84 protein-coding genes, 1 tRNA gene and 4 pseudogenes (2 of these 89 only partly in view) are annotated in these 115343 nt (G+C 60.0%); 31 read left to right on the forward strand and 58 right to left on the reverse strand.

The window, feature by feature from the left end; translation table 11 throughout:
* From J3P77_RS04520 to J3P77_RS04535, 4 genes are all read left to right on the forward strand, one after another.
* Positions 1-228: the 3' portion of a PspA/IM30 family protein gene (locus tag J3P77_RS04520; RefSeq protein ID WP_434679907.1), read on the forward strand. It extends 468 nt beyond the left edge of the window; the window shows 228 of its 696 coding nt (coding positions 469-696); its start codon lies beyond the left edge, outside the window; the stop codon is at positions 226-228.
* A 20-nt stretch (positions 229-248) separates the two neighbouring features.
* Complete coding sequence (locus tag J3P77_RS04525) at positions 249-899, forward strand: hypothetical protein (RefSeq protein ID WP_434679909.1); 651 nt, start codon at positions 249-251, stop codon at positions 897-899.
* 17 nt (positions 900-916) lie between these two features.
* Positions 917-2980, forward strand: coding sequence for a flotillin family protein (locus tag J3P77_RS04530; RefSeq protein WP_434681884.1), 2064 nt, complete (start codon positions 917-919; stop codon positions 2978-2980).
* Between the two features lie 73 nt (positions 2981-3053).
* Positions 3054-7979 carry a DNA repair ATPase gene (locus J3P77_RS04535; protein ID WP_434679911.1) on the forward strand — a complete coding sequence of 1642 codons (4926 nt, stop codon included), beginning with the start codon at positions 3054-3056 and terminating at the stop codon, positions 7977-7979.
* 9 nt (positions 7980-7988) lie between these two features.
* On the opposite strand, the gene J3P77_RS04540 is transcribed toward J3P77_RS04535, so the two are convergent.
* The 7 genes from J3P77_RS04540 to J3P77_RS04570 all read right to left on the reverse strand — a co-directional run bounded on the left by J3P77_RS04540 (position 7989) and on the right by J3P77_RS04570 (position 17147).
* Complete coding sequence (locus J3P77_RS04540) at positions 7989-9086, reverse strand: DUF1513 domain-containing protein (protein WP_434681885.1); 1098 nt, start codon at positions 9084-9086, stop codon at positions 7989-7991.
* A gap of 16 nt (positions 9087-9102) precedes the next feature.
* Positions 9103-10167 carry an imelysin family protein gene (locus J3P77_RS04545; RefSeq protein WP_434679912.1) on the reverse strand — a complete coding sequence of 355 codons (1065 nt, stop codon included), beginning with the start codon at positions 10165-10167 and terminating at the stop codon, positions 9103-9105.
* 30 nt (positions 10168-10197) lie between these two features.
* Positions 10198-11625, reverse strand: a complete 1428-nt coding sequence (locus tag J3P77_RS04550) for a di-heme oxidoredictase family protein (protein WP_434679913.1) — start codon at positions 11623-11625, stop codon at positions 10198-10200.
* 233 nt (positions 11626-11858) lie between these two features.
* The gene (locus J3P77_RS04555; protein ID WP_434679914.1) at positions 11859-13217 is read right to left on the reverse strand and encodes an imelysin family protein; all 1359 of its coding nucleotides are present in this window, start codon (positions 13215-13217) and stop codon (positions 11859-11861) included.
* A gap of 176 nt (positions 13218-13393) precedes the next feature.
* On the reverse strand, positions 13394-15415 hold the full coding sequence (locus J3P77_RS04560) for a putative bifunctional diguanylate cyclase/phosphodiesterase (RefSeq protein WP_434681886.1): 2022 nt from the start codon (positions 15413-15415) through the stop codon (positions 13394-13396).
* Between the two features lie 355 nt (positions 15416-15770).
* Positions 15771-16352, reverse strand: coding sequence for a superoxide dismutase [Fe] (gene sodB / locus J3P77_RS04565; protein ID WP_434679915.1), 582 nt, complete (start codon positions 16350-16352; stop codon positions 15771-15773).
* 192 nt (positions 16353-16544) lie between these two features.
* A complete protein-coding gene (locus tag J3P77_RS04570) occupies positions 16545-17147 on the reverse strand; it encodes a LysE/ArgO family amino acid transporter (protein ID WP_434679916.1) in 603 nt (200 codons plus the stop codon).
* A 97-nt stretch (positions 17148-17244) separates the two neighbouring features.
* Between J3P77_RS04570 and J3P77_RS04575 the strand changes: the two genes are divergently transcribed.
* The 3 genes from J3P77_RS04575 (at position 17245) to J3P77_RS04585 (ending at position 20134) form a co-directional block, all read left to right on the forward strand.
* Positions 17245-18144 carry a LysR family transcriptional regulator ArgP gene (locus J3P77_RS04575; RefSeq protein WP_434679917.1) on the forward strand — a complete coding sequence of 300 codons (900 nt, stop codon included), beginning with the start codon at positions 17245-17247 and terminating at the stop codon, positions 18142-18144.
* 73 nt (positions 18145-18217) lie between these two features.
* Entirely contained in the window at positions 18218-19210 is a 993-nt protein-coding gene (locus J3P77_RS04580) for an NAD-dependent epimerase/dehydratase family protein (RefSeq protein WP_434679918.1), read from the forward strand.
* A gap of 72 nt (positions 19211-19282) precedes the next feature.
* A complete protein-coding gene (locus J3P77_RS04585; protein ID WP_434679919.1) occupies positions 19283-20134 on the forward strand; it encodes an ATPase in 852 nt (283 codons plus the stop codon).
* Positions 20135-20246: 112 nt separating this feature from the next.
* On the opposite strand, the gene J3P77_RS04590 is transcribed toward J3P77_RS04585, so the two are convergent.
* From J3P77_RS04590 to J3P77_RS04600, 3 genes are read right to left on the reverse strand one after another with little or no spacing between them, the layout of a single operon-like run.
* Positions 20247-21296 carry an alkene reductase gene (locus J3P77_RS04590; protein WP_434679920.1) on the reverse strand — a complete coding sequence of 350 codons (1050 nt, stop codon included), beginning with the start codon at positions 21294-21296 and terminating at the stop codon, positions 20247-20249.
* Between the two features lie 20 nt (positions 21297-21316).
* Positions 21317-22483 (reverse strand): MFS transporter, encoded by a 1167-nt coding sequence (locus J3P77_RS04595; protein WP_434679921.1) that lies wholly within the window; start codon positions 22481-22483, stop codon positions 21317-21319.
* 24 nt (positions 22484-22507) lie between these two features.
* Positions 22508-22822 carry an ArsR/SmtB family transcription factor gene (locus J3P77_RS04600; RefSeq protein WP_434679922.1) on the reverse strand — a complete coding sequence of 105 codons (315 nt, stop codon included), beginning with the start codon at positions 22820-22822 and terminating at the stop codon, positions 22508-22510.
* A 172-nt stretch (positions 22823-22994) separates the two neighbouring features.
* Here J3P77_RS04600 and J3P77_RS04605 point away from each other — a divergent pair, with 172 nt between their 5' ends.
* Positions 22995-23594, forward strand: coding sequence for an ACP phosphodiesterase (locus J3P77_RS04605; RefSeq protein ID WP_434679923.1), 600 nt, complete (start codon positions 22995-22997; stop codon positions 23592-23594).
* Here J3P77_RS04605 and J3P77_RS04610 read toward each other — a convergent pair.
* The gene (locus J3P77_RS04610; protein ID WP_434679925.1) at positions 23552-24343 is read right to left on the reverse strand and encodes a lysophospholipid acyltransferase family protein; all 792 of its coding nucleotides are present in this window, start codon (positions 24341-24343) and stop codon (positions 23552-23554) included. The two genes, J3P77_RS04605 and J3P77_RS04610, sit on opposite strands and share 43 nt — an antisense overlap.
* Positions 24343-25098 carry an L-ornithine N(alpha)-acyltransferase gene (gene olsB / locus J3P77_RS04615; RefSeq protein WP_434679926.1) on the reverse strand — a complete coding sequence of 252 codons (756 nt, stop codon included), beginning with the start codon at positions 25096-25098 and terminating at the stop codon, positions 24343-24345. Before olsB ends, J3P77_RS04610 begins: the two co-directional genes overlap by 1 nt.
* Before the next feature lie 556 nt (positions 25099-25654).
* On the opposite strand from olsB, the gene J3P77_RS04620 reads away from it, so the two are divergent.
* The 5 genes from J3P77_RS04620 to J3P77_RS04640 all read left to right on the forward strand — a co-directional run bounded on the left by J3P77_RS04620 (position 25655) and on the right by J3P77_RS04640 (position 29683).
* Entirely contained in the window at positions 25655-26761 is a 1107-nt protein-coding gene (locus J3P77_RS04620) for a serine hydrolase domain-containing protein (protein ID WP_434679928.1), read from the forward strand.
* Positions 26758-27087 (forward strand): amidase, encoded by a 330-nt coding sequence (locus J3P77_RS04625; RefSeq protein ID WP_434679929.1) that lies wholly within the window; start codon positions 26758-26760, stop codon positions 27085-27087. The genes J3P77_RS04620 and J3P77_RS04625 overlap by 4 nt, the downstream gene beginning before the upstream one ends.
* 94 nt (positions 27088-27181) lie before the next feature.
* The gene (locus J3P77_RS04630) at positions 27182-27763 is read left to right on the forward strand and encodes a YceI family protein (protein ID WP_434679930.1); all 582 of its coding nucleotides are present in this window, start codon (positions 27182-27184) and stop codon (positions 27761-27763) included.
* A gap of 1 nt (position 27764) precedes the next feature.
* Positions 27765-28922 carry a phospholipase D-like domain-containing protein gene (locus J3P77_RS04635; protein ID WP_434679931.1) on the forward strand — a complete coding sequence of 386 codons (1158 nt, stop codon included), beginning with the start codon at positions 27765-27767 and terminating at the stop codon, positions 28920-28922.
* Between the two features lie 179 nt (positions 28923-29101).
* Positions 29102-29683, forward strand: a complete 582-nt coding sequence (locus J3P77_RS04640; RefSeq protein WP_434679932.1) for a DJ-1/PfpI family protein — start codon at positions 29102-29104, stop codon at positions 29681-29683.
* A gap of 887 nt (positions 29684-30570) precedes the next feature.
* On the opposite strand, the pseudogene J3P77_RS04645 reads toward J3P77_RS04640, so the two are convergent.
* From J3P77_RS04645 to J3P77_RS04675, 7 genes and pseudogenes are all read right to left on the reverse strand, one after another.
* Positions 30571-32502 (reverse strand): annotated as a pseudogene (locus tag J3P77_RS04645) (RHS repeat-associated core domain-containing protein); the annotation flags it as partial.
* A gap of 48 nt (positions 32503-32550) precedes the next feature.
* Positions 32551-35340, reverse strand: coding sequence for an RHS repeat domain-containing protein (locus tag J3P77_RS04650; RefSeq protein WP_434679934.1), 2790 nt, complete (start codon positions 35338-35340; stop codon positions 32551-32553).
* Between the two features lie 37 nt (positions 35341-35377).
* Positions 35378-38227, reverse strand: a complete 2850-nt coding sequence (locus tag J3P77_RS04655) for an RHS repeat-associated core domain-containing protein (protein WP_434679936.1) — start codon at positions 38225-38227, stop codon at positions 35378-35380.
* Positions 38224-42546 (reverse strand): SpvB/TcaC N-terminal domain-containing protein, encoded by a 4323-nt coding sequence (locus J3P77_RS04660; protein WP_434679937.1) that lies wholly within the window; start codon positions 42544-42546, stop codon positions 38224-38226. The genes J3P77_RS04655 and J3P77_RS04660 overlap by 4 nt, the downstream gene beginning before the upstream one ends.
* Before the next feature lie 15 nt (positions 42547-42561).
* A complete protein-coding gene (locus J3P77_RS04665) occupies positions 42562-47394 on the reverse strand; it encodes a neuraminidase-like domain-containing protein (RefSeq protein ID WP_434679939.1) in 4833 nt (1610 codons plus the stop codon).
* A gap of 39 nt (positions 47395-47433) precedes the next feature.
* Positions 47434-50487 carry a Tc toxin subunit A gene (locus J3P77_RS04670; RefSeq protein WP_434679941.1) on the reverse strand — a complete coding sequence of 1018 codons (3054 nt, stop codon included), beginning with the start codon at positions 50485-50487 and terminating at the stop codon, positions 47434-47436.
* 154 nt (positions 50488-50641) lie between these two features.
* The gene (locus J3P77_RS04675; protein ID WP_434679942.1) at positions 50642-52165 is read right to left on the reverse strand and encodes a fumarate hydratase; all 1524 of its coding nucleotides are present in this window, start codon (positions 52163-52165) and stop codon (positions 50642-50644) included.
* Positions 52166-52352: 187 nt separating this feature from the next.
* On the opposite strand from J3P77_RS04675, the gene J3P77_RS04680 reads away from it, so the two are divergent.
* Positions 52353-53303, forward strand: a complete 951-nt coding sequence (locus J3P77_RS04680) for an iron-sulfur-binding ferredoxin reductase (protein ID WP_434679944.1) — start codon at positions 52353-52355, stop codon at positions 53301-53303.
* Positions 53304-53455: 152 nt separating this feature from the next.
* On the opposite strand, the gene pyk is transcribed toward J3P77_RS04680, so the two are convergent.
* Positions 53456-54907 (reverse strand): pyruvate kinase, encoded by a 1452-nt coding sequence (gene pyk / locus J3P77_RS04685; RefSeq protein ID WP_434679947.1) that lies wholly within the window; start codon positions 54905-54907, stop codon positions 53456-53458.
* 177 nt (positions 54908-55084) lie between these two features.
* Between pyk and J3P77_RS04690 the strand changes: the two genes are divergently transcribed.
* Both J3P77_RS04690 and J3P77_RS04695 read left to right on the forward strand, forming a co-directional pair.
* A complete protein-coding gene (locus tag J3P77_RS04690) occupies positions 55085-55459 on the forward strand; it encodes a tetratricopeptide repeat protein (protein ID WP_434679949.1) in 375 nt (124 codons plus the stop codon).
* Positions 55460-55653: 194 nt separating this feature from the next.
* Positions 55654-56013: a PilZ domain-containing protein gene (locus tag J3P77_RS04695; protein WP_434679951.1), complete on the forward strand. Its 360-nt coding sequence runs from the start codon at positions 55654-55656 to the stop codon at positions 56011-56013.
* Positions 56014-56034: 21 nt separating this feature from the next.
* Here J3P77_RS04695 and J3P77_RS04700 read toward each other — a convergent pair whose 3' ends face one another.
* Genes J3P77_RS04700 through J3P77_RS04725 form a run of 6 tightly spaced genes read right to left on the reverse strand, consistent with a single transcriptional unit; the run spans position 56035 to position 62898 of the window.
* On the reverse strand, positions 56035-57378 hold the full coding sequence (locus J3P77_RS04700; protein ID WP_434679953.1) for a DUF58 domain-containing protein: 1344 nt from the start codon (positions 57376-57378) through the stop codon (positions 56035-56037).
* On the reverse strand, positions 57375-58403 hold the full coding sequence (locus J3P77_RS04705; protein WP_434679955.1) for an AAA family ATPase: 1029 nt from the start codon (positions 58401-58403) through the stop codon (positions 57375-57377). The genes J3P77_RS04700 and J3P77_RS04705 overlap by 4 nt, the downstream gene beginning before the upstream one ends.
* Positions 58400-59617 carry a DUF4350 domain-containing protein gene (locus J3P77_RS04710; RefSeq protein ID WP_434679957.1) on the reverse strand — a complete coding sequence of 406 codons (1218 nt, stop codon included), beginning with the start codon at positions 59615-59617 and terminating at the stop codon, positions 58400-58402. The genes J3P77_RS04705 and J3P77_RS04710 overlap by 4 nt, the downstream gene beginning before the upstream one ends.
* Complete coding sequence (locus J3P77_RS04715) at positions 59614-61209, reverse strand: DUF4129 domain-containing protein (protein WP_434679959.1); 1596 nt, start codon at positions 61207-61209, stop codon at positions 59614-59616. The genes J3P77_RS04710 and J3P77_RS04715 overlap by 4 nt, the downstream gene beginning before the upstream one ends.
* Complete coding sequence (locus tag J3P77_RS04720) at positions 61196-62176, reverse strand: stage II sporulation protein M (protein WP_434679960.1); 981 nt, start codon at positions 62174-62176, stop codon at positions 61196-61198. Before J3P77_RS04720 ends, J3P77_RS04715 begins: the two co-directional genes overlap by 14 nt.
* Positions 62173-62898: an RDD family protein gene (locus J3P77_RS04725; RefSeq protein ID WP_434679961.1), complete on the reverse strand. Its 726-nt coding sequence runs from the start codon at positions 62896-62898 to the stop codon at positions 62173-62175. Before J3P77_RS04725 ends, J3P77_RS04720 begins: the two co-directional genes overlap by 4 nt.
* Before the next feature lie 184 nt (positions 62899-63082).
* Here J3P77_RS04725 and sbcB point away from each other — a divergent pair, with 184 nt between their 5' ends.
* Positions 63083-64513 carry an exodeoxyribonuclease I gene (gene sbcB, locus J3P77_RS04730; protein WP_434679962.1) on the forward strand — a complete coding sequence of 477 codons (1431 nt, stop codon included), beginning with the start codon at positions 63083-63085 and terminating at the stop codon, positions 64511-64513.
* A gap of 85 nt (positions 64514-64598) precedes the next feature.
* On the opposite strand, the gene mvaT is transcribed toward sbcB, so the two are convergent.
* Positions 64599-64976, reverse strand: a complete 378-nt coding sequence (gene mvaT, locus J3P77_RS04735) for a histone-like nucleoid-structuring protein MvaT (protein ID WP_125831155.1) — start codon at positions 64974-64976, stop codon at positions 64599-64601.
* A gap of 356 nt (positions 64977-65332) precedes the next feature.
* On the opposite strand from mvaT, the gene purU reads away from it, so the two are divergent.
* Both purU and J3P77_RS04745 read left to right on the forward strand, forming a co-directional pair.
* Positions 65333-66184 (forward strand): formyltetrahydrofolate deformylase, encoded by an 852-nt coding sequence (gene purU, locus J3P77_RS04740; RefSeq protein ID WP_434679964.1) that lies wholly within the window; start codon positions 65333-65335, stop codon positions 66182-66184.
* Between the two features lie 57 nt (positions 66185-66241).
* A complete protein-coding gene (locus J3P77_RS04745) occupies positions 66242-66433 on the forward strand; it encodes a hypothetical protein (protein WP_434679966.1) in 192 nt (63 codons plus the stop codon).
* On the opposite strand, the pseudogene J3P77_RS04750 reads toward J3P77_RS04745, so the two are convergent.
* Positions 66430-67176: pseudogene (locus J3P77_RS04750) on the reverse strand (DUF2334 domain-containing protein); the annotation flags it as partial. The gene J3P77_RS04745 and the pseudogene J3P77_RS04750 sit on opposite strands and share 4 nt — an antisense overlap.
* Positions 67169-68260, reverse strand: coding sequence for a glycosyltransferase family 4 protein (locus J3P77_RS04755; protein ID WP_434679968.1), 1092 nt, complete (start codon positions 68258-68260; stop codon positions 67169-67171). The gene J3P77_RS04755 and the pseudogene J3P77_RS04750, both read right to left, overlap by 8 nt.
* A 242-nt stretch (positions 68261-68502) precedes the next feature.
* Between J3P77_RS04755 and J3P77_RS04760 the strand changes: the two genes are divergently transcribed.
* On the forward strand, positions 68503-69987 hold the full coding sequence (locus J3P77_RS04760; protein WP_434679969.1) for a helicase HerA-like domain-containing protein: 1485 nt from the start codon (positions 68503-68505) through the stop codon (positions 69985-69987).
* Between the two features lie 47 nt (positions 69988-70034).
* Here J3P77_RS04760 and J3P77_RS04765 read toward each other — a convergent pair whose 3' ends face one another.
* The gene (locus J3P77_RS04765) at positions 70035-71507 is read right to left on the reverse strand and encodes an inorganic phosphate transporter (RefSeq protein ID WP_434679970.1); all 1473 of its coding nucleotides are present in this window, start codon (positions 71505-71507) and stop codon (positions 70035-70037) included.
* 183 nt (positions 71508-71690) lie between these two features.
* The gene (locus J3P77_RS04770) at positions 71691-71888 is read right to left on the reverse strand and encodes a hypothetical protein (RefSeq protein WP_434679971.1); all 198 of its coding nucleotides are present in this window, start codon (positions 71886-71888) and stop codon (positions 71691-71693) included.
* Positions 71889-72732: 844 nt separating this feature from the next.
* Here J3P77_RS04770 and pcaR point away from each other — a divergent pair.
* The 5 genes from pcaR (at position 72733) to J3P77_RS04795 (ending at position 78000) form a co-directional block, all read left to right on the forward strand.
* Positions 72733-73575, forward strand: a complete 843-nt coding sequence (gene pcaR, locus J3P77_RS04775) for a pca regulon transcriptional regulator PcaR (RefSeq protein WP_434679973.1) — start codon at positions 72733-72735, stop codon at positions 73573-73575.
* Between the two features lie 143 nt (positions 73576-73718).
* The gene (locus J3P77_RS04780; RefSeq protein WP_434679974.1) at positions 73719-74579 is read left to right on the forward strand and encodes a CoA transferase subunit A; all 861 of its coding nucleotides are present in this window, start codon (positions 73719-73721) and stop codon (positions 74577-74579) included.
* Positions 74576-75355 carry a CoA-transferase subunit beta gene (locus J3P77_RS04785; RefSeq protein ID WP_434679975.1) on the forward strand — a complete coding sequence of 260 codons (780 nt, stop codon included), beginning with the start codon at positions 74576-74578 and terminating at the stop codon, positions 75353-75355. The genes J3P77_RS04780 and J3P77_RS04785 overlap by 4 nt, the downstream gene beginning before the upstream one ends.
* Positions 75352-76557, forward strand: a complete 1206-nt coding sequence (pcaF, locus tag J3P77_RS04790) for a 3-oxoadipyl-CoA thiolase (protein ID WP_434681888.1) — start codon at positions 75352-75354, stop codon at positions 76555-76557. The genes J3P77_RS04785 and pcaF overlap by 4 nt, the downstream gene beginning before the upstream one ends.
* A 141-nt stretch (positions 76558-76698) precedes the next feature.
* Complete coding sequence (locus tag J3P77_RS04795) at positions 76699-78000, forward strand: MFS family transporter (RefSeq protein ID WP_434679976.1); 1302 nt, start codon at positions 76699-76701, stop codon at positions 77998-78000.
* Positions 78001-78058: 58 nt separating this feature from the next.
* Here J3P77_RS04795 and J3P77_RS04800 read toward each other — a convergent pair whose 3' ends face one another.
* The 3 genes from J3P77_RS04800 to J3P77_RS04810 are packed head-to-tail and all read right to left on the reverse strand — an operon-like array spanning position 78059 to position 83823.
* Positions 78059-79519 (reverse strand): AdeC/AdeK/OprM family multidrug efflux complex outer membrane factor, encoded by a 1461-nt coding sequence (locus J3P77_RS04800; protein ID WP_434679977.1) that lies wholly within the window; start codon positions 79517-79519, stop codon positions 78059-78061.
* Positions 79516-82677: an efflux RND transporter permease subunit gene (locus tag J3P77_RS04805; protein ID WP_434679978.1), complete on the reverse strand. Its 3162-nt coding sequence runs from the start codon at positions 82675-82677 to the stop codon at positions 79516-79518. Before J3P77_RS04805 ends, J3P77_RS04800 begins: the two co-directional genes overlap by 4 nt.
* 3 nt (positions 82678-82680) lie before the next feature.
* Positions 82681-83823 (reverse strand): efflux RND transporter periplasmic adaptor subunit, encoded by a 1143-nt coding sequence (locus J3P77_RS04810; protein WP_434679979.1) that lies wholly within the window; start codon positions 83821-83823, stop codon positions 82681-82683.
* Positions 83824-84072: 249 nt separating this feature from the next.
* Between J3P77_RS04810 and J3P77_RS04815 the strand changes: the two genes are divergently transcribed.
* Together J3P77_RS04815 and J3P77_RS04820 are read left to right on the forward strand one after the other, a co-directional pair.
* On the forward strand, positions 84073-84723 hold the full coding sequence (locus J3P77_RS04815) for a TetR family transcriptional regulator (protein ID WP_434679980.1): 651 nt from the start codon (positions 84073-84075) through the stop codon (positions 84721-84723).
* A 393-nt stretch (positions 84724-85116) separates the two neighbouring features.
* Positions 85117-86250 (forward strand): DUF3396 domain-containing protein, encoded by a 1134-nt coding sequence (locus J3P77_RS04820; protein WP_434679982.1) that lies wholly within the window; start codon positions 85117-85119, stop codon positions 86248-86250.
* A gap of 10 nt (positions 86251-86260) precedes the next feature.
* On the opposite strand, the gene J3P77_RS04825 is transcribed toward J3P77_RS04820, so the two are convergent.
* Positions 86261-87757: an MDR family MFS transporter gene (locus J3P77_RS04825; protein WP_434679983.1), complete on the reverse strand. Its 1497-nt coding sequence runs from the start codon at positions 87755-87757 to the stop codon at positions 86261-86263.
* Between the two features lie 440 nt (positions 87758-88197).
* Here J3P77_RS04825 and J3P77_RS04830 point away from each other — a divergent pair, with 440 nt between their 5' ends.
* The gene (locus J3P77_RS04830) at positions 88198-88437 is read left to right on the forward strand and encodes a hypothetical protein (protein WP_434679984.1); all 240 of its coding nucleotides are present in this window, start codon (positions 88198-88200) and stop codon (positions 88435-88437) included.
* On the opposite strand, the gene J3P77_RS04835 is transcribed toward J3P77_RS04830, so the two are convergent.
* The 7 genes and pseudogenes from J3P77_RS04835 to bglX all read right to left on the reverse strand — a co-directional run bounded on the left by J3P77_RS04835 (position 88438) and on the right by bglX (position 98536).
* Complete coding sequence (locus tag J3P77_RS04835) at positions 88438-89061, reverse strand: flavin reductase family protein (protein WP_434679985.1); 624 nt, start codon at positions 89059-89061, stop codon at positions 88438-88440.
* A 17-nt stretch (positions 89062-89078) separates the two neighbouring features.
* Positions 89079-89496 (reverse strand): annotated as a pseudogene (locus J3P77_RS04840) (hypothetical protein).
* A gap of 207 nt (positions 89497-89703) precedes the next feature.
* Complete coding sequence (locus J3P77_RS04845; RefSeq protein WP_434679986.1) at positions 89704-91029, reverse strand: MFS transporter; 1326 nt, start codon at positions 91027-91029, stop codon at positions 89704-89706.
* A 267-nt stretch (positions 91030-91296) separates the two neighbouring features.
* A pseudogene (locus J3P77_RS04850) lies at positions 91297-92790 on the reverse strand (PAS domain-containing sensor histidine kinase); the annotation flags it as partial.
* A gap of 276 nt (positions 92791-93066) precedes the next feature.
* Positions 93067-94395: a sigma-54-dependent transcriptional regulator gene (locus J3P77_RS04855; RefSeq protein WP_434679988.1), complete on the reverse strand. Its 1329-nt coding sequence runs from the start codon at positions 94393-94395 to the stop codon at positions 93067-93069.
* A complete protein-coding gene (locus tag J3P77_RS04860) occupies positions 94389-96158 on the reverse strand; it encodes a sensor histidine kinase (protein ID WP_434681889.1) in 1770 nt (589 codons plus the stop codon). The genes J3P77_RS04855 and J3P77_RS04860 overlap by 7 nt, the downstream gene beginning before the upstream one ends.
* Positions 96159-96229: 71 nt before the next feature.
* Entirely contained in the window at positions 96230-98536 is a 2307-nt protein-coding gene (gene bglX, locus J3P77_RS04865) for a beta-glucosidase BglX (protein ID WP_434679989.1), read from the reverse strand.
* 253 nt (positions 98537-98789) lie between these two features.
* On the opposite strand from bglX, the gene J3P77_RS04870 reads away from it, so the two are divergent.
* The 3 genes from J3P77_RS04870 (at position 98790) to J3P77_RS04880 (ending at position 101575) form a co-directional block, all read left to right on the forward strand.
* On the forward strand, positions 98790-99503 hold the full coding sequence (locus J3P77_RS04870) for a TPM domain-containing protein (RefSeq protein ID WP_434679990.1): 714 nt from the start codon (positions 98790-98792) through the stop codon (positions 99501-99503).
* Between the two features lie 27 nt (positions 99504-99530).
* Complete coding sequence (locus J3P77_RS04875; protein WP_434679993.1) at positions 99531-100148, forward strand: TPM domain-containing protein; 618 nt, start codon at positions 99531-99533, stop codon at positions 100146-100148.
* A 206-nt stretch (positions 100149-100354) separates the two neighbouring features.
* A complete protein-coding gene (locus J3P77_RS04880; protein ID WP_434679994.1) occupies positions 100355-101575 on the forward strand; it encodes a class I SAM-dependent methyltransferase in 1221 nt (406 codons plus the stop codon).
* Between the two features lie 13 nt (positions 101576-101588).
* Here J3P77_RS04880 and J3P77_RS04885 read toward each other — a convergent pair whose 3' ends face one another.
* From J3P77_RS04885 to J3P77_RS04960, 16 genes are all read right to left on the reverse strand, one after another.
* Entirely contained in the window at positions 101589-103544 is a 1956-nt protein-coding gene (locus J3P77_RS04885) for a response regulator (RefSeq protein WP_434679996.1), read from the reverse strand.
* On the reverse strand, positions 103534-104409 hold the full coding sequence (locus J3P77_RS04890; protein ID WP_434679997.1) for a sensor histidine kinase: 876 nt from the start codon (positions 104407-104409) through the stop codon (positions 103534-103536). Before J3P77_RS04890 ends, J3P77_RS04885 begins: the two co-directional genes overlap by 11 nt.
* On the reverse strand, positions 104402-105412 hold the full coding sequence (locus tag J3P77_RS04895) for an anti-sigma regulatory factor (protein WP_434681890.1): 1011 nt from the start codon (positions 105410-105412) through the stop codon (positions 104402-104404). Before J3P77_RS04895 ends, J3P77_RS04890 begins: the two co-directional genes overlap by 8 nt.
* Complete coding sequence (locus J3P77_RS04900; protein ID WP_434679998.1) at positions 105409-105813, reverse strand: anti-sigma regulatory factor; 405 nt, start codon at positions 105811-105813, stop codon at positions 105409-105411. The genes J3P77_RS04895 and J3P77_RS04900 overlap by 4 nt, the downstream gene beginning before the upstream one ends.
* Positions 105810-106172, reverse strand: a complete 363-nt coding sequence (locus tag J3P77_RS04905; RefSeq protein ID WP_434679999.1) for an STAS domain-containing protein — start codon at positions 106170-106172, stop codon at positions 105810-105812. Before J3P77_RS04905 ends, J3P77_RS04900 begins: the two co-directional genes overlap by 4 nt.
* Before the next feature lie 4 nt (positions 106173-106176).
* Positions 106177-107028, reverse strand: coding sequence for an STAS domain-containing protein (locus J3P77_RS04910; RefSeq protein ID WP_434680000.1), 852 nt, complete (start codon positions 107026-107028; stop codon positions 106177-106179).
* Positions 107029-107301: 273 nt separating this feature from the next.
* Entirely contained in the window at positions 107302-107625 is a 324-nt protein-coding gene (locus J3P77_RS04915; protein WP_434680002.1) for a helix-turn-helix domain-containing protein, read from the reverse strand.
* Between the two features lie 265 nt (positions 107626-107890).
* Entirely contained in the window at positions 107891-108277 is a 387-nt protein-coding gene (locus J3P77_RS04920; RefSeq protein WP_434680003.1) for a histone-like nucleoid-structuring protein, MvaT/MvaU family, read from the reverse strand.
* A 127-nt stretch (positions 108278-108404) separates the two neighbouring features.
* Entirely contained in the window at positions 108405-108587 is a 183-nt protein-coding gene (locus J3P77_RS04925; RefSeq protein WP_434680005.1) for a hypothetical protein, read from the reverse strand.
* 169 nt (positions 108588-108756) lie between these two features.
* Positions 108757-109647 carry an EthD domain-containing protein gene (locus J3P77_RS04930; protein ID WP_434680006.1) on the reverse strand — a complete coding sequence of 297 codons (891 nt, stop codon included), beginning with the start codon at positions 109645-109647 and terminating at the stop codon, positions 108757-108759.
* 81 nt (positions 109648-109728) lie between these two features.
* Positions 109729-110049, reverse strand: a complete 321-nt coding sequence (locus J3P77_RS04935) for a hypothetical protein (RefSeq protein WP_434680008.1) — start codon at positions 110047-110049, stop codon at positions 109729-109731.
* A 196-nt stretch (positions 110050-110245) separates the two neighbouring features.
* A tRNA-Gly gene (locus J3P77_RS04940) sits at positions 110246-110319 on the reverse strand.
* A 206-nt stretch (positions 110320-110525) separates the two neighbouring features.
* Complete coding sequence (locus J3P77_RS04945; RefSeq protein WP_434680009.1) at positions 110526-111419, reverse strand: alpha/beta fold hydrolase; 894 nt, start codon at positions 111417-111419, stop codon at positions 110526-110528.
* Positions 111420-111719: 300 nt separating this feature from the next.
* Positions 111720-112412: a pseudouridine synthase gene (locus J3P77_RS04950; RefSeq protein ID WP_434680010.1), complete on the reverse strand. Its 693-nt coding sequence runs from the start codon at positions 112410-112412 to the stop codon at positions 111720-111722.
* A gap of 35 nt (positions 112413-112447) precedes the next feature.
* A complete protein-coding gene (locus J3P77_RS04955) occupies positions 112448-112687 on the reverse strand; it encodes a cysteine-rich CWC family protein (protein ID WP_434680011.1) in 240 nt (79 codons plus the stop codon).
* A protein-coding gene (locus J3P77_RS04960; RefSeq protein WP_434680012.1) for a dermonecrotic toxin domain-containing protein crosses the window boundary here: on the reverse strand, positions 112687-115343 show its 3' portion. It continues 718 nt past the right edge of the window; only the last 2657 of its 3375 coding nucleotides appear in the window; its start codon lies off the right edge, out of view; its stop codon occupies positions 112687-112689. Before J3P77_RS04960 ends, J3P77_RS04955 begins: the two co-directional genes overlap by 1 nt.

Below are 115343 nucleotides of genomic sequence, written 5' to 3' on the forward strand. Positions count from 1 at the left end.
GCGCCTGAGTGTGATTCCACCACACGCCTGCGATCAGCAGCCGACTCGCTGGACAAAATCCGCCAGCGTCAGCTGGAAGCCACAGCCCGATTGCATGCCCAGCAAGAATTGATGGCCGGCGACGCGGGCTTGAAGCAGAGGCTGCGGGCTGCCGGAATCACTGTTGACCCCTTTGATGCGCAGTCCGTACTGGAACGCATCAAAGCTGCCGTTTCTCGCTCTGCATGATCGTGGACGAGGAGACCGGCATGTATCGCTTCCTGGAGTTGGCGCTATCTTTTCCCGTTGTGATCTTCAGTCTGCTGTTGTCGCTGGCAGCCATTTACTGGCTTCTGGTGTGCTGCGGCGTTTTCGACACCGGTCCCGTCGAACTCGATATCGAAGCGGTTACCGCATATGAGAAGGCCCTGGCCGAATCCGACGAAGGGCTGTTTTCCCAGCTTGGCCTCGATGGAATTCCCGCTTCGCTAGTGCTGACGCTTGTCAGTCTCACTGGATGGCTGGTGAGCTATTTCATTCAGCTGTTAGTGATCGAGCCGCTGTCGTTGGGTTTTTTCTACTACCCGCTTGGCTTCGCCAGCGGACTGTTCGCCGCCTGCTCGGCACTGATAGCCACGGCATTACTCGTCCGCCTGTTCAGACCACTGATAAAAAGAATCCAGGGCCCGCCGTCGATGCCGATCTGCGGACGGGTGGCGATTGTGCGCAGCGCGACAGTCACTCGCGAAAGAGGGACGGCGTTTCTGGAAGACGGGGGCGCAGGGCTGCTGTTCCAGGTCCGCACCTGTGATACCGCCCACCTGAAGCGCAACGACCGCGTCGTGCTTCTGCAATACATCGCTGACGAACATTTCTATCAGGTCATCAGCGAAACGGAATTCTTGGGCCAGGCCCTGTAATGGAGTTAATCAGCATGCTGGATATGGCCATGCCATTCATCATCGTCCTTTGTTTCGCGCTTCTGGCCTTGATCGCTCTGGCCGTTCTGATCAAGACGTTTTACGTGAAAGTCCCGCAAGGCACGGCATTGATCGTCAATGACCTGTCCAGCCGGCCCAAGGTGTATTTCACCGGCGCAATGGTGCTGCCTTATCTCTACCTGATGGAAAAGATGCAGATCAGCGTCATCACCCTGGAAATCGAGCGCAAGGGCAAGGGCGGCCTGATCTGTCGCGACAACATGCGTGCGGACATTACCGTGGCGTTTTTTCTGCGGGTCAACGAAACCCAGGACGATGTGCTCAAGGTCGCCAAGGCCATCGGTGTGCTGCGCGCCTCGGACAAGGCTGCGGTGAACGAGCTGTTCAACGCGAAGTTCTCGGAAGCGCTGAAGACAGTCGGCAAGCAGTTCGACTTCGTCGAGCTTTTCGAAGACCGGGTGCGTTTCCGGGACGAGATCGTCAACGTCATCGGTCAGGATCTTTCCGGCTACGTGCTGGAGGACGTCGCTATCGATTTCCTGGAACAGACGCCCAAGGCAGAGCTGGACCGGGACAATATTCTGGATGCCGAAGGCATTCGCAAGATCACCGAGCTCACCTCGACCCACAACGTCATCACCAATGAGCTGGAACGCGATCAGGACCTCAAGATCCAGAAGAAAAACGTCGAAACGATAGAGGCAAGCCTGGCGCTGGAGCGCCAGAAGGCGGATGCCCAGGCCCGGCAGAAGCGCGAGATCGCTTCCGTAATCGCCCGGGAGGAAGCGGAAACGCTCAAGGTCCAGTCCGAGGAGCGACTGCGTGCCGAGGAGGCGCGCATCGCCACTGCTCAGCGAATCGATATCGCCGAGGTCAATCACCAGCGCGAAGTCGACGTCGCCAATCAGAACAGCGAGCGGGTTGTCATGCTGGAGAAGGAGACGGTCATCCGTGCCCAGGCTCTGGCTCAGGTCGACCGCGAGCGCGAGGTGTCGCTAAGCCGGATCGAGCGTGACCGTCAGCTCGAAGAAAAACGCGGCGAGATCGCCAACGTTACCCGCGAACGGGTGAGCGTTGAAAAAACCGTGGCTCAGGAAGAAGAAGCCATCACCACGCTGCGGGTCGTAGCCGATGCCGACCGCAAGAAGATCGTTGTTCTGACGGAGGCTCAGGCCCAGGCAGAGCGTGACCTTGTGTGTCTGGTGAAGCAGGCAGAGGCGGACAGCGCCGTGTCGGAGCATCGCGCGAAAGAGCTGGTGACATTGGCCGACGCGGACCTTCGCAAGGCCGAGAGCGAAGCACTGGCTGCGATGAAACGTGCCGAAGGCTTGCGGGCGGAGAAGGCGGCGCCCGGTCTGGCCGAGGCCGAAGTGCGTATGCAGGCGGCCGAAGCGAGCGAGCGCGAAGGGCTGGCCCAGGCTCTGGTGCTCAAGCAGCACCTGCTGTCCCAGGCGGAAGGCGACAGGGCCGTGGGCGAATCCGCAGCCGATGTCCGCATGCAGAAAGCCGAGGCCAGCGAGCGTGAAGGTCTGGCGGAAGCCGCGGTGCTCAAGCAGCGGCTGATGTCCCAGGCCGAAGGTGACAGAGCCATTGGGGAATCCAGGGCCGCCACCATTCATGAAGTCGGCGCCGCCGAGGCGCAAGTGCTGCAGAAGCGTTTCGAGGCCGAGGCTGCCGGGCTTACGGAGAAGTTCGAGGCGATGCAGAAGCTCACCGGAGACGCCCGCGAACATGAGGAATTCCGGCTGGCCTTGCAAAACCATTTCGATATCACGCTCGCGGGTATCGCCGCCAACGAGAAGATTGCCGAACAGCAGGCTCAGGTTCTGTCCGCCGCCATGAGCAAAGCCAGCATCCAGTTTGTTGGCGGCGGCGATAACACCGTTTTCGACGCGTTCGTGAAGTCTCTTTCGGTCGGCAAAGCCATTGAGGGCCTGAATCAGAGCAGTCCGCTCGCCGCTCAGGTTATCCAGACCAGTCTCGGCATGCTGGCCAGGGTCGCGACCAATAAGGGCGACGCTCGCCACGCGCAGGCAACGGCTCGCTCCGAGGCCAGTTAAATCCGCCGGGAAGCCCGACAGCTGCCGGGCGTTCTTTTTCCTGACTTCAGCCATCAACCTGCCCGGACCCGACATGTCGAACGACCCGCTCGAAACTCAGCCGATGGATACCGACGTCACTGGAGGCGGGGCGTATGAAGTGTTGCTCAAGCGTCTTCGCAATCAAGGACAGCGTCTGTCACGGCAGGTCGATGCTCTGAATGACCAGCGGCTGCAGGAGTTCGGTTGCAGTCGCATGGAGGTTCTCGGGAGAGTGCGGGTTCGTACCGAGAACAATTGCGTGCCCCGAGATATCGTCCGGGTCGGCGACTTTCTTCTGTTCGGCTACAACGTGTTTCTCGGGCTGAGGACCGAAACCCGGGTCGAAGACGTACTTGCCCTGTTCCGTCTGATTGAGCGAGAGGACGGCTTCGAAGCCCAGGCCGTTCCCGTGGAAGGAACCTGGCTGGACGACCCAGGCTTTCGCAAGGATTTTGCAGAGCTCTACACCTATTACCGTGACGCGCGGCTGCTTGAACTGGTGGTAGATGACAGCCGCCTGCTGGTCAGTTTTCAGGTGGGCGAACGCATTGACGATATACGGGTATTCCGCTGGTCCCTGGGCAGCGGCGGTACAGACGTCCGCTACGTCGATAATCGCGGCGAGCGCGATATGGCTCCAGCAGCTGGATACGACTTCGAATGGGCTCCAGCCACGCGAGAAATGATTGTCGGTGGTCGGCAACCGTGCATCAGCATCCTGGACAGCGTTTACGTTCAACTGGACAGCGGCGAGCTGGTGCTGAAGATCGAGAACGGAACGGCATGCGCAGAGGCCTTGTATCGTCATTCGCTGGCGGAAACGAATCAGTCGCTGCCTGATCTGCAAGTCGCATATGCCAGGCTCGGGGATCTGATTCTGCTCAAAGTCCGACCTTACAAGGAGGAGCACTTCCACTATCTGGTGTGCAACCTGCCGACACGCGCCATCACCCGCGTCGACTCAATTGGCCAGGCCTGCCTGCAGCTACCTGAGGACCACGGGATCGTTTTCCCTGGTGGACTTTATCTGCGTAACGGTGAGCACAAGACCTTCGAATCCGGCATGCAGCGGATGCAGTTCAAGCGGCTGTTCCGCTCGCCGAACGGTGAAGACATCCTGTACATCTTTTACGAAGCGCAGGAAGGCCGCTCGGCGCTGTTCACCTACAACATGGTCCGGCGGCAACTGCAGACACCGATACTCGGCCATGGCCACGCGTGCCTTGAAGACGGACGCATGGTGATCTTCTCGGCTGAACAGGAGCCTGCCCGTAACCACCCGATGCAGATCTGGCAAACGCCCTTTCATACCGAGGAATACGCGGCACGGCGGTCCCTGAGCAATACCTTTCTTGGGCGGATTGGCAATGCCGATCTCGTACGCGGGATATCTGATCTGTATGACCTGGCGCGCGACGTCGAGACACCAAACCCGACCGCAGCGCATTTCGCCAGATTGGGACAGCAGGTCGGTCGACTGCTCGACAAGTACCACTGGATGGCTCATGAATCGCTGAATTCAGTGACCGGGTTGTTGCGTGAGCTTGGCCAGACCGGGGGCTTGATCGTCGACGAGTTCGAGAAGGTCGAGCATCTGCGCGCCCATGCCGCGCGACAGACGATTGATGCCCAACAGCGGCATTCGGCATTGATGAAAGAACTGCACGCCGGTGCTCCACGGGGCATCGAGGACATCGTCGCCTTGCTGGAGGCCATCACTCAGCTGCGAGGCCATCTGCTGACTATCAAGGATGGGCGCTATGTCGACGCAGCCACCGTCGAAGGGCTGGAGCGGCAGCTCAAGGTCGAGTCCGAGCGCATCAGCAGTGAGGCGGCTGAATTCATGTGCCAGCCCGATGCACTGCTGCCATACAGCCAGCGGATCGCGGAGCTGGATCGGCACGTTCAGGAGGCGACTGCCCTGTTCGAACTGGACCGGGCGTTGGCCGGCCTTGGCGAAATGACCGCGGCTGTCGAGCTCCTCTCCGGGCTCGCCAGTTCGCTGAGTGTTCAGGACACCGCGCACCGCACCCGCATCACCGAGGCAATGTCCCATCTCTATGCGCTGATGAACCAGACCACGGCCCACGAAAGGACACGTCGCAAGGCGCTTGCCATGTCCGAGTCGGTGGCGCAGTTTGCGGCGCAATTTCAGTTGTTCGTGCAGAGCGCGGCTCATGCGCTGGGGCAGGCCGATACTCCCGAGGCCTGTGACGAACAGCTTTCAAAACTACTGATTCAGCTGGAAGACCTTGAAAGCCGCTTCGGCGGACATGAACCGTTTCTCGACGATTTGATGCGCAAGCGGGAAGAGCTGCTGGAAGCGGTTGAGCATCACCGACAAAATCTGATGGATGCCCGCCAGCGCCAGATTCGGACCGTGCAGGACGCTGCTCACCGTATCCTCACCAGCCTGCCTGGGCGGACTGCGGCCTGTCCCGACATCGAGAGGCTGAACGCTTTTTTCGCCACCGATCATCAGGTTCTCAGACTCCGCGAGCTTTCCGCCCGGTTGCGTGGACTGGATGACGGCGTCAAGGCCGACGATCTTGATGCAAGACTCAAGGCGGCGCGCGATGAGGCGGTGAGAGCCAAGCGTGATAGAAACGACCTGTTCGACGGCGGCGGCACCTTGTTGAGACTGGGGCCGCGCCACCGCTTCAGCGTCAACACTCAGCCACTTGAACTGACGCTGCTGCCGAAAGGTGAGCACCTGTGGCTACATATCACGGGGACGGATTTCCACGAACGTATTGATGATGACGCCGTTGTCAGCATGCGCCCGTACTTTCACGCCAGTCACGAATCGGAGTCCGAAGCGCTCTACCGTGGTGAGTACCTGGCCTGGCAGGTTCTGGAGGCTGCAAATGCGCAAGGCATCGACCTTCAGGCGCTCGATGCAGGTGCGCTGGAACAACATGTTCGCGACTTCGCGGCGCCACGGTACAAGGAGGGCTATGAAAAAGGCATCCATGACCATGACGCAGCGCTTGTACTTCGGAATCTGATGCCATGCATGGCGGCGGCCGGTCTGCTGCGCTTCAGCCCTGCCGCTCGGGCGCTCGCATTGATCGCCTGGCATCTGCCGGGTTCGTTCGAAACACAAGTCAGCCGATGGCCCCGACAGGCCCGCGCTGCGTTTTCGGTTCAGAGGCTCTTCAAACATCAGGAAGCTGTAGACGACCTGCGCGAGGAGATCGCGCTGGCACTGGAAAACTATGCTGCGGCGACGGGGTTTTCCGAATCGCCCACAGTTTTAGCTGAAAGCGCTCATTACCTTACTGAGGCTCTGGCAGGCGACCGGCCGAGTCTGGAGGCCAGCGGACACGCCCGGGATATTGTCAGTGCGCTTGACCGGCGTCTGGAAACGGAAGGCTGTGCGGATGAGCTGCGCGATGTGGTGCAAGGACTGGATGGCGACCTGTACGGGCAGTGGTCGGTGATCCGGCAATGGGTGACCGGTGCCTGTCGGGATCTGCAAGAGGCCGCTCTGACCCATTACGTCCCGGAGGCGACCGCGCTTGTGCTGCTGCGGATGGCTGGAAAGCCCGAATTGCCCGTTAACGCCGCGGCGCTGAAGGTCCAGGTCCATGGCCTGTTAGGCGAACATCCGAGGTTACGCGATGGCGTGCTTGCGCTGACTCTGGACGATTTCTTCGCCCGTGTGATGGAGCACGGGCAGGTGTTCGTGCCAGGGTTGCGCGGCTACCAGACTTTTCGCCAGTCGATCATTCAGCGCGAACGGCAGGCTTTGCGCGTTGCCGATTTCCGGTCGCGCCCGCTGACCTCGTTCGTTCGCAACAAACTGATCAATGAAGTTTATCTGCCGTTGATTGCCGATAATCTGGCCAGACAGTTGGGCAGTGCCGGGGAAGGCAGGCGCAGCGACCTGATGGGCTTGCTGATGCTGATCTCGCCACCTGGCTACGGCAAGACCACGCTGATCGAGTACATCGCATTTCAGCTGGGAATGGCGTTCGTCAAGGTCAACGGGCCAGAGTTGAATCGTGGCGTGACTTCACTTGACCCGGCGCAGGCTCCGGACAGCCCCGCACGGGTGGAGCTCGAAAAGCTCAATCTGGCTTTGCAGTTGGGCAGTAACGTTTGTCTGTTGATAGACGATATCCAGCATCTCTCGCCTGAGTTTCTGCAGAAGTTCATCAGCTTGTGTGACGCCACTCGACGGATCGAAAGCGTCTGGAAGGGGCAGGCTAAAGTCTGCGATCTGCGTGGCCGGAAGTTCTGCATCGTGATGGCCGGCAACCCGTACACGGAATCAGGCGAGGCCTTCAGAATTCCCGACATGCTGGTGAACCGCGCCGACGTGCACAACCTCGGCGAGGTGACCGGCGCAAACGCGAGCGCGTTTGCCCTGAGCTACATCGAAAACAGCCTGACATCAAACCCCGTGCTGGCGCCGTTGGCCAACCGGGAGATCAGCGACCTCTATCATCTGGTCGAGCACGCTCGTGGCAGGACCTTGGGCAGCAATGACCTTGTTCATCCTTATAGTCCGTCCGAGGTAAACGAACTGAGCGAAACCTTGCGTCGCTTGATGACGGTGCGAGAGGTTCTGCTCAAGGTCAATGCCGCCTACATCGACAGCGCTTCGCAAGCCGCCCAATACCGAACCGAGCCACCGTTCCGGCTGCAGGGCAGCTACCGCAACATGAACAGGCTGGCGGAGCGGATATCGCCAGTTATGAACGAAGCGGAGATCGACCAGCTCATCACGGATCATTACCGGGCTGAATCGCAGCTGTTGACCAGCGGTGCCGAGGAGAACCTGCTCAAGCTCGCCGAACTTCGCGGGCAACTGAACCCTGAACAGGCGGCTCGCTGGACGCGGATCAAACAGGAGTTTCAGCGTAACAAGGCGCTGGGCGGCGACGAAACAGCCGTGGGCAATCGTATCGTTGCCCAGCTTGGCGATGTGGTCGACGGCATTCGGGCGATCGCCGAGCGGTCGGGGCGGTAGCGCGATTGCTCAGACCAGGTGCAGATGGTTGTCCCACAGCCCGGTCGGCAGTTCCAGTGGCGTTGCCAGAAGCTCTGGTTTGCGGCAATCGTAAAATCGGCAACGTCCCTGGCCGGAAGTCACGACGAAGCCGTCGGCCACGGCGCCCACGCCCGCGCAGTCCGGCAGCGGCGCATCCAGCCTGACTTCGCCGCTGTCCAGGTCCCAGATAAAAAAGCGGTTGCCACGCGGCGCGGTCAATGCGACCAGCCGCAGTTCGTTGTGAATGGCGACGCTGGCGGTGTAATGGTTCATAGCGTCAAGCTGACGCGCCGCGACGGGAAACGCGGCAAAGGGTTCACCCGGCCGCTTGATCGCAAGCAGCTCGGCGGATTCGTGAGCATCGCCCATGAACTGCTGCCCGGCGACTATAGTGCCGTCGGCGGCAATGGCCAGATGGCGCACGCTGTTCATCTGTTGAGCGAGGGTTTCCTTGCTGATGAGTGAGCCGTCGCGGCGCATCAAGACCAGGCTTGGCTCCATCGCATCGAGATTCATCTCCACGCGGCTCTCGGCTTCGGTGCGGATGCCGCCGTTGGCGACCACCAGTGTTTCCCCGTCTGGCATCCAGGACACCTGGTGCGGCCCGATACCGTGGGTTGGAATCTCATCAGCGTGGTCAAGACGCTGGTCAACGAACCGATAGACACCAAGCAGGCCGCGTCCGGGTTCGGTGGTGTCGTTTTCAGTGGCGTACAGCCATTCTCCGTCGCGATGGATCACGGCATGCCCGTAGAAGTGACGGCCAGGCCTTGAAGCGATGGTCTGCAGCAACCGGCCATCCTGCAAATTGATCAGATAACTTTCGGTCCCTGGACGTCGGGCAATGAACACGGCCAACGGCAGGGTCGGATGATTGATGATGTCATGGCAACGCTGGCCTACACGCGTGGCGAACACCTCGGTGCCGTCCAGTCGATAGCCGACCGCGTAATGCCGACCTTCGCCGTCGTCGCGGGCCGAAAGCAGCAGCGGACTTCTGTCCCTCTGACGGAACAGCGTCCAGCCGCCCAATGTGCATGCACTAAGCAACAGGCTGCCGATAGCCAGCACCTGACGTCGCAACATCATCTCTCTCTCCCGATCAATCGCCGTCGTTGGCGTTGAAGCCCAGCTGAATCCCCAGCGCCCTGGCAAGTTCGCCTTCGTGCAAGCGATGAACCACGTTCAGGCTGTCATAGAACGCATTGAGCTGCTGACGACCGGCTTCGGACGCCAACAGATCGGCAAGCGGCGGTTGCAGGCCGGCGAGCAGCTTGCGGCTGGCAGCGTAGGCCGCGTCGATCTTGTCGGCCAGTGGTTTCTGCTCGGCGGGCAGCAGGCCACGCAGACCTTTGTTGTCGACGCCGGCCCAGACCGTTTCTGCGCTCATCAGGCTGGCTTCCAGGCTGCTGAGCGAAGCTTTGCTGCGCCACGCATCAGCCTGGAACGGCTGCGGCTGGCCCTTGGTCTGGCGACCCAGAGGCGTCCCCAGTTTTTTCTTCAGCGTGTCCAGCGCCGTGACCTGAACGCGCAGAAGTTCGGAGATGGCTTCACGGGAGTCGGCATAGCGCTGATTCGGGAATTTGCTCAACTGCGCGAGCATGCCGTCGCTGCTGTTCCAGCCATTGAGGATCTCTTCGGCAAGGCGTTTCTGGCGCTCGCCGATGGCCGTGAGCAGCGGGCAATACCTGGCTTTCTGTTCCGGGTTGGCCATGTCAATGCCAGCGTCGAACAGGATGTATTCATAGGCGGACAGCCCCTGCACCACGACGCTGGCCTTGGTCAGACCGTCAGCGTCAATCTGCGGCTGGGCGGCGACCAATTGCTCGACCTGACGGCCGACGAGGTTTTTCTTGTCCGGCCAGAACTGTACCTGCCACGCTCGATTGCCCTCGGCCAGCGGCCCGATCAACAGGGGTTGCAACTCGGCCCAGGTCTTCTGCGCCTTGAGGAAGTCGGCGCGCGCGCTCTCCAGATCGGTCTTGCCCTGGCAGAACGCGAGTGCACTGGTCGCCAGCTGGCGGTCTGCATCCACCCAGCGGCTGTAGGTCGGCAGGATGACCCGCTCGGCAATGGCTGCGGAGGTCACCGCCTGCGGGTCCGATGGGGCGCAAGCCCCCAAGGCCAGCGCCGCGAGACTGGTGAATAACAGCTTGGGTCGGAACATGTCCGGCTCCTTATATCTGAAGAGGAGAAATCATAACGAATTCAGAAAGGCCAACAACGCGGCGCGCTGATCGGCGTCGTAAGCCAGCACCTTGCGCTGCGCCGCCTGGGCTTCGCCGCCGTGCCAGAGAATGGCCTCCAGCAGGTTGCGTGCGCGCCCGTCATGCAGAAACTGCGTATGCCCGCTGACAGTGCCGGTCAGGCCGATACCCCACAGCGGGGCGGTGCGCCATTCCCGGCCATTGGCCTGAAACTCCGTGCGGTTGTCGGCCAGGCCTTCGCCCATGTCATGCAATAACAAGTCGCTGTAGGGACGAATAACCTGATTGGCCAGCTCGGGTTCGGCCGCATCGGTACGGGTGGTGAATTTTGGTGTATGGCATTGGTGGCAACCGGCCTGGAAGAACAGATTTTTGCCGGCCAGCACTTGCGGGTCGTCCACATTGCGTCGTGCGGGGACTCCAAGGTTGCGCGTATAGAACTCCACCAGACGCAGAATGTTGTCGCTGACCTCCGGTTCGCCAGCCGGACCATTACCGTTTGGCGCGGCAAGGCAATCGGTCTGGGTGGCGGTGCAGTCATCGAATGCTCGCAAGCGCGTTGTCAGGCCCATGTCGCCGGTGAAGGCGTGAACGTTCTGCTGATTGACGTTGGGTTGGCCTGCCTTCCAGCCAAACCGGCCCAGGGTGATTTTCTGCTGCACGTCATCCCATACCCAGTTGGCACGCCCGGATATGCCCGTGCCACGTTTGTCGTCCGGATCCGCATTGGCGAGGATCGCAGCATCGGGAATCGCTTCGAGCAAACCGAGCCCGATCATCGGCGGAGCGACCCGTGCGGATACCCGGGCTTCGGGATGCATCCGACCGTAGCCGAGCTGCGTGATCCGCAAGGTCGGGCGGCGCAGCTCAACGGTGGTGCCGTCGCGGAAACGCACGGTAAGCGGATCGTATTCGACGCGTACCTTGCCCTCCGGCGCGACGCCTGGAACAGCCATGTCTTGAAGCTGGACACCGTAGGTCGGTTCGGGCAATACGCCGGCGCGTAGAATCAGCTCAGCCTGCGAAGCGTGGTCGGGAATCGACAGTCTCACCAGCATCGACACCGCGTTGCTCGCGCCTGGCTCGGGCGGATGGCCACGGCCATCCTTGATGTGGCAGTTCTGACAAGCGTTGGTGTTGAACAGGGGGCCGAGTCCGTCGCGCGCGGTGGTGGTCGACGGCGCGATCACCCAAGGGCTGCGAAAGAAACTATTGCCGACGCTGAAATCCAGCCGCCGTAGCGGAGACAGATTTGCCGAAGGCATGGAGAACGCATTCACATCGCTTTTGCGAACCGTCGCCTCGCCGCCGGACATCGCCTCGCCAGGTTCAGCCTCAGTGAAACGCGGGGCATCGTCACACCCACTCAAGACCAGAGTCAGGAGCAAGGCAATGATCGGGCGAAACCGCGTACTCATACTCATCCTGCAGCGAAGCAAAAATCGGGGCGAGCAAGCTTATCAGCCTCATGGGCAATGAATAAGAGAGATTATCGTTTAGCGGGGCTGACGCAACGTACTGTTACGATTTCGCGCTGGCGGGTCGTTTCTCTTGGACCCAGGCAGTTGAACCCCAGGCACAAAAAAGCCGGTCAGCTCGTCACTGACCGGCATTCGTTTGTCTCGATACCTCTGCCTTGATACTTCGCCGATCAGAACTCGTGGTCGGCGTTGTCCGGATTCAAGTCGGTGATGCCCAGTTTACCGGCGGCCTGTTCGATAGCGCCGGTCTGTTTGACCAGCGCCGCGATGGCGTTGCGGACTACTTCGTTGCCGGCTGTGTTGCCGGCTGCGATCAATTGATCGAAGTGTTCGCCTTTCGCCGCGCGGTCGACCAGTGCTTGCAGTTTGGCCTGGGTGTCGTCCAGGTCGGCGCGCAGGGTGGCGTCAGCGGCAGGGTCTACTTTGGCGACCAGCGAAGAAATGCCTGGGCCGGTGATCTTCGTCCCGTCGGTCCGGGTGTATTCGCCCAGATAGACGTTGCGGATACCTTTGCCATTGTAGAAGTGCGAGTTGTGCGTGTTGTCGCTGAAGCAGTCGTGCTCGTCTTCGCTGGAGTTGGCTTCCAGCGCGACCTTCATGCGCTCGCCTGCCAGTTCGCCGAGCGACAGGCTGCCCATGCCGAAGAGCATCTTGCGCAGACCGTTCTCGCCGGATTCAGCTTCAAGCGTTGCGCGGTAGTTGTCGGCGACGCCAGCTTTCCAGTTGCCGGACATTTCCTCAAGGTCGCTGACTAGCAGATCGGTCACGGCTTTCAGGTAGGCGCGACGGCGATCGTTATGGCCGCCGGTGGCACCGGCGCCTTCCAAGTAATCGCTGGCCGGACGGGCACCGGCGCCTGCGTTGTTGCCGTTGAGGTCCTGGCCCCAAAGCAAGAATTCGATGGCGTGGTAGCCAGTGGCGACGTTCGCTTCCGAGCCGCCCAGTTCGTTGAGCGCGGCGAGGGATTCGGGGGTGATTTCCTTGATATCGACCTTGTCTTCGCCGACCTGAATTTGGGTGTTGGCGATGATGTTGGCGGTGGCGCCCGGGTTGCCCAGCGCGTGCTGGTAGTCCTTGGCAACGTAGTCGATCAGGCCTTCGTCGAGGGGCCAGGCGTTAACCTGTCCTTCCCAGTCATCGACAATGGTATTGCCGAAACGGAAGACTTCGCTCTGCATGTAAGGCACGCGTGCCGCGAGCCAGGCTTCGCGGGCGGCCTTGAGGGTTTCGTCATTTGGCTTGGCGAGGAACGCATCGATCGCGGTGCTCAGCTTTTTCGCGCCATTTTCGGCATCTTCAAACACCGCCGCCACGATGGTGGCGTAATTGGCAACCACGGCCTTGGTGTCAGCATCGTTGGTCTGGACGGCTGCCGCTGGCGCCTGAGTGCTCGGCGTCGCTGCTGGTGCGGCCGGCGCACTGGCGGGAGCCGGGGCAGGGGCGGCGGCTTTGTCCTTTTCCTCGCCACAGCCGGCGAGAGAGATAGCGATGGCCAGCAGACTTGCGGTTGCCAGAGGCATACGAATCATGACGAAATCCTGCGTCTAAAAAGGTGATGGCGGCACGCGCCCAAAAAAGCTGCGACATAATGCGAAAGATTTGCATTCTGTGTAAAGGCATAAGGCCGGTGAAGTCGCGTATAGAGAACGCGGTTTGTAACAGTCGGTTACAGAACGCTGTCGACCGGGTAGTTCGCGGCCTGATCTCAGGAAATCGCGGCGTCGCTGCGTTGGTTCTGCCTCAGGTAGGCAAGCAGCTCACGGGCCGGAAGGGGCTTGCTATACAGATAGCCCTGACCTTCATGGCAGCCTTCGGAGATGATATACGCCTCTTGCGCCAGCGTTTCCACGCCTTCGGCAATGACCTGCATGCCCAGGCTTTTACCCAGCTGAATGATGGCGCGCACGATGGTGGCGTCATCGTGGTCGTCGATGAGGTCCTGCACGAAGCTTTTGTCGATCTTGATCTTGTCCAGCGGCAGACTTTTCAGATAGCTCAGCGATGAATAGCCAGTGCCGAAATCGTCGATGGCGATCAGTGCGCCGGAGCGACGCAGGCTTAACAGGTGCTGGGCCGCGGTGGTGATGTCTTCCATCAGACCGGTTTCGGTGACTTCCAGCTCCAGACTGCGCGGTGGCAGCCGGTATATCTGCATCAGGTTGTTGACCACTCGCGGCAGCTCGGCATGGTGAAGTTGCACAGTCGACAGATTGACCGCCATGCGCAGGTCGGTGAAACCCTGGTCGTGCCACTCGCGCAACTGACGACAAGCCTGATCGAGCACCCACTCGCCGATGGCGATGATGCTGCCGTTCTGTTCGGCCAGCGGGATGAAGGTGTCCGGCGGAACCAGACCATGCTCGGGGTGCATCCAGCGGATCAGCGCTTCCACGCCCATCACCCGATTGTCGCGATAGTTGATCTGCGGCTGGTAGACCAGATACAGCTGGTCGCGGGGCAGAGCATCGCGCAGGTCTTTCTCCAGTTCGCGGCGCCGGCGCATTTCACTGTCAACGCTGGCGATGTAGAACTGATAGCGACTGCGGGAGCGGGTCTTGGCCAGCGTCATGGTCTGTTCGGCTTTTTGCAGAAGCTTCTCGGTGCTGTCGCCGTCTTCCGGGAACAGGGTGATGCCGATGGTGGCGCGCAGGCGGATTTCGTGGTCGCCTACGGCGAACGGCGCTTCCAGCGCATCAAGGATATTCTGCGCCAGCTCCGCCGCTTCGTAAGGCTGTTCGATCCCAGGCTGAACCAGCGCGAACTGATCGCCGCCCAGCCGCGCGAGCGCGCCGAGCCGCCCGCTGTGAGCGCGCAAACGGTCGGCGAGCCCCAGCAATAATTGATCGCCGGACTGGTAGCTGAACTGCTCATTGATGCCTTTGAAGTCATCCAGTCCGACGCATAGAACCGCGACACGGCGTTGCGCACGCCCTGCATCTTCCAGAATGTTGTCCAGCTGCGTCTGCAGACGTACCCGGCTGGGCAAACCCGTCAGGAAGTCCGAGTGGGCCAGGCGTTGCAGGCTGTTCTCGGCTTCGTACCGCAGATGCGCGTTGCGCTCGATGGAAGCCAGTAGTTGATTGGCGGTGTTGACCCAGATACCCAGTTCGTTCTTCTCATGACCTTTGAGCAAGGGCAGCAAATGTTCACTGGGGCGGTCGGGGTTGATGTTGGTCAGATGGTCGATGATTTTCGACAGGGGTTTGGTCAGCAACCAGTGATAAACCAGGTACAGCACCAGACCCATCGCCAGCGCCCGCAGCACGCCAGCGATGAAGATGATCCCGGCATTGATCAGGAAACCCTCGCCGTAGGTCGCGGTATCCAGGGTGATGCGCAGATCACCGTAGTATTCGTTGTAGGGCGCGCGCCCGACGAGTTGGGTCGTGAAGCTGCGCTCCTGGCCGAGGATCACGTCAGTGAGCCAACGGGTGGAAGTCTCTTTTAGGGGGCGCTCTTTCTCTGCCAGCAGGGTTTCATTCGGATGGCCGATGGATGCCATGCGCACGGCTTTGTCCTGAAACAGACCTTCGATGACTTGCATGCCCATCTCGCGATCCAGGCTGTAGACGGCCTGGGTCGAGGGGTCGCGAAACATATCAAGGATGCGCTCGGCGTCACCGGCGACAGTCTGGCGCGTCTTGTAGGCGTCAAAGATGATTTGCGCGCAGCTCAGTGCAACGCCCACCAGCAATGCCGACAGCAGCACGACGCGCAGCAACTTCATTGACAGGCTGTTCTTGAACTCCAGCTTCAAATGGTCATTCCTTAATCCGTATCGGGAACGTAGTACCAATTACCATCGAACGAACCAGCTGCCTCAGTCCGAGGCTGTTTCGCGGTTGCTGCTTGTCATCTTCGACCTGCCAGGCCCGGCCTCATTGCGGCCGGGTCGCCCCCACAGCTGACGGGCGAGCAGGGGAGCGATCAGGGTGTGATATTAGTCCGCTATCCCTGTTCTGCACTAGCTTGAAACATCAGTCATTGATGAAAAAGTGCGCAAATGTGGCAACTTTGGGCGCTTGGACAAGCTGCTCGCAAAAAACCCGGCGCTTGGCCGGGTTTTTTTGAACGAACGTGGATCAGGCCGCGTATTGCTTGGCCACGAAGTCCCAGTTCACCAGGTTCCAGAAAGCTTCAACATACTTCGGACGCAGGTTGCGATAGTCGATGTAGTAAGCATGTTCCCAGACATCGCAGGTCAGCAGAGGAGTATCGCCGCTGGTCATCGGGTTGCCGGCACCGATGGTGCTGGCCAGAGCCAGGGAACCGTCAGCTTTCTTCACCAGCCAGCCCCAGCCGGAGCCGAAGGTACCGATGGTGATCTTGCTGAACTCTTCCTTGAACTTGTCGAAGGAACCGAACGCAGCATTGATGGCGTCGGCCAGTTCGCCGGTAGGTTCGCCGCCAGCGTTTGGCGCCAGGCAATTCCAGTAGAACGTGTGGTTCCAGACCTGAGCTGCGTTGTTGAAGATGCCGCCCGAAGAAGTCTTGATGATTTCTTCCAGAGTCTTGCCTTCGAACTCGGTGCCTGGGATCAGGTTGTTCAGGTTCACGACGTAGGTGTTGTGGTGCTTGTCGTGGTGATATTCCAGTGTCTCCGCGGAAATGTGCGGTGCCAGAGCGTCTTTGGCGTAGGGCAGCGGCGGCAATTCAAAAGCCATGGTCTATCTCCTTTCAGGTCAATTGCAGTAATCGCAAGGCCGATCACGGGCGGCCAGATTCAGCATGCACCGGGAGTTTTACTCTTTTGGCGGCGCAGACCCCGGATCATAGCACCCGACCTGCGGCTTAACCACGCAACAACTGTGTGGGATAGAGGTTCCAGAGCCATCGACCCATCGGTCATCATTCGTTCAGACGCCACGAATCAGCTGTGCCGCGACCCCGAACATCATCACCGCGACTAGAATATCCAGCAGGCGCCAGGTGGCCGGCCGCGCCAGCCACGGCGCAAGCCATGCGGCGCCGATGGCCAGGGTCGAAAACCATAGCAGCGACGCGCTTGCGGCACCGACCACGTAAGCGCCGGGCTCGGTCTGTTGCGCGCCGAGCGAGCCGATCAACAGCACGGTATCCAGGTAGACATGCGGATTGAGCAGCGTGACCGCCAGGGCACTGAGCAGCACCGCGCGGCGTGAGCGCAAACCGGTGGTGTCGCTCTGCGCCAGGCTCTGGGTCGAGCATGCGCGACGTAGCGCCTGAATCCCGTACCAGATCAGAAACACCACGCCGCCCCAGCGCGCTACCGCTAGCAGGGTCGGGTTCTGCGCGAGCACGTTGGCCAGTCCGAATACGCCTGCCGCCACCAGAATCGCGTCGCATACGACACACAACATCGCCACCGGCAGATGATGCTCACGCCGAAGGCTCTGGGCGAGAACAAATGCGTTCTGCGTACCGATTGCCATGATCAGGCCGGCGGCGACCAACAGCCCGTTGAGATAGCTTTGCCACATGAAAGTGATGTCCGGAAAGTGCCAGGGAGGTGGCGATTGTCCGGCGGATGGAGGTATAAGGAAAACCAATAATCCTGATTGGCCATTAGAGAAACTGATGTTCGACTACAAGTTGCTTTCCGCGCTCGCCGCTGTGGTCGAACAGGCCGGCTTCGAGCGTGCCGCTCAGGTGTTGGGCCTGTCGCAGTCGGCGGTGTCGCAGCGCATCAAGTTACTGGAGGCACGCATCGGCCAGCCAGTGCTGATACGCGCCACGCCGCCGAGCCCCACCGAGATCGGTCGGCGCCTGCTCAACCATGTGCAACAGGTGCGGCTGCTGGAACGTGACCTGCAGAGCCAGGTTCCGGCGCTCGATGAAGAGGGGATGCCCGAGCGGCTACGCATCGCGCTCAATGCCGACAGCCTCGCGACTTGGTGGGCACAGGCTGTCGGTGACTTCTGCGCCGAGCACCACCTGTTGCTGGATCTGGTGGTAGAGGATCAGGACGTGGGCCTCAAGCGCATGCGCGCCGGGGAAGTGGCGGCGTGCCTGTGCGGCAGCGAGCGCCCGGTTGCCGGCGCGCGCAGTCGCCCGCTCGGCGCCATGCGCTATCGTGCTCTGGCCAGCCCGGCGTTCATTGCCCGCAACTTTCCGGATGGCGTCACCCCGGAGCGTCTGGTGCGCTCGGCGGCGCTGGTATTCGGCCCTGATGATTATCTTCAGCATCGCTTCCTTGCCTTGCTTGGGGTCGAAGGCGGTTTCGAGCATCATCTGTGCCCGTCGTCAGAAGGTTTCATCCGGATGATCGAAGCGGGTCTGGGTTGGGGGCTGGTGCCCGAGCTGCAAGTCCGCGATCAGCGGCAGGTCGGGCTATTGCAGGAGCTGGTGCCGGAGCGCTACATCGACGTGCCTTTGTACTGGCATCACTGGCGCACTGGCGGTCAGTTGTTGAACCGGCTTACCGAGCATCTTGCGCGGGCGTCCAGTCAATGGTTGGTGCCGCTGGACGGCGAGTGAGCGTCAACAGGTTCAGGTAAAAGCAGACAGGTTTCGAGCCGGTCTGCATCAGCGTTAACGGAGCGGTAAGTAAATGAAGATTCTGGTCACCGGCGCAAGCGGCTTCATCGGCGGGCGCTTTGCGCGCTTTGCCCTGGAGCAGGGCATGAGCGTGCGGATCAACGGCCGGCGTGCCGAAGGTGTCGAGCATCTGGTGCGGCGTGGCGCCGAATTCATTCAAGGCGACCTGACTGACGCCGATCTGGTCAGCGATCTGTGTGACGACGTGGAAGCCGTGGTGCATTGTGCCGGGGCTGTCGGCGCGTGGGGGCGTCGCCAGGATTTCATGATCGGCAACGTGCAGCTTACGGAAAACGTCGTCGAGGCGTGTCTCAAGCAGAGGGTGAGGCGGCTCGTTCACCTGTCGTCGCCTTCGATCTATTTCGATGGTCACTCGCATCTGGGCATCAAGGAAGAACAAGTGCCCAGGCGCCTGCACAACCATTACGCGGCGACCAAGCACCTGGCCGAGCAAAAGGTTTTCGGCGCCGAAGAGTTCGGGCTGGAAGTCATCGCCTTGCGACCCCGGTTCGTGACGGGAGCGGGTGACACAAGCATCTTTCCGCGTCTGCTGCACATGCAGCGCAAAAAGCGTCTGGCGATTGTCGGCAACGGCTTGAACCGGGTGGACTTCACCAGCATGCAAAACCTTAATCAGGCTATGTTAAGCAGTCTGCTGGCATCGGGTTCGGCGCTGGGCAAGGCGTATAACATCAGCAACGGTACGCCGGTGCCGTTGTGGGATGCCATCAACTATGTCATGCGCCAGATGCAATTGCCGCAGGTCACGCGTTACCGGTCCTACGGGCTGGCGTACATGGCGGCCGCAATCAATGAAGGGGCCTGCATGCTTTGGCCTGGTCGGCCCGAACCGACGTTGTCGCGTCTTGGCATGCAGATCATGAACATGGATTTCACCCTGGATATCAGCCGCGCCCGGCATTATCTGGATTACGATCCGCGTGTCAGCCTGTGGACCGCACTGGATGAATTCTGCGGCTGGTGGCAAGCGCAACAAACGACCTGAGCACTGTAGGGACTCAACGCCGTAGTTATACTGCTCAACTTTTGTTTCAACAGCTTTTTGAAAGGGTTGCCCATGCGTAACGATCCCTACGACGACATCGACGACGTCCCCAGCCTCAGCGCCAAGGATGATGACGACGATTTCATCCCGACCAAGGGTGCTCGCGAGCGCACCACGGTTTATTCGCGTACTACGCCTGTGGCCAAGGTAAAAGCACCAAGCACTGGCCCGCTCTGGGCTCTGGTTGGCGCGCTGTTCATTGCCTTTTGTGGCTTGGGCTGGTGGAGTTTTCAGCAGGTTTCGCTGATGGAGCAGCAACTGGTCGCGACCCAGGAAAGCTTCGCGCGCATCAGCGAAGAAGCGGCGGGACGGCTGCAGGATATTTCCGGCAAGGTGGTGGCGACCGAGTCGCTGTCCAGCGAGGGCGAAGCGCTCAAGCAGCGAATCAGGCTGCTCGAATCGCAACTCGACGATCAGGACAAGCAGCGCGAAGGCGTGGAAGGTCAGCAGTCGAGCCTGGACAAGCGTCTGGCGCAGATCGCGGCTCAGGCTGCTCAGCAGCAGACCGACAACGCTCAATTGCAGGAACAACTCAAGAATGTGGTCACCGAACTGACCAGTCTGAAAGCCGCGCTGCCTGACCTCAAGGCTGCACAAGCCGAGCAGGGCAAGCTCGACAGCCAGCTCAAGAGCCTGAGCGCCGATGTGGCGGCCTTGAAAAAGCAGGGCAATCCGGAAGCGGCGATTGAAAGGCTGGAGCAGGACATGATCGTGCTCAAGAGCGAGCAGGAGAATCGTCCGGCACCTGCCGCGGCGAGCAACACCGCTGAGTTCGATGCATTCCGCGCGCAGGTGACCCGCAACATCAATACCCTGACCAGCCAGATTCAGACGCTGTCCAAGCAAGTCAACGCACAGCGCTGAGGCCACCGGCACCGTAACTGTAGGAGCGCGCTTGCCCGCGACAGGCCGGTACGTGTATCGCCTGTACCGGCCTCTTCGCGGACAAGTCCGCTCCTACAGGTCTGCAGCGTAGTTACAGACGCGGGTAGTCGAGGTAGCCGACCGGGCCCGGTGCGTAGAACGTTTCAGGGTGCGGCTCGTTCAACGGTGCGTCTTGCGCCAGACGCTCCGGCAGGTCCGGGTTGGCGATGTATGGCACGCCGAATGCCACCGCGTCAGCCTTGCCTTCAGCCAGCCACGCGTTGGCGCTGTCCTTGGTGAACTTCTCGTTGGCGATGTACACGCCGCCGAATTCCTTTTTCAGCTGCGGGCCGACGCTGTCGTCTGCATCGCGTTCGCGGGCGCAGATGAAGGCGATCCCGCGCTTGCCCAGCTCCCGCGCCACATAACCAAAGGTTTCGGCCAGGTTTTCGTCGCCCATGTCGTGCAGATCGGCGCGTGGTGACAGGTGTACACCTACGCGACCCGGCCCCCAGATATCGATCGCGGCGTCAGTCACTTCGAGCAACAGTCGGGCGCGGTTTTCCACCGAGCCGCCGTACTGGTCGGTGCGCTGATTGGTGCTGCTCTGCAGGAACTGATCCAGCAGATAACCATTGGCGCCGTGGATTTCCACGCCGTCGAAACCCGCAGCCTTGGCGTTTTCCGCGCCAACCCGGTAGGCCTCGACGATATCGCCGATTTCCGCCAGCTCCAGCGCACGCGGGGTTTCAAAGCCAGTGATCGGGCGAACCAGGCTCACATGACCATCCGGCTTGATGGCGCTCGGAGCGACCGGCGTTTCGCCGTTCAGGTAGGACGAGTGAGAGATACGCCCCACGTGCCAGAGCTGCAGAGCGATACGGCCGCCAGCGCCGTGAACGGCCTTGGTGATGTTGCTCCAGCCGCGGACCTGATCATTGGACCAGATCCCCGGAGTGTTCGGGTAACCGACACCCATTGGCGTTACCGAAGTGGCTTCGCTGATGATCAGGCCTGCGGAAGCGCGCTGGACGTAATACTCGGCCATCATCGCGTTGGGCACGCGGCCTTCGTCGGCGCGGCAACGGGTCAGCGGCGCCATGATGATGCGGTTGGGCAGTTGCAGGTCGCCCATGGTGATCGGGTCAAAGATTGTAGCCATGCGTCAGAATCCTCTTCAGATCAGTTGGTAGCTGGGGCCAGATCGGGGTTACCGGTCTGACGGAAAGTAATCAGGGTCACCACCAGTGCCAGCACGGCGAGCGCCGCCGCTGCCAACGGCACGCTGGTCAGACCAAGGCCGTGAGCGATGACACTGCCGCCGACCCAGGCGCCGAGCGCATTGCCGACGTTGAAAGCGCCGATGTTGAGCGTGGAGACCAGATTCGGAGCGGCTTTGCCAAAGGTCACGACGTTGATTTGCAGGGCAGGGACGGCGGCGAAAGCGGCCATAGCCCAGAGAAACAGGGTGACTTCGGTCGGGATCAGTGCCGCGCTGGTCCAGCTCAACGCCGTGGAAACCACCGCCATCGAGACGAAGACGCCGATCAGCGTCGAGGACACGCGGCGGTCGGCCATCTTGCCGCCGATCACGTTGCCAACCGTCAGGCCCAGGCCGATCAGCAGCAAGGTCCAAGTCACGCCCTGCGGAGAAACACCGGTGACTTCGCCCAGCAGCGGCGCGACGTAAGTGAACAGGGTGAACATCGAGGCCGCAAACAATGCAGTCATGCTCAGCGACAACCAGATGCCGGCACCCTTGAGCGCGGCCAGTTCGGCGCGCATGTCGAGCTTTTCTTCCTGACGGTTGGTTGGCAGGAAGCGGATCAGGCCGATCAAGGCAATCACCCCGATAACCGTCACCGCCCAGAAGGTCGAGCGCCAGCCGGCGTACTGGCCCAGAGCGGTGCCCAATGGCACGCCCAGCACGTTGGCCAGAGTCAGGCCGGTGAACATCAGCGCCACGGCCGACGCACGACGATTGGCCGGAACCAGACCGGCGGCCACCACCGAGCCAATGCCGAAGAAAGCCCCGTGACATAGCGCCGTGACCACCCGGGCGAACATCAGCACGTTGTAGTCACTGGCCAGCGCGCAGAGCAGGTTGCCGACGATGAAGATGCCCATCAGCGTGACCAGTGCGGCCTTGCGTGGTAGCCGGGCGGTGGCCATCGCCATGAAGGGTGCGCCGATGGCCACGCCCAGGGCGTAACCGGTGACCAGCCAGCCGGCGCCGGGAATCGACACGCCCAGGTCAGCGGCGACATCGGGCAGCAGGCCCATGATGACGAATTCAGTGGTGCCGATGGCGAAGGCGCTCAGGGCCAGGATGAGTAGCGAAAGGGGCACGAAGCATCTCCTTGGATATGAAAATCAGGACGGGTTGTTCAGCTCTTGAACCAGCGCCGCTACGAAGGCCTGGATGACTTCTTCATTGCGTCTGAAGAAGTGCCACTGGCCGACCTTCTTGCTGGAAATCAGGCCGGCACGTTGCAGGGTGGCCAGATGCGCGGACACGGTGGATTGGGAAAGTCCGGCGCGTTGATCGATCTGGCCAGCGCAGACGCCGTGTTCGATGGAGTGCTCCTGCGCCGGAAAGCACGCGCGCGGGTCCTTGAGCCAGGTCAGGATTTCGCGGCGAACGGGGTGCGCCAGGGCTTTCATGATTTCGTCGAGGTCGATAGGCATGTCGTTCTCTACAGTGTGCGAAAGCGGTGTAACGCTATATCGCGATACGACGAACCTTATATCTATATTTCGCGATATACAAATATGAAAGGGTGCTGAAGGGCATGGAAATCGATATATCGGGTTATAACGATATTGGCCCGCCGCGCCAAATCGGCGTAGGCTCTGGTCCATGAACTATCTCGCGCACCTTCATCTTGGCGGCCAGCGGCCCGCACAATTGCTGGGCAGCCTGTATGGCGACTTCGTCAAAGGCCTGCTGCCCGGCCGGTTTCCGGCCGAGCTGGAAGCCTCCATCCGTCTGCATCGCAGCATTGATTCCTTTACCGACAGCCACCCACTGATCTTGCGCGCTCTGGCTCGTTTCCCGAGCGAGCAGCGGCGCTATGCCGGGATCATGCTGGACGTTTTCTTTGACCATTGCCTGGCGCGGGATTGGCATCTGCACGCGGACGTGCCGCTGGACGCGTTCACTCGCAGGGTCTACGACGTGCTGCTCGCCGAGCCGGAGTTGCCCGAACGGCTGGCATACGTGGCGCCGCGGATGGCGGCGCAGGACTGGCTGGGTTCTTACCGGGATTTCGAGGTGCTGGAGCAAGTGCTGGCCGGTATCTCACGGCGCCTGTCTCGGCCGGAAAGGCTGGCGGGTGGCATGCAGCAACTGCGCGCTCTCTACCAACCGCTGAGTGCCGATTTCGACGAGTTCTATCCGGTGCTGCGGGCGTACGCTCAGGCCGCCTTGGCCGGGCGGGACACACCTTCATTCGGCTGAGCTTCGACGCCGAACAGCGCGGTGCGAATCGCCTGCTGAGCCTGGAACGCCAGGGCGGCGCGCTCCTGATCAGCCGTCTGGATCGGTTCGAGCAGGTGAATATGCACGTCACTCTGTTCATTGGCGAACAGGCGACGCAGGTGCGAAAGCAGGTCGTCATCGCCAATGAACGGCGCGATTGGGTCAGGCTTTCCGTTACGGGAATAGGCGATGGCCACGGGCTGAATCTCGACCTGGGCGTCGATGGCGCTTGATAACAGGCGACCGTGGAAGGTGCGCAGGCTTCGTCCGTCGGTGGTGGTGCCCTCCGGAAAAATCATCAACGCGTTGCCTTGCTGCAGATGGCTACTCATTTGCTTCTGCAGCAATCGGCTGTCGCCCGAGCCACGGCGAATGAACAGCGTGCCGGCCTTGAGCGCCAGCCAGCCGGCCACCGGCCAGGTGCGGACCTCGGCCTTGGACAGAAACGAGAGCGGCGCAAGCATGCCGAGCAGAGCGATGTCGGTCCAGGATACATGGTTGGCGACCCAAAGCATCGGTCGGGTCGGCAGCTTACCGCTGACTGTGACGCGGAAGGGCAGGGCGTTGCTCAGACGAGCCATGAACCAGCGGCTCCAGCGCTGGCGACGTTGCATGGAACCGCCAATCCGGGTCCGTTCCAGCACAGCGAACGCACCGGCGATGATCAGTCCCAACGCCACCACCAACAGCACGCGTACCACGCGGACATAGCCGCGCAGCCGGCTCATCACACCGCAGCCTTGAAGTGACGGGCATAGCGCGGACACAGGTCGTCACGCTTGAGCAGGATGAACACGTCGGCCACCTGGAAATCTTCGTCCCAGCAGGGCTCGCCGCAGATCTTTGCCCCCAGGCGCATGTAGGCCTTGAGCAGCGGCGGCATTTCGCAGATCACGTTGCCCGGGATGTCCAGCTGCGGCAGCGGGTTTTTGGGCTCGGCGCGCAGGTGTTCAGTGCACAGATAACGGTCGCGCAAACGCTGCATGATCGCATGCGCCTGAACGCCGCCGTCCTGCATCGGGATGCTCGCGCAGCCCATCAGGTAGCTGTAAGCGCCTTCGTTGAGCACTTCGGCCAGCTCACTCCACAATACGGCGATGGTCCCGCCGTTGCGGTAGGCCGGGTCGACGCAGGTGCGACCCAGTTCCAGAATCGGGCCTTGCAGATGGGCCAGGCCGTGCAGGCTGAACTCTTCTTCGCTGTAGAATCGGCCCAGCGTGCTGGCCGCCTTGTGGTCCAGCAGGCGAGTCGTCGCCACCAGCCGCCCGGTGCTCAGGTCACGCACGCCGATGTGCGAGCAGTGAACATCGTAATCGTCCATGTCCAGGCCCAGCTCGGCGCCGTTCAAACGAGCGTTGAACTCTGCGCTGAACACACTGAAGCGCAAGGCCTGCGCTTCCTGTAAAGCACTCGGCCCGACCAGCCGTTCGGCCTGAAGACGACGTTCCGAAGTGTTGTCACGAATGCGGGCGATCTGGGTCATGCAAACTCTCCTGTGCCAGCGTTGCGGGCCGGCCGGTCGACTGAGTGGTCCAAGCGCTTTGCTGCAATTGCAGGCTATGGACACGCCGTGTCATGACCATGAAAGTTTGGTGATGGTTGTGTGACGCCGTTCGGGCCACCGCAACAAGAGCGCCTTGAACGTTGGGGGCAGCTTGCTGGCGAAGAGGCCGGTACTGACACAGGATACGTGTCGGCCAGAACATCCTCGCGACCAAGGTCGCTCCTACAATGGATCAGCACGCCTCGAAAAAATATGGAGGCAGCTTGCTGGCGAGGAGGCCGGTACTGACACAGGATACGTGTCGGCCAGAACATCCTCGCGACCAAGGTCGCTCCTACAATAGATCAGCACGCCTCGAAAAATGTGGGAGGCAGCTTGCTGGCGAGGAGGCCGGTACATACGCAGCAGGTCCATTGCCTGGAACGCTGCCGTCGCGAGCAAGCTCCCATCCAGCAGATTACCGCTGCGCCGTACCATCCACGTTCTGTCACGAACCCTTGCTACCGTGCCCGGATTGCCTTGCCGAGGACCGGCCATGCTGCTTCGATTCGCGCGTCTGTGCGTGTTTTCCTGTGTGGGTATCAGCGCCCAGTCCGCTCTGGCGGAGACATGGCCCGGCGAGCAGTGGTCATCGCGTCCCGTTACTCGGACAGCCGCGCTGGAGGCGCTGGAAAACTATGCCTTCCCGTCCCGAGACGAGGCGACCCGTGCCGGTGTGCGAACCGATGCGCTGCTGGTGATCCACGACGGTGAAATCATCTACGAGCGCTATGCCGGAGGGACTACCGCAGAGACACCGCATCTGACCTGGTCGATCAGCAAAAGCATCCTGGCGAGCCTACTCGGCGTGGCGTTCGGGGAAAGCCGTTTCCAGCTCGACGATCCGGTTGCGAAGTTCTACCCACCGTTCGAGGCGCATCCGACGATTACCCTCAAAGACCTGCTGCACTGGGCGTCCGGCCTGGACTGGCAGGAAGACTACGAATACGCGCCGCTCAACTCCTCGGTCGTTGCGATGCTCTATACCCGCGGTCGCAACGACATGGCCAGCTTCGCCGCCGGGCACCAGAGCTTTGCCCCGGCGGGCACTGCGTACCGCTATTCCAGCGGTGACAGCAACGTGCTGGCCGCACCGCTGAAAAGCATGGTCGGGCCGCAGACCTATCCTGACTACCCATGGACCGCGCTCTTCGATCCGCTGGGCATTCGCAGCGCTGTCTGGGAGGTTGATGGCAGCGGCACGTTCGTCGGCTCGTCCTACGTCTACATGACCGCGCGGGATCTGGCGCGCATTGGTCTGCTGATGCAGCGTGGCGGGCGCTGGCAGTCGCGTCAGATGCTGCCCCGACCGTGGCTGGATTTTGTGCTCACACCATTTCATGGGGCTAACCTGCAGTCCGGCGGCGAAGTGCCCGGCGGCCACTGGTGGCTCAATCGCACAGCGGCGGGAACCGTCGGGCCCTGGCCGGACGCACCGCCTGACACCTTCGCCGCGCTGGGACATTGGGGGCAGGCTTTGTATGTACTGCCCGGCGAACGCCTGGTGGTGGTGCGTTACGCCGACGATCGCGACGGCAGCTACGATCACAACCGGTTGCTCAGGCAGGTGCTCGCGGCTTTCGGTCAGGAGCGCACTCCGTGAGCGGCCGCCCGTTCTTCATCCGGCGTCGGCCCGTCATCAGCCTGTTGCTGCTGGCATCCGCCACGCTTGCGGTGCTGGCCTGGCAGCATCGTGTCGCGTTGCGTGCGTTTCCCGGCATCATCAGCGCCTATACGGCCAAGGAGTATTGTTCCTGCCGTTACGTGATGAACCTTTCCGAGATGTATTGCCGAGGGTACGTCAGACAGTACCTGCCCAGCGCCGTGACCGATGACGCGTTGAAAAAGGTCGTTACCGCCAGCGGTCTGGGGCGGAGCAGCACCGCTACCTGGCTGGGACCCAGACAGGGCTGTCGATTGAAGCCTTGAGTCACATCGTTAGTAACATCGAGACGAACGTAGCGGATTGCCAGCGGTCAGACAGGCGGATAAGGTTGCGCCGACCTTGACCGATGGAGTTTGCATGCCCACCACGCCTCGCCTGCTGCTGGCACTACTGGCCGCACTGGCGCTACCCGCCCACGCCAACTGGTACCTGGACAACGAATCGTCACGCTTGTCCTTCACCTCCACCAAGAATGCCGATATCGCCGAGGTGCATCGCTTCCTGGTGTTGCATGGCAAGGTGGATGGCAAGGGCGTGGCTGAAGTCGAGGTCGAACTGGAGTCGGTGAGCACCGGTATCCCGCTGCGCGATGAACGTATTCGCGATCAAGTCTTCCAGATTCGTAAATTCCCCGCCGCGCGCATCAACGCGCAGCTCGACCTGCGTCCTATCAATGCACTCGCGCCGGGTGCGCAGCTGGAGCTGCGCCTGCCGCTGAGCGTGCAGTTGGCTGGAAAAACCCACAGCTACAACGCTCAGCTGCTGGCCACGCGTCTGGATGATCGGCGCTTTCAGGTCGTGACGCTTGAGCCGTTGGTGGTTCACGCTCAGGACTTCGGTCTGGTGCCTGCCTTCAGCGCCTTGCGCAGTGCGGCGCAGCTTTCGGCGATCAGCCTGTCGGTGCCGGTTGGCGCTGTGCTGATCTTCACGGCGCGCTGACATGGCCGGGATGATCTTTCCGTGGCGCAAGGACAACAGTTTTCAGCTGCTGATTGACGGGCCGGCATTCTTTCCGCGCATGATCGCCGCTATCGACCGCGCCGAGCAGCAAGTCGACCTGGAGCTGTATCTGGTCGAAGCCGGTGCTTGCGCCGACGCCATCGTCCGGGCGCTGGTCGATGCGGCAAGGCGCGGCGTGATCGTAAGGTGCCTGTTCGACGGCTTCGGTTCCCAGGCATTCGACGCCGGGCTGCGTCGACAGCTGACTGAAGCGGGCGTGATCTTGCGTTTCTATAACCCGATCTTCTGGCGGCGCGGCATTCGCAACCTCTATCGCGACCACCGCAAGCTGCTGCTGATCGACAAAGCGCTGGCGGTGGTGGGCGGCACTGGCGTTACCGATGAGTTCTGGGAGCCAAGTCGGGAGGTGAGTCAATGGCATGAGGTCATGGTCGAAATCACCGGGCCGCTGGTGACCGACTGGCAGGCGCTGTTCAACCGGCAATTCCATGCCAATCCGCAGCGCACCGCCTGGCGACCCATGGAAAATTTCGGGCTCGCGCATTTGCCCAAGGTGCCGGTGTCCGGTCACGGGCTGGGGCGGGTTGCCTACGCTGACTCCCGCCAGCACCGCGATATTCTGCAGTCACTGGTTGTGGCGCTGAACGCCGGGCGCAAGCGCATCTGGCTGGCGACGCCTTATTTTCTGCCGACCCTCAAAGTCCGCCGCGCGCTGCGTCGGGCCGCGGCACAGGGCGTCGACGTGCGCCTGCTGCTCACAGGTCCGCGCACTGACCATTCCTCGGTGCGCTACGCCGGACATCGTTACTACCCGCGGCTGCTACGCGCCGGGGTGCAGATATTCGAATACCAGCCGTGCTTTCTGCACCTGAAGATGGTGCTGATCGACGATTGGGTGAGCATTGGTTCGTGCAACTTCGATCACTGGAACCTGCGTTTCAACCTTGAGGCCAACCTTGAAGCGCTGGACCCTGCGCTGACACGGGATGTGGTTGCCAGCTTTGAGAAGGACTTTGCCCAAAGTACCGAAATCACCCTGGCGGACTGGAAGGCCCGACCGTTGTGGCGGCGGGTGAAACAGCAAGTATGGGGTTGGGTCGATCGATTGGTGGTCAATCTGTTGATTCGGCGGGATTGAGAATCCGCCCGGAATTCTTGCTGCTGTTACCTTGCTCGTGGGAGGCAGCTTGCTGGCGACGGCGGAGTGGCAGGCGACAAAAATTTATCTTCCTCCACTTGATAGCGCGCCGGCAATGAGACAATTCCCGGCACCAGGCCTAATCTGTTCTCTGATGGATAACCACCAGGAGAATGATGATGGCTGCCAAGAAAATCCTCATGCTGGTCGGCGATTACGTCGAAGACTACGAAGTGATGGTGCCGTATCAGGCGCTGAAAATGATCGGGCATGTGCTGCACGTGGTATGTCCCGGCAAGACGTCCGGCCAGACGGTCCGCACGGCGATCCATGATTTTGAGGGCGACCAGACCTACAGCGAAAAACCCGGGCATCACTTCGCGGTGAATTACGACTTCGATAAAGTGAACGTCGAAGCCTACGACGCGCTGCTGATTCCCGGCGGGCGGGCACCCGAGTATCTGCGTCTCAACGACACCATCCTTGAATGGATTCGTATGTTCGACAAGTCCGACAAACCCATCGCCGCAGTTTGTCACGGCGCACAACTGCTGGCCGCCGCGGGCATTCTCAAAGGTCGCGAATGCAGCGCGTACCCGGCCTGCGCACCGGAGGTCCGGCTGGCGGGCGGGACCTTCATGGACATCGAAATCACTGCGGCTCACACCGAGGGCAATCTGGTCACCGCTCCCGCATGGCCTGCGCATCCGGCCTGGCTGGCGGCGTTTCTGGAGCTTTTGGGGACTGAAATACAACCCTGATCGCAATGTGAGTCTCGCTGACTCCCCACCTGTAAACTTCCGGTCCGCGATTTGAAGAGCTCGGTTCAAGGTCGCGGGCCGAATCGATCCGTGATCCCACGGGTTGATTTCTGGCGATGCTCGAGAATCTACCGGTTTGCTCCTGAACCTTTGCTCGATCGACGTGCATCAGGTTTATTCAGCACGTCATCATCGACTGGCAAAACTCTGAACCTTGACGCTGAAGGTGTCGCAACGGGGGTTACGGAAAACCTTGAGTTTCTGGCGGGCTGTTCCGCCTCTGGAGCCGCCAGCCTGGCTAGTTGATCGACCAAGGTATCCTGTTCGGCCACCCTTAATTCCTGTGGTTTGACGTGAATATAGACGTCAAGGTCCGAAGACCCCGAGAACCTGGTTTCAACCCGGATCGGCCGCAATCTGAAAGTGTTCAGCAGCCTTTGGGTGCTTTTACCGTTCTGGGTGCTCGTCAGAAAGGCTTCCATCAGCTGTGGTGAGCCGCTCGCATATTTTCGAGCGACCTCCATGACGCCTTCATTTATTACCAGACTGCGTTTTATCACTGACGGCAATGCGTTGGAAAAACCTACCGCGCGTGACACTCTTAGATACTGCTCAACGGCTACCTCATCCGCATGGACTACAGGTTCTGCCCGGACATGCTTGAAATTTTTTTTGAATGTCCACTTATGGCGCATGAACTTGTTCTCAAAATAATCTACACATTCGTAATCTTCGTGATAATACAGCGACCCTATCGTGTAAGTGTTTTCGTGTTGATGGATATACCTGGTTTTAAGCAGGTGGTCGCGCTCTGGCGATTGTCGCTGTAATTTCTCCAAGCGAGCTTGAAGTCCTTCGTCCGCAAACCAGATCTGGCCATTTTCGGTCTGTTCAGTGATGAAGCCATTCAGGTCGAATGATGTAACGGGGCTGTTCCCTACAAAACAAAAAAGATTCAACCCATCCACGTCTCCTGCCGGATCCGGGTTGATCCATCGCTGCAACCACGGCGCGTAATACCTGAAGCCGTAGTAATACAGCCCGCTGGCATCGCGCTCCTTGCCCGAATACCGGATTGTCTTGTATTTCGCTTCCACCGTGCTGCGCGCCGCCCACCAGGAAGTGCCTCCAAACGGGTAATAGCTTTCCTGGCTGATCAGCCCGCCATGCTGGTCCAGCTCCAGCGTGCTCGATCCCAAATGATCGTTCAGACTGTAGCGGATTTGATCGTTCTCGATGCCGCTCGGCGAGCCTGCCTGCCAATGCAGTACTCGCGCGTTGTGGGCGGTGATGACGTGCAGGGTTTCTCCGTCGGCGGTGGTGCGGATTTCCAGCCCCGGTAGATAGCGGACTTCGTTGCTCAAGGTACGGCTGGAGGTCTGCGCGCTGGTGATTTTGCGGCAGCGCTGACCTTGACCGTCGTAGACATAGCGTTCGTTGTCGCTGGCGGTGTCGTCGCGCGTTACGGTCGTAATCTGCCGCAGCTGGTTGCGCAGGTCCCAGTCCAGCGTCTGGCCGCGTACCAGATGCAGCAGGTTGCCGTTGGCATCGAAGGCTTCGTCGAAGTCTACTTCCACCTCGCCCTCGGGCAGGCTGCGATTGCTGTCGGCGGCAACGTGCAGGGTTCGGGTGAAGGATTGCGCGCCGACATGGCGCATCTGCAATAGATTGCCTCCGGTGTCATAGTCGTAAGTCTGGGTGTAACGGCTGACTCGATTTGGATCAGGTGGCAGGGTCTGCAGAGCGGGCAGGGCAGGGCCATGGCTGGCGCCGGTATTGACCTCACGACCGGTAGCCTCGATCAGCTGATACAGGGTGTCGTAGGTATAGCGGCTGACCGGCTCGACGCGCTGGTTGGCGAAAAAACGCACCGGCTGGGCGGTGTCTTCGATGTGCAGGATATTGCCGACCGGATCATAGCCGTAGTGCAGCGATTGCAGAATTTCATGACCGGCACGGCCAGCGGTCATGCTCTGCAGCAGGCCACTGGCGGGGTCATAGACAGCCCGGCTGATCACGCCGTTGCCTGACGTTTGCTCTTCGACCTGATCAAGGGCGTTGTAGTGAATGTCGCTGACCAGCGTTTGCGGCTGCGCGGCTGCGGTCAAGGTGAGTTCCACAGCTTTCAGTTGCCCGGCAACGGTGTGCCGGAGGTACTGCGAATGGCCCAGTGCATCGGTTTGCTTGATGGTTTCGCCCAGCGCATTGAAGGTCCACTGCGTTTCCAGCCGGTTGCTTTCTGACAGTGCGTCGCGTTCGGCTTCGGCCAGCGGCCAGTCCGGTGTCTCTGCGGTCAGCAAAAAGCTTCGGGCCTCGGTCAGGGGCGAGCCGCGCAAGCCATACTCCGGTAGATACCGGGTGCCGGCGGTGTCGTCATGACGGATCAGCTGGTTGCACCGATTATGCTCGGAATCGTCAGGCCCGCCGTAGGCCAGGCGCTCACTGACCAGACCCTGTTCGACGATGCTCACCGGTCTCATCTGATTGTCGTACCTGGTCTGGCGCTGAATGCCGCGGCCGTCCCATGCTGCCGCAACCTGGTCAGCCTCGCCCATCAAGATCAATCGCCAACCGGCATCGACGCTGTCGGTAAACAGAGAACGGCCGTTAAGGTTGTAGATCGTCCTGAGATTGGGATGCGCCAGACGCGGATCGCACTGACTGACGAGGCGGCCTGCCACGTCGTAGACCTTACGTGTAATGCGCTTTTCAGTCGCCTGATTCGGCTCAGCACGACACTGGGCAATGCGGCGCACGGCCAGACCGCGCGGCTCTACGGCCACCACTATGGGGGTGTGGGCATGCAGTGTCATGTTCATCCGCAATGTCCTTGTGTGCGGTTTAAATAAATTTATTCAAGTATCGGATCATAACGATAAACGTCGACTTTCATGTCTGCGCAAACATGCTGAGGGAATAGTCAAGGCAGGAACGATAGAAGGTTGTTCGTTAAGTACCGTAATGTTCGCCATCGGCCCGGCGAATTTTTCATTGATTGACGAGACCAACAAGGCTATAGAGTCAGCGTTCTTCAGTATTACCTGACTGCGCTGAAAAGGGTCGTTCTTGAAAGCTGCGCTGTCAAAATCTTCTTTGTCCGGCCCATCCCATATCATGGTTGCGTGTCGGAATTGTTGGCGCTGCAAGTCGGACAGAAATTGGATGCGCCCACTATATGAGGCAAGCCCTTCAGCTTTCGCTGGAGTTGCTCCTGGAATGCGTATATACCAAAAATCGCTAGTGCCAAGAGCTATATGTGACGATTCGTGAATGATATTCCAGGCAGTATGGTGGGCGCTTTCATGTACAACGCCATTTCGTAAAAAGAGATGTTTATCAGGGTCGTGAGTATATTGCCAGGCCACTTGACTGCTTTCTCTGTCACCGCCAACACCAACCATCCGGGCGCTGTCCCAGTTCTGAAGGAATGAGGATAATTTTCCAATCTGTTGGCCAAGGAATCCGAGAATACGTATGTCATTGTCATGGCTAGCTTCAGACTCGGTGCGAAAGTGGCGCAGCAGCGTCTCGCGATGTATGGGGTTGGTGGAAGAAAACATTTCTCGGTTGATTGTTGCGCGCGCAAACGCCAGCCCTTTTCTGCTGGCTGACAAGGCTACAGCCAAGGTTCCACCAAATGCCGGGTTCCATCGGGCAACGTTTTCAAGTCCGATGGCCTCGACCGGATCGCCACTCTTATCAAGTTCATCAAGCACATCGTTGAAGTTGAAAGGACTTGCGCCGGATGGGTCCATCAATGATATCGGACAATTCCTGGAAAACCGGTAAAGATTTAACCCATCCACGTCTCCTGCCGGATCCGGGTTGATCCACCGCTGCAACCACGGCGCGTAATACCTGAAGCCGTAGTAATACAACCCGCTGGCATCGCGCTCCTTGCCTGAATACCTGATTGTTTTGTATTTCGCGTCCGCCGTGCTGCGCGCCGCCCACCAGGCGGTGCCGCCGAACGGGTAGTAGCTTTCCTGGCTGATCAGCCCGCCAAGCTGGTCCAGCTCCAGCGTGCTCGATCCCAATTGATCGTTCAGGCTGTAGCGGATTTGATCGTTCTCGATGCCGCTCGGCAAGCCTGCCTGCCAATGCAGGACTCGCGCATTGTGGGCGGTGATGACGTGCAGGATTTCCCCGTCGGCGGTGGTGCGGATTTCCAGCCCCGGTAGGTAGCGGACCTCGTTGTTCAAGGTACGGCTGGAAGTCTGCGCGCTGTTGATCTTGCGGCAGCGCTGGCCCTGGCCGTCATACACATACCGCTCGCAGTCGCTGGCGCTGTCGTCGCGCGTTACGGTCGTGATCTGCCGGAGCTGGTTGCGCGGGTCCCAGTCCAGCGTCTGGCCGCGTACCAGGTGCAGCAGGTTGCCGTTGGCATCGAAGGCTTCGTCGAAGTCCACCTCCACCTCGCCTTCGGGCAGGCTGCGATTGCTGTCGGGGGCAACGCGCAGGGTTCGGGTGAAGGAGTGCGCGCCGACATGGCGCATCTGCAACAGGTTGCCGCCAGTGTCGTAGTCGTAATGTTGGGTGTAGTTGCCGACCCGGTTCGCATCGGGTGGCAGGTTCTGCAGAGCGGGCAGGGCAGGGCCATGGCTGGCGCCGGTATTGACCTCACGACCGGTGGCCTCGATCAGCTGATACAGCGTGTCGTAGCTATAACGGCTGACCGGTTCGACGCGCTGGTTGGAGAAAAAGCGTACCGGCTGGGCGGTGTCTTCGATGTGCAGGATATTGCCAACCGGGTCGTAGCCATAGGTGAGATGCAGCAGCGCTGCTTTGCCATCCAGACCGGCGTTGCGTTCCATCAGCCGGCCGTCCTGCGGGTCGTATCGCGAGCGAATGACGACGCCATTGCCGGCCGTCTCCTGCTCCACCTGATCGAATGCGTTATAGCGGATCTCGCTGACCAGGGGCTGGGCGTAGCCGGCGCCGGGCATTGTCAGTTGGATGGTTTTCTGTTGGCCGGTCGGGGTGTGCGTAAAGTGCTGCACACTGCCGAGGGCGTCGGTTTGTCGGATGGTTTCGCCCAAGGCGTTGAAAGTCCGGTGTGTCTCCAGCTGGAAGTTTTCGAGCAGCACATCGCGCTTGGCTTCCGCCGGCGGCCAGTCCGGTGTCTCTGCGGCCAATAAAAAGCGCCGGGCCTGGATCAGGACCGAGCCAAGCACACCGTACTCCGATAGATATTGGCTACCGGCAGGGTCATCGTGACGGATCGGCCGATTGCACCGGTTACGTTCGAAATCGCCAAGGCCGCCGTAGGTCAGGCGCTCGCAGACCAGCCCTTGCTCGTGGATGCCTATAGGCCGCAGATGAGTGTCGTACTCGACCTGGCGGTGGATGCCTCGGGTGTCCCATCCCTCGACGACCTGCCCAGCTTCGCCCAATAACCCCAGCCGCCAGCCGGAATCGACACTGTCAATAAGCAAGGGCTGGCCGCTGAGGCTGTAAGTTGTGGTGAGGTTTGGGTGCGAAAGACGTGGATCGCACTGGCTGACAAGGCGACCTGCCCCATCGTAGGTTTGATCGACAACACGCTCATCGGCCGGTTGATAGTGCCCTGCACGGTAAAACGCGATGCTGCGTACTTTCAGCCCTCGAGAATCTACTGCGATCAGCAGGGGTGTATGGGCATGCAGCTCGACGTTCATTTGTACTGTCCTGTTGCGACCTTTAATAATTTTTCTGTCAAGTAGTTGAAGCTCTTCTTCCAGGTCTTACCTTTGCCCACTTGCCTTCACCATTCAGCCCTGCGGCATATCCCCTCATAAAGATTTGCGTAGCGGTTCGGGGGCTAGTAACCGAGAATTCTGAGGTTGTTTCTGTCCGATGGTAAAACGGGATGAAGGATAAAGAATAAGGATCTTTGTTTTTCACGGAACGAAGGTGGCTTTGCAGCATGGAGGGGCCCGTCATATTCATTGTAAGCTTAAAGCGGCTATATAGCCCGAGCTCGGCATGCCTCTTGCGACTCCAGCCTACATTTTCATTATCAAAACGCATGTAAGTACTGGTTGTGTAGTGTTCTACGATGTTGTCTAAAAGCTCCCGGGTAAGTTTAGCTTTTGGTATGCCGGCAATTACTGCGTTTGAAAAAGCCCCTCGCTCGATATGCGCGAGGAAGCCGTGCGGCGCTTCCAGAGTACCAAGCGGTCTACCAATTGCTACGTCCGTGTCCATGTATAAACCGCCTTCGGTATAAATGGCAGCTAGTCTAAGAATATCACTGGCAGCTGCGATGTTTTTGAAAGGGCCGGAGCTTTCTCGATTGAAAATTGCTTCCAAAGCAAAGGCATTGGAATAGTCAGATGAAAGATTTTCAAATAGTTCACTCGGGGTGCGGATTGTCAGGGACTTTCCGTGACTCATGGCCATTGCTCTTTTGCCAGGATCATTGCTGTCCTCTAATCTGCCAAGGGTCCTAAGTATTTGGCCAGGTTTTCGTGTCCAGATATTAATCGCATACTCTGGATTCAACTCTTTAAATATTAGTATGTTCTGAAGATGTGGCTCTGGGATATCGCTGCCGTCCCAGAAGAAATGTGCTGTCGCTGGGACGGGTTTATTTCCTTTTAAGTCGATCCTGCCTACAGGATTGTTGTCCAGCGCTTTGAACAGATTCAATCCGTCCACGTCCCCTGCCGGATCCGGGTTGATCCACCGCTGCAACCACGGCGCGTAATACCTGAAGCCGTAGTAATACAACCCGCTGGCATCGCGCTCCTTGCCTGAATAGCGGATTGTTTTGTATTTCGCGTCCGCCGTGCTGCGCGCCGCCCACCAGGCGGTGCCGCCGAACGGGTAGTAGCTTTCCTGGCTGATCAGCCCGCCAAGCTGGTTCAGCTCCAGCGTGCTCGATCCCAATTGATCGTTCAGGCTGTAGCGGATTTGATCGTTCTCGATGCCGCTCGGCAAGCCTGCCTGCCAATGCAGTACTCGCGCGTTGTGGGCGGTGATGACGTGCAGGATTTCCCCGTTGGCGGTGGTGCGGATTTCCAGCCCCGGTAGGTAGCGGACCTCGTTGTTCAAGGTACGGCTGGAAGTCTGCGCGCTGTTGATCTTGCGGCAGCGCTGCCCCTGGCCGTCATACACATAGCGCTCACAGTCGCTGGCGCTGTCGTCGCGCGTTACGGTCGTAATCTGCCGTAGCTGGTTGCGCGGGTCCCAGTCCAGCGTCTGGCCGCGTACCAGGTGCAGCAGGTTGCCGTTGGCATCGAAGGCTTCGTCGAAGTCCACCTCCACCTCCACCTCCACCTCGCCTTCGGGAAGGCTGCGATTGCTGTCGGGGGCAACGCGCAGGGTTCGGGTGAAGGAGTGCGCGCCGACATGGCGCATCTGCAACAGATTGCCGCCAGTGTCGTAGTTGTAAGTCTGGGTGTAATGACTGACCCGATTTGGATCAGGTGGCAGGTTCTGCAGAGCGGGCAGGGCAGGGCCATGGCTGGCGCCGGTATTGACCTCACGACCGGTGGCCTCGATCAGCTGATACAGCGTGTCGTAGCTATAACGGCTGACCGGTTCAACGCGCTGGTTGGCGAAAAAACGCACCGGCTGGGCGGTGTCTTCGATGTGCAGGATATTGCCGACCGGGTCGTAGCCGTAGTGCAGCGATTGCAGAATTTCATGCCCGGCACGCCCAGCGGTTATGCTCTGCAGCAGGCCGCTGGCGGGGTCATAGACAGCCCGGCTGATCACGCCGTTGCCTGAGGTTTGCTCTTCGATCTGGCCGAATGCGTTGTAGAGAATGCTCTGCGTGAGCGTCGTTTCGTTTTTGGCGTTCAAGCGCAAATAAACGCCGTTCAGTTCGCCCGCGGTCGAGTAACTGAAACGGTGTGCATTGTCCCTGGCGTCCGTTTGGAGAACAGGCTCTGAAAGAACGTTGTATTGCCATCGAGTGGCGAACGCTTCCGCTTCCACCAGGTCAAGGTAATCAGTGTTTTCCGTCCAGTCAGGCAAGCCCTGATCGATGAGAAACTGCCTGGACTGATCGAGTACGTGGCCCTGCACGCCGTAGTCGGTAAAGTGCAAGCTACCTGCGGTATCGTCCAGCCGTACCAGCCGGCCGCACCGATTATGTTCGGCCGAGACTGCACCGCCGTCGGCGTAGACCATACGACTGATCGTCCGGGCATCGTTGGAGGCGTCGATCTCCAGGACCGCCACTGGACGAAGGCATTCGTCATAGCGCGTCCGCCAGGTGCTGCCGCGCGTATCCCAGCTTTGCACGACATGGCCCGCCTCAGCTTGCAAACTCAGCCCCCATCCCGCGTCGACGCTTTGGCTCAAGAGCGGGGTGCCCGCCAGGTTGTAACAGTGCACCAGGTTGGGCGTTACTGGCTGGCCCTGCTCAGCCAACGCGCTCAAGCGTGGGTCCAGCATTGAGACAAGCCGGCCTTGTACGTCATACGTCCGGCGGGTGGTCAGCTCAACGGCTGGTTCCAATTCCCCGGTCTTGCGCCAGGCCATTTCGCGCACTGTCAGGCCCCGCCCATCGACTACCTTGATGGTTGGTGTGTGGGCGTGGAGTGCGCCGTTCATCCCGGCTCACCTGAGGCTCGCAATGCGAGCACTTCTTCAGCCGTATCGTTCTCATCCTCGCTGATGGTGTACCAGGTCCGATAGGTCTGGCGCCGCATCCAGCCTTTGGCTGTAAGCGTGATCGTCGGTCGCCCGAGAGGGTCGTAATACTGACGATCAAAATGGCCGTGCTCGCGCAAGGATTCATCCTTCACATACAGATGGCTGTCTGCGAAGTAAGGGCGATATACCCGCACGGCGAGCCCCTTGTTGTTGTACTCGACCCGTTCGCTGACTCGCCAGCGTGGTGAGGCCTGAACGATTTTCGGTTGGCCGTCCTCGAGAATCAGGACGCCGTACTGGTCGACTGCATAAGCCTCGCCGTCTTCTACCAGTTGACGGGTTTGTAACGGACGCCCGAAGCCGTCCACCGACACCAGGCTGATGCGAATTTGTCTGGCCGGATCGCCCGGGTACCGGTCCGCCTGAAGAGTTGCATTTGCAAAAGGAAGAGGGACGGGGGGGCCGTAAGTGCCGGGGCTGTCGTAGTAGTAAACGGCGGCAGCATCACGCAATGCCCGCTCGGGTGCCGTCACGGCTTCGTGACTGCCTCCCCAGTAGTGCGTTTCACGCTTCAGTGGTTCGAAACCCACTTCCTGGCCCAGTTCGGTACCGTAGAAGCTGGTCGCCCATAACCGCCCGAACGCGTCGTAATCGGCTTCCTGGGTGTTGCGGTTGGGATCGACGATTCGAAAGACCTGCAACGCACGATAGTTGTACGTGGCTGTGGTGACGCAGCCTGCCGGATCGGTGATTTTGGTGACAAACAAGCCATAGGGGTCGTATTCGACGCTGGTCCAGCCGTGACTGCGCGTTGGCCTGAAGGCGATGATGCGGTAGAAGGCTTCGGGACCTGCATAAGTGGCGAAATTACGCTTGACTGACCAGAGCACCAGATCTTCGTTGGGCAGGAAGGCCGGCATTTGCTGATAGCGCAATTCAGTCAGGCGGGCAGCCAGTTCATCGACGGTCATGACTCGCTCATAGGCGCTGAGCGCCTGTTGGTCGAGTTCAGCGCTTTCAACGGCATCGGCCAGCGCTTGAAAGTTCGCCTCTCCATCGCCGCAATCGATGTAGCGTTGTACCGACAGGCCGGTAAGCGTGCGAGGCAAGGCAGCGAAAACGCTTTGCGGATCCCTGAACGTCTCATAGCTGATCTGCTGTGGCGTCATGGCGCTTGCCGGAACCACCATGGCATCGGTGCGTGCCCGCCAGGGCAGCCCCAGGCGCCAGCTTTGCGGGCTGTCCAGATGAATGACTTCGTTGCGTGACTCGTTCAGGTAGCCATTCTGCTGGGCTTCGTCATGGGACGCCTGCCACCATTGCCGCTGGTAGATATCTTCGAAAGGCGGCGCGTCCTGGGGCTTCTTGCGCCGAGCATAATGAACCGTCACGCCATGGGTCTGAGTGCCGTAGCGGTCCCACGTCAGGCTCAGGCTGTGCTGGCACATAGGGTCGTCGAGCTGCTCGGCTTCGTATTGGTAGGTTATGGACTCCAGCGTAAGTGGCAGCATCAAGGCATAGGGCTGATGCGGACCGAGCGGCTTGAGCTGGCGCACCAGGTATCGATGCGCTTGTACCGAATACAACTGTGGCGTGTCGCCAAGGCCAAAGACTTCGACGCGCAATGGCAAACCACTGAGCGCGCGGGTCATTTCCCTGCAGGTAGGTTCGTCGGGTTCAGTGAGCAGTTGCTCGATCTGAGCGTCCGGGTCGTATACCGACAGGAGGTGCTTGCCCAGAGGGATAGCCTGAGGGTCGCCGGTATCGTATTCGCCGCCAGCCTGCTGCGTGCTTTGTCCGGTATGAAACCAGCTCTTGACCAGCACCGGAGCGGTAAAGCCGTCCTGCTGATCAGGCGGTATTTCCGTATCGGTCTGCATGACCAGCCCGAAGCCGCGGAATTCCCTCTCTACGGGGTCATAAAACCCTTGTCGATATTGGTACAGTTGAGTGAGCTTATTGCCGGTCACCGTGTCCTTCTGGGTCTGCCTGACTACCACATGAACCGGAAAGGGCAGATACGAGACGGCCGCCTGCCCTGCATTTTGCAGCGTCTGTTTCTCGTCCAGCCATTCCTGGGCCGAGCTGCGATAAGTTACTTCGCCCGTTGCGCCCATATTGTTGTCCGTGGCTTTGAGCAGATAGGGCTTATGCAGGGTCCCCCCTCGGTTGGCCGCGTAGTGCAAGGTCCAGTGACGAGGCTCCATATGCGGCTCAGTGATGATCAGGCTTGAAAACCCCAGCCCTTGAAGGTCCGCTGCGCTGACCTGGCAGAAGCGGTCATAGCGCATACCCGAAGGCCAGGATTGCCCGAATGGGGCCGCAAAAGCGTTGCCGCCTTCGTTCATAAAGATCCGTATGCCGGCCGGCTCAAGGTAAAGCAGATCACTGGCGCCCGAGCCATCCAGGTCAGCCAATCGGATCCGGCCAGAATCGAATTCCTCATAGCTGAAAGGCAGGTGGGCGAACAGTTGCCCCTTGCCAAAACGCCCGCGTCCCAGGTTCGGCCAGAACCGGACCTCGTTATGCCGGATGCGGATCAAATGCTGCTGCCCGGTTCCCAGCAGATCGGTAAAGGCCACCAGTTCGTTGGGGCTGTCGCTGAGTAACGGCAAGCGATCATCGTCGTGTCCCACCTCTGTCGGCGCGGCGAAACCCGCCGCCCGGCGACTGGCATACAGGCGAACGCTGCGTGGTCCGATCAATGCCAGATCGGAAAGTCCGTCGCCCACAAGGTCGGCCATCTGCCCTTGCGGGTGGAAGAACTCCGCTGGGAAGGCCGCAAAGGTGGCGAAGCCAGACCAGCTACGGTCAGGGTTGAGAGTGAAGAAACCGGCCATGCCGGGCTGGGCGACAATCCATTCCAGGCGCCCGTCACCGGTGAGATCGGCGAGCGCCTGGCGCACCGGCGCGCTCGAGTCGATCGTCGGAAGCATCGGCAATTCCTGAGCGCGGCCATAGGCCACGGCATCGGCACTACCGGAAACTGCGCGTATGGGCTCGCGATAACGCCAGCCTTTGTCCTCTTGATACAGCACGCCAGGCATACCATCGCCGTACAGGTCGATCATCTGATAGCGCTGGCCGTCGTTGAGCCCGGGCATCGATTCCAGCCGTGAAAATATGGGGTTTCTGCTATCGAATTCGCTCCAGGTAAATTGCAGCACCGGATGTAACTGAAGCTGCCTCACCACTGTTCCATCCCAGGCCTGCAGGTGTGCGGCGGCCAGCAGGTTGTATTTGAGCACGGTCTGCCGGTATTCCAGCAACAGGCGCTGCACAAGCAACGGCGCCTCGCCCAGCTCGTCCGGAAAATGGTGGAACATCAGAACTTGTCTGCACAGGCGCAGATTGCCCAACTCGAAGCCGTACGCGAAGCTGGAATGCGGGTCGCTGCGTACCGGCCATTCGGTCTGCTCCGAATAGCCGGGTCTGGTCCTGTGATCGGTGCTGCGCTCGCCGTAGTCGAACAGCAGGTCGAAGTGCCAGTGCAGGTCGTCCAGGGACTCCTCGTCCCAAAGGTAAAGCACCGGGTGGGGCAGGGCATTGCCATAGCGGACCCGCCACAGATAGCACTGGGCGATGAAGTCCCGCGGGTGATCCTCCGGCAGGCCGGCTTCATCCTCGGCCTTGTATTCGTAAAGGATGTGTTCGCCAGTGGCACTCATGCTTTCTTCCAGCAGCCACTCGGCCACGCGATGGGAGTCGGCAGGATCAGTGCTGCGTGACGCTGCTCGCTTGCCGTAGATGTACAAGTTGCCGCCGGCGTCGTGAATCAGCCAGAAACCCGGATCGTCCGGATCGACACGCCAGTGTTCGATCCGGTTGAACGCGCCTTCGATTCTGGCGAAATAGCGGATCACCTGATAAGTCATGCCCAGATCATGACCGTTGTAGCTGCTGACGTGGACGAACGGGATGTCACCGTCCGCATCCCGCTCGGGCAACCAGACTTCACCGTTGGGGCCGAGCATCACGTCATCGTCCGTATAGGTCGGGACCCCTTTGCTGGCACGTCGGGCCACGCAACCGATGTTCAGGGTCCAGCCGATACCGAACAAGCCATTGCCAGCGGTGCTCTGGTAGTCGAGAGACAGCGCGGGGTCATGGCCTCTACCGGGGCTGAGGGGCAGGGCAATTTGTAGTGAGGCCATACCGCTGCTGCCGACCGCACCCCAGCCCTTGCCGAGACTCTGGATGGCTCCGCCACCCTTGGGCAGTGACGGCGTGGCAACGGCGGGCCGGGATGTCTGTTGCGATGGTGCAGGAGTGTCCATGGCTCAGGTTTCCCGTCAGCTTTTCGCGGTATAGCGCATGTGAACAATGATGTCGGTGATCGAGGCAATCACCTCCTCCTGACCGGCACTGAACTGCAAGGCCCAGCGGGAAATCGCCCCGGTGCCTTCGAAGGGCAGGTATCGCTCGTCATCGAAGTTGAAAACGAACAGGCCATCGTCGTCGACACCCGTCGAAACGGCGATCTGTTGGCTGGCGCGCATGTTTTCCTTGAGCGGCCCTTGCGGACTGTTCATCTGTACGGCGCTGTAGGTCTGCGTCAGGGTCGCGCGGATATCCTGGTAAGGACCGACGGTGATCGGCAACGAAACACTGATGCGTTTGATACGCCGCAGGTAGTGGCCTGGATAGTCGCCGTCGAGTATGGCTCTGGTTATTTCGAATTCGGCGATGCCTTCTTCCGCCAGCCGGGCGGCTGTTGCATCCCAGCCCATATTGATGCTGTGGCTCTCATCGCTGGACGCAAGTAGCTGCTTGACCGAAACCGTCTTGACGATCTCCAGCTTGCGGTCGTGACGCGCAAGATAAGCGGCATCCATACGCAGCAGGTCGAGCTTGAGTGATTCGCCCGCGGTCAGGCCGCGCCAGGCATCTTTCCAGGCGGCGGGCCTGATAAAGCTTGTCGAATAATCGGCAATTTCGTACTGCCAGCAGGCTTGTGCGGCCAGGCACAGCGAGAAGGTTGCGTCATAGGCCTGATAGTAGAAAGTCGAGAACTGGCCATTGAGCCATTGATACAGCTGGCTGTTAGTGAAGCGCTTGTTGAGAAATGCGTAAACGACTTCGGCCTGTTTTTTTGCTTCCTGGGCCTGGCGCAGTTGCAGTTCGGTGATGCGGGTCTGCGCGTCGTGGACCGCGAGTTGCGCTGCGATGTGCTCCGACTCTAGCAAGGCCTGGTCCCGGGCGTTTTCCCACTCTTGCAAACGACGGCGGTAAATTTCAGAGCGTTCCAGAGCGTTGCCGATGCTGTCGTTGAAAGTTGCGACGGCGTGCGCGCCAATGGCAACGATCTCAGGAACGCCCTCAAGGCGAAAACCACCCACGGCACCGCCGCCCGCCGCACCGACGGCCATGCCACCGGTTACGCCGGCATGAAATCCGGCATGGTTGGGAACTGTTTTAAGACCTGCCGCAACGGCACTTGCGGTAGCAGCAATACCGCTTGCAACCCGGCTACGCAGATAAGCGGATGCCGCAAGGATCTCGATGGTGCTGACATTCTCATCCGCCAGCTTCCCGTAAAAGCTCGCACGGGCATCGGCAATTGCCTGACTGGCTTGCAGCGCCTTTCGCGCCTCGATTTCGACTGTCTGGGCTTCCAGTTGCAGATCAATGGCGTACTGCGCAAATTCCCAGACCTGCTGCTGTTGCAGCTCCATAAGCTGCCCCTGTTCCCGCCGTTCGATGACCGACAGCAGAATGCTGCCAAACTGCATGAGGTTATCCACGGCAGCGCTTGCCCGGTTGAACATCACGGCATAGCGATAGTGAGGCGTTTCCTGAGCCAGCAGTGCTCTCGCACCGCCTTCGGTTGCACCGTTGGCGTAGGCTGCGAGCACAGCGCGTGGATCGAGCGGTGCCGCGAAAAGTGGCAGCAATAACGGCTTGCCATCCAGTGTCAGGTTATGGCGCAGGTTGTAAAGCCGCGACTCGACCAGATCCCAATACCTGGTCAATTCTGCATTCATGGGAACGATGAAGTGCGGATTGTCCTCTTCGAGCAATGTCGGGTCACTGCCGAAAGTACTCAAACGTAATACGGGTTGACGGAAACGGGCGAACGTCTGGCCGTCATCGGTCGCCGCGCTGGCACGGATCCGTTGTTCCTGCTCGATCAAATGCGTTTCGAACGCTCGCAGGCCGGGGTTATTCGCGTTCGCCAGGTCCCCCAGCTTGATCGGCGTCCATCGGCCAGTGATCACGGTATCGGGTCGCGGTCCGAGCAGGTCCAGAATCCGTACGTACCATAATTTGGCTTCGCCAAGGCTATCGGGAGTCAGTTGCCGGAAAGCCATGTCACCACGGTCGATCAGATTCTTGATGTAATGGAAGTACACGGCCTTTTGATAACGGACCGGGTCACTGGCGGCGATGCCGTCCGGGTCGATGGGGGCGCGCATGAAGTAGTCAGGGTCCGGTAACTCAGTCAACGGCCGTACATTCCAGTAGGCAGGCGCATTGTCCTTGGCCTTGCGCGTTGGGTCGAAGACGAAGGCCAGCCAGGATTCCGCGTCTTTGAAGCGTTGTTCCAGATTCAGCCGATGAGACGTCATGAACGGCAAATGCAGGAACAGCTCCCAGAAGTACAAGCCATTGGCACCTTTGAAGTCCATCTTGCCGGGTGTCGTTTCATCGCCGATGGCGGGTTCCTGCAGGTGCTGGGTCTCCCAGGACAATAAGGCTTCGAGCCCGACATTGGCCTTGTTGATCAGCTCGCGAGCGAACAATGTATTCATGCGGATCGGATTGCGTTTGTCGGTGGTCGATCCGTCACTGAATCGTATCGTGGAACCGGAAAAATCGATGTATTCGGCGATTCCCAGGACCGGGTCCGAGCGTCTGCTGATCCTGGGGGCAATAGGGTCAATGCCACCTTCGGATTCCCAGGTCAGTTCAATCTCGGTGGATTTCATGGCGTCCCCAAGGTTGGCGCCCGATGATTTGAGATCCACACCCACACCATGGATGATAAAGAAGTTTTTTTGATTCGGGATGAACGTTACATGTTCTACCCGCGGCAGAAGAGTCGACTTGTCGAAAGGGATCTCACAGGTATAAACGCTGGGTGCTGTCATGGAATCCTGGGGTGTACTGTAACCGATCTTGATCTGGCTGTCGGCGTGAGGAGCGTCCATCCGGTAGGGGATTTTGAATTCTTGGTTGAATGTCTGTTGTTCATCATCCAATGGCTCAATAGTTACGGAAAAATCGCGAGACACCGATTGATCTGTAACAAAGCTGATAACTCCAAATTTTATATGACTCGGGTCAAGTAGGGTGAGGCCCAGCAGAATGTCTGCTGCCGGGGTTGTGATCATACCTCCCGCGAGACTTAAGCTTTGCTGTTGATCGGGGCGATGTGTAATGACGTAATTTTGGCCATCAGGATCCATGATAAAATTCAGAAGGTCGGGATAAATGGTTCCATAAGGGTATAGGCCTATATATATTTTGGCGTTCGTCACTGTAATGGGTGAGTAAATTGTGAGTATCGATCCGGTCTCAAGTCTGCAGTATAAGTCATCGATAGGTGTGATTCTGAGTACTAGCCGGCATTGGTCTGACGGGGAGTTGAAGAATAAAAGAGAGACGGCGTTGCTCGTGTTCTTGATGTCGGACGTTATGGTGGTCGAGAATTTCAGCTTTGCATTGACGTGATCGATCAGCGGAAGAGGACCATGTTCCATGTTCGACACTGTGCGTTGCAGCCCTTCATAATTCCACCACTGATCGTCCGGCTTTGGAGCGCTTGTCCTGATGGTCTTGAATCCAATGCGTACGTACCAGGTGAACTGAAAATTCGCCTTGTTCATCAAGGCCAGCGCCCAGCAAGTCTTGCGAATCCGGGCCTCCTCCGGCTCGGGAGCATCCGGATCAAAGTTTTCGTAAACAAATCCAGCCTTTGGGAAAGCTCTGGTTGTATTAAAACTCTTGTCGACAAAGGCGGTTTCAAGAAACGCATAGTCTGAAGTGGAGCCGTCGGTGTCCCCGCCGACAAGGGTTTCCCCGGCGTACATTGCGATAAAGAGAGACTCGGGCGAAGCAGAGATATCGAAGACGGCAACGGTACTTAAATCTTTTTCCAGGTCCACGGTCTTGCCTGCTCGCGTGAAGCTGTTGAGTGTCGTGACATCCATGTATATGAGAGGGGCGCTCCACGAGTCGTCATATTTTTTGTACGAGATATTAAACAGCAATTGAATCTTCGGAGCGGCTGTTGTCGTCGGAGGCTTGGCAGGGATAATGGGGATCTCGCCGGCACCCGGATTGATAGTGCCGGCAGGCAATGTGCATTCGATCTCATCGGCAACATGGATACGATCTACCCAGGTCAAAAATAACCGGTTATTGAAAAATACCGGTCGGATGGTTCGCTCCAGCGTATTGGCATTGACCCCGATTTCCGCCCGCTTCCAGTCCGACCAGGCTCCCGGCGTCGGGTTATCATACTTCGGGCCTTCGGTACCTTCCTTGTAAGCCCGCTCATTCATATCTACCGTGCGCCAGTAGTAGATATTCTCGGCGCGAGATTTGCCGATAAAGTAATATTTGCCCTCAGCGAAACGCTCACTGTCGATATAGCCGTTGATCACGGTCAGGTTTGCAACTTCTTCGAAGCTGGCCAGGTAGGATTTGACGGCGTCCTGCGTCGTGTCGATGCTGATCTTGTTCTGGTTGATGTCGTTTTCAAGTTTTCCGAAGTAACCCGACTTTTTCAAGCGCAGGGCGGGGGAGATGAAGGTTTCAGGGTAAAGCGCCAACTGCATATTGGCGGCCCAGATCGGATATTGGCTGTTACGATCGCGCCACTCGAGGAAACGCGCTTCTGTCGGTTGAAGAAGTTCGTAGCCAGGCTCCATGCCCATCAAGGCACCATTGATGAATTGCTGGATACTGCTGATCGCTGAAGCCACGTAGCTGGTGTCGACCTGGTGGGTGACCTGATTATCGATCAGGAAAAACTCATAAAGGTCATTGGCGGTCTTCAAGCGCCGATCCAGCCCCAGGGACCCGAGCAGAGGCGAGTGAGGAACAACCTCGCCCAGGTAATAGGCTATCAAGGCATCCCGAAAAGACTCATGCAGCTGACTTTCAATGGACTTGGACATGTAGGTGGCCATCTTGGTAGTTGAGGTCAATCCCTGGCTTCAGCGTCGAGCGGCCGCCATGACGGCTTCGCCGACGGCTTTCCAGTGTTCGGTTGCGCTGGAGGGTGCAAGGGCTGTGGTCTTCAGAGTCTGTTCTGCTCCAAGGCCGGTGAGCATGCCTACCGCGCGTATGCGAATGACCCAGTCGACTTCGTGCATGGAGACGGCAATCCCTCCGTGTTCGCTCAAGAAGGCACTGGCGATCAATAGTTCAGACGCATTCCATCCCGAGAGCGGAGCCAGGGCGCTGGCGCAGCGTTGAGCGTGTTCATCCGCGTCGACCGATTCAGCGCTGTTGGCCAACCTCAGGTAATCGAGCAGGATCGGCTCAGGATGCCCGCTGCTGTCCCGCCAGACACGATAGCGGTCCAATAGGTAGAAGGTTTCCAGTGATAATTTCAAGGGTGCCGGCATCCCGGAACGCAGCCATCGTGGCACGGCCAGAAAGGTGCGCAATGCCTGAGCGCTCAAGCCTAGCTGCAGACTCACCTCGGCATGGCGCATCAAGTTCATCAGGCTGTCGATCACAGCCATGCCTGCTTCAGTCAGAGGCAAGCTCAAAGGTGCGCCGGAAGTAGCCGCCAGAAGCTCGCCAAGAAAATGGTCGGCGCTGCTTCCCGCCCAGCGCATCACCGTTTCGCAACGATCCTGAGGCAGCTCCGCGCGGGTTTGCAGCAAGTCCTCCATCAAACGGTGTTGAGCAAGGTAGGCCTTGAGAATGACTTCCAGAAAGCGCGCCGACAGGTCGGTTTTAACGGCCTCGCTCAGCTCAACAGGAGCCAGTTGCGTCTGGATGATTGTCTTGAACGCCGCAGGCAGGTTTTCAGCAAGTGCTACAGCGGGTGCGATGACGAGTCTGTAGCCAGAAATCAGCGGAGCAAGTACCTCCACTATCCAGTGGATGGGTTCGCCCCAATCGTCGAACAGGGGAAATTTCAACAGCTCGATCCGCAGTTTCGATTCGTTCGCGTCTTTCGCTAACTGGTTGAGTTGATCGATAAGGCTTTGAGAAATTTGAGCGGGTACACCGTCAATCCCCAGCTGACGCCGCAGGGTTGCGACATCGTATCCGGTTTCAGTGAGCCAGGTTACAGTCCAGTCCATCTGCATCAGGATATCGAGGACGTCGGGCTCGGTGTCTGACCCATTGGAAGCAGTACGCAGCTCACCTGTCACGACTTTTTTCCGGTACGACTCGCCGCCGAGCAGATCAAGCAGCGCGCGGCTATCCCTCGCTGTCAGCCCGAACATGGCAGCGATGCGAGTCTGGCGATAGAGCGACGATACGATTTTCAGGCTGCGTTTGAGGGGTTGAGGGGCGTTGCCGATAAGTTCGTGAGTATCAGTCGCCAGCGGCCACAGATCTTCTCGGGTCTGAGGCAGATGCAACCCTGAACAGAGCTGAGCAAGGGTCCTGGCGGTGCCGCTGTCCGTACCCGCAAGCTCGAAAGTCGTCCCGTCCAGCTTCAGAGGGCTGTCGAACAACAGAGGGCTATTGAACACCTGATCGAACATCGGTAAGCGGCCGTCATTAGCATGAACGCTCAACACGCCAACAAACGCAGCGAATTCTTGCGGCCCCAGTTTGTACTGCCTGTGCAGGTAGCGGTAGATTCCCAAGGCGCGCAACAGAGTCGCAGTCAGCAGCCATTCGAGGTTCTCGGTGTCTTGCGAACGAATGACTGCCATGATCAGAGTGTCCAGATCGCCAAAAGGTATTTCCATCCAGCGTTGAAGGCGAATCATTCGTTGAAGACGGTCAAAGCGGTCAACATTGGAATGGAGCAGCCGGGTTATTCCTGTCGCGTCTGTGCTCAGTTCCATCGCGGGCAACCGGGCCGGTCCATTGACATAGCAGGCACCGTACCGAATCGGTGGATCGACAGCTGCCGATTCAGATCCGGCAGCGTTACTTCCGGCGTCGGTAACGTTGGGCGAGCTGTAAGGCGCATGGTCATGCACTGCCAGCAAGGCTTCGACCGCCTGACTTTCAAGGCCGGTTTTATCCATGAACAGCTTGAGAAGATCCAAGGGGTTGGCGGTACCAGGAAGGTACTCGGAGTCATAATGGTCTTTGAAAAAGCGGGTAATGATTGTCGGGTCATTCCGGCCATCATGGGCCTGACCTGGGTCGAGAGTCCCGTCGGCGGTCCGGCCAGTCGGCGATGGCAGCGGGGGAGCCAGCACAATGGACTGCCGCTGCGGACTTAATCCGCTCATCAATATCTGTGCGATGGCACTGCCGTGTTGCAGCGACCCGTAAGCTGCGCTGCGCGCAGAAGTGGCCGGAACTTCACGGCTGCCGCAGTAGTTGAGTTCGCCCAGTCGCGGTTTCTTGCCGCTCAGGGCCAGAGTGATCTGTCGATGATGAAAATTGTAAGGAAATAGAAACGGATGCTTCCTGTCCGCTACCAGTTGAAGGATGGTTCGACCTCTGAGTTCTTCGACAGTATCGGTGTATTCATGAATGGCCCGACTCAGAACGTTATTGACGATTTCCAGAGTAGGGACTGGGGTGAATGTGGTTTGCTGGTCAATGACCAGATCTTTGAGGTCTGGGCGGCGTACGTCCAGATGGATTCGAGAAACTTCGTCGTCGCTGCCCTCCAATTGCTCCTTGGCAAACCTGTACAGCGAGGTGAGATAAGCAGCCGGCGAATCCTTGGCCTCAATGGCTCCTACCTTGCAGAACAGGTCCCAGTTTTCCTTGAACAGGTTGGGGAAACTGGGCCCGATATCGACCAGGGAGCGAACTCCGGTGCGGCGGGTCAGGCTTTGCATGCGGCCTGAAGAAACAAGCTGGTTGCGATACAGGCGCACGATCTGAGTGGCGTAGCAGCATGCGTTTTCATAAGCCAGATCGCCGTTCGCATCGCTGTACTGACGCAGCTCGCGTACGAAGGCGGGTTTGGCGCGGCGCACAATATCGAACACCGAACTGATATTCATGGCGCTCATAGCCTCGACGAACGACAGCTGACCATCGTCTCGGTCCGCGTTCGGTTGTTCGGCCCTGGCCAGGTTTCGTAGAAGGGAGAATGGCTGATCTGTCATGATGGCGCTCCTGCAATCATGACCTCAGTGTCGCGAAGATCCACTGACTCCGGCTAGTTGATAGAAATGCTAGGTTTGCGAAACGACGAGTGATCTGTGCACCGCATCGGGCATAAAAAACCCGGCTTTCGCCGGGTTTTTCGTTGCAACGCGCTTACTGCACTTCTACCGCCAGACTATCGCTGATCTTCTTCTGCCAGATCGCGGGCCCTGTGATGTGGACCGACTCGCCGTTGGCGTCTACAGCCACAGTCACCGGCATATCCTTGACCTCGAACTCGTAGATCGCTTCCATGCCCAGTTCGGCGAAGGCCACGACTTTGGATTTCTTGATAGCCTGGGCTACCAGGTAGGCAGCGCCGCCGACAGCCATCAGGTACACGGCCTTGTGGTCCTTGATCGCATCGATGGCGGTCGGGCCGCGCTCGGATTTGCCGATCATGCCCAGCAGGCCGGTCTGGTCGAGGATCTGACGGGTGAACTTGTCCATCCGCGTTGCCGTGGTCGGACCGGCCGGCCCGACCACTTCTTCGCGTACCGGATCGACCGGCCCAACGTAGTAGATGAAGCGACCCTTGAGGTCCACCGGCAGAGTTTCGCCCTTGTTCAGCATCTCTACCATGCGCTTGTGAGCGGCATCGCGACCAGTCAGCATCTTGCCGTTGAGCAGTACGGTTTCGCCCGGCTTCCAGCTCTGGACTTCTTCCGGCGTCAGGGTGTCGAGGTTGACTCGACGAGCGGACGGACCCGCTTCCCAGACGATTTCCGGGTAGGCATCCAGCGATGGAGCTTCCAGTGAGGCCGGGCCTGAACCGTCGAGCACGAAGTGAGCGTGACGGGTGGCGGCGCAGTTAGGGATCATGCATACCGGCAGGGAGGCGGCGTGAGTCGGGTAGTCCATGATCTTGACGTCGAGCACGGTGGTCAGACCGCCAAGGCCCTGGGCGCCGATGCCCAGCTGGTTGACCTTATCGAACAGCTCCAGACGCATTTCCTCAATGCGGTTTTGCGGGCCACGTGCCTTGAGCTCGTGAATGTCGATGGACTCCATCAACACTTCCTTGGCCATGACCGCGGCTTTCTCGGCCGTGCCGCCGATGCCGATGCCGAGCATGCCCGGCGGGCACCAGCCGGCGCCCATGGTCGGAACGGTTTTCAGCACCCAGTCGACGATCGAGTCGGACGGGTTGAGCATCGCCATCTTCGACTTGTTCTCCGAGCCGCCGCCCTTGGCCGCGACGTCCACTTCAACGGTATTACCCGGCACGATGGAGTAGTGGATAACCGCTGGAGTATTGTCCTTGGTGTTTTTGCGAGCACCCGCCGGGTCGGCCAGGATCGACGCGCGCAGCACGTTTTCCGGGAGGTTGTAAGCGCGACGCACGCCTTCGTTGATCATGTCGTCCAGACCCATGGTGGCGCCGTCCCAGCGCACGTCCATGCCGACGCGTACAAATACGGTGACGATGCCGGTGTCCTGGCAGATCGGACGGTGACCAGTCGCGCACATGCGCGAATTGATCAGAATCTGGGCGATGGAGTCGCGCGCTGCAGGCGACTCTTCACGCAGATACGCTTCATGCATCGCCTGGATGAAATCCACGGGATGGTAATAGGAAATGAACTGCAATGCGTCGGCAACGCTCTGAATCAGGTCGTCTTGCTTGATCACGGTCATGCGGCGCGCTCCTCTATGGGGACGGGAACATTCAATTACGCTATCGGCGAGCGGCTGGAACCGCGGCAGGAACCTGCGTTTTTTTCAGCAGGCCGAAGCGGGCGCAAAAAGGCGCGGCAGTATAACCCGGTCATTGGGCCAATCTGTACAATCACGGATATTTTCTGCGCTGGCCTGGAACTTTCCGATGCCTGAATTACATGCCGGCGACCGCCATTGGTCGGTCGCGGCGGGCAGCAATCTGCTGGACGCCCTGAATCAGGCGGGCCTGGCCGTGCCTTACAGCTGTCGGGCGGGCAGTTGCCATGCGTGTCTGGTTCGTTGCGTAAAGGGCGAGCCGAACGATTCGCAGCCCGACGCATTGGCGTCCGACAAGCGTCGCGAGGGCTGGCGTCTGGCGTGCCAATGTCAGGTGGTCGAGAACCTCAGTATTGAGGTCTTCGATGCTGCACGTGATGGCCTGCCGGCAAAGGTTGCCGGCTGCGACTGGCTGAGCCCCGACGTGCTGCGCTTGCGCCTGGAACCTGAGCGACCGTTGCGTTATCAGGCCGGACAACATCTGGTGCTGTGGACCGACAGCGGCATTGCGCGGCCGTATTCTCTGGCGAGCCTGCCTGGCGAGGATCGGTTTCTGGAGTTCCACCTCGATTGCCGCCGTCCTGGTGCGTTCAGCGATGCGGCGCGTCAAATGCGGGTTGGTGATCCGATCCGTCTGGGCGAGTTGCGTGGCGGGGCGTTGCGATATGACCCTGAATGGCAGGATCTTCCTCTACTGTTGCTGGCGGCCGGGACCGGGCTGGGTCCGCTGTGGGGTGTATTGCGCGAAGCTCTGCGGCAAGAGCATCAGGGCGCGATCCATCTCTTGCACCTTGCACAAGGTAATGACGAGCATTACCTGGCAAGTGAACTGCACGCGTTGGCCGCCGTGCATCCCGGATTGCAGGTAAAGCTGATCACCCCCGACCAGTTGCCGGAGGCTTTGAACGAGATGCGGCTGCTGTCGCGCAGGGCCATGGCGCTGGTATGCGGGAGCCCGGCGAGCGTCGAGAACTTCGCCAGGCGCTTGTATCTGTCGGGGCTGCCGCGTAACCAGTTGTTGGCGGATGCCTTTGTCGGCCCGGGTGGTTCAGTCGGTTGACGCCGAGCACGGACGCAGCGTTCGTTGCTTGTCCGAAGTAGGTGAAGAAAATGCCGTTTTCTGTCTGAAATGTCTGCGGGCTGAGGCTGTCCGGAAAGCAAAAAGCCCCGACTCTTTCGAGCCGGGGCTTTTGGGTCTTGCAGGTCTGGTTTTCAGACCAGCGGATCGCCGACGTGCAGGATCTTCATGCCGTTGGTGCCACCGATGGTGTGGTAGCTGTCACCCTTGGTGAGGATGACCCAGTCACCTTGCTCCACGAGACCGCGTTTGAGCAGCTCGTCCACGGCGGACTGACTGACCTGGCCTGGCGGCAGGTTCGCCGGGTCGAACGGCACGGTGTAGACACCACGGAACATGGCGGCGCGAGCCTGGGTTTCACGGTGTGGGGAGAACGCATAGATCGGCACCGAAGAACGGATGCGCGACATGATCAGCGGGGTGTAGCCGCTTTCGGTCAGCGCGATGATCGCTTTCACACCAGGGAAGTGGTTGGCCGTGTACATGGCCGCCAGCGCGATGCTTTCGTCACAACGGGTAAAGGTGTGACCAATGCGGTGGCTGGATGTCTTGCCCGTCGGATGCCGCTCGGCACCGAGGCAGATGCGCGCCATCGCCTGGACCGCTTCGATCGGGTACGAGCCCGCAGCGCTTTCAGCCGAGAGCATGACAGCGTCGGTGTAGTCGAGCACGGCATTGGCCACGTCGGACACTTCGGCGCGAGTCGGCATCGGGCTGGAAATCATCGATTCCATCATCTGCGTGGCAACGATCACTGCCTTGTTATGGCGGCGTGCGTGCAGGATGATTTTCTTCTGGATACCGACCAGTTCGGCGTCGCCGATTTCCACGCCCAGGTCGCCACGGGCAACCATGACCGCATCACTGGCACGGATCAGCGCGTCGAGCACTTCATCGTTGGCTACCGCTTCGGCGCGTTCGATCTTGGCGACCAGCCAGGCAGTACCGCCCGACTCATCGCGCAACTGGCGCGCATATTCCATGTCCGCGGCATCGCGAGGGAAGGAAACGGCCAGATAGTCCAACTCCATCTCGGCAGCCAGCTTGATGTCCTGCTTGTCCTTTTCCGTCAGCGCCGGGGCAGTCAGGCCACCGCCACGACGGTTGATGCCTTTGTGGTCCGACAGCGGTCCGCCGATCAACACGGTGCAATGCAGTTCTTCAGCGGTCTGGGTATCGACACGCATGACCACGCGCCCGTCGTCGAGCAGCAACTCGTCGCCAACGCCGCAGTCCTTTACCAGATCCGGGTAATCGATGCCGACGATCTGTTGATTGCCGTCGGTCAGTGGATGCGCGGTAGAGAAGGTGAACTTGTCACCGACTTTCAATTCGATTCGCTTGTTGGCAAACTTGGCGATCCGGATTTTCGGACCTTGCAAGTCACCCAGCAGTGCGACGAAACGGCCGTGTCTGGCGGCGATTTCGCGGATCAGCCTGGCGCGAGCCTTGTGCTCGTCAGGGGTTCCGTGGGAAAAGTTGAGACGGGCGACATCCAGACCCGAAAGGATCAGTTGCTCGATCACTTCCGGCGAATTACTGGCAGGGCCAAGTGTGGCGACGATTTTGGTGCGGCGAACGGTCATGCACAAACTCCTTAATTGAAGCGCAGCGAGAGGCTACTCCTGTCTGTGCTTTTAGTCATTGTTCCTTTGCACTAGTGTGCTGCCGGTCGGCAGGGCGCAGCGCTGACAGCAGGTGCTCAATCCCGGGTGAAGAAAACCGCCGTGAGGTCGATAAAGGGCAGAGGACAGGAGACTCCCATGCGTATTCTAATGATTGCTTTAATGCTTGCTGCGGTCAGCGGCTGCACCCGATGGTCCATGAATTCCAACCTTGACCATGCCTATCTGGCTTATGAACGTGGCGATTGCGACCGGGTAATGCTCGATCTTTCCAAGGTCGAACGTCAGAGCCGCACCCGCCGTTATGTCCAGCCTGAAGTCTCGATGTTGCGAGGGCAATGTCTTGAAAGGCAAAAGCTTTACGTGGATGCTGCGCAGACTTATCAATACCTGATGACCCATTACCCTGACAGCGAATATGCGTATCGTGCGCGCGCTCGTCTGGATACGCTTTCACAATCAGGGCACTTTCCGAAAGCTCCACCGGTCCAAACCTATCCTGCTTCACGTTGATTACACCCGATTGGATGACTGGTGGCGTTTTCGGGTGGATGTCAGCGATTTTTGAGCTAGGCTAACTGTCACGTACGCAATATCCGTCAAGGTTTTGCGTCAAGGAGGTCCTGCAGCAGGGAGCAGTTTCACGGCTGCAGCAAAGAAAACATGTTGTGCATGACCACGCTAACTGGTCTCTAAAGGCGGCCGCCATGCTTAAAGAACGAAGAATCGAACGTCATCAGCTACAGGATTATCTACAGGTCTTCAATCGGCTGACCGACAGGCCTATTGGGTGTCTGGGCAATGTTTCGGACAATGGGCTCATGGTCATCAGCGACTTGCCGATGTTGACCGGTGCGAAGTTCGAGCTTCGACTCAAAGTCCCGGATAACAGCGACGGACAAAAGTTTATCGATGTTCAGGGAACGTGCATGTGGTGTAAGGAAGACGAAACGCCGGGCAGCTACGACTCCGGGTTCCTTCTGGCCGATACACCTGCTGACTACCTCGAATTCATCCACCTGCTGCGACGCTATTTCAGTTTTCATGCGCTGGAAGCTTCGGCTTGAGCGCGTAGCGTTACCGTCGTGCTACAAGGTGCCGGCCTTCTTCCAGCTCAGGTAGCGCGTCACCAGCTTCGGTCCCAGTCCGGCGGGATCGGAGTCCAGAACCGGTACGCCTTGTGCGATCAAACGGTCGTGCAATTGGGCTCTGGCATTGAGCACATCTACCGTCCCGCAGTAGGTCAGGGCTTGATCGTAGTTGCGCACCGGCGACTGGCGAACCCCGTCGAGCATCTGTTCACGCAGGTTCGCGATCAACACCCGGTGCTGACGGCTCAGCTGTTTCACCGCGCCGAGCAGTTCCTCGTCTTCCTCATCCCGCAGATTGGTCACCAGCACCACCAGCGCACGTTTTTTCTGGCGAGCCAGAAGCTGACGCACCGCGAGGGCGTAGTCGGCGGGTCGACGTGTGGATTCCAGGTCATAAACCATGTTGAGCAGCGGATGCAGCTGGCTCTGGCCTTTGACCGGCGATAGATAGCGTTCCTGGTCGGTGGCGAACGTCGACAGCCCGACCGCATCACCCTGGCGAAGCGCGATGTAGCTCAACAGCAGGCAAGCGTTGAGCGCATGGTGGAAGTGCGAAAGATCGCCGTCCTGACTGCGCATGCGCCGACCGCAGTCGAGCAGAAAAACGATCTGCTGATCGCGCTCGTCCTGGTACTCCCTGGCAATGGGCGTTCGCTGACGAGCCGTGGCTTTCCAGTCGATTTGACGCAGGCTGTCGCCTTCCCGAAATTCGCGCAGCTGGTTGAATTCCAGCCCCAGGCCGCGACGTTGATGCTGGCGCACGCCCATCTGGCCCAGCCAGTTATCCATGGCCAGCAGTTGGCCGCCGTAGACACGGGCAAAGTCCGGGTACACGCGAGTCCTGTCGACCAGCGGCAGGTAACGCCGGGCGGTCCATAAGCGTAGCGGGCTCGACACGTGAACCTCGCAGTGTTCGAACGTGAACGGGCCGCGCTGCACAGGTCGTACGCGGTAGCTCAAATGCGTGCTACGGCCCGGCATCAATCTCCCTGACTGGGGCAGGTTTTCCGTTTCCATGCCCGAAGGTGGATGGTCTATGACGCGGATGGTCACGTCGCCCGGAAAGTCGTGCGTGACGTCCAGCCGGATGTCGCTCCAGCGTCCCAGCGCCATGCTGCCCGGAAGGTAGCGTCGCAAGCCGGGTGATGGCCGTCGTTTCAGTTTCAACAGATCGATCAGCGCCAGCCCGGCCAGCGCCAGAAAAGCTCCGTACAAAAGCCGGGTGACAAGCGTCGGCACCGGATGACCCAGTGTGGCCGACGCGTCGAGCAGCAGGGCAATGCCGGCCAGCGCAGCAAGGGCATACAGCAGGCGTGCGGAAGGCTTGAATGCCTGCTTCATGAACGCGGCGCCGGAACCTGATCCAGCAGTTGCTTGAGTACCTGGTCCACCGAAAGGCCTTCGATATCCAGCTCCGGTGCCAGCCTGACCCGATGACGCAGGACCGCCAGAGCACATCCCTTGATGTCATCCGGAACGACGAACTCCGCACCGCGCAGCAGGGCCCTGGCGCGACCGCCGCGAACCAGGGCGATGGACGCACGTGGCCCGGCGCCCAGGCTCAGACCTGGCCAGGTGCGAGTGCTGCGCGCCAGGCGCACCGCATAATCGAGCACCTGCTCGTCGACCGGCAGGTCGCTGGCGATACGTTGCAGCACCTGAACATCCCGGGCTTGCATGACGACTTTCAGAGGCTGCACGTCGAGCATGTCCGCCCGGGTCGAACGCGTGACCTGCCGCACCATGCTCAACTCCTGTTGAGCGTCGGGATAGTCCATTCGCAGTTTCAGCATGAAGCGGTCCAGCTCCGCTTCCGGGAGCGGGTAAGTGCCTTCCTGCTCGATGGGATTCTGGGTTGCAAGCACCATGAACGGCTGGCCGATCGGCAGCGCCCGGCCTTCCAGCGTCACTTGCCGCTCCTGCATGGCTTCGAGCAGCGCCGCCTGGGTTTTGGCGGGTGCGCGGTTGATTTCATCCGCCAGTAAAAGGTTGGTGAACAGCGGACCCTTGCGCAGCTTGAACTGCTCGGTCTGCATGTCGTAGACGGCATGGCCGGTGACATCGCTGGGCATCAGGTCGGGCGTGAACTGGATGCGCGCGAACTCGCCGCCAAAGCAGCGGGCCAGGGCACGGACCAGCAGCGTCTTGCCCAGCCCCGGTACGCCCTCGACCAGCACATGACCGCCGCCGATGAGCGCGGTCAGCACGTCGTCGATTACGGCCTCCTGGCCGATGACCGCCTTTTGCAATTCGCTGCGCAGCGATTGGGCCAGCTGGCTCGCGCGTTGGCGTTGCTGGGTGGGGGTGCTGGTCGCCGCTTCGACGGTCGGGCCGGTGCTTTGGGGGTCGGTGATGGGGTCACTCATAGGGCATTCCTGAGGGTTTGCAGGTGGGCAACCTGACGGGTGAAGTCTGCCCTGGAAACGCGTTGCTTCGGCCGAGGCCGCAGCGCATCGCTGATGGCGCTGGTGGGCTGCTGCGTCAGGCGCGCCAGCACTTGCCACTGGTCGGCGACGCCCAGTTGGTCGAAACCGGGGTGACGCTGACGAGCGCGACGCAGGATGTCCAGTTGCAGATGCTTGAGCAGCGCCTGCTGGCCGCTGTGTCTGGTAAGGAAGTCCGCGCAGGCTCGGGCGTGTTCGGTCAGCTGACGTCGACCTTTTGGAGCGGGCAACGTCATCGGGCCTTCACGCAGGGCGACGTGCCACAGGGTCATACCGATCAACAGCCCCAGGCACGACAACGTCAGCGAAAAATGGCGCATGAGCAAGGTGAGCAGGGTGGCATGCTCTGTCCGTAGTATCAGAGTCACCGCACTGTCCTGGGTCAGATACCACAGCAGCCAGGCGTTGTCGTATCTGGCGATGGCGCGGTTTTTCCACAGTTCGGCATCGCTTAGCACGGTTATCAGGCCACCGCCGTAATTCATTTGCAGAAGATGGGTGGCATCCGCGCTGTTGGCCCAGGAATGAGCCTGATCTTCAGGGTCTTCCAGATGAAAGGCCGGATTGAAGCTCATGTAGGCCGGTGCGTTTTCGTTCTCCAGATACAAGCGCGTCAGCTCCGGCCATGGCACTCTCGGCACACTGGCTCCGGGTGCCGCGAGTGGTATAGACAGCCTCGGTGGAGCGGCGTCGTATTGCCGGTCAGGTTGTTTCAGATCTTTGCTGAGGTATTGGCGGACTCCGACCTTGTCCAGCAACAGGTCGCCGCTGCGGCCAACGGTTTCGTCCCATAACTGCTCGGCCACCACCAGCAGATGCCCGCCAGCGCTTGTCCATTCCAGAAGTGCCTGCACCTGACCGGGCGTCATGTTCTCCCGGCTGTCGAGGAGCAGAAGCGTTTGCCGGTCCTGACGCGGGTCAGGGGGGCTGGCGAAGGTATCTGCCACATTGACCTGAACTGTGCGCTGGCGCAGAAAACGCTCGGCCGCCAGATAGGGATTGGCCCTTACCTCAGGTGAAGGACCCTGGTCCACGGTTTCCTCGTAGTGTTCCAGATGCCTGAATGCATAGCTGCCAAACAAGGCCAGGACGAGGAATATCAGGAGCCCGAATGTTATTCGTCTGCTTCGGCTCATCGTGTTGCCTCGGCATCGAACAGTCGGCGCCAGCCGTCGCATAATTCGCCCTGTGACGCGGCGGGTGGCAGACGATGGCCGTAAGCAAGGTTCTGCCAATGCCCGGTGAGTTCCCGAGTGAACGCGGTCAACGCAGGCTGATTCAACTGCGCGACCCGCTGTAGCACTTCGCCTTCCGTATCCGCGTTTTTGAGCGGTAGCTGATGTTCTGTGAGCAACCGGTTGAGCAAGGCGCGGTACAGCAGAGCCAGCGCTTCTCTGGGCTGGCTGGCCCACATTCGCTCCACGCTGCCGGCAATGTCCGGCGGCAAAGTCTGGACACCCACTTGAAGGCCGAAAAGTTGAGTCGGCGTGTCGCGCGAGGCTTTGGCAGGTCGGGTCCTGGGGCTGACGAAAGCAGCGAACCACTGGCGGTAACGCCACGCGACCCAGCCGCTCAGCCCGATGACCGCCGCCCATAGCAATACCTCGAACGAGCGCGTGACGACCTGCGCCGTTTCCATCAATCCATTCAGCCATCTGACCAATGAGGACCCGGCCTGGCTGGCGGAGGTCTTGTCCTGAGGGTTGACCTGTTCCGGAAAGCGCCAGCCCGAGACCTGTTTCAAGTTGCGGAAGGGTGGCTGTTGCAACAGATCCTTGATTGCCTGTTGAGCTGCCTCGCTGGTCAGTGCCTGATGTGTGAGGCGCGGCGCGTCCGGTGCGGCCTGGGTGTCATTCGCTGTCCGGGGTTCCGGTTCCGGTTCCGGTATGGGGCAGCTGAGATCACCGCTATCGGCCCACGCCGGGGTCGTGGCCGGCACGATGAGCAGGAAGGATCCGAGCAACAGCGCGTAGGCTGTCCCGACAAGTCGCTGACGCAACCGCCGGAAGATCAGCTCGATGTCCCAGGCTTCCAGAACAGTACGCCGGTTGAGATAGAGGCTGAAACCGCAGGCGACGTAGACGGGCTCCCAGACGATCAGCACCAGCGCATAGAAGGCATTGGTCAGATGATCGATCGGGTTCGCATCGACTTCGGTGCTCAGCAGGTTGCGCCACAGCCACTCCGTTTCCAGCTGTTGTGGTATCAGGGCATACAGCAATACGCTCAACCCGATCCAGAGCGCGGCTTCCAGATGGACGCCGACCAGCGTAAGCAGGCGCGCCGCGCGCAGGTCCGTGCGGCTGAGAGTTTGCACGCGCAAGGCACGCGGAGCTCCTGAAAGGTTCTCCAGTTGCTGCACCGGCAGCAGGAAGCTGCGGCTCAAGCTGAGCCTGCGCCACAACAGGCTCGGCACAAGCTGGGACCGGAGTGTACCGGGCCATGCTTTGAGCGCCTGTTTCAGGGTGGGAACGGATCCGAATAACGCTTGCGAGAGAATCAGCAATGGCAGCCGTTCGAAGAGGGGTTTCAGCCACCAGAACAACAGGATGGCGAGGTACGGCTGGTTATGGAAGACGAGGCTGAGCACGACGAAGATGGGCAGCGTCACGATGGCCCAGCTGGTCATCAGCAGGGTCCGATGTTCACGCGCAAGCAGTACGCCCAGGTCGATGGCTTCCCAGGGAGTTCTCGGACGCAGCTCGACGGTCGCTTCAGTCAGGCGCATGGAAGCTCCGACCTGCGAAGACCAGATAGGCGGCCACCAACAGCCATAACAGTGAGCCGACCAGATATTTGACGAGAGGCTGCGGCCAGGTTGTTGATGACCAGTAGGCTTCGATAAAGGCTGCAATGATCAACAGCAGGATCACGCCAGCGATCATTTGCGCGCTGGTCTTCGCGGCCAGTCGCAGTGCTTCGCTTCGGCTATACGGGCCGGGTGCCAGCAGTGCCCAGCCAAGCTTGAGCCCCGCAGCGCCGGCCAGAGCGATGCCGGTCAGCTCGAACGCGCCGTGGCCGATCACGAACGACCAGAACGTCTGTCCCAGCCCCTGCGTTGTCAGGTGGCCGGCCATGGCGCCGATCATCAACCCGTTGAACAGCAGGAAGAACAGGCTGCCCAGACCCAACAGCAGCCCGGTGGCGTACGTCTGAAATGCGATGCCGATGTTGTTCATGATGTAGTAGCCGAACATCATCCAGTCTTCACCGGAACCGCGTTCGGGTGTCGGACCGATCCGCTCGGCCGACGAGTCGTACATGCGTTCCAGCTCGTTGACCTGTTGCGGGTCCACCACGCTGTAGACCAGATCCGGGAAGACGTACACCAACAGCCCCATGACCGCGAGGCTGCCGAAGAACAGCAGACTGGCCGCCAGCACCAGACGCCATTCGGCGCGCACCAGTCGTGGAAAACCGGCGAGGACAAATCCTGCGAGCCAGGCGCCGGGTGCAGCGCGATGGCGGTAGAGCTGCTGATGCGCGCGCATGGCCAACTGTTGCAACGGGTCTACCAGATGGCTGCTGTAACCGCGCTCCTGGGCGAGGCTCAGCTGGTGGCAGATGCGTCGGTAGTCGCTGGCGAATGTCTCGCTGGCCTTTGGGGCCGCCTTGCCTCGTTCGAGCGCGTCGAGCTGATTGCTGAAGCGTTGCCACTGCGCCTGATGACGCGCTTCGAAGGTTGTCTGCTTCATGTCGGGCCCAGCAAGCCGCGGGCGATGCCGTTGATGTGGTCAAGCGCTCGCTCGGACGGGACATGCAGGGGGGCGGCGAGAATAGCCGCCAGCTCCCGCGCCCGTGCTTCGGACAGCTCGCTCTGACGCTCGGCGAGGTTCATTACCGCTCGCTGCTCTTCCAGTTTCAGCGGGAAAGGGCTGATGAGAGGCGCGGCGTCCGGCAGGACAGGGCGCTTGAACGGCAGGTCTTCGTGAACGACCAATGTACCGGCGGCGAGGTCGCCCAGCCGTTTGAAAGCGGGATGGTTGAGGCAGCTGATGGCGCCGAGGCTGTAGCCGAAAGGCAGCATGTCGACGAATCGCAACAGGTTGCGGGTCAGGGATGAAGCCCAGCCGACCGGCGTGCCATCGTCCTGCAGCACTCGTAGACCCAGGAAGCGCTTGCCCGGCGTTCGGCCCTGATCGAAAACCTCGAACAGCACCATGTACCACCAATTGACGACGAACAGCAGAATGGCCGCCAGCCCCATGCCGAGCGTATCGAACAGGCTGAGTACGAGCAGAAGTGCCCCCGTCGTCAGCGCCCGGATGCCGAAGTCGATCGCAAACGCCAACGCTCGGGGCACCAGGCCCGCCGGGCGCAGAATCAGATCGATTCCTTCCGGGGTTTCGATGCGTATCCGCGTGTCCAGCGACAAGGCTGAAACACCATCTCGTGGCGGCGTGGGAGGGAATGACATTATTGGCAGGCGGTACCTGAAGGGGAAAACTGATGCTAGCTACCGGAACCGGAGTAGGCAACCTGCGGTTATTGTCCACGCTTGTAAGAAACGGTTACGAGAGTCGAGAGACCAGGCGTCAGTCATTGGCTATCTCGTGGTGACAGGCCCTACACTTTGCCTGACTTCTGTTCGGGACAAGACTGTGACTTCCAGCATCTTCTGGTACGACTACGAAACGACCGGCATCAATCCGCGCAACGATCGCGCGCTGCAGATGGCCGGGATTCGTACTGATGCCGACCTCAACGAAATCGCGGTGCCGGTCAATCTGTACTGCCAGCCCAGCGACGACATCCTGCCCCATCCGGCGGCCTGCATGATCACCGGGATCACCCCCCGGCGTCTGGCCGAAAAGGGGTTGAGCGAGGCGGATTTCATGACCCGCGTACACGCCGAGCTTGCGGCTCCCGGCACCTGCGGCGCTGGCTATAACACGCTGCGATTCGACGATGAGGTTACGCGCTACAGCCTGTATCGCAATTTCTTCGATCCTTACGGCCGCGAATGGCAGGGCGGCAACAGTCGCTGGGACCTTATTGATGTGGTGCGCGCGGCGTATGCGTTGCGCCCCGACGGCATCGTCTGGCCACAGGAGGACGGTCGGGTCACGCTCCGGCTTGAAAAACTGACCGCCGCCAATGGCATCGACCATGGCCATGCGCATGACGCGTTATCGGACGTTCGCGCCACGATTGCGCTGGCGCGCCTGATCCGTGACCGGCAGCCACGGCTTTACAACTTCCTGTTCGCGTTGCGCAGCAAGCAGAAAGTGCAGGAACAGATCCGCCTCATGCAACCGCTGGTACATATCTCCGGGCGTTTCTCTGCGGCACGCAGTTATCTTGGCGTCGTGCTGCCGTTGGCCTGGCACCCGAGCAACCGAAATGCGCTCATTGTCTGCGACCTGCATCTGGACCACGCGCCTCTGCTGGAGCACGACGTGGAGGTGCTCAAGCAGCGCCTGTACACCCGCCGGGAAGCATTGGCCGAGGGCGAGCTGCCGGTTCCCCTGAAACTTCTGCACATAAATCGTTGCCCGGTGGTGGCTCCGCTCAATGTATTGCGGCCTGAAGACCAGGAGCGGTTACAACTGGATATGGGAAGCTTCGAGGCGCGTGTCGCGCTCTTGAATGAGAGTCGGGACATCTGGCATCGGAAACTCCATGCGCTGTATGGCAAGGATGAATTCGCCGGCAGCGAAGATCCCGAGCAGCAGTTGTACGAAGGATTCATCGGGGAGCGGGATCGGCGCCTGTGTGAACAAGTCCGTCAGGCGGAGCCTGAACAACTGGCTCGCGAGTCCTGGCCGTTCGACGATCCACGTTTGCCGGAGTTGTTATTCAGGTATCGCGCGAGAAACTTCCCTGAGACTTTGACCGGACAAGAGCGCAAACGCTGGCTGGAATTCTGTCAGGCACGGCTGCAGCGCCCGGAATACGGGGCTCCTAATACTATTCAAAGTTTCTCGAAAGCACTGGACGAGTTGTCTCTAGATGCCAGGCCTGATCAGCTGTCCGTGTTGCGGCAGTGGCAGGATTATGTAGAAGCGCTGCGTGAGCGACTAATGATATGACGTGGGAAGGTAAAAATTCTGACAATAAAAAACGCCAGCTTGCTGGCGTTTTCCATTGGCAGTATCAGGTACTGTCGCGTAAAGCTTAGCCCAGCAGAGTGGCCCAGCTTTCGACTTCGTCGCCGCCCCACTTGGCTTTCCACTCTTTAAGCGTCTTGTGGTTGCCGCCTTTGGTTTCGATGACTTCACCGTTGTGCGGGTTTTTGTACTGTTTGACCTTGCGCGCGCGCTTGGTGCCAGTAGTTTTCACGGCGCCACGTGGAGCCTTGTTAACTTTGGAGTCCGGATCCAGCAGGGCAATGATGTCGCGCAGCGATTTTTGATATTCGCCCATCAGGGTGCGCAGTTTGCCTTCGAATTCCAGCTCGGTTTGCAGTTTGTCGTCTTGCGACAGGTTCTTCAGACGAGCCTGCAGTTCTTTGATGGCTTCTTCCGTAGCACGGTATTCGTTGATCAGGGACATGAGGGAGACCTATGTTGAGACGATTCAGGGTTACAGTGGGGCAATAATAGTCAGAGGTCTTGAGCAAGTAAACATCAAATAAAAGTTTTATCTGAACTGTGCGTCAATATACAGATTTCCTACAGAAGGCAGAAACTAGAGTCGCACTGTATCGACCTGCAAGATGCTCGCTATAAACCCGTACTTGGCCTGCCACTTCCTACACGCGAAAGCACACATCCAAAGATACTGGCACTCTGCAATCTGGCGGTCTGGAGATGCGCCGATCTGTCGCCGTTGCGAATCGACAGGAATACTGCAGTTTTGCCGGATAACCGCTAGAATAGCGGCTTTGCGAAGTTCTGGAGTTTCCCCTAATGCGCACTTTTCGTCTGGTGATTGCTTGTCCGGACCGTGTTGGCATCGTTGCCAAAGTCAGCAACTTTATCGCCGCTCACAATGGCTGGATTACCGAAGCGAGCCACCATTCGGACAATCTCAGTGGCTGGTTCTTCATGCGCCACGAGATTCGTGCCGACACACTGCCGTTCGATCTGGAAGGCTTCCGCCAGGCCTTCACGCCGATTGCCGAAGAATTTTCCATGGACTGGCGTATCACGGACTCGGCGCAGAAGAAACGTGTGGTACTGATGGCCAGCCGCGAATCCCACTGCCTGGCAGACCTGCTGCACCGCTGGCACAGCGATGAACTGGACTGCGATATTGCCTGCGTGATTTCCAACCACCAGGATTTGCGCAGCATGGTGGAGTGGCACGATATTCCCTACTACCACGTTCCGGTCGACCCGAAGGACAAGGAACCGGCTTTCGCCGAAGTATCGCGTCTGGTCGGGCACCATCAGGCCGACGTCGTCGTGCTGGCGCGCTACATGCAGATCCTGCCGCCTGAGCTGTGCCGCGAGTACGCGCATCAGGTCATCAACATTCACCACAGTTTCCTGCCGTCGTTCGTGGGCGCCAAACCCTATCACCAGGCCTCTCTGCGCGGCGTCAAGCTGATCGGCGCGACCTGCCATTACGTGACTGAAGAACTCGATGCGGGCCCGATCATCGAGCAGGACGTAGTGCGCGTCAGCCACCGCGACAGCATCGAGAACATGGTGCGCTTCGGCCGCGATGTGGAAAAAATGGTTCTGGCGCGTGGTCTGCGCGCGCATTTGGAAGATCGCGTATTGGTACACGATAACAAGACCGTGGTTTTCGACTGATCCAGGTTTCGGGCGGGATGCCTGCGGCCAGCCGCAGGAACCATACGGGTGAGCCTCATGACCGATCCCCTTGATAAAGCGACGTCCAAAGCCCCGGCCACGATTGGGGAGGGATGCCTCAGTCGTTACGACCCCGACGAACTGACCCCGGATGACGGCACTGATTTCGATGGTGCCGCGCAACTGTGGCAGGAGTTGCATCCCACCAACGAAGCCGATTCCACGCCGGAATCCGGGAGAGATGCCTGAGCCTGTAGCCAGGCGATCTTGGTGACCGGATGGCGGCCTTCTTCCAGCAAACGCCTGATTGCCGCCAGCCAGTAGTCTCTGGACAGTTCGTGAGCCATGTCCACAGGATGCAGGCCCAGGCGAATGACAGGCGAAGTGCGCAGCTGGTGTTCTCTCAATTGGCTGTAGGTTTTCGACAAGCCGCGGCGCCAGGCGCTACGCGCGCTCCAGACGATGCCCGGCGCGGCGATTGGCGAAAAATCCGGCAAGCGATAGAAATGGCTGACATCACTGGTGTAGACCAGCGGCAACCTGCGCAAGGCTTCGCGAGTGCCGCCGCTCATCAGCCAGGCCGGCGCAACAAAACCGTGCAGCGGCCAGCCTGATCTGTCGAACAGTTCGATTCCTCGCGTCAGGCGTGCAAGCGCTTGAGCTTCATCGAGTCTGTAGAACTCGCCTTCCCAGGTGTAGACACGTCGCATGAAATATTCGCGAACGGTTCTCGGTGCGGCGCCGTCGTCGCAGTGGAAGTAACCGTGCAGCGCCAGTTCGTCGCCGCGCTCCACCCGACTGTCCAGTACCCGGCGCAGCCCGTGATCGGCTTCCAGCGGATGGCGCTTGTGAAAGTCGGGCACCACCAGCCAAGTGATGGGTACACCGCCAAGCTGATCAACTTCGCGGACGAAGGCTTCATACGCCGGCCACGTCGGTGGGGCGACATCGTGCAGTACCAGCATGACACTGCGTGGGACGGGCTCAGCCATGGGCGAGCACCGGCAAGCGATGCCCCAGCACCGCCTGGTAGTGTTTCAGCAGCCCGGCAACCACCGTGTCCCAGCTGTAACGGCCTTCGACATGCTGTCGGGCCGCGCGCCCGATTTCCCGTACGTCCTCGCTGAACAGCTGCCGCACGGCCCGCGCCATGTCATCAGGATTGTTGGCCTCGCAGAGCACGCCGCAATTTCGTGGGACAAGTTCAGTGAACGCCCCGACCGCCACCGCAACCACCGGGATGCCGCTGGCCATGGCCTCCAGTACGACCAGGCCGAAGGTCTCTTGGTCGCCCGCATGCAAGAGCGCATCCGCACTGGCCAGCAGACGTGCCAGTTGAGGCGTTTTGCAGAACTGACGGACGGTCGAGACGTTGTCCGGCACTTGCATCGGCAAGTGAGAGCCCACCAACAGTAGGTGATAGCGCGGGCCAAGCTTGCGCATGACGTGCAGCAGCACAGGCAGATTTTTCTCTTTCGAGCCGCGACCGGCGAAAATCAGCAGGCGCGTATGTGCGCTCAGGCCAAGCTCGCGCTTGACGTCCGGATCGCGACGTTCCGGATGGAAGGCCAGCAGGTCGACGCCCAGAGGTTGCACATGCACGTTGTCGACGCCCATGCCGACCAGCTTGTCGACCATGACCTGACTGGGCGCGAGCACGCGGTCGAAATTGCCGTAGAGTCTGGTGATATAAGCCTGAACGCTGGTACCCATCCAGCTGCCCATGCGGTTTCTGACCAGCAGCGGCAGATCCGAATGATAGAAGCCGATGACCGGAACGTTGAGCTGACGTCGCGCATCCAGCGCAGCCCAGGCTGTGAGATAGGGATCGCCGGCCTCGATAAGGTCCGGCTGCAGGTCTTCCAGCGCCTGGCGCCAGGGCGAAACACGCAGCGGGAAGCGATAGCCATTGCCGAACGGCAGTGCCGGGGCGGGTACCTTGTACACCCCGTCGCTGTGAGTGCTGCGCGCGCCGGGGATCAGCAGGCTGTGTCTGACCTCCGGATATTTGCCCAGCCGTCGGTGCTTGGCGTCCAGGTAAGTGCGTACGCCGCCGCTGGCGGGGGCGTAGAACATTGTCATGTCCGCAATGTGCACGAGAACAGTCCTCCGGTCCGTGGCCTTCGTATCCAGCCTCTGACAAGAATAGATGCTCACCGACGAGTCGACTGTCAGCGCAGGCACCCGTGAACGCCGGATGCTGAGCATCCCGGGACGTATCGAGCGCTTTAAAGGCGACAGGTCCCGAACTGGTCAATACTTTGCGCCAGCGCCGCTCGCGGCAGCACTGAAATACCTCGATGAAAGGTGACTACTCAATGAGCGAATCTCAGCAAATAGCGCTTGGCGCTGACCTGTCCGGCACACCCGTGTATCAGGCTCTGCGGCTGGCCAACCGTCATGGGCTGATCGCCGGTGCGACCGGGACGGGCAAGACCGTGACTTTGCAGCGTCTGGCCGAAGCGTTCAGCGACGCGGGCGTGACGGTGTTCGCCGCCGATATCAAAGGCGACCTGTGCGGGCTGGGCGCTCCCGGCAACCCGCAAGGCAAGATCGCCGAGCGGATTGCCGGCATGCCGTGGCTCGGGCATCAGCCGCAGGGATATCCGGTCACGCTGTGGGACGTCGATGGCAAGTCCGGCCATCCGCTGCGCACCACGTTGACCGAAATGGGCCCGCTGCTGCTGGGCAACCTGCTCGAACTCACGGACAGCCAGCAGGCGGCGCTCTACGCCGCCTTCAAGGTGGCCGATCAGCGAGGCCTGTTATTGCTCGACATCAAGGACCTCAAGGCACTGCTCAACCACTTGCGGGACAATCCGCAGTTGCTTGGGGAAGACAGCGCGCTGATCACGACCGCTTCCAGTCAGGCGTTGCAGCGCCGTCTTTCCGGGCTGGAGCAGCAGGGCGCCGAGGCATTGTTCGGCGAGCCGGCGCTGCAACTGGAAGATCTACTGCAACCGGCACGGGACGGGCGCGGGCAGATCCATCTTCTCGACGCCAGCAGGCTGGTGCACGAGGCGCCGAAGGTCTACGCCACTTTTCTGTTGTGGCTGCTGGCAGAGCTGTTCGAGCAGTTGCCCGAGCGGGGTGACGCCGAAAAACCGCTGCTGGCGCTGTTCTTCGATGAGGCACATCTGCTGTTTGCTGATACGCCCAAGGCATTGCAGGAGCGACTTGAGCAGGTCGTACGGCTGATCCGTTCCAAAGGCGTGGGCGTGTACTTCGTGACCCAGTCGCCCGGCGACCTGCCGGATGATGTGTTGGCCCAGCTGGGTCTGCGCATTCAGCACGGGCTGCGTGCGTTTACCGCCAAGGAGCAGAAAGCGCTCAAAGCCGTGGCGGAGGGATTCAGGCCCAACCCGGAGTTCGACACGCTGGATGTGCTGACGGAACTGGGCATTGGTGAGGCACTGGTCGGCACCTTGCAGGAAAAGGGAACGCCGGCGATGGTTCAGCGGGTTTTGATCGCACCGCCTCAATCACGCATTGGCCCGCTGGATGGCGCCGAGCGCTCGGCTCTGATTGCACAGTCACCGTTGCGCGGTCGCTACGATCAGGCCATCGACCGAGAGTCGGCGTACGAAATGCTGGTTACGCGCAAGGTGGCGAAGCCCGACGCCGAAGAGGTGCCCGCTGTACAAGGCGGTGGCGACAGTTTCAGTGACAGGGCCGGAGAGTTTCTTGGCGGGCTGGCAGGGCAGGCGATGAAAAACGCAATGCGTCAGGCGGCCGGTCAGCTGGGACGCCAGCTGGTGCGAGGCTTGATGGGGTCGTTGCTGGGAACGAAGAAGCGCCGTTAGGCGAAGCAAGGCGGTGGCGTTTGCGCGCACCGCCTTGCCGGGCTGGATCAGGACAGCGCCATGGACGCCAGCCAGAACAGGAAGGCCGAAAGCGCAACGGTCGCCGGCAGGGTCAGGACCCAGGCCAGCAGAATGTTACGCACCGTGCCACCCTGCAGCCCGCTCTTGTTGGCCACCATGGTTCCGGCGACGCCGGACGACAGGATGTGCGTGGTGGAAACCGGAAGGCTGAAGACGTTGGCCAGGCCGATGGCACACGCCGTAGTGATCTGCGCAGACATGCCTTGAGCGTAGGTCATGCCTTGCTTGCCGATCTTCTCGCCAATGGTCAGCACTACTCGCTTCCAGCCGACCATGGTGCCGATGCCCAGCGCCAGGGCAACAGCCAGGATCACCCAGAACGGCGCGTACTCGGTAGTGCCGGTCAGGTCCTTGCGCAGTTTTTCCAGATCGGATTTTTCACGTGCGCCCAGATCCGGCAGCTTGCTGACCTTGCGTGCGGTGTCGTCCAGGCACAGCAGGTAGCGACGCACTTCGATGCGTGCGTCGGAAGAGAGCGAGTGGTAATCGGTGACACCGGTCAGGCGGTCGAGCAGGGCATTGATGGTCGGCTCGGTCTGATCGGGGTTGCAGGCCGCGGTCGACGGCAGGTCGCCTTTGGCGGCCTTGCCCAGCGCCAGGTATTCACCCAGTGTGGCGTTATTGCGCTGGTAGAACTGGCTCAGGTGCAGAGTGGCATCCCGGGTGCGTTCAATCTGGTAAGTGGTACTGCCAAGGTCCAGCACGAACTGGCTGGGCACGATGCCGATCAGCACCAGCATGATCAGGCCGATGCCTTTCTGACCGTCATTGGAGCCATGTACAAAGCTCACCGCCATTGCGGAAATGACCAGCACCAGACGGTTCCAGAATGGTGGATGCTTCTTGTCATCCAGCTTGCGGCGCTGTTCCGGTGTCTTGTGCATCTTCGACAGCGGACGCCACCATTTCAGACCGATGAGTACCAGCCCGGCGACGACAAAACCGGCGAGTGGCGAGAACACCAGCGACGCGGCGATATCGATCGCCTTCTGCCAGTTCACGCCGTCAGCCAGGGGAATGTCGTTGATCAGTGCGTTGGCCAGGCCTACGCCCAGGATCGAACCAATCAGCGTGTGCGAACTGGAGGCCGGTATGCCGAAGTACCAGGTGCCCAGGTTCCAGGTGATGGCCGCCGCCAGCAACGAGAACACCATGGCCAGGCCATGTCCGGTGTTGACGTTGATCAGCAGCTCGACCGGCAGCAGGTGGACGATGGCATACGCCACGCCGACGCCGCCCAGTAGCACGCCAAGGAAGTTGAACACACCGGAAAAGAACACGGCCAGATGAGGCGGCATGGCTTTGGTGTAGATGACTGTCGCCACCGCATTCGCAGTGTCATGAAAGCCGTTGATGAACTCGAACGTAAGGACGAACGCCAGAGCGAGCAACAGGCTCACAATCACCCAAGCATCTAGCCCGCTGAATAAATCGATCATGTAGGTTTTCTGACCCGGTCTGAAGGGGGCGCGATTATGACAGAAAAAATACCGATCGACTTGCAAGCCGCTCGCCGGTGTCGCTTGAGATCAACAAAAAGACGCACGAGCCCTGTCTGAGGCAGGACCTGTCGACAGTCCGGCCGCTCCGACAGTCACCTGTGTCGGAGCGAACCTGCAGGGTCAATGCTCTTCTTTGAGCTCCTGCTCCATCTTTTGCAGCTCTTGTTTGAACGCCTGATCCAGAATGCTGGCTTTCTTGCGCCAGGGTTTGCGCTCGGGATCGGGTTGCGCGGCGTAGGTGGTGATTTCTCCGCCGTAAACATCCTTGTAACGTTGTTCCTGGCGCTCTAGTTCGGCGCGCAGTTCATCTTTAGTCACTGTGTTACCTGATTTGATCTGAGGAATCTGGTGTTGACGCGCAGCTTCGCAATCGTGTTCCTGGAACGCCCGGCCGAATTGCAGAAATAGCTGGCGTGCAATCCGGACAGTTCCAGCTGGGCTCTGAACACCCACGAGGCTCGCGGCTACGGCACCAGGAAAAACTGCAGTCGTAGCGACATGTTCGGGTTTCAGTATCGGGGCCGTCATTTGTCGGCCATGCGGCATTAGCGCCGCGACGTTCGAGCATTTACCGGGATGATCGCGAACCTTCCTGAGTTTCGCAGAAGGTGGTCATCAGCAAGGGTAAATTCGACCGCGTGAGCGCTACTATCTCCAAGAAGTTGGGTGTCGTCAACTACGGACAAGAGCCGGGGGCGCAAATTTCATTAAGGTCCGTTTTTTCTTGTGACAGTTCTGAAGTTCAGCACGCTATTCAACATGACGGAACTTTCATCGCAGGATTTTTGACAGGCGGCGGACAGAAATCTGGCGACAAAATTGTTGTCCGGTCGGGGGCCGGGAAATAAGAAAACTATCTCAATGGATGCGGTCCGCCAATACGCGACAAGGCTCGAACACAGCGCGCAGGGAACGGCGCAGAAATGAAAACGGCCTCGCTGTGATGCAAGGCCGTTGCCTTGGACTTCTTAGTGGGTACCTGACCAGTATTTCCAAGAAGTCACTTTTGGTGGCAAGCCTAAAGGTATAAGTATATTTGCGACGGGTCAATTGCGATTATCGGCCACTCGTTCGATAATCGCACAGGCCGGTTTGCGGGTTTCGGCTGGAACGCTGCAGTGTCGGCGAAGACAGGCTTGAACGAGTTGATGAGGGTGTGGCAATGAACGATGAACTGCGTAATTCCTTTGCCTCACTGGCGCCGCCCATCGTGGCTTCGCCGGCCAAAAGGATTCAGGCGCTGACCGGTGATCCGGACTTCATGACGTCGCTGGCGCGCGGGCTGGCAGTCATCCATGCCTTTCAGGAGCGCAAGAGACACCTGACCATCGCTCAGATCAGCCATCGGACCGAGATCCCCAGGGCCGCGGTGCGTCGCTGCCTGCATACGCTGATCAAACTCGGCTATGCGACGACCGACGGTCGCACTTACTCCTTGCTGCCCAAGGTGCTGACACTGGGGCACGCTTACCTTTCTTCGACGCCGCTGGCCGTTTCTTCGCAGCCTTATCTGGACCGGATGAGCGATCAGCTGCATGAAGCCTGCAACATGGCCACGCTGGAAGGGGATGACATTCTGTACATCGCGCGCTCCGCCACCACCCAGCGGCTTATCTCGGTAGACCTGTCAGTTGGCGGGCGCCTGCCGGCCTATTGCACATCGATGGGCAGGATCCTGCTGGCGGCGCTGGATGATGTGTCCCTGCGCGAATACCTGGACCATGTCGACCTGCAACCCAAGACCAGCCGCACGCTGCGCACACCGGAAGCGTTGCTCGAATGTCTGCAGCAGGTTCGTCAACAGGGCTGGTGCATCGTCGATCAAGAGCTGGAACAGGGCCTGCGGTCTATCGCCGTACCTGTCTATGATGCTTCAGGGCAGGTGCTGGCGGCGCTGAATGTAAGCACCAGTGCTGGCCGGGTTGCGCGCAGCGAGCTGGAGCAGCGTTTTCTGCCAATCATGCTGGATGCCAGCCGCGACTTGAGCACCCAGCTGTTCACCTGATCCCGTCTTTATAATTTGTTCGGTGATCGAACAGTTAGTCGATTATCGGATTGTTTGGCGTCTTGCCCAGGCATAACCTCATTTGCATTCCGGCGCTGTGTAGCGCCAATCGATGAATGTAATGGTGAGCTTGGGAGCGCGTCATGGCTGAGATTCTTTCCTTACGCGATGCGGTGAAGCAACTGGTCAACGATGGCGACACCGTTGCGCTGGAAGGTTTCACCCATCTGATTCCGTCGGCCGCAGGGCATGAAATCATTCGTCAGGGCAAAAAAGACCTGACCCTGGTGCGCATGACCCCGGATCTGATCTACGACCAGTTGATCGGTGCCGGTTGCGCCAGGCGACTGGTTTTTTCCTGGGGCGGAAACCCAGGGGTCGGGTCTCTGCATCGGCTTCGCGATGCTGTTGAAAAGCAGTGGCCGCGCGCGCTCGAAATTGAAGAGCACAGCCACGCCGACCTCGCCAACGCTTACGTCGCCGGTGCCTCGGGCCTGCCGTTTGCCGTGCTGCGTGCGTATGCCGGCTCCGATCTGCCGAAGGTCAACCCGCTGATCAAGACCGTGACCTGCCCGTTCACCGGTGAAGTGCTGGCCGCTGTGCCGTCGGTGCGCCCGGACGTGACAGTGATCCACGCGCAGAAAGCCGACCGCAAAGGCAACGTGCTGCTGTGGGGAATCCTCGGCTCCCAGAAGGAAGCGGCCCTCGCCGCCAAGCGCTGCATCGTTACGGTCGAGGAAATCGTCGATGACCTGAATGCGCCGATGAACGCCTGCGTGCTGCCGACCTGGGCATTGAGCGCGGTATGTCTGGTGCCTGGCGGTGCCCATCCGTCCTACGCGCATGGTTACTACGAACGGGACAACCCGTTCTATCAGGCCTGGGACCCGATTGCCCGGGATCGCGAAGCCTTCACTGCGTGGATTGACGAATACATTCACGGCACAGCGGATTTCAGCGAATTCCAGAGCAAATTGGCCAGCGCAGCGGAGGCAAAACAATGACTTATTCCACCAGTGAAATGATGACCATCGCCGCTGCCCGCCGCCTGCGCAATGGCGCAGTCTGCTTCGTCGGCATCGGTTTGCCGTCCAAGGCCGCGAACCTGGCGCGCCTGACCTCGGCGCCGGACGTGGTGCTGATCTACGAGTCCGGCCCGATTGGCGCCAAGCCGAGCGTATTGCCGTTGTCCATCGGTGACGGCGAGCTGGCGGAAACGGCGGATACCGTGGTCGCGACCAGCGAGATCTTCCGCTACTGGCTGCAGGGCGGCCGGGTAGACGTGGGTTTTCTTGGCGCGGCGCAGGTTGATCGCTTCGGCAACATCAACACGACCGTAGTCGGCGACTACCACAATCCTAAAGTCCGCCTGCCGGGTGCCGGTGGTGCGCCGGAGATTGCCGGTTCGGCCAAGTCCGTGTTGATCATTCTCAAGCAGTCGGCGCGTTCGTTCGTCAACAAGCTCGACTTCGTGACTTCGGTCGGCCATGGCGAAGGTGGCGACTCGCGCAAGCGTCTGGGGCTTCCGGGCGCCGGGCCGGTCGGCATCATCACTGACCTGTGCATCATGGAACCGGAAGAGGGCAGCAACGAGTTCATCGTCACCACGCTGCACCCGGGCGTGACCCGTGAGCAAGTGGTTGCCGCCACCGGCTGGGACATTCGCTTTGCCGAGAATGTCGTCTATTCCGAAGAGCCGACTGAAATCGAACTGACCGCTCTGCGTGAGCTGGAAGCGCGAACCGCTGCCGCTCACGGGCAGGTCGCAGGAGAAGCCTGATGCGTGATGTATTTATTTGCGATGCGATCCGTACTCCAATCGGACGGTTCGGCGGCGGCCTGTCGTCGGTTCGTGCCGACGATCTGGCCGCCGTGCCGATCAAGGCTCTGATGGAGCGCAACCCGTCGGTCAAGTGGGATGAGGTCGACGAAGTGTTCTTAGGCTGTGCCAACCAGGCCGGGGAAGATAACCGCAATGTGGCGCGCATGGCTGCGCTGCTGGCCGGCCTGCCGGAAACAGTGCCGGGCGTCACGCTCAACCGACTCTGCGCTTCGGGCATGGACGCCATCGGCACCGCGTTCCGCGCCATCGGTTCGGGCGAGATCGAGCTGGCGATTGCCGGTGGCGTCGAGTCCATGTCGCGTGCGCCGTTCGTAATGGGCAAGGCCGACGCTGCGTTTTCGCGCAACATGAAGCTTGAAGACACGACCATCGGCTGGCGTTTCATCAACCCGCTTATGAAAGCCCGTTACGGCGTCGATTCGATGCCCGAGACCGGCGACAACGTGGCGGACGAATACAAGGTTTCTCGAGCCGATCAGGACGCTTTCGCCCTGCGCAGCCAGCAACGCACTGCCGTTGCCCAGGCTGCGGGCTTTTTCGAGGAAGAGATCGTGCCGGTTCGCGTGGCACACAAGAAAGGCGAAACCATCGTCGACAAGGATGAGCATCCGCGCGCGGACACCACTCTGGAAACGCTGGCGAAGCTCAAGCCTGTCAATGGCGCGGACCAGACAGTCACCGCCGGGAATGCCTCGGGCGTCAATGACGGCGCGGCGGCGCTGATTCTCGCCTCCGCCGATGCCGTGAAAAAGCATGGCCTGACGCCGCGGGCCCGGGTTCTGGGCATGGCCAGCGCGGCCGTTGCGCCGCGGGTCATGGGCATCGGCCCGGTGCCGGCAGTGAACAAGCTGGTCGAGCGTCTTGGCCTCGCCGTTGCCGACTTCGATGTGATTGAACTTAACGAAGCGTTCGCCAGCCAGAGCCTTGCGGTCCTGCGCGGGCTTGGCCTGGCTGACGACGCGCCTCAGGTAAACCCCAACGGCGGCGGCATTGCGTTGGGGCATCCGCTGGGCATGAGTGGCGCCCGTCTTGTGCTGACGGCGCTGCACCATCTGGAAAAGACCGGAGGGCGTCGCGGGCTGGCGACCATGTGTGTTGGCGTGGGTCAAGGACTCGCACTGGCCATAGAGCGTATCTAGCGCACGCTACTCGCCAAGGGTTCAACCACCCGGACCGCAGCTTTGCCTCCACGAAAAGGCAAACCTGAGGTCCGGGTTGTTGTGCTTGCTGCGCTGAAATGTTACTGACTGTTTCTGGCTACTAATCTGGATGGGGTAATAATGACAACCACAACGAAGACGTCCGACTACACCGGAGAAGAACGCAGCAAGAGGATTTTCGCCATCGTAGGCGCGTCTTCCGGGAATCTGGTCGAATGGTTCGACTTTTATATCTACGCGTTCTGCGCCATCTATTTCGCGCCGGCGTTCTTTCCTTCCGATGACCCGACCGTCCAGCTGTTGAACACCGCTGGCGTGTTTGCCGCCGGGTTCCTGATGCGACCCATTGGTGGCTGGATTTTCGGGCGTGTCGCCGATAAACATGGCCGCAAGAACTCCATGCTGATTTCGGTCAGCATGATGTGCGCGGGCTCGCTGATCATCGCGTGCCTGCCGACTTATGCGTCGATTGGCGCCTGGGCTCCAGCGTTGCTGTTGATGGCGCGTCTGCTGCAGGGCCTGTCGGTAGGTGGCGAGTACGGCACCACGGCGACTTACATGAGCGAAGTGGCACTGCGAGGTAAACGCGGCTTCTACGCCTCGTTCCAGTACGTGACGCTGATTGGCGGCCAGTTGCTCGCGGTGCTTACCGTGGTGATCCTGCAACAGTTCCTCACGACTGAAGAACTGCGGGATTACGGCTGGCGCATCCCGTTTGTGATCGGTGCCGCTGCGGCAGTGATCGCCTTGCTACTGCGCCGCACTCTGAATGAAACCACCACGGCGGAAAGCCGCCAGGACAAGGACGCCGGCAGCATCGCTGCGCTGTTCAAACACCACAAGGCGGCGTTCATCACCGTGCTGGGCTACACCGCCGGCGGCTCGCTGATTTTCTACACTTTCACCACTTACATGCAGAAGTATCTGGTCAATACCGGCGGCATGGAGCCCAAGACCGCCAGCTACATCATGACCGGCGCGCTGTTCCTGTACATGTGCATGCAGCCGTTCTTCGGCATGCTGGCGGACAAGATCGGGCGTCGCAACTCGATGCTCTGGTTCGGCGCGCTGGGTGCGATCTGCACGGTGCCGATTCTCATGACGCTCAAGACCACCACCAGCCCGTTCATGGCGTTCGTGCTGATTACCGTGGCACTGGCAATCGTGAGTTTCTACACCTCGATCAGCGGTCTGGTGAAAGCGGAAATGTTTCCACCGCAGGTACGAGCGTTGGGCGTTGGCTTGGCCTATGCGGTGGGTAACGCGATCTTTGGCGGCTCGGCTGAGTTCGTTGCGCTCAAGCTCAAGGCCGGTGGCATGGAAAACGCTTTCTACTGGTATGTCACGGCGATGATGGTGGTTGCCTTCCTGTTCAGCCTGCGTTTGCCGAAACAGCCGGCTTACCTGCACCACGATCTTTGATCGGACCGGCAGGCATAAAAAAACCCACCGTCAGGTGGGTTTTTTCATTGAGCCCGCGTCAGAACAACTGGACCGAAGGCTTTTCCTTGGCAATCGGCTGGTGGTTGCCGCTGTTTTCATACCAGCCGCCGCCCAGTGCCTTGTACAGGTTGACCTCACTGGTCAGCTGGGCAAGACGGTCAGTGATCAGCGTTTGCTGAGCGCTGAACAGTGAGCGCTGGGCGTCGAGGAAGGTCAGGTTGCTGTCGATTCCGATCCGGTAGCGACGCTCTGCAAGACGGTAGTAGTCCTGGCTGGCCGCCACGAAATCACGCTGCGCCTGAAGCTGCTCGTTGAAGGTGCGGCGCGAAGCCAGACCGTCGGAGACTTCCTGGAACGCCGTCTGAATCGCCTTCTCATAGTTGGCGACGCTGATTTCTTTCTGGATCTTGGAGTAGTCCAGGCTCGCACGCAGGCTGCCGGCGTTGAAGATCGGCAGGTTGATGCTTGGCTGGAACAGCCATGTACCCGAACCGCCCTTGAACAGCCCGGACAGGTCAGTGCTGGCGGTGCCCGCATTGGCCGTCAGGCTGATGCTTGGGAAGAACGCTGCGCGCGCGGCACCAATGTTGGCATTGGCGGCCTTGAGCGAGTGTTCGGCCTGAAGGATATCGGGACGACGTTGCAGCAGATCCGACGGCAGACCCGGCGGCAGCTCGGTCAGCAGGTCAGCATCGAGCTGCATCGGAGTCGCCAGATTGTCAGGCAGGCCGGTGCCGAGCAACAGCACCAAATTGTTCTGGTCCTGAGCAACCAGACGCTGGTACTGCGCCAGTCGTGCACGGGCGCTTTCCACCGACGTGCGTGCCTGGCTCAGGTCCAGCGCGGACGCGACGCCGACCTCGTTGCTGCGCGAAGTCAGACGCAGGCTTTCCTCATAAGTCTTGAGAGTGTCCTGAGTCAGCTTCAGCAGCTCCTTGTCGGCCTGCCAGTTCAGATAGGCCGTGGCCACGTTGGCGACCAGACTGATCTGCGTGCTGCGACGTGCTTCCTCGCTGGAGAAGTAAGTCTCCAGCGCCTGCTCGCTGAGGCTGCGGATGCGACCGAACAGATCCAGTTCGTAGGCGCTGACCCCGAGGGTGGCGGAATACGAGCTGGTGATGCCGGACTGACCAAGTTGCGACATGTCGGCCGGCACACGCTGGCGCGAGCCGCTGCCGTCAGCTGAAACGCCGGGAAACAGATCGGCGCGCTGAATGCGGAACTGCGCGCGGTAGGCATCGATGTTCAGCGCCGCGACCCGAAGGTCGCGGTTGTTCACCAGCGCGGTCTGGATCAGCTGCTGCAATGCCGGGTCACGGAAAAACTGACGCCAGCCTTGCTCGGCCGCTGCCATGTTCGCCGCTTCGGCCGGTGTGTACGCCGGGCCTTGCGGGTATTGAGCGGCGACCGGCGCCTCCGGTTGATTGTACTCGGGGATCAATGAACAGCCGCCGAGTATGAATGCGGCGACTGCCAGAGAGATCAGGGACTTGCTCATTGGCCAGCCTCGGTTTGTGAAATTTGGTTCTTCTGCACTGTGTCCTTGTCTTTGCCCTTGAACACCGAGGACACCGCGACAAAGAACATCGGCACCCAGAAAATTGCCAGGACGGTGGCCGTAATCATACCGCCGATTACGCCGGTACCGATGGCGTGCTGGCTACCCGAACCCGCGCCGCTGGAAATCGCCAGCGGAACCACGCCCAGGATGAAGGCCATGGACGTCATGATGATCGGGCGCAAACGCATCCGGCAAGCTTCCATCGCCGAATCGACCAGGCTCTTGCCTTGTTCGTGCAGCTCTTTGGCGAACTCGACGATCAGAATGGCGTTTTTCGCCGCCAGACCTACCGTCACCAACAGGCCCACCTGGAAGAACACGTCGTTGGACAGCCCGCGCAGACTGGTCGCCATCAGCGCACCGATGACGCCCAGCGGCACCACCAGCATGACCGCAATCGGGATCGACCAGCTCTCGTACAGCGCCGCGAGGCAAAGGAACACCACCAGCATCGACAGCGCATAAAGGGCCGGAGCCTGCGAGCCGGACAGGCGTTCTTCGAACGACAGACCGGTGAACGCGTAGCCGATACCCGCCGGCAGCTTCTTGGCGATGGCTTCGACTTCAGCCATGGCTTCACCGGAGCTGTAGCCCGGAGCCGGGGTGCCGAGGATTTCCATTGCCGCCACGCCGTTGTAGCGCGACAGCTTCGGAGAGCCGTAGATCCACTCGCCGGTAGCGATGGCCGAAAGCGGAACCATGGTGCCGCTGTCGTTGCGTACGTACCACTTCTGCAAATCTTCAGGTGTCATGCGGCCGAAAGCTTCGCCCTGCACGTACACCTTCTTCACTCGACCACGGTCGATGAAGTCGTTGACGTAGCTGCCACCCAGCGCAATGGACAGCGTCTGGTTGATGTTGGCCAGGGTGATGCCCAGCGCGCTGGCTTTTTCATCGTCGACGGTGAGCTGGTACTGCGGCTCATCGTTCAGGCCGTTTGGACGTACGCCAGTGAGGATCTTGCTCTGCGCGGCCATGCCGAGGAACTGATTACGCGCCTCCAGCAGCTTTTCGTGACCCACGCCGCCCTGGTCCTGCAGGTAAACGTCGAAGCCCGTGGCGTTACCCAGTTCCAGTACCGAAGGTGGAACCACGGCGTAGACCATGGCGTCGCGGAAGCTGGCGAAGTGTGCCTGAGCACGCTGGGCAATCTTGAACACTGTGGTTTCGGCGTCCCGCTCGTCCCACGGCTTGAGCATCACGAACGCAAGACCCGAACTCTGGCCACGGCCCGCGAAGTTGAAGCCGTTAACGCTGAACACCGAGTTCACGCCTTTGCCTTCGCCGTTTTCCTTGTCGAGCAGGAAGTCACGCATTTCGTCGATGACTTTCTGGGTACGCTCGGCGGACGAACCGGCCGGCGTCTGAACCTGGGCGAAGATGACGCCCTGGTCTTCTTCCGGCAGGAAGGCCGCTGGAATGCGAGTGAACAGCCAGATCATGCCGGCGACGATGATCAGGTACACCACGAACGCCGGCAACTTGTGGGTCACCATCCGTTTCACGCCGTTTTCGTAGCTGACCACGCTGCGGTCGAAGGTCCGGTTGAACCAGCCGAAGAAGCCACGCTTGGGTTGGCCGTGCTTCTCGGGATCGATCGGCTTGAGCATGGTGGCACAGAGTGCCGGGGTGAAGATCAGTGCGACCAGCACCGACAAGCCCATGGCGGACACGATCGTGATGGAGAACTGTTTGTAGATCACACCCGTGGAACCGCCAAAGAACGCCATGGGCAGCAGTACCGCCGACAGCACCATGGCGATACCCACCAGTGCGCCCTGGATCTGGTCCATGGATTTTCGCGTCGCTTCCTTGGGCGACAGATGTTCCTCGGCCATCACCCGTTCGACGTTCTCGACCACGACAATGGCGTCGTCCACCAACAGACCGATGGCCAGAATCATGCCGAACATGGTCAGGGTGTTGATGGTGAATCCGAAGGCGGCAAGGATGCCGAAGGTCCCGAGCAGTACCACAGGCACAGTCATCGTAGTGATGATCGTTGCGCGCAGGTTCTGCAGGAACAGGTACATCACCAGGAACACCAGCACGATTGCTTCGATCAGGGTGTGAACAACACCGTTGATCGACTCAGTCACGGTTGGAGTGGTGTCGTACGGGTAAACCACCTTCATGCCCGGCGGGAAGAAGGGTTCAAGGTTGGCCACAGTCGCACGGATCGCCTTGGCGGTGTCCAGAGCGTTGGCTCCGGATGCCAGCTTGATCGCCATACCGGAAGCCGGCTTGCCGTTGAACTGCGCGTCGATACTGTAGCTCTGGCCGCCCAGCCCGATACGGGCCACGTCTTTGAGGCGGACCTGAGAACCGTCGGCGTTGACCTTGAGCAGGATGTTGCCGAACTGCTCGGCAGTCTGCAGACGCGTCTTGCCGATGATCGTGGCGTTGAGCTGGGTGCCGGGCAGCGCCGGCAGACCACCAAGCTGACCGGTTGCGATCTGCACGTTCTGCGCGCTGATCGCGGCGCTCACGTCTACCGGGGTCAGTTGGTAATTGTTGAGCTTGGCCGGGTCCAGCCAGATGCGCATGGCGTACTGCGAACCGAACACCTGGAAGTCGCCCACACCGGAAGTCCGCGAGATCGGGTCCTGAATGTTGGAAACGATGTAGTTGGACAAGTCTTCACGGGTCAGGCTGCCGTCTTCGGCCACCAGACCGATTACCAACAGGAAGTTTTTCACCGATTTAGTGACGCGCAGGCCCTGCTGCTGGACTTCTTGAGGAAGCAGCGGGGTGGCCAGGTTCAGCTTGTTCTGAACCTGTACCTGGGCGATATCCGGGTTGGTGCCCTGGTTGAAGGTAACGGTGATGGTCATGCTGCCGTCGGAGTTACTGTCCGAGGAAACATAACGCAGGTTGTCGATACCGTTGAGCTGCTGCTCGATGATCTGCACCACGGTGTCCTGCACGGTCTGCGCCGATGCACCCGGGTAAGTGACCTGGATATCGATAGCGGTCGGCGCAATGGCCGGGTACTGGTTGATAGGCAGCTTCAGGATTGAAAGCGTACCTACCAGCATGATCACCAGGGCTAATACCCAGGCGAAAATGGGGCGGTCGATAAAGAATCTGGACATCGATTACACACCTTTGCCGTTGGCAGCAGGAGCAGACTGGGCAGGCGTGAGGTTGGAGGCATCCTTGACCTTCACTTCGGCGCCTGGCTTGACGTACTGCAGGCCTTCGGTAATCACTCGATCACCTTCGGCGAGGCCTTTTTCGATCAGCCAGAAAGCGCCGGCCGTGCGGTTGGCGACCAGCTCACGCTGCTCGACCTTGTTGTCCTGATTGACCACCAGTGCGGTTGGCTTGCCCTTGAGATCGCGGGTCACGCCTTGCTGCGGTACCAGGATCGCCTTGCTGTTGACGCCGGCCGGCAGTTGAGCGTGAACGAACATGCCAGGCAACAGAGTGTGCTCGGGGTTCGGGAATACAGCGCGCAAAGTCACCGAGCCTGTAGCCTGATCGACCGAGACTTCGGAGAACTCAAGCTTGCCTTCCTGCGCATACTGGCTGCCGTCTTCAAGCGTCAGCTTGACCGTCGCCGCGTTGTCGCCGGCTTTCTGCAGCTTGCCGCTGGCCAGATCGCTACGCAGCTTGAGCATTTCGGCGGACGACTGAGTGACGTCGACATAGATGGGGTCGAGCTGCTGAATGGTGGCCATCGCGTCAGCCTGACCGCTGGTCACCAGCGCGCCCTCGGTCACGTTGGAGCGGCCGATACGACCGGAGATCGGTGCCATGACGCGGGTGTAGCGCAGGTTGATCTGGGCAGTCTGCAGCGCCGACTGGGCTTCCAGCGTCGAAGCCAGGGCTGTGTCGTACTCCTGACGGCTCACGGCCTGCTCGCTGACCAGTTGCTTGTAGCGGTCGGACATCGATTTCGCTGACTGCAGCGTTGCCTTGGCGCTGTTGGCGGTCGCCTCATAAAGCGCCGGATCGATCTGATACAGCTGTTGGCCGGCCTTGACGTCGCCACCTTCGGTAAACAGGCGTTTGAGGATAATGCCATTGACCTGAGGACGGACTTCGGCAACCCGGAACGCGGTAGTCCGGCCCGGCAGCTCGGTGGTCAATGTATACGGCTGGGCCTTCAGGGTAACGACGCCGACCTGTGGCGTCTGGGCGGGCGGTGCCGCTTCTTCCTTCTTCCCGCAGCCGCTGAGCATGGAGGCCAGGGCGACGGCAGTGACCAGGACGGTAACAGCTGGCTTGAATTGCATGAAGATCCTCGGGGGCAGGAGCCTGTTTACGCTGAGAAAGGGGAATGTAAAAAAAATTCCGGCTAGATAAGTAGCATGCTAATGAATATACTTACATTCATGGCTGTTTGTAAACACCTCATAAAGCGTTCGGCCACCATGAGGACCGTCAGCCACAGAGTCGGGACAAGGCAATACAAATGCCGCCCGGTAACCGATGCAGGCATCCGATCTACCAGCCTGAAGCAAGATTTTCGAGGTTTTACTGCCATGGTCCGTCGCACAAAAGAGGAAGCCCAGGTTACCCGCGCCCAGATTCTCGAAGCTGCCGAGCAGGCCTTCTATGAACGAGGTGTTGCCCGGACGACCCTGGCGGACATCGCGGCGCTTGCCGGTGTCACGCGCGGCGCTATCTATTGGCACTTCAACAACAAGGCCGATCTGGTGCAGGCCATGCTCGACAGCCTGCAGGAGCCGCTTGAGGAGATGGCCAGGGCCAGCGAAAGCGAGGACGAGGAAGACCCGCTGGGCTGCATGAAAAAACTGCTGATTCATTTGTTTCATGAAGTTGCGCTGGATCCGAAAACCCGTCGCATCAACGAAATCCTTTTCCATAAATGCGAATTCACGGACGAAATGTGTGATTTCCGACGTCAGCGTCAAGCCAACGTAGTCGAGTGCCACGACCGGATCGGCCTGGCATTGAGTAACGCGGTGCGCCGCGGGCAGCTCCCGGCAGGTCTGGACACCGCTCGCGCTTCGATCTGCCTGTTTTCCTACATCAACGGCATTCTGGACCAGTGGCTGCTGGTACCGGAACGCTTCTCGCTGTTCGAGGAAGCCGAGCGGCTGGTCGACGTATGCATGGAAATGCTTCGCCTGAGCCCGACCTTGCTGATCCGCGACCCGGCATCCGCCTGATCCTTACAACCGCCGCACGCCGTAGCGTAACCCGTGCTCACTATCTAACCGCAATGGAGCGATTGCGGGATAGAGGCTTTACCCACTGTTTACTTTTAATGCGACAAAATGCCACACGGTTGGCGGCTGCTCCTTTGGGCAGTTCTGGTGCGTCTGTAGGACGGACAGTAGGACATTTCTCGATACATGTAGCTGATTTCCCAAAGTAATTTCCGTGTATTGCTACCTCGCAAATCTCCCTTCACTCTGCGCCACTCGATCAACGACAAGGGAAGGAAGGCGGCATGTTTTTGCGGGATCTTGTGCCTCGGTGCCCGACAGTCATCAGCAATCGAATGTGTGGCACGGGAATGGGCGCCCGTCTGGTTTCAAGCGGTGGCGGGGGAAACGGTCATGTCGCAGTCTCTCGTTGACCCGCTGCTGTCGTTCACGCGTCTGGAACGCCAGGCCGAATGCATCGCGGTGGACGCGTCACCAGGTGTCCCTGTCGTCAGGCTGGGGTTGATCACCACGCTGTACTTCAAACAGGGCCATACGCCGGAGGTCAAAAAACGCGTGGAGGCGTGCTTTGCGCGCTTTTACAAGACCTTCAAGCCCTTGCTGGGCTGGCAGCTCTACAAGCGGATGCGCCGTCTCACGCCATCGGGATTCGCGGCGTGCAGGCGCCAGATCCTGCAAAGCCCGGCCGATGACCAGTTCGTATGGTCATTGGCCAGCCAGACCCAGGCCGAGGTCGCGACACACAGCCTGTTCGTGATGAACACATCTCGCAGTCAGGCCGACAGTGACCAGTCCTGTCTGAAGATGGTGCTGCCGTGGACCTACCTCACCGAACCTGACGGGCTGAAAAACTATGAAGGCTGGATTCGCTACCTGAGCAGTCAGGTCCACGCCGAACATGGATTCGGCGGCCTGGCCTGCGTCCTGCCCTCTGACGGCCATCACTACCTGCCGTGGGAATATCGCCTGGCTCAGGAGTACATCGGCCTGATGGTCGATCCCGGCCCACATATAGAAAGCTTGCGTCTGCTTGACCGGATCAAGGGCGTGAGTTGGTACACCGTCTTGGGCGACGGGTTCGTCCGTCGACTGGGCGGCAGTGACCGGCTGCGTGGCCAGCTCGCCCAGTACCGCGACGTGGTATTTCAGACCTACGAAAATGGTTTGCTGATCCGCACCGGCGCAGTGCCCGAGCTGGGCGGGGAGGGCACGCAACCTGCGCCGGCTTATGTCGCGGTGAACCGGCTGCTCAAGCCTGTCCGCCTGCAGGACACCGGCAACCTGCATCCCTATCTCGCGCCGGGGCTCGGTTTCACGGAGGAAACAACTGCGCAGTGGTACGCCCGTTTCGATGAGAAACCTGTCCCGGCTCTGGACGCCGGACAGGCTTGTCCAAGGTCCGGCTACTGGTTCAGCAGTGCTCGTGCCGGGTCGCGGCGCCTGTTCGAGCAAGGCGAGATCATGCCGGCCTTCGAACACATCAAAGGCAAGCGCACTCAGTGGTTCTGGGCTGAGCAGGAAGATTAGCCGGGCACGATTATTCGCGGCCCCGCAGGAGGTTGTTCGGCATGGCCAACGCGGCGGCAAGGCCGAGCAGGGCAACGCCGGCGCTGATCATCAGCAGGTGGCGGAAGGTCGCGGCCAGCTCGCTGCGCAACGTTTCCAGAGCCGGGCCGCTGGCTGCATGGAGGCTGTCGAGCAGTACGCTGCCTGACGAACCTTCGGCGCCCAGTGCGCCGATGCCTGCCTGACCTGCGCCGGTGTGCTGCAGCATGGCCAGCAGCAATGCCGACATGATCGCAACACCGACTGCGCCGCCCAGAGAGCGAAACAGGTTGGTGGTGCTGGTTGCCACGCCCATGTCCCTGGCGGCTACCGAATTCTGTGTGCCCACCAGCGAGGTCGGGAACTGCATGCCGGTGGCGATCCCGGTCAGCACCATGAACAGGCTCATGAGCAGCACCGAATCGGCTGGCGTGAAAGCCATCGCCAGAATGGCGCACGGCATCAGCAGCGCACCGGTCAGAATCAGCGGTTTGTACCGGCCGGTCAGCGCAGTGCGGCGACCAGCGAAATAAGCACCCATCGGCATGCCGATCGCCAGCGGCAGCAAATGCAGCGCAGCGCTGTCGGAGCCACCGCCGGTGACTGTCTGATAACGCAGCGGCATCAGCACGATGAGCGAGATGGCCTGAAAGCTGGTGAAAAACACCGTGCACCAACACAGCACGGCGCTGCGATTGGTGAATAAATGCATGGGCAGCAAAGGCTCTGGCGCCCGGCGTTCGTACCAGACAAAAACGGCCAGCGTCAGCACTGCAACGCCGAGCAGTAGCTGTACGTTAAGACTGCTCAGGCCATGTCCCTGCCCGATTTCAGTGATGCCCAACAGCAGCGCGGTCAGGCCGATGATCATCAGCACCGTGCCGAGATAATCGATGACGGGTTTACGCTGCGGTACAGGCAGGCCGATCAGCGTGCGCTGCGCGATGACCAGCGCCGCGATCCCCAGTGGCAGGTTGATCAGGAACACCCAGCGCCATGACAGGTATTCGGTCATCAGCCCGCCAAGCACCGGGCCCGCGACGCTGGCGACCGCATACATACTGCTGAAATAGCCCTGATAACGCCCGCGTTCACGGGGCGGCACTATGTCAGCCACGATGGCCTGGCTGACCGATACCATGCCGCCCGCACCTATGCCCTGAAGAATCCGCGCCAGCACCAGTTGCTCCATGCTCTGCGCCCAGCCGCACAGCAACGAAGCCAGGGTGAACGTTCCCAGGCCGAACAGCATCAGTTTGCGGCGCCCGTACAGGTCGCCAAGCTTGCCATAAATGGGCACGGCGACAGTCAGCGCTACCATGTAGGCGGAAATGACCCAGGCCAGCAGCTCAACATCCTTGAACTGTGCGGAGATGGCGGGCATCGAGACCGCCACGATGGTCTGATCGAGCGCGCTGAGGAACACGGCCATCATCAACGCGAACAGGATGCTTCGTATGGCGGGAGCCGATTGAGTAAGACTGGTCAAGGCGGAACCTGAAATCAGCGTTGGCCCGCCCAACGTGAGGCGAGACGAAGAGTCTCGCCAGTCTAATCCGATAGCTTGCTAATCGATAGCCGCCTTGGGCTGAAAAAACGATGCTGTGTCGTCTTCAGGTCATCATCGCAGGGCGCTGAACGTGGAATCGGCCGGCACGCAGTGGCCGATTGAGCAGAATACGATCTGTGGCGTCTGGCGGATCATTTCTACACGCCATGCGCCTGCGGCGTAGAGCCCTATGACAGCGAGAACACCCACCGCAGCCAGGCATCTTCTTGTTCTGACTTTCATCATGCACTCCTCATTCCTACTACAGAGCAGTTACAAAGGACTAATGAAAGTGTAGGACAAGGCCGCAGACCATGCAGGAATCCTCTGAGCTCTTCGCTTAGAATCTGCGGTTTGATTCTTTGAACAGGCGGCAGAACATGGCACGTAAAGAACTCAATGGCTTTGAAGTGGTAAGCGCGGTGATCCCCGGCGATGGCGCATACAGGGCGGCGGTTGCCGTCAAGGCAATAGGCGTTGGCGGAGCGCCGCGCTTCCACGGCGTTCTGCCTGGTCAGACGTTCGCGACCGCGCACGACGCCGATGCCGCGGCGGTTCTGGAGCTTGAGCGGATGACCGGCGTCGATGAAGAGGGCCAGCCGGTGTGGCCGAACGCCTGATCAGGCCGTAGGCCGGAACATCTTGAACAAGGCCTCGGGCCCGAGCTGGAAATAGTCGGCCGGGCCGCCGCCACGCAGAATCGGCTCGGCTGCCGCGGTGTCATAGACTCCGTCCTTGAGCAGCCATTTGGCGATGTGCACCGCCACCACTTCACCCATCACCAGCCAGCTTGGCACCAGCTCATGGTCGGCACGCTGCAGCTGGATGATCTGCGTCACCTTGCACTCGAACGAAACGGGCGTCTCCAGCACCCGAGGTACCGATACGATGTGGGATGCGAGAGGCGTCAGGTTCGCCAGTTCGAATTCATTGACCTCGGCTGAAACCGGCGCGCAGCTCTGGTTCATCGCTTCGGCGAGTGAGCGAGTAGCCAGGTTCCAGACAAACTCGCCGGTCTGTTCGACATTGTTGAGGCTGTCCTTGCGGCCGACGCTGCAGAAGCCAATGATCGGCGGGATGTAATTGAAGGCGTTGAAAAAGCTGTAGGGCGCGAGGTTGAGCTTTCCGTTGGCATCCTGCGAGGAGATCCAGCCGATGGGCCGCGGGCCTACGATGGCGTTGAACGGATCGTGGGGCAGGCCATGCCCCTTGGACGGTTCGTAGGAGTGAATATCGTCTGACATCGCTTGATTCCTGATAGCTACAAAGAAGACACGAAGAACGTAGAAGTCAGGAACATAGTGCTGGGCATCGTCCGCAGATGCCAGAGCGATTTTGCCTCTTCTGAAACGAGCAAGCCCGGCAGTGCCGGGCTCGGAGGGATCGTGCTGAAGCGGCCGGGATCAACCGACGCGGTTGGCGCCTACGCGGTCCGCGCCATCGGAAGCCAGGCGGTTGGCACCTACATGGTCCGCGCCATCGGATGCCTGACGGTTGGAACCGACACGGTCCGCACCATCGGAGGCCAGACGCACAGAGCCGACATTGGTGTGCACGGTGCCGCCCTCGGCAACCAGAGCCGGTTGCGAAACGTTGCTGGAAGTCAGGGCTGGTGCCGCGAAAGCGCTGGCGGCCATGACGGAAAAAGCGATACCCAGAATCAGTTTGTTGGTTTTCATGGTGGTGTCTCCAAATCGGTGGGATGAGTTGTCATCCCGAGATGGAGCCAATGCTACGCGACCACCCGCCAATCAAAAGTTAATCGGATTGCTACCCATCATCGCCAAAATTGATAGTTGGTGCAGGGCCCGGTTTCCGGGCCTTGCAGGGTGACGGCTGGTGCGGGAGCGCACTCGCAGAGAGCCCGTTGCGCTCCTGCTCCCAGGTCAGTCAGTCTCGATGCGTGAGTGTTTGCGGGTGTCCTTCATGAACACATACACCAGCAACGAGCATGCGATACAGGCTGTAACGTACCAGTAGTAGCCGGTTTCCATGCCGATGCTCTTGAACCACAGCGCAATGTATTCGGCTGTGCCGCCGAAAATCGATACGGTCAATGCGTAAGGCAAGCCTACGCCCAGTGCACGAATTTCAGTCGGGAAAAGCTCGGCTTTGACCACGGCGTTGATCGAGGTGTAACCGCTGACGATGATCAGTGCCGCCATGATCAGGAAGAACGCGCCCCACCAGGTCTGAATGGTATGCAAGGTGGTGAGGATCGGCACGGTACACAGGGTTCCCAGTACACCGAACGCGATCAGGATCGGGCGACGGCCGATCTTGTCGGACAGCGCGCCTACCACCGGTTGCAGCACCATGAACAGGAACAGCGTGGCCGCCGAAATGGTCGTCGAATCGCTGATGCTCATGCCGACCGTGTTCACCAGATACTTCTGCATGTACGTCGTGTAGGTATAGAACGCCAGAGTACCGCCCATGGTCAGGCCGACCACGGTCGCCAGTTCCTTGGGATGGCGCATCAGCGTACGCATCAGGCTTTCTTTGGGCTTGGTTTTCTGTTTGCGGGTGAACGACTCGGTCTCTTCCATGCCGCGCCGCAGGAACAACGCAACCACCGCACACAGCGCGCCGATGGCAAACGGGATACGCCAGCCCCAGGCATGCAGCTCTTCGGTAGTCAACACCCGCTGCAGCACGATCAGTACGGCAAGCGCGATGAGCTGGCCGGAAATCAGGGTCACGTACTGGAAGCTTGAGAAGAAGCCGCGGCGCTCTCTGGTGGCCATCTCGCTGAGGTAGGTAGCCGAGGTGCCGTACTCGCCGCCGACCGACAGACCTTGCAGCAGGCGCGCGAACACCAGCAGGATCGGTGCGCCGACGCCGATGGTTTCATAACCCGGAGTCAGGGCGATGATCAGAGAGCCAAAGCACATCAGCAGCACCGACGCCATCAGCGCCGCCTTGCGTCCTTTGTAGTCGGCGTACAGCCCCATCAGCCAGCCGCCAATCGGACGCATCAGAAAGCCCACGGCGAAGATCGCAGCCGTATTGAGGAGCTGTGCGGTGGTGTCGCCTTTGGGAAAGAAGACTTTTGCGAAGTACAGAGAGAAGGCCGCGTAGACGTACCAGTCGTACCACTCGACCATGTTGCCGACCGATCCGCTGAAGATCGATTTGAGACGGCTGGCGGTGGTTTTTTCGGCGGCGCGTGTAGCGGCCGAATCTTTCGGGAGGGAATTGGAAATTTCCATGGTGTTCCTTGCAGTCATTATTTTTAGAAGAGGGCGCTGCCCTGCTGGGGAGTGCTATAGCAGGAGGTGTGCCAGACCGGAATAGCCTGTGCCAGAGGGGGTAAGGCATGGCCAATGAGCGGAAATCCGCTCATCGGTGGTTATGACGTAAGCGGAAAATTGCTGGTCGACGCGCAATCGGATGCCTGCGCCGAGTGAAGCGCGCAGCTACAGGGCACCACGTTCGGCAGGATCGTTCGTGCAGGGTTTCTGCCCATCGCACCGCGCGCTGGGCAGGTACAAGGTGAAGCAACTGCCGCGTCCAAGCTCGCTTTCCACCATGACTTCGCCTCCGGACTGTTTGGCGAAGCCGAATACCTGCGACAGCCCCAGACCCGTGCCTTCGCCCACGCCTTTGGTGGTGTAGAACGGTTCGAAGATCGCGCCGAGCTTGTCCGGCGCAATGCCGGTGCCGGTATCGGTCAGTGAAATCGTCACGTAGTCGCCGGCGCCCAAGGTCGCGCACGATCTGCTCCGAGCGCCGTCGGGCGGTTCGACCCGGATGCACAGTTGCCCGGTGCCGGACATGGCGTCACGAGCGTTGACCACCATGTTCACCAGTGCGGCGTCGAACTGACTGCCATCGGCAAAGATGAAGCAGGGCTCGTCCGGCACCTCGATCCGCACCTGAATGCTGGAGCCTGTGAGGGAGTCCATCATCTCGCCGATGTGCTGCACGCTCCTGGCGACGTCGAAGACTTCCGGCTGCAGCGCCTGGCGTCTGGCGAACGCCAGCAGTTGACCGGTCAGCCGCGCGGCTCGGTCCACTGTGCTGGAAATCGCGTCGACATACTTGAGGCGCCGCTCCTCCGAAAGGCCTGCCGGGCGCAACAGGTCACTGCATGAGCGAATCACGGTCAGCAGGTTGTTGAAGTCATGAGCCACGCCGCCGGTGAGCTGGCCGATGGAGTCGAGCTTCTGGGACTGACGCAGCGCTTCTTCGGATATCCGCAGCGCTTCGTCCGCTTCGACCTGCGCCTGAATGTCGCGACCCACGGCATGAATGAACTGCTGGTCGGGCACCGCTGTCCAGGCGATGGTCCGCCACGAGCCATCCCGATGGCGATAGCGGTTCTTGAAATCGGGGATGTTGCGGCCGTTTTCCAGGCCATTCATGGCCGCGCAGGTACTGGCGATGTCGTCGGGATGAACCAGCGCGAGGAATTGCTGACCGAGCAGCTGTTCCTGGGTCCAGCCCAGCGCCTGGGTCCAGGCCGGGTTGGTCGCCGAGATGATGCCGTCGAACTGCGCCACCAGCATCAGGTCCGTCGACAGCCGCCATATCCGGTCACGGTCACGGGTGCGTTCGACGACGCGCTGTTCGAGCGTGTCGTTCAAGGCGCGCAGGGCCTGCTGTGCATCGCGAAGCTCGGTCATGTCGCGTGAAACGCAGAGGATCTTGTCCGGCTGGCCGGTTTTGTCCAGAATCGGACTGACTTGAACGTGCCACCATTTTTCGGTTCCAGCCATCGTCTTTGCGGTGCCCATGAAACTTGCGCTGCGCCCGGCTTTTGCGGCTTCGACTGCCGCAAGTGCGTCAAGGTTGCCCTGGTCCTGCCAGAAGTCCGGCCACGGACATCCCTGGATGGCGCCGAAATCGCAAACCTCCATGATGCGTTGACCGCCTTCGCTCATGTACACCAGGCGTGAATCGAGATCCAACACCTTGATACAGTCGTCGATGCTCGACAGCACGCGCGCGGTAAACGCTGCGTTCTCGCTGTATGGGGTGTCGTCCGCGGCTTGCGCGCCGGTTCCGTGAACCTCGCGCAAAGGGCTGTTGAGCAGACTCATGAGGTCGCCGTCCGACGGCAGATCGAGGAGGGCACGCAGGATAGAAAAAGGCCGATAGGGCGCATCGAAAATTAACTGTATGGTTCAAAACCGCTCATGATGGCACTGCGAATCTGACCTGACCATTTTTTCGCGACCGAAGGCTGTCAGCGGCCTTGGACGTGGGTATCGCTCGCGGCGCTGAGCAAACCGCCGACCCCGCTTTCAGCCGAGAAACATCTCCCGCACCAGGCCATGGCGCTGCATTTTTTCGTTCAGCGTGCGGCGGGGCAGTTGCAGCTCGTTGAGCACGGCTTTGATATCGCCTTTGTGACGGCTGAGCGCAGCACGCAGGCATTGCGCCTCGAACGCTTCCTGCTGAGCGGCCAGCGACCGGCCCGGCTGAACGCTATCCGCCTGCGCAGGATTGAGCCCAAGGATTTCGCGCTCGGCGGCGTTGGCCAGCTCGCGCACATTGCCCGGCCAGTCGTGGCTGAGCAGAGAGCTCAGTTGCGCGGCGCTGAGCGTCGGTGGTTCGCGACCCATCCGCTCGGCGGCGGCACGGGCAAAGTGGCTGAACAGCATGACGATATCTTCGCGCCGCTCGCGCAGCGGCGGCAGGCGCAGCTCGGCGACATTCAGGCGGTAAGCCAGGTCTTCGCGGAAGCGACCGGCTCGCGCTTCTTCCAGCAGGTCGGGTTTGGTTGCGGCGATGATGCGCAGGTCCACTTCGATGCTCTGGTTGGACCCCAGCCGGTCCAGGCGTTTGTCCTGCAGTACACGCAGCAGCTTGGCCTGCTGAGCCATCGGCATGCTTTCTATTTCGTCGAGAAAAACCGTGCCTCCGTCGGCGTACTCCAGCCTGCCTACCCGTTTCCCCTGGGCGCCGGTGAACGCGCCGCTCTCGTGACCGAACAGCTCTGCCTCGAACAGATGTTCCGGAATGGCAGCGCAATTGAGGGCGACGAAGGGTTTGTCGGCGCGCGGTCCGAAGTCGTGCAGGCAGCGGGCGACCAATTCTTTGCCGCTGCCCGTCTCACCGCGGATGATCACATTGACCGGCATTTGCGACAGGTCCAGCACCTGCCGCCGCAGCGTTTGCAGGCTGGGTGAAACTCCGAGCAGGATGGCATCGAGCCGGGTCCTGGCATCCGCCTGTTCATGCAGGCGGCGATTCTCAAGCACCAATTGGCGTTTTTCCATCGCCCGGCGCAGATTGCTGATCAGCGTTTCCGGGCTGAACGGTTTTTCAAGAAAATCGTAGGCACCGTCACGCATGGCCTGTACCGCCATGGGCACATCGCCGTGGCCGGTCAGCAGAATCACCGGCAGGTCCTTGTCGCGCGTTTGCAGTTGCGCAAGCAATTCCAGACCGCCCATGCCCGGCATCCGCACGTCGGTCAGCACCACACCGGGAAAATGTTCCGGCAACTGTGCAAGGCAATCGTCACCGCGGCTGAATACCTGCACGGTAAAGCCCGAAAGCGAAAGCCATTGCTGGATGGCTTCACGAATAGGCGCCTCGTCGTCTACCACAATGACTGAATTCAACATGCTATGTCCGGCTCCAGAAAGTCATTGGGCAGGCGGAACCAGAACACCGCGCCATTTCCGTGATTTTCGACGTTCAGCCGGTCCCCCAGCTCGTGAATGATTGCGTAGGACACCGCCAGACCGAGCCCCAGCCCGTCACCCACCGGTTTGGTGGTGAAGAAGGGGTCAAAGATATTGGCCATGTGCTCCCTGGCGATGCCGCCGCCGCTGTCGCCAACGCTCAGGCGCCACTGACCCTGCTCGGCTTCGATACGAACTTCGAGACGCCTGATCGGCTTGTCGCGCATGGCGTCCAGCGCATTGCGCAACAGATTGATCAGCACCTGTTCCAGGCGGATCGCGTCACCGCGCACCCATGCCGGGCGTGACAGATGCAAAACGCATTCGACGCGTTCTTCGCGCAGGCGAGGGTCAAGCAGCAACAGCGCCTGATCGACCACAGTGGCAAGATCCAGACGCTCGCGCAGACCGCTGGGGCTTTTGCGGGCGAAGGTCTTGAGATGTCCGGTCAGCGCGCCCATGCGGGTCAACTGCTGATCCACCGGCACAAGCGCCTTGCAGGCCTCTTCTATACGGCCCTGATCCAGCAGCAGCCGTACAGTTGCCAGTTGCATCCGCTGGGCGGTCAGCGGCTGATTGATCTCGTGGGCCAGCGCGGCAGACATCTGCCCGAGGGCCGCCAGCTTGGCGGACTGCACCAGACCATCCTGAGCAGTGCGCAGATCGCGGGTACGCTCCTGCACCAGCCGTTCCAGTTCGTCGCGGCTGCGTTCATGCAAGCGGGCAATCCGCCAGCGCTGGTAGAGATACAGCGCCAGAAACACCAGCGTCAGCCAGATACCGGCAGCGGCGAGGCCGGCATTGCGTATGTCTTCGTTGACCCTCTGCGGTTTGCGCAACAGGTGCAGAGTCCAGTTCTCGTCCGGCAACGGCAGCGACTGCCACAGGTATTCGGTCACGCCGTCCGGGCCATCGACCCGGCTCAGCCGGCTTAACGGTCCAAAGCTGTCTACGGTCCGGCTGCGCAGCGGCGACAGCGGTTTTTTGTCGTACTGACGGGTGCGCATGAGTTCCGCGCGGTTTTCCGCCGATATGGCTTCGAGCTCCCGATAACGCCAGCCAGGACGGTTGGCGATGAACACGATGCCTTTGTCATCGCTGACCAGCAGCAGATCGTCGCCCTGGCCCCATTCCTCTTCCAGATTGGGAAATTCCAGCTTCACGACCATCGCGCCGCTGAAATCACCGGCCTCATCCAGCACGGCGTTGGACAGGAAATACCCTGGGATGCCGGTCGTCACTCCGACCGCATAAAAGCGGCCAGTACCCTTGGCCTGGGTCTGCTGGAAATACGGCCTGAAGCCGTAGTTGTGACCGACGTAACTGTTGGGCTTGCGCCAGTTGCTCGCGCCGACGGCCAGGCCGTGCCGGTCGAGCAATTCCAGCGACGAAGAATGCGCAGTCTCGTTGATCTTTTCGAGTTTGCGATTGAGCGCGTTCTGGGCAGTAGCGGTGATCGGTCCGTTGACGGCGGCGCGGATCTCCGGATCCAGGGCCAGCACCGACGGCAACGCACGATAGCGTTCGATCAGGGTGTGGAGGGTATTGGCGTAGAGCGCCAACTGCTCACTGGCGCGGACGGCTTCTTCCGACAGCATGTGCCGCTGTGCCTGACGCATCGCCAGCCCGGCGGACAACGCGGCGCCCGTCAGGATCAGCAAGGCATACAAGGTGATGCGCAGGTAGCGATGTTTGAAGGTCATGGCCGGTGTGCTGCTCGAAGAGTTCATGCGAACGCATTCGCGGGTCTGACCCGCGAATGCGTCGTGAGCGGTCAGAGCAGCTTGAAGGTCGCTTCCTTCACCGCCTCGGAGTCCAGGCCGATCATGACCTTGAACTCACCCGGCTCCGCCGCGTATACCAGCTGCGGATTGTAGAACTTCAAATCGTCCTCACTGAGGGTAAACGTCACGACTTTCTCTTCGCCCGGCGCAAGGGTGACCTTCTCGAAGTTCTTCAACTCCTTGACGGGCCGACTGATGGACGCCGCGATATCGCGCAGGTACAGCTGAACGGCTGTGCTGCCGGCCAGTTTGCCGGTGTTTTTGACAGTTACGCTGGCCGTCAGTTTGCCGCCGCGCGCCAGTTCGCTGCCCGATAGCTTGACGTCGGAAACGTCGAACTGCGTGTAGCTCAGGCCGTAGCCGAACGGGAACAGCGGGCCATTGGGCTCCTCGAAGTAATGCGAGGTGTAGTTGCCCGGTTTGCCAGGGTGATACGGCCGGCCGGTGTTCATGTGCGCGTAGTACACCGGCAACTGGCCGATCGAGCGCGGGAACGACATCGGCAGCTTGCCCGACGGGTTGTAGTCGCCGAACAGCACGTCCGCCACGGCGTTACCGCCTTCGGTGCCAGGGAACCAGGTTTCCAGCATGGCGTCGGCCTGCTGCATTTCGTCGACCAGCACCAGCGGCCGGCCATTCATCAGCACCAGAACCAGCGGCTTGCCGGTGGCTTTCAGGGCTTTGATCAAGTCGCGTTGCTTGCCCGGGATGTTCAGGCTGCTGCGGCTCGCGGATTCGTGGGACATGCCGCGCGATTCGCCGACCACCGCCACGATTACGTCAGCCTGCTCAGCGGTTTTCACGGCTTCGTCAATCATTTCCTGCGCGGGACGCGGATCGACCTCGACTTCGTGCTCGATGAAGTTCAGGTACTTGAGGACCGCCTCGTCGTCGCTGACGTTCGCGCCACGCGCATAAACCAGCTTCGCCTTGTCACCTACGGCGGCGGCCAGTCCTTCGTACACGGTTACCGACTGATTCGGACGGCCAGCGGCGGACCAGCTTCCCAGCATATCCAGCTTGCTTTTCGCCAGGCCGCCGATCACGGCGATGGTGCCTTGCTTCTTGAGCGGCAGCGTCTGGCCTTCGTTCTTCAGCAGAACCAGCGTCTTGCGCGCGACATCGCGTGCTTCGGCGCGGTGCAGACGATCATCGGAATAGGTATCGGCCGGGTCCTGTTCGGCAACGCCGATACGCCCGAAAGGAGCGGCAAACAGGCCCATGTCGTACTTGGCGCCCAAGACTTCGCGTACCGCATTGTCGATTTCCTGCATGGAAACTTCGCCGTCTTTCACCAGGCCCGGCAGTTGTTCGCCGTAAGCGACGTCGTTCATGCTCAGATCGACACCGGCCTTGATCGCCAGTTTGGCGGCTTCGCGGTAGTCCTTGGCCACGCCGTGTTCGATCAGCTCCTTGATCGCGCCGTGGTCGCTGATGGTGACGCCCTTGAAACCCCAGTCCTTGCGCAGCAGGTCCTGCATCAGCCAGGTGTTGGAAGTCGCCGGAATGCCGTTGATCGAATTGAGCGCCACCATGACGCCGCCCGCACCGGCTGCGATACCCGCGTGGTAAGGCGGCAGGTAATCCTGGTACATCCGGGTCTTGCTCATGTCCACGGTGTTGTAATCGCGGCCGCCTTCAACGGCACCGTAAAGGGCGAAGTGCTTGACCGCCGCCATGATGCTGTCGCTGGCCGCGACGTTGTGCCCCTGGAACGATCTGACCATCGCGTCCGAGATGCGCGACACCAGATAGGTGTCCTCGCCGAAGCCTTCGGAACTGCGGCCCCAGCGCGGATCGCGGGAAATATCCACCATTGGCGCGAAGGTCATGTCCAGACCATCAGCGCTGGCTTCCCTGGCAGAGACCCGCCCGGTCAGAGCAATGGCGTCCATGTCCCAGCTCGCGGCCATGCCCAGGCTGATCGGGAAGATCGTGCGATGGCCATGAATCACGTCATAGGCGAAGAACATCGGGATCTTCAGGCGACTCTTGGCGACCGCCGCTTCCTGCAGCGGGCGGTTTTCCGAACGTGTAATCGAGTTGAAAGTGCCGCCGATTCGTCCGGCGGCAATTTCCTTGAGAATCATCGGTTGCGGCATCTCGCTGCTGATGCTGATCAGACGCAGTTGCCCGATCTTTTCATCGAGGGTCATCTGCTTCATCAGGTTCGAGATGAATGCATTCTTGTCCTGGAGCGTGGTCTTGCCAGGGTTTACGGCAGCGGCAGAGGGGTCGGCCAACACCGTTTGGCTGGCCAGACTGACCAGCAAACCTACTAAACACAGCTTATTCATGAATGATTTCTCAAGGCTTTTGCAGGCAACTCGCGTTTAATACCCGGCAGCCAGATATTGGGTTTTTGACCTTTGGCATTTATTGTTCGAGCCGGGCAGAGCGTAGCTGCTGTTCACCAGCTTGCGCCAGGCGTCGGCGAAGCGGGGGGATCTGACCGATACTCGGGCTTTGGCGACCGATTATGCCGGGGAACTCCCGTTTTGGCTAAGCGTGTCGTTTCGACGGATTCAACCAGGTACCGGAGGTAGGGTTTTGAAGTGTGTGTTACAGCTGATCTTGCCGCTTGTGTTGTTGTTCGGCGGCGCGGCAAGCGTGCGGGCAGAGACACCGGCGCTGGTGTTTCCGCCGATGACCGGCAGCGTGGTGGACGCCGCGCAGATGCTCGACAGCCAGACGACGATGCGGTTGGCCAGGCTGCTGCGGGCACATGAGCAGGCTACTGGTGAGCGCGTTGTCGTAGTGACGCTGGTCGATCTGCAAGGCGCGACCATCGAGGAGTTCGGCTCGCAACTTGGCGATGCCTGGAACCTTGGTCAGCAGGGCAGACAGGACAGCGCGCTGCTGATCGTCGACCGCGAAAAGCGCAAGGTGTTGATCGAGGTGGGGGCGGCCCTCGCCAGTCGCCTGACCGAAGCGCAGTCGTCGTTGATCATCAATATGCTCATCAATCCCGAGTTCGAGGATGCCCGCTTCTCCTCCGGAATCGAGCGCGGTGCGCAGGCAATGCTGGTTGCGCTTGGCGGTCACGTACCCGATTACCCCGAACCTGTCAGCGACAGTGACGTCTATGAGCCACAGACGGAAATCAGGCACGCCTGGCAGATGGCGCTGGTGCTGGCCGGTCTGGTGCTGCTGATAGTCGCCGTGAGCGTCAGGCGCGGTGCGCCCTGTCGCGCGGCCCTGCGTGGCGAGCGCGGAAGCGACGGTGATCGTTTTGGCGGCGGCGGGGCATCGGGCAACTGGTGAGCCGCGTAAGCGAATGACGAGGAAACAATGGCTTTACTGACGAAAGAAGAACAGCGGCAGGTGGCCGAGGCAATCGACCGGATCGAGCTGCGGACCGACGCCGAACTGGTCACCGTGCTGGCGGCACGCGCCGACGACTATGCCTACATGCCGCTCGTATGGGCCGGCGTGATCGGTCTGCTGGTGCCCGGCATTATTAACTACTGCGTCGAATGGCTGGATGCCAACGAGCTGCTGCTGGCGCAGATGGCCACGTTCATCCTGGTCGCCTTGCTGTGTCGCATCCCGGTTGTGACCAGCCATCTTGTGCCTGCCTCGGTGCGTCGCTGGCGCGCGGGCAATCTGGCGCGGCGGCAGTTCCTGGAGCAAAACCTGCACAAGACGCCGGACGGGACGGGGATTCTGGTATTCGTCAGCGAAGCCGAGCGGTACGTCGAAATACTTGTGGATCATGGCATCGCCAGCCGGCTGCACGACGACACTTGGAAGGCCATGGTCGATGTCTTCACCCAGCACGTACGCGATGGCCAGACGCTGCAAGGCTTCCTGGGATGCATTCATGCCTGCGGCGAGCTTCTGGCCGATCACGTACCGGTCACTCATAGCCGCAGTGAGTTGCCAAATAGGCTTATCGTGCTGGGCTAGACGCTTTCAATCTGCAGTGAAATCAGGACTCTTCCTACAACTCTTGTGTCTTCGAACTGCGGTTCAAGGCCCCTTCAGCTGAGCTCGCTTCATAAGGCGCCGCGGGCTTATGCATCGAAAATTGTTATGTCTGCCGAGCGCATCACAGGCGTAAAATGCGGCCCTGATTTTTCCCCACCCTTGCCGGGGTGCCCGAGGCGATACTGATGTCCGAGACAACCGATTCCCTTTCTCCTGCAGCTGCGGATCACCGCGCCGAATTTCTGAGGCTACTGGACACCAGCCTTACCCAGAATTCTCTCGTGAAGCTGGTACTTGCCAAACACGTAGGCAGCGAAGCGGAGCTGCAGCGGGTCATCATCAAGCCTCTATCGGTCAAGGCACAGCCGAGCCTGTCGTTCGTTTACCGTTACAAAACCCGCGACATCACCAAGAACCTGCCACTGAGCGAGGCGCAGGAGCGAATTGCGGAGCTGATACCCGGATCGTTCAAGAATGCGCATCTGCTGACGCTCACCGATGAGGTGCAGCTGGAATTCAGCAAGAAGAACAAGACCACGCTGTTCAGGAACAAGGCGCAGCGCGAGCGCGAGGTTCCGGCCGCGAGCCATGACCGTGAGAAAAAGCGCTATCTGGAACTGAATCGGCCGTTTCTCACTGATCTGGGCGTGACCAACAAGCAGCATGAGCTGATCCCGGCCATGTCGCGCAAATGGAAGCAGATCAACAAATTCATCGAGGTGTTTTCCCACGCCCTGACGTCCTCGCCGCTCAAGCTGGACCAGCCAATCCGGGTCGCGGATTTCGGCTCGGGGAAAGGCTATCTGACCTTCGCCATCCACGATTACCTGCGCAACACGTTGCAGGCTGAAGGTGTGGTGACGGGTGTGGAGCTGCGCGAGGACATGGTGACGCTGTGCAACAACGCTGCGGGGCGTCTTGAGCATCCAGGCTTGAGCTTCCAGCACGGTGATGTGCGCACGGTAGCCCCCAGCGAACTGGACGTGATGATTGCGCTGCACGCCTGCGACATCGCTACCGACTACGCGATTCACATGGGGATACGCTCCGGTGCCGCCATCATCATGTGCTCGCCGTGCTGCCACAAACAGATTCGTTTGCAGATCCAGAGCCCGGGTCTGCTGCGGCCAATGCTGCAGTACGGTCTGCACATGGGCCAGCAGGCCGAAATGGTCACCGACAGTCTGCGCGCGTTGTTGCTGGAAGCCTGCGGTTACGAGACCAAGGTGTTCGAGTTCATCTCGCTGGAGCACACCAACAAGAACAAGATGATTCTGGCCGTCAAACGTGCCGGTCCCGCCGATCCCGCACAGCGGCTGGCGCGCATCCAGGAACTCAAGGCGTTCTACGGCATTACCGAGCAATGTCTGGAAAGCCTGCTGCTGAGCGATGGCCTGCTCGGCTGAAGCCTCGCAGCGCTCAGTTCGCGGGGAGGTGCGGGTCGAGCATCCTGCGAGCTTTTTCCAGCAACTCGGCCAGATTGAACGGCTTGATGATCATGTCCATACGCTCGCCCAGGAAGCTGCGGCGGTTGACGGCATTCTCGGTGTAACCGGTCATGAAAATCACCGGCAGGTCGGGTCGCCAGTTGCGGGCCCGATCCGCCAGCTCCCGACCGTTCATCTGCGGCAGGCCGACGTCGGAGAGCAGCAGGTCCACTGATGGGTCGTTTTCCAGGATGCCGAGCGCCGTGATCACATCGGCAGCCAAGCTGCAGCGGTAGCCATTCTCGACCAGAAGTTCGTTGACGAACATCCTGACCGAAGCTGTGTCCTCGACAATCAGAATATGCTCGCCTGCACCGGGCATCAGCGCCTGCGGAGGCTCGATGACCTCTGGCAGCATATCGACGCGCGCCGGAATCATCAGCGTCACCTCGGTGCCATGGCCCACGAGGCTGCGAATCTGGATATCACCGCCGGACTGGCGAGCGAAGCCATAAATCGATGACAAGCCCAGGCCCGTGCCTTCGCCCAGAGGCTTGGTGGTAAAAAACGGATCGAACACTTTGTCGATGACGCTGTGTTCGATGCCGACGCCATCGTCCTTCACCGAGATCACCACATACGGGCCGTCGGCCAGTTTGGGGTCACCCTTGAAGTGCGCAGGGAAGGTGGCGACGCGAATGGTTCCGCCGTCCGGCAAAGCGTCGCGGGCGTTGATCACCAGATTGAGCACCGCGCTTTCCAGCTGGCTGGCGTCGATCATGGCGACCGAGGCCGTTGAGGTCAGATCCATCTCCAGTGCGATGCGCTTGCCAATGGTCCGGCGCAACAGATCGTCCAGCGAGGCGATGTGCCGATTGATATCGATAGGCCTGGCGTCCAGCGGCTGCTGACGAGCGAACGCCAGCAAACGTTGGGTCAGCGCCGCGGCACTCATGGCCGACGCCAGCGCGCCCTCCGCGTAGCGCAGCACCTTGTCGGGGTTATTATCGGCTGTACGTTTCTTGATCAACTCAAGGCCGGTAATGATCCCGGTGAGCAGGTTGTTGAAGTCGTGAGCAATGCCGCCGGTAAGCTTGCCGATGGCGTCCATTTTCTGCGCCTGCAACAGCCGTTCTTCAGTCTTGGCCCGCTCGGCCACCTCGAACGCCAGCTTGGTACTGACGTTGTTCAGCTGGTGGATGTGCGATTGCTCGCGTTGTCGGTGCTCGGTGACGTCTTCGACGAATACCAGGCTCATCAACGGCGTCCGATACGGCGAGATCTGCCACTCGGTATCGCGGAGCTGGCCGCGTATCGACATGCTGACGCTGCCTTTCCAGCGCTCACCGGCGCGCAGGGCAGCCGCCAGTTCTTCGATGATGTCCTGCTGATCGCTGGCCAACGCGCCGATCAGGCTGCGCTGCGATGCATTGTGGTCAATCAGCTGCGTGAAAGCGTGGTTGCACTCGTGGACGTTGAAGTGCTCGTCGAGCACGGCAATCGGTGCGGAAATATTGGCGAAAATCTCCCCGAACCGGGCCTCGCTTTCGCGCAGTGCGAACTCGGTGTCGCGCACCCGCAGCAAGGTCTTGATCGTCGCGAGCAGCACATCGGCATCGACCGGATGCACCAGATAGGCGTCCGCGCCGGCCTCCAGGCCGGTCACGATGTCGGCGCTCTGCATGGAGGCTGCCGACACGTGGACCACGGGAAGCAGAGCGGTCCGGGATTCGGAGCGCAGTAGCCGGACGATGTCGAAGCCGCTCATGTCCGGCAGGTTGACATCCAGAATCAATGCGTCGGGCACCTGCGCGGCAATCATTTCCAGGCCGTCGGTGCCGTTGCCGGCTTCGGTGACAATGAAGCCGTGGCGCTCCATGCGCCGTCTCAGCGCGTAACGCGTGGCGTTGTTGTCATCGACGATCAACAAGCGTGTTTCACGATTCATCGCGCGGCTCCCCGGCGATGGCCAGTGGAATGATCACATAGAAGGTCGAACCGACTCCGGGCTTGCTTTCCACACCGACCCGGCCGCCGAGCAATTCGGCAAATCGCTTACACAGCGATAGCCCGAGGCCGGTGCCACGCAAGCGCTTCTGCAAGGGCGAGTCGATCTGGGAAAAGTCTTCGAACAGCTCGCCGTGCAGGGCTTCGGGAATACCGACGCCGGTGTCGCTAACCGCAAAGCGCACCTCTTCGGAATTCTCCAGGGTCGCTGATACCCGAACTTCGCCACGCAAAGTGAACTTGAGCGAGTTGGAAACAAAGTTGCGAAGGATCTGCGCCAGCTTCTTGTCATCGGTAAACAGACGAGGCAGGCCGGCGGGCGCTTCGAAAATCAGGTCGACCGAGGACATGTTGACGATGGGCCTGAACATCCCGCGCAGGGCGGCGAACAGATCGAACATGTCGAACCACGCCGGCGAAATGGATATCCGTCCGGCCTCGATCTTGGCCAGGTCCAGCAAGTCGTCGACCATGTCGGAAAGCTCGCGCGCCGCGCCGCTGACAAACGCAACCTGCTTGTGCTGCTCCGGGCTCAACGGGCCGTCGACTTCATCTTTCAACAGGCTGGCGATGCTCAGGATCGAACCCAGCGGCGTCCTGAACTCATGGCTCATATAAGAAAGAAACCGGCTTTTCAGGTCCGAAGCCTGGCGAAGCTCGCTGGCCTGATTGTCCAGTTCCGAATACAGCGCCAGCACGCCCTGATTGGTTTCATCAAGCTCGGCCCGCAACGCTTCATTCTCCTGCCGCAGGCGCGCCAGTTCAGCTGACGAGCCTTCATGACAGTGGGCAGACGAATCAAGCATTGAAAGCCTCCAGGGCAACGACCAGAACAGTTACATCATCTCGACCGCGACAGTAGTCGCGATGCAGCAGGGCAGCGATGACCGCGGGATGACGGTACGCCAGGCCCGGGTAATCGCGCAGGTTCCAGCGCGATTGAAGGCCATCGCTGTACATCACCAGCAGGCTGCCACTTGCGTTCACATGTTCGAAAGCTTGCGCTTTGCGAAATTGCAGGCCGACGATGCCGGGGTGCGAAGCCAGACCGTGGCTTCGCTCGCTGCCGATCACCGTCGCGCCAATATTGCCTATGCCCAGAAATCTGAGTACGTCCCGACCGCCGTCGAACTGCGCGATGGCGATAGCGCCACCTCGCGTACCTTTCATGGCGTGATGCATGTCGTCGAGGATCGCAGTGCCATTGCTGAACGGCGCCTGCGCAAATGCGTATTCTCCGGCGCGGGCAGCGTGCTCGGCTTCGGCTCCGTGACCCAGACCATCGATCACCAGAGCGCTCAACTGAGTGTCATGCATCGCTAATGACCAGACATCGCCGCATGCGGGATCGTTCATCAGCGAGTGCTGACTGACGCCGAATTTCAGGTCTCGTGCCTTGGAGCCGCGCGGATAAAAGCGCGTCAGGATCACAGCGCCACGCGCGTCGGCATACATGTCGAATACGTCGGCCTGACGCGATACGGAGCCCAGGCCGATGCCCTGGGTTCCGCCCGTGGAAAAACCATCCTGCATACAGCGCTGCACATCGAAGCCCGGACCTCGGTCCACTGCGATCGCCTCGATACCCTGGGTTGATCCGCTGGGTACGACGCGCAAGTGCAGCTCGCCACTGCCGGCATGTTTGAGCTGGTTGGTGGCCAGTTCGGTCACTGCCAGCGCGACCCGGCCAGCGTCCGCCGGGTCGAAACCCTGCGACTCCGCCAGTTGTTGAGCGGTGCGCCGGGCATGACCTACCTGACTGCTGTCTTCGATCGGCAGGACTTGGGTCAGGGTACCGCTGAGGTTCATGTCCATCGGGTGATCGTGATACGTGTACCTGCGCCGGGCGCGGTGTCGAGTTCGAATTCGTCGACCAGACGCTTGGCGCCGGTCAGGCCCAGGCCCATGCCGCTGCCGGAAGTCCAGCCGTCGGTCATTGCCAGTTTCAGGTCGGCGATGCCAGGTCCTTCGTCACGGAAGGTGATCCGCAGGCCGGTCCGCACGCCCTCGTCGATGATCTGCCAATCCATGTCACCGCCGCCGCCATAGACCATGGTGTTGCGAGCCAGTTCGCTCACGGCAGTGACCATTTTGGTCAGGTCGACCAGGCGCATGCCGCACTCTTGTGCAAGCTTGCGCGCGGTCTGACGTGCCAGTACGACGTCCTGTTCGATCAGGATGGGTTGCGAACCGCTGCTCTGGACGGTCATTGCGTACCTGCCCGCTCTTGCAGAAGTTTCATGCCGCGCTCCACGTTCAGCGCCGTGCTGACGCCGGGCAGGGTCATACCCAGCTCGACCAGGGTAATCGCCACCGCAGGCTGCATGCCCACCAGCACGGTCTGCGCATCCATGATGCGCGACAGGCCAGAGATAGTGCCGATCATGCGGCCGACGAACGAGTCGACGATGTCCAGCGCCGAAATATCGATCAGCACGCCCTTGGCGGACGTTGCGCTGATGCGTTCGGAAAGATCGTCTTGCAGAGTCAGGGCCAACTGATCATGCATGTCGACCTGAATGGTGACGAGCAGAAAAGCACCCATCCGCAATATGGGGATTCGTTCCATGTGCTTATACCGCCTTGGTAACGGTCACACCCAGGCGACGCAGCGCCAGCGCCAGTGCGTCGGCGAGGTTGGCCTTGGTGACGACGCCCTGCAGATCCAGGCCAAGGTGAACGATGGTCTGCGCAATCTGTGGACGCACGCCGCTGATGATGCAGTCGGCACCCATCAGGCGAATGGCCGTGACTGTCTTGAGCAAGTGCTGAGCCACCAGAGTATCGACCGTCGGCACACCGGTGATGTCGATGATGGCGATCTCGGACCCGGTGTCGACGATGCGCTGCAGCAGGGATTCCATGACCACCTGCGTACGCTGCGAGTCGAGCGTGCCGATCATTGGCAGCGCAAGAACACCATCCCAGAGTTTGACGACCGGTGTCGACAGTTCCAGCAGCTCTTCCTGCTGACGCTTGATGACGGCTTCGCGAGATTTCTGGAAGGTGCGGATGGTGTGCATGGCAAGCATGTCCAGCAGTTCGGACGTTTGCAGCAGTTGTTCGGAAAGCACTGCCGGGCTGTCGCTGTATTCGGTCTGGAGCAGGGCGAACAACGGGCCTTTCAGAGTGAAAACGAATGCCGCGGTCTGATGCGAGTCATGGCCGGCCAGCGCACGGGTGTGAGAGAGTTTTTCGAGAAACTGACGAATTTCATCCCAGTCACTGCCCGCCAGGGACTGGGAGCTGCCGCGTTCTGCAGTCGAGATGACCAGGTTCAGGAAGTCCCGGGTTTGGAGCTTCACGTCTTCATCTTTCAGATTACGAGTCGCGCCGCTGGCTTCCAGGCTGGACAACCAGCTTGAAGTCAGTGCGGACTGGGAGGCCTTCATGGCCTCGACGCTACGCTGCGACAGGCTTGGCATATTTCATAACTCCTGAGTATTTCGATGAGATCGGCCGATTGTGGGGATAACAATCCAGGGATCGATATCGCCGTGCCAGCAATGCGGGGAGTTTCTACGTTTCGTGCTGAATTGCAAGCAAATGGCGAAGTTAACCACTAATTGTCGGCAATACGATTTCCGGATTTGATTGTTATTTGCCTACGCGGTAGTTGGCGGCCTGTGCGGGGACAAGCGTGAGCACGCTGTGCGAGGAGAGGGGCAGCATGTTTCGAGCGAGTTCTAACTGTCTGATTAATCGCAGTCTGAAAGGGAAGAAGAAAGGTGGTCGAGCGCTTTCCGGTCTTCCTTGGGCAGCGCGCGGAACTGTGCGATGACCCTTGCTTCCTCGGGCGTGAGACTGGCTTCCACGGTCGGAGTGCGCTGGCCCAGCAGCACATAAAGAATGTCCACGCCGGCTGCCGCCACGCCGATAAGGTAACCGGATTTCGGCTGCCTTTCACCCGCCTCATAGTGCGCCTGGGCGTTGCTGGCGATGCCACCGAGCGCGGCAAATTCCTGCTGCGTGAGCCCGAGCCTTTTACGTTCTTCTCTTAACCGCGCGCCTACCGTGCTCACAGGCCAGCCTCCATAAATATCCAGTGACTTTTGGTCGTTAGTAGTCAAAAGGATGTGTAGATCTGCCGAAGGGTAAGTGTAGAGTCATTTGCGCCATCCAAATGAATACTCGATGGATTGAAAGGTAGTATCAGGTTACATGTCAACTTCGCCCCGTCCGACAATGAACATCGGTCAGGGCTCGGTAGCGTTGTGTTAATTGCCTGGGTGATCTATCGAAACAGCCGTTTCGCTGGCGGCAACCTGCCAGGCAGGGCAGGCGCGATTACTCCACCCAGCTCTCGACCTCGGCCGCGCCATATTCGCTTTTCCACTGCTTGAGTGTCTTGTGGTTGCCGCCTTTGGTTTCGACGACCTCGCCATTATTGGGGTTTTTGTAGCGCTTTACGCTCCGGGCCTTGCGGGTAGCTTTCGTAGTCCCCGCGGTGCCTGCCTTACCCTGGCGCGTCGATGACGTTCTGGCGCCCGAATCAGGACCGATGATGGAAACGATGTCCTTGAGGCTCTTGTTGTACTCGCCCAGCAGCTCACGAAGTTTGCTTTCAAACTCGATTTCTTTTTCGAGGTCCTTGTCGCCTTTCATGGCTTCCAGCGCTTCCAGCTGTTCGGCAAGGTGGCGTTCAAGTTGACGGTATTCTGCGAGTTTGGACATGTTGGTCTGCTCCGGTCTAATCGATGTGTTCAGTCATTGGGAATGATGCGATTCTGCGTAAGGGCCAAGTGGCTGTCGGCGGCTCTCTGACGGCGCTGCCTGTAAGCTCTGGCTGCCCGCGGATCGACTAACCTGGTTGCCGACCTGGATAAGCGCCAACTCTGCAAGGCAGTGGGCGATACGTCGCCTGCCAGGCGCGGTTTTTAACCGGTACATGGCGGCGGCTGATTCGCAGCACGCCCCACAGCATGGCGCAGGCTATCGCCAACCAGGCGGCGATCATGCTGAAGATGGTCATTGCAAGGCTCATGAATACCTCCATTGCGTTGTCTTCTTCGAGCTCTCCCAATAGATGACCATCGGCCATCGCAGTGATTCAACTTAATATCCGAGGACGTTATCCAGGTCACACCGAGACTTTGCATTCAGCGAGTCGGTGCCCGGTCCATCGAGCACTAATCGAGCACTAGTTGCACCATTCAGGCAGCCGAATTACCCAGCCTTACAGTGCCTTTCAATAACAACTGCTCGACATCCGGACTCAGCTGGTTGATGGCACCCAGATACTCGATGAGCTCGGCGGCGCGGCTGCCACGCAGGCCTGCAGTGGTGAGCAGCCCGTCCGATACGTAGGTATAAACGCCTGATACGGCAAAGGCTTTCAGTTGCGCGATATGCGCGGACTGTCCAGGCAACGAGTTAACAAATTGTTCGGAATTGAAGAAGCGTCGTCTGGCGACCGGACTCTCGAACGCCACTTCAACCATGGCTAATTCCTGTCGCGCAGCGGTTGCTTTGTGCAAGACATTGGGCGCAGGCGGGTGCCCGCCATCGTTGATAAAAGGGGAGCACAGATGCAGGCGCACCTTCAGAATTCCTTGTGCGTTGGCAAGCAGATTCTGAAAGTCAGTGGCGAGATAGCGATGGAGGTCCTCAAGCCTGTTGCGCGGGCTGAAGTGCAAGTGAATCCGATCAAATAAATCCGGGCCGTTATGCCGGTCATCGTTAAAGCGGTTGAGCAGGGTGTTCGAACCTTGCGGCAAGTCGTAGGCCAATGTTTCCTCGAACATGTTCTGCTCGTCGCTGAACAGTATCGAACTTGCTTGCTGAAAGCGCTGTTGATCCTGAGCCGAGGCAAATCCGATTTCCACGCCGCCGTCGAGTTCATAGTCGGGGATCTCTGAAATCCCGTCGGCGAGCGGCCAGAGATGGGCATCCTGATTGCGGCTGAAGTGGTGCTGAATATAAAGGCCGAGTCCCGGGAGACGTGAACACAAAGGGCCGTGAACATCACGCCAATAGTGGGCGAATATCTCGTGAGGCACTCTTTCGCGACGTTTTACCGTGGTGTAACTGTTGATAGCGATCATGCGAGCCTCAATGGGTGAATGCCGATGTTCCAGTGAGTTAGGAACAACGGGTGCCCGCATGGTTCAGGGGAGTTTCAGCGCTCAGGTATCGAGTTCGAGCGATGCGTACCAGTCCGCGTAAGGGCTGTTGCTCGCCTTGTGTCTGTTGAAATCCGGGCTGCCGTCAGTCCACCAGACCGGCCCGCGTTCGCCCAGCGCCACCTTGGCGGTCTGAACGTGGGCACGAGCGGTTTTGAGCAGCGCAGCGTCCTGCGCCGCCTTCGCAGTCTTGACCTCGCGTCGGGCAGTCATCAGGTCATTGACCAGACGCTGACGCTCCTCTTGAGGCAGGGCCGGATTGCTGCAGCGCCATAGTTGACCCTTGACCACGAAGTAGCGGCCATCTGGGGTTGTCGGATACATGGGCTCAGCTCGCGATAGCAATGAGGGACATGCTGTGAGAACCGACAGGCGCTGGAAAATTCCTTGGAAAAAAGGCCAGCTTTTCAGTGCGTCGGTGTGCTTCGAACTGGCGACGGACATGAGTCCGGGGAGCCGGGTTCGTGAGAGTGAAAGCAGGGGAGGAGTCGGCGGAAACGCCTGAAAACACTAGGGGAAATGGAGCGGGTAGAGGGAATCGAACCCTCAACTAAAGCTTGGGAAGCTTTCGTTTTGCCACTAAACTATACCCGCTTTTAATGTACGTCTTTGCTCGAAAAGGCGGCTGTTGTACGCACCCGTTCAAAGCGGCTGACTTTGTACCAGAAGCAGGTCGGGATTTGAAGCGCTAATTGATCCCGTGCACCGAGCCTGACCGGCTCAGGGGAGCGCGGGCCATTCGCCGAGTGCGTATTGCGAAGCACTGGCGAACAGCGGCCGGTTCCTGTCATGCACCAGGCTCAGAAAGCATAGGCATGGTTGCTTTGAGGCAGGTTGAAGGCGTAGCGCGGTGTTTCGAGTGCCGGTTTTTCCTGCTGCAGAAAACCCAGCAGTGCTTGTCGGGTGTCGCGTGAGGCGGCTTTGTGCTCCATGTCCAGAAAGTGACCGGCCGCTTCGATGGCGCTGAATTGGCTGTGCTGCACATATTCGTCGAAAAGCACGGCGTCGTTCGCCGCGGTGTACTCGTCCCAGACACCATTCATGAACAGAACTGGAACATCGATGCGCTTCGCCGCTGCCAGATAGTTGTCCGGGTCCAGTTCGAGAACCTGGCTGATATGGTAGTGCAACTGGTCATATTCATGCAGGGCGAGGCTGCTGACGTGACGAAAGTTGAAGCGTTTGAACAGTGACGGCAGGTGCTTGCCGATGGTCGCATTGATCAGGTTTCCCATCCCGTAGCGATCATGAGCGCTCAAGTGAATCAGCCCTCTGTGCAGGTAATCGCGCATGTGCTCGTTGATGACCGGCGAGAACGAACTGATGACCGCTTTCTCGATTCGCTTCGGCCTGTGCGACAACGCAACCAGCGCCGCGGCCCCGCCCCACGAAAAGGACATGACGTGGTCGGCTTCAAAGTGCTCGATTAGCTCAAGCAGGATCTGACCTTCCATTTCCCGTGTCAGCGGTTTTTCGTGCAGGTTGTGGGGCTTGGATTTGCCCGCGTAGGGCTGGTCATAAAGCACCACGTTGAAGTGCGGGTAAAGGTTGCGAACGGTCTGTGCAAATGACGCAGTAGTGGCCAGTGAGCCGTTGACCAGAACGATGGTCTTCTCTGCGGCCTCTGCACGATAGAACTCCGTGTAAACCCGAAAAAGTCCCTGTATATCAAGCACGGCGATATCTGGCGTCATAGATGTTTCTCCTGGCATAACAGATGTACGCATGAGCGACGTCAAGCGAGTTTCGTAACAGGCAGGCATTAGCCGGTAATAGGCCCATGTCGATCCGAACGATCTGTCCGACAGGTATTGTTATTGGCGGGCATTTTGTCGTGAGCCCCTGGGGCTCGGTACGGCAAAAGGTTTCTTGGAATGCATGAATGACTAGCCGGTCACATGTGGACCGACGGTTGGATTCAAGCAGGCGATCCGTAATGCCGCAAGAACCGTTCGTAGAGCAGCGCCAGGTTCCGCCGAACGGTTGTGACTTTTTCAGATGGAGAGGATTTGAGCCGTCGTCAACGCGCGGTAGCTGCCGGGCTCTAGTCCGGGGGCGAGGGTCAGCGGACCCATGCTTTCGCGGTGCAATTCCAGCACTTTGTTGTCGAAATGGCCGAACATCCGCTTCACTTGGTGGTAGCGACCTTCGAAGATTGTCAGCCGCGCGCTACGCGGGCCCAACAGCATCAGTTCGGCGGGTTGAGTGGTGACGTTCTCGAACGCGAAGTAGAAACCCTGTGAAAAACGCAGCACATACCGTTCGTCGATCGGCTGCTCGGTTTCGACGTAGTAGGTCTTCGGCAGACGGGTCTGCGGTTGAGTAAGGCGCCTCGACCACTGGCCGTCATTGGTGATCAGCATCAGACCAGTGGTGTTGAAGTCCAGCCGGCCAGCGATATGCAGGTCCTGCTTGTCCGGTTCGTCCAGAAGGTCCAGAACAGTGGGGTGCTTCGGATCGGACGTCGCACTGACGCAGCCTTTGGGCTTGTGCAGCATGTAATACCGCGCAGGCTTGCCGGCCTGTAGCTGCAGTTCGTCAAACTCCACCCGACTGAATTCGCGGACTACGTGATGCGGATTGCTCGTGATCTGGCCATCGACTCTGATCCGACCACTGGCCAACGCTACGCGGACTTGCTGGCGATTGAAGCGAGGCAGGTTGCTTAGAAAACGGTCAAGACGCATGGCGCGGACGGTCCAGAGAAAAGCGGACGCGCATGTTACGGCATCTGGCGGTCAGTCTGATGCGCGTTCGCCTCTACGACGCCCGCACATCGTGGGCATAGACAGGCGCGGTTGCGCAGCTCGGAGGGCAGGGCTTCGAGCCTCGCGGGGTCTATGATTTCGGAAAAACACCAGCAGGCGTGGCCGACCGTGCGTGGGTCGGCCAAGGCACACTGGTTGCTCAGGCCGCATAGCGGGCATAACTGAACGGCGTCAGGTGCAGAGGTTGAAGTCATTACGGCTCGGATTGATCATGTCTGATTGGAGGCTTCAAGGTCGGAGCCTGATAGATGGGAGCTCGTCCCAACCGGGCAGCGATAGCGGCGCAGCGGCAATGCACCAGCAATATTTTGTCGTAGTGGATCCCCTGAGCATAAAGCGTGTCGAACAGGTCCGCCAGCGTGGGCGAAGGTACGCCGAAACGGTTGCGGACGGTAAGGACGTCCATCGGCGTGGCAGGGAGCTGACCTCGCAACGGTGAAGCATTGGAATTGCGCACGATATGGCTGATGTCCTCGTAGCTTTCATGACGGACGCTCTGATACTTGGACAGGGTGTAATTTTTCAACCTGCCCGGAAGCGAAGTGCCCGCCATCATCTTGTCGGTGCGAACCAGCGAAGGCAGGGCAGATCGCGTCTGCACCAGCGTGTTGCCAGCGGCATTCGAGATTGCGAAAGGCTGGACTGTCTTGCTGACGATGCGGTGCAGCATTGGGTCCACGAGGATGAAGCCGTGGGGAGCGTAGGTCTGTATCTCGGTGCCAAGCGGGATTCTGACGCTCGAGCTCCACGGCAGATAATGTCCGTGAGTGCTTACCACCAGAGTCCGGGCCTGGCCCTTGTCCGACGTCCACAGCAGGAACCGGCGACCCATTTTCCAGGCATGCACCGGTACTGCGCCGAATCGCGGGTGGCCGGGAATGGTCCATCGTTTGAGCATGGCCTCGGTGTGGAAAAACTTTTCCAGGCGGGTCTTTCGCGGATGCATCGAGCGGCGAAACAGCGACCCGAGTCCGCTGCTGATGCCATGTCCTGCGCCGGCGCGCAACGTAGTGCCCGTCGGTTTGATGATCCGGATCAGCGAACGCAGCAGCGTCGGAGTCTGTGGCCCGATGCGCAGCAGTCCCAGAGACAGCGCGGTCAGTAGCGACTGAATCTTTTCCGCCCTTCGGCTGCCAGGCAGTTGCGCAGCGGCCAGGTTGAGCGAGGCGACGCCGATTTCCATCGCCAGCGAGGCGACGAGCGCAGGCGTGAGCAGCACCGACATTGGCACCAGCAGCAGTTGCAGTCGATTGAGCAGCGACATCCAGTACCTGAGCGAGACCTCGGTGCCGGTAACGATCCGATCCTGTGCGTCTTCCAACGCATTTTGTCTTAGCGCTTCGCGCATGAACCCGAACGGCTGGCCGTCCAGTCTGCGCTCGATCAGCGAATGCTCAAGCGCCTTGCGCGTGTCGGGGTTATAAAGCCCGTCGGTCCATGGACGCAGCATGGACGCCGGTGGAGTCGGTGGCAGGACGCCGCCCCAGAGCTTCAGCAAGTAATCGAGGCGTTCCCGGTGTCGGCCAGGAATGTATTGCATGACCAGATCACGCCAGCGTCCATCCGCCGCCGCGCTCCGAAGATACTGGTGGAGCTCCTGGTCATTGCGAAACTCTCGAAACGCCTGGGCATGGCCGGCCTGATACAGCACTTTGAGCGGACCCGGCTGCTCCAGCACCAGGAGCCCGGCATACTGGATTTCCATGGCCTCGAGTGTCGAACTCTTCACATGAAAGCCGAGCGCCGACCACCTGACTGTTTCCCGTTCCGCCAGGCTTCTGACCACCAGATCGAAGCCGCTGCGTCCCAGACGAGCCTGTTTGAGGGCGATCAGCGCCTGGGCTATGAAGACGGTACTGAACGCCTGCTCGATGACCACTTTGCGCACGGTCCAGAAATCATTGATCTGTACCGACATGGTGGCCAGAAAATCCAGGTCCTTGATGTAGTCCTCGACATTCTGCGGATTGATCGGCAGCACCTGCTCTGGTGCCCAGGCACCCTTGCCGGTGTTGTCGTAAAAGACCGAGGTGCCGCCGCCATGGTCGATATAACCCGCCGGATACTGAACGCGGTAATTGGTCACCAGCGCCTGACTCAGGCTGATGGGAGTTTCATCGGGCACGTTTACATACGTCGCCGGCACGCGTGCATCGCCCAGCGGGGTGTTGGCATGGCCCCGTCGATAAGCGATGAACACGTGGTCGGGGTTGAGCGAAAGGCCGTGATGACTATGCAGGTAATCGCTCATCAGCCCGGCGGCGACTTTTGAGGGCTCAGGTATCAGGTCAAGAACGGAGGAGTGCGTCTGCCAGAGTTCGGTGGCGCTGGCCAGTGTCAGCGAGCGAGCGATGGGTTTGAGCAGGTTGAAACGGTCGTAGTTATCGGCACCGGTCAGCTCGATGGCGGCCCGCTCCTGGGCTTGTGTCAGGGCGGAGAATACGTCGCCTTCAATCAGTGACGACTCGACAACCGCGCTCGTACGGTCGACCTGTTCGGCCATGTGCAGGAGCCGTCGGTGCCAGGCGGAGCTGTTCAGCGCACCCAGTAGCCGGTGGGTCATTTCCTTCGGATCGTCGCTGATGTATTCGATCGTCTGGCCTCGCGTGCCGAGCACGTGGATAAAACAGTGCGAGGTACTTTCCGACCTGATCTGAAAAATGCCGGGTATCGGCTCACCGTCCAGCAGAAGACCGCGTACCTCTGTCTTCTGGCCGCGCCCCCGGTACTCAAGCGCTGCCAATGAATCAGGAAACCTGCGCAAACCCAGCGCATCGAGCGTCAGCAGATACCCGGCGTGGCTGATTTGCTTGCGTGCCAGCTGCCGCGCCAGTCCGTCGAGAAAGCCGA

Source organism: Pseudomonas sp. R1-18 (assembly GCF_051132095.1).
GTDB lineage: Bacteria > Pseudomonadota > Gammaproteobacteria > Pseudomonadales > Pseudomonadaceae > Aquipseudomonas.

What these genes read in the sequence shown, in the direction of transcription:
- purU (WP_434679964.1), top strand. Translation starts at nt 65,333, where the DNA reads ATGCGCACTTTTCGTCTGGTGATTGCTTGTCCGGACCGTGTTGGCATC.
- J3P77_RS04535 (WP_434679911.1), top strand. Translation starts at nt 3,054, where the DNA reads ATGTCGAACGACCCGCTCGAAACTCAGCCGATGGATACCGACGTCACT.
- J3P77_RS04855 (WP_434679988.1), bottom strand. Translation starts at nt 94,395, where the DNA reads ATGTTGAATTCAGTCATTGTGGTAGACGACGAGGCGCCTATTCGTGAA.
- J3P77_RS04835 (WP_434679985.1), bottom strand. Translation starts at nt 89,061, where the DNA reads ATGTCAGACGATATTCACTCCTACGAACCGTCCAAGGGGCATGGCCTG.
- J3P77_RS04575 (WP_434679917.1), top strand. Translation starts at nt 17,245, where the DNA reads ATGTTCGACTACAAGTTGCTTTCCGCGCTCGCCGCTGTGGTCGAACAG.
- J3P77_RS04925 (WP_434680005.1), bottom strand. Translation starts at nt 108,587, where the DNA reads ATGAGCCTTGCAATGACCATCTTCAGCATGATCGCCGCCTGGTTGGCG.
- olsB (WP_434679926.1), bottom strand. Translation starts at nt 25,098, where the DNA reads ATGACCCAGATCGCCCGCATTCGTGACAACACTTCGGAACGTCGTCTT.
- sodB (WP_434679915.1), bottom strand. Translation starts at nt 16,352, where the DNA reads ATGGCTTTTGAATTGCCGCCGCTGCCCTACGCCAAAGACGCTCTGGCA.
- J3P77_RS04905 (WP_434679999.1), bottom strand. Translation starts at nt 106,172, where the DNA reads ATGGAACGAATCCCCATATTGCGGATGGGTGCTTTTCTGCTCGTCACC.
- J3P77_RS04680 (WP_434679944.1), top strand. Translation starts at nt 52,353, where the DNA reads ATGCCTGAATTACATGCCGGCGACCGCCATTGGTCGGTCGCGGCGGGC.
- J3P77_RS04725 (WP_434679961.1), bottom strand. Translation starts at nt 62,898, where the DNA reads ATGTCATTCCCTCCCACGCCGCCACGAGATGGTGTTTCAGCCTTGTCG.
- J3P77_RS04760 (WP_434679969.1), top strand. Translation starts at nt 68,503, where the DNA reads ATGAGCGAATCTCAGCAAATAGCGCTTGGCGCTGACCTGTCCGGCACA.
- J3P77_RS04930 (WP_434680006.1), bottom strand. Translation starts at nt 109,647, where the DNA reads ATGATCGCTATCAACAGTTACACCACGGTAAAACGTCGCGAAAGAGTG.
- J3P77_RS04620 (WP_434679928.1), top strand. Translation starts at nt 25,655, where the DNA reads ATGCTGCTTCGATTCGCGCGTCTGTGCGTGTTTTCCTGTGTGGGTATC.
- J3P77_RS04765 (WP_434679970.1), bottom strand. Translation starts at nt 71,507, where the DNA reads ATGATCGATTTATTCAGCGGGCTAGATGCTTGGGTGATTGTGAGCCTG.
- J3P77_RS04920 (WP_434680003.1), bottom strand. Translation starts at nt 108,277, where the DNA reads ATGTCCAAACTCGCAGAATACCGTCAACTTGAACGCCACCTTGCCGAA.
- J3P77_RS04800 (WP_434679977.1), bottom strand. Translation starts at nt 79,519, where the DNA reads ATGAGCAAGTCCCTGATCTCTCTGGCAGTCGCCGCATTCATACTCGGC.
- J3P77_RS04650 (WP_434679934.1), bottom strand. Translation starts at nt 35,340, where the DNA reads ATGAACGTCGAGCTGCATGCCCATACACCCCTGCTGATCGCAGTAGAT.
- J3P77_RS04665 (WP_434679939.1), bottom strand. Translation starts at nt 47,394, where the DNA reads ATGTCCAAGTCCATTGAAAGTCAGCTGCATGAGTCTTTTCGGGATGCC.
- J3P77_RS04605 (WP_434679923.1), top strand. Translation starts at nt 22,995, where the DNA reads ATGAACTATCTCGCGCACCTTCATCTTGGCGGCCAGCGGCCCGCACAA.
- J3P77_RS04525 (WP_434679909.1), top strand. Translation starts at nt 249, where the DNA reads ATGTATCGCTTCCTGGAGTTGGCGCTATCTTTTCCCGTTGTGATCTTC.
- J3P77_RS04700 (WP_434679953.1), bottom strand. Translation starts at nt 57,378, where the DNA reads ATGAAGCAGGCATTCAAGCCTTCCGCACGCCTGCTGTATGCCCTTGCT.
- J3P77_RS04900 (WP_434679998.1), bottom strand. Translation starts at nt 105,813, where the DNA reads ATGACCGTCCAGAGCAGCGGTTCGCAACCCATCCTGATCGAACAGGAC.
- J3P77_RS04655 (WP_434679936.1), bottom strand. Translation starts at nt 38,227, where the DNA reads ATGAACGGCGCACTCCACGCCCACACACCAACCATCAAGGTAGTCGAT.
- J3P77_RS04630 (WP_434679930.1), top strand. Translation starts at nt 27,182, where the DNA reads ATGCCCACCACGCCTCGCCTGCTGCTGGCACTACTGGCCGCACTGGCG.
- J3P77_RS04830 (WP_434679984.1), top strand. Translation starts at nt 88,198, where the DNA reads ATGGCACGTAAAGAACTCAATGGCTTTGAAGTGGTAAGCGCGGTGATC.
- J3P77_RS04590 (WP_434679920.1), bottom strand. Translation starts at nt 21,296, where the DNA reads ATGGCTACAATCTTTGACCCGATCACCATGGGCGACCTGCAACTGCCC.
- J3P77_RS04550 (WP_434679913.1), bottom strand. Translation starts at nt 11,625, where the DNA reads ATGAGTACGCGGTTTCGCCCGATCATTGCCTTGCTCCTGACTCTGGTC.
- J3P77_RS04585 (WP_434679919.1), top strand. Translation starts at nt 19,283, where the DNA reads ATGCGTAACGATCCCTACGACGACATCGACGACGTCCCCAGCCTCAGC.
- J3P77_RS04910 (WP_434680000.1), bottom strand. Translation starts at nt 107,028, where the DNA reads ATGCCAAGCCTGTCGCAGCGTAGCGTCGAGGCCATGAAGGCCTCCCAG.
- J3P77_RS04780 (WP_434679974.1), top strand. Translation starts at nt 73,719, where the DNA reads ATGGCTGAGATTCTTTCCTTACGCGATGCGGTGAAGCAACTGGTCAAC.
- J3P77_RS04640 (WP_434679932.1), top strand. Translation starts at nt 29,102, where the DNA reads ATGGCTGCCAAGAAAATCCTCATGCTGGTCGGCGATTACGTCGAAGAC.
- bglX (WP_434679989.1), bottom strand. Translation starts at nt 98,536, where the DNA reads ATGAATAAGCTGTGTTTAGTAGGTTTGCTGGTCAGTCTGGCCAGCCAA.
- J3P77_RS04580 (WP_434679918.1), top strand. Translation starts at nt 18,218, where the DNA reads ATGAAGATTCTGGTCACCGGCGCAAGCGGCTTCATCGGCGGGCGCTTT.
- J3P77_RS04555 (WP_434679914.1), bottom strand. Translation starts at nt 13,217, where the DNA reads ATGATTCGTATGCCTCTGGCAACCGCAAGTCTGCTGGCCATCGCTATC.
- J3P77_RS04545 (WP_434679912.1), bottom strand. Translation starts at nt 10,167, where the DNA reads ATGTTCCGACCCAAGCTGTTATTCACCAGTCTCGCGGCGCTGGCCTTG.
- J3P77_RS04570 (WP_434679916.1), bottom strand. Translation starts at nt 17,147, where the DNA reads ATGTGGCAAAGCTATCTCAACGGGCTGTTGGTCGCCGCCGGCCTGATC.
- J3P77_RS04805 (WP_434679978.1), bottom strand. Translation starts at nt 82,677, where the DNA reads ATGTCCAGATTCTTTATCGACCGCCCCATTTTCGCCTGGGTATTAGCC.
- J3P77_RS04815 (WP_434679980.1), top strand. Translation starts at nt 84,073, where the DNA reads ATGGTCCGTCGCACAAAAGAGGAAGCCCAGGTTACCCGCGCCCAGATT.
- J3P77_RS04690 (WP_434679949.1), top strand. Translation starts at nt 55,085, where the DNA reads ATGCGTATTCTAATGATTGCTTTAATGCTTGCTGCGGTCAGCGGCTGC.
- J3P77_RS04950 (WP_434680010.1), bottom strand. Translation starts at nt 112,412, where the DNA reads ATGCGTCTTGACCGTTTTCTAAGCAACCTGCCTCGCTTCAATCGCCAG.
- J3P77_RS04820 (WP_434679982.1), top strand. Translation starts at nt 85,117, where the DNA reads ATGTCGCAGTCTCTCGTTGACCCGCTGCTGTCGTTCACGCGTCTGGAA.
- J3P77_RS04695 (WP_434679951.1), top strand. Translation starts at nt 55,654, where the DNA reads ATGCTTAAAGAACGAAGAATCGAACGTCATCAGCTACAGGATTATCTA.
- J3P77_RS04795 (WP_434679976.1), top strand. Translation starts at nt 76,699, where the DNA reads ATGACAACCACAACGAAGACGTCCGACTACACCGGAGAAGAACGCAGC.
- pyk (WP_434679947.1), bottom strand. Translation starts at nt 54,907, where the DNA reads ATGACCGTTCGCCGCACCAAAATCGTCGCCACACTTGGCCCTGCCAGT.
- J3P77_RS04710 (WP_434679957.1), bottom strand. Translation starts at nt 59,617, where the DNA reads ATGAGCCGAAGCAGACGAATAACATTCGGGCTCCTGATATTCCTCGTC.
- J3P77_RS04885 (WP_434679996.1), bottom strand. Translation starts at nt 103,544, where the DNA reads ATGAATCGTGAAACACGCTTGTTGATCGTCGATGACAACAACGCCACG.
- J3P77_RS04895 (WP_434681890.1), bottom strand. Translation starts at nt 105,412, where the DNA reads ATGAACCTCAGCGGTACCCTGACCCAAGTCCTGCCGATCGAAGACAGC.
- J3P77_RS04860 (WP_434681889.1), bottom strand. Translation starts at nt 96,158, where the DNA reads ATGACCTTCAAACATCGCTACCTGCGCATCACCTTGTATGCCTTGCTG.
- J3P77_RS04705 (WP_434679955.1), bottom strand. Translation starts at nt 58,403, where the DNA reads ATGAGTGACCCCATCACCGACCCCCAAAGCACCGGCCCGACCGTCGAA.
- J3P77_RS04670 (WP_434679941.1), bottom strand. Translation starts at nt 50,487, where the DNA reads ATGACAGATCAGCCATTCTCCCTTCTACGAAACCTGGCCAGGGCCGAA.
- J3P77_RS04890 (WP_434679997.1), bottom strand. Translation starts at nt 104,409, where the DNA reads ATGCTTGATTCGTCTGCCCACTGTCATGAAGGCTCGTCAGCTGAACTG.
- J3P77_RS04955 (WP_434680011.1), bottom strand. Translation starts at nt 112,687, where the DNA reads ATGACTTCAACCTCTGCACCTGACGCCGTTCAGTTATGCCCGCTATGC.
- J3P77_RS04945 (WP_434680009.1), bottom strand. Translation starts at nt 111,419, where the DNA reads ATGACGCCAGATATCGCCGTGCTTGATATACAGGGACTTTTTCGGGTT.
- J3P77_RS04745 (WP_434679966.1), top strand. Translation starts at nt 66,242, where the DNA reads ATGACCGATCCCCTTGATAAAGCGACGTCCAAAGCCCCGGCCACGATT.
- pcaR (WP_434679973.1), top strand. Translation starts at nt 72,733, where the DNA reads ATGAACGATGAACTGCGTAATTCCTTTGCCTCACTGGCGCCGCCCATC.
- J3P77_RS04610 (WP_434679925.1), bottom strand. Translation starts at nt 24,343, where the DNA reads ATGAGCCGGCTGCGCGGCTATGTCCGCGTGGTACGCGTGCTGTTGGTG.
- J3P77_RS04560 (WP_434681886.1), bottom strand. Translation starts at nt 15,415, where the DNA reads ATGAAGTTGCTGCGCGTCGTGCTGCTGTCGGCATTGCTGGTGGGCGTT.
- J3P77_RS04755 (WP_434679968.1), bottom strand. Translation starts at nt 68,260, where the DNA reads ATGTTCTACGCCCCCGCCAGCGGCGGCGTACGCACTTACCTGGACGCC.
- J3P77_RS04880 (WP_434679994.1), top strand. Translation starts at nt 100,355, where the DNA reads ATGTCCGAGACAACCGATTCCCTTTCTCCTGCAGCTGCGGATCACCGC.
- J3P77_RS04660 (WP_434679937.1), bottom strand. Translation starts at nt 42,546, where the DNA reads ATGGACACTCCTGCACCATCGCAACAGACATCCCGGCCCGCCGTTGCC.
- J3P77_RS04600 (WP_434679922.1), bottom strand. Translation starts at nt 22,822, where the DNA reads ATGCCTATCGACCTCGACGAAATCATGAAAGCCCTGGCGCACCCCGTT.
- J3P77_RS04935 (WP_434680008.1), bottom strand. Translation starts at nt 110,049, where the DNA reads ATGTATCCGACAACCCCAGATGGCCGCTACTTCGTGGTCAAGGGTCAA.
- J3P77_RS04715 (WP_434679959.1), bottom strand. Translation starts at nt 61,209, where the DNA reads ATGCGCCTGACTGAAGCGACCGTCGAGCTGCGTCCGAGAACTCCCTGG.
- J3P77_RS04635 (WP_434679931.1), top strand. Translation starts at nt 27,765, where the DNA reads ATGGCCGGGATGATCTTTCCGTGGCGCAAGGACAACAGTTTTCAGCTG.
- J3P77_RS04810 (WP_434679979.1), bottom strand. Translation starts at nt 83,823, where the DNA reads ATGCAATTCAAGCCAGCTGTTACCGTCCTGGTCACTGCCGTCGCCCTG.
- J3P77_RS04675 (WP_434679942.1), bottom strand. Translation starts at nt 52,165, where the DNA reads ATGACCGTGATCAAGCAAGACGACCTGATTCAGAGCGTTGCCGACGCA.
- J3P77_RS04875 (WP_434679993.1), top strand. Translation starts at nt 99,531, where the DNA reads ATGGCTTTACTGACGAAAGAAGAACAGCGGCAGGTGGCCGAGGCAATC.
- J3P77_RS04540 (WP_434681885.1), bottom strand. Translation starts at nt 9,086, where the DNA reads ATGTTGCGACGTCAGGTGCTGGCTATCGGCAGCCTGTTGCTTAGTGCA.
- mvaT (WP_125831155.1), bottom strand. Translation starts at nt 64,976, where the DNA reads ATGTCCCTGATCAACGAATACCGTGCTACGGAAGAAGCCATCAAAGAA.
- J3P77_RS04720 (WP_434679960.1), bottom strand. Translation starts at nt 62,176, where the DNA reads ATGAAGCAGACAACCTTCGAAGCGCGTCATCAGGCGCAGTGGCAACGC.
- J3P77_RS04785 (WP_434679975.1), top strand. Translation starts at nt 74,576, where the DNA reads ATGACTTATTCCACCAGTGAAATGATGACCATCGCCGCTGCCCGCCGC.
- J3P77_RS04845 (WP_434679986.1), bottom strand. Translation starts at nt 91,029, where the DNA reads ATGGAAATTTCCAATTCCCTCCCGAAAGATTCGGCCGCTACACGCGCC.